The 110079-nt window shown below is 58.8% G+C and carries 118 protein-coding genes (2 of these 118 running past the window's edge); 49 read left to right on the top strand and 69 right to left on the bottom strand.

Features of this window, described 5'->3' with window-relative positions; genetic code table 11:
- Positions 1 to 535: the 3' portion of a glycine C-acetyltransferase gene (locus ACR0J2_RS20950; protein ID WP_321250517.1), read on the top strand. 650 nt of this gene lie to the left of the window's left edge; the window shows 535 of its 1185 coding nt (coding positions 651–1185); the start codon falls outside the window, past its left edge; the stop codon is at positions 533 to 535.
- 14 nt (positions 536 to 549) lie between these two features.
- On the top strand, positions 550 to 1578 hold the full coding sequence (tdh, locus tag ACR0J2_RS20945) for an L-threonine 3-dehydrogenase (protein ID WP_170806049.1): 1029 nt from the start codon (positions 550 to 552) through the stop codon (positions 1576 to 1578).
- A 64-nt stretch (positions 1579 to 1642) separates the two neighbouring features.
- On the opposite strand, the gene infB is transcribed toward tdh, so the two are convergent.
- The 6 genes from infB to pip form a co-directional block, all read right to left on the bottom strand.
- The gene (infB, locus tag ACR0J2_RS20940) at positions 1643 to 4117 is read right to left on the bottom strand and encodes a translation initiation factor IF-2 (protein ID WP_480813718.1); all 2475 of its coding nucleotides are present in this window, start codon (positions 4115 to 4117) and stop codon (positions 1643 to 1645) included.
- A gap of 8 nt (positions 4118 to 4125) precedes the next feature.
- Positions 4126 to 4749, bottom strand: coding sequence for an RNA-binding protein (locus ACR0J2_RS20935; RefSeq protein ID WP_480813717.1), 624 nt, complete (start codon positions 4747 to 4749; stop codon positions 4126 to 4128).
- Positions 4750 to 4771: 22 nt separating this feature from the next.
- Positions 4772 to 6385: a transcription termination factor NusA gene (nusA, locus tag ACR0J2_RS20930; protein WP_170681942.1), complete on the bottom strand. Its 1614-nt coding sequence runs from the start codon at positions 6383 to 6385 to the stop codon at positions 4772 to 4774.
- Positions 6385 to 6975, bottom strand: coding sequence for a ribosome maturation factor RimP (gene rimP, locus ACR0J2_RS20925; RefSeq protein WP_170805848.1), 591 nt, complete (start codon positions 6973 to 6975; stop codon positions 6385 to 6387). Before rimP ends, nusA begins: the two co-directional genes overlap by 1 nt.
- A 160-nt stretch (positions 6976 to 7135) precedes the next feature.
- Positions 7136 to 7957 carry an ABC transporter substrate-binding protein gene (locus ACR0J2_RS20920; RefSeq protein WP_170615501.1) on the bottom strand — a complete coding sequence of 274 codons (822 nt, stop codon included), beginning with the start codon at positions 7955 to 7957 and terminating at the stop codon, positions 7136 to 7138.
- The gene (gene pip, locus ACR0J2_RS20915; RefSeq protein WP_480813716.1) at positions 7954 to 8934 is read right to left on the bottom strand and encodes a prolyl aminopeptidase; all 981 of its coding nucleotides are present in this window, start codon (positions 8932 to 8934) and stop codon (positions 7954 to 7956) included. Before pip ends, ACR0J2_RS20920 begins: the two co-directional genes overlap by 4 nt.
- 48 nt (positions 8935 to 8982) lie before the next feature.
- Between pip and ubiG the strand changes: the two genes are divergently transcribed.
- Positions 8983 to 9729: a bifunctional 2-polyprenyl-6-hydroxyphenol methylase/3-demethylubiquinol 3-O-methyltransferase UbiG gene (gene ubiG, locus ACR0J2_RS20910; RefSeq protein WP_480813715.1), complete on the top strand. Its 747-nt coding sequence runs from the start codon at positions 8983 to 8985 to the stop codon at positions 9727 to 9729.
- Positions 9730 to 9781: 52 nt separating this feature from the next.
- Here ubiG and ACR0J2_RS20905 read toward each other — a convergent pair whose 3' ends face one another.
- From ACR0J2_RS20905 to ACR0J2_RS20890, 4 genes are read right to left on the bottom strand one after another with little or no spacing between them, the layout of a single operon-like run.
- Positions 9782 to 10222: a MarR family winged helix-turn-helix transcriptional regulator gene (locus ACR0J2_RS20905; protein ID WP_010442526.1), complete on the bottom strand. Its 441-nt coding sequence runs from the start codon at positions 10220 to 10222 to the stop codon at positions 9782 to 9784.
- A 14-nt stretch (positions 10223 to 10236) separates the two neighbouring features.
- Positions 10237 to 11067 (bottom strand): carbon-nitrogen hydrolase family protein, encoded by an 831-nt coding sequence (locus ACR0J2_RS20900; RefSeq protein ID WP_480813714.1) that lies wholly within the window; start codon positions 11065 to 11067, stop codon positions 10237 to 10239.
- Positions 11067 to 11324 carry a glutaredoxin 3 gene (gene grxC / locus ACR0J2_RS20895; RefSeq protein ID WP_170615509.1) on the bottom strand — a complete coding sequence of 86 codons (258 nt, stop codon included), beginning with the start codon at positions 11322 to 11324 and terminating at the stop codon, positions 11067 to 11069. Before grxC ends, ACR0J2_RS20900 begins: the two co-directional genes overlap by 1 nt.
- 36 nt (positions 11325 to 11360) lie before the next feature.
- Positions 11361 to 12107, bottom strand: coding sequence for a double zinc ribbon domain-containing protein (locus ACR0J2_RS20890; RefSeq protein ID WP_480441703.1), 747 nt, complete (start codon positions 12105 to 12107; stop codon positions 11361 to 11363).
- Here ACR0J2_RS20890 and ACR0J2_RS20885 point away from each other — a divergent pair.
- On the top strand, positions 12106 to 12936 hold the full coding sequence (locus ACR0J2_RS20885; protein WP_480813713.1) for a methyltransferase domain-containing protein: 831 nt from the start codon (positions 12106 to 12108) through the stop codon (positions 12934 to 12936). The genes ACR0J2_RS20890 and ACR0J2_RS20885 overlap by 2 nt on opposite strands.
- A 55-nt stretch (positions 12937 to 12991) precedes the next feature.
- Positions 12992 to 14041, top strand: coding sequence for a ferrochelatase (gene hemH, locus ACR0J2_RS20880; RefSeq protein ID WP_480813712.1), 1050 nt, complete (start codon positions 12992 to 12994; stop codon positions 14039 to 14041).
- A 72-nt stretch (positions 14042 to 14113) separates the two neighbouring features.
- On the opposite strand, the gene ACR0J2_RS20875 is transcribed toward hemH, so the two are convergent.
- Both ACR0J2_RS20875 and ACR0J2_RS20870 read right to left on the bottom strand, forming a co-directional pair.
- Positions 14114 to 14296, bottom strand: a complete 183-nt coding sequence (locus tag ACR0J2_RS20875; RefSeq protein WP_010442520.1) for a hypothetical protein — start codon at positions 14294 to 14296, stop codon at positions 14114 to 14116.
- 139 nt (positions 14297 to 14435) lie between these two features.
- Entirely contained in the window at positions 14436 to 15035 is a 600-nt protein-coding gene (locus ACR0J2_RS20870) for a L,D-transpeptidase (RefSeq protein WP_480813711.1), read from the bottom strand.
- Between the two features lie 168 nt (positions 15036 to 15203).
- Here ACR0J2_RS20870 and dalA point away from each other — a divergent pair, with 168 nt between their 5' ends.
- Positions 15204 to 15719 (top strand): divisome-associated lipoprotein DalA, encoded by a 516-nt coding sequence (dalA, locus tag ACR0J2_RS20865; RefSeq protein ID WP_170615517.1) that lies wholly within the window; start codon positions 15204 to 15206, stop codon positions 15717 to 15719.
- Between the two features lie 57 nt (positions 15720 to 15776).
- Here dalA and ACR0J2_RS20860 read toward each other — a convergent pair whose 3' ends face one another.
- The 7 genes from ACR0J2_RS20860 to ACR0J2_RS20830 all read right to left on the bottom strand — a co-directional run bounded on the left by ACR0J2_RS20860 (position 15777) and on the right by ACR0J2_RS20830 (position 20561).
- Entirely contained in the window at positions 15777 to 16241 is a 465-nt protein-coding gene (locus tag ACR0J2_RS20860; protein WP_480813710.1) for a PTS sugar transporter subunit IIA, read from the bottom strand.
- 59 nt (positions 16242 to 16300) lie between these two features.
- On the bottom strand, positions 16301 to 16864 hold the full coding sequence (gene hpf, locus ACR0J2_RS20855; protein ID WP_170615521.1) for a ribosome hibernation-promoting factor, HPF/YfiA family: 564 nt from the start codon (positions 16862 to 16864) through the stop codon (positions 16301 to 16303).
- Positions 16865 to 17116: 252 nt separating this feature from the next.
- Entirely contained in the window at positions 17117 to 17875 is a 759-nt protein-coding gene (lptB, locus tag ACR0J2_RS20850; RefSeq protein WP_170615523.1) for an LPS export ABC transporter ATP-binding protein, read from the bottom strand.
- Entirely contained in the window at positions 17875 to 18327 is a 453-nt protein-coding gene (locus ACR0J2_RS20845; protein ID WP_480813709.1) for an LptA/OstA family protein, read from the bottom strand. The genes lptB and ACR0J2_RS20845 overlap by 1 nt, the downstream gene beginning before the upstream one ends.
- A 42-nt stretch (positions 18328 to 18369) precedes the next feature.
- Positions 18370 to 18969, bottom strand: coding sequence for an LPS export ABC transporter periplasmic protein LptC (gene lptC / locus ACR0J2_RS20840; protein WP_170681929.1), 600 nt, complete (start codon positions 18967 to 18969; stop codon positions 18370 to 18372).
- A gap of 12 nt (positions 18970 to 18981) precedes the next feature.
- Positions 18982 to 19950 (bottom strand): KpsF/GutQ family sugar-phosphate isomerase, encoded by a 969-nt coding sequence (locus ACR0J2_RS20835; RefSeq protein WP_170681928.1) that lies wholly within the window; start codon positions 19948 to 19950, stop codon positions 18982 to 18984.
- The gene (locus ACR0J2_RS20830; protein ID WP_170825272.1) at positions 19947 to 20561 is read right to left on the bottom strand and encodes a ribonuclease D; all 615 of its coding nucleotides are present in this window, start codon (positions 20559 to 20561) and stop codon (positions 19947 to 19949) included. Before ACR0J2_RS20830 ends, ACR0J2_RS20835 begins: the two co-directional genes overlap by 4 nt.
- 177 nt (positions 20562 to 20738) lie before the next feature.
- Between ACR0J2_RS20830 and ACR0J2_RS20825 the strand changes: the two genes are divergently transcribed.
- The 6 genes from ACR0J2_RS20825 to ACR0J2_RS20800 all read left to right on the top strand — a co-directional run bounded on the left by ACR0J2_RS20825 (position 20739) and on the right by ACR0J2_RS20800 (position 26260).
- Entirely contained in the window at positions 20739 to 21167 is a 429-nt protein-coding gene (locus ACR0J2_RS20825) for an Lrp/AsnC family transcriptional regulator (RefSeq protein WP_170615533.1), read from the top strand.
- Between the two features lie 73 nt (positions 21168 to 21240).
- A complete protein-coding gene (locus ACR0J2_RS20820) occupies positions 21241 to 21933 on the top strand; it encodes a lytic transglycosylase domain-containing protein (protein WP_480813708.1) in 693 nt (230 codons plus the stop codon).
- A 70-nt stretch (positions 21934 to 22003) separates the two neighbouring features.
- On the top strand, positions 22004 to 24031 hold the full coding sequence (flhA, locus tag ACR0J2_RS20815; RefSeq protein WP_480813731.1) for a flagellar biosynthesis protein FlhA: 2028 nt from the start codon (positions 22004 to 22006) through the stop codon (positions 24029 to 24031).
- Entirely contained in the window at positions 24028 to 24798 is a 771-nt protein-coding gene (locus ACR0J2_RS20810) for a flagellar biosynthetic protein FliR (RefSeq protein WP_480813707.1), read from the top strand. Before flhA ends, ACR0J2_RS20810 begins: the two co-directional genes overlap by 4 nt.
- Positions 24798 to 25883: an EscU/YscU/HrcU family type III secretion system export apparatus switch protein gene (locus ACR0J2_RS20805; RefSeq protein WP_480813706.1), complete on the top strand. Its 1086-nt coding sequence runs from the start codon at positions 24798 to 24800 to the stop codon at positions 25881 to 25883. Before ACR0J2_RS20810 ends, ACR0J2_RS20805 begins: the two co-directional genes overlap by 1 nt.
- Positions 25883 to 26260: a hypothetical protein gene (locus ACR0J2_RS20800; RefSeq protein WP_480813705.1), complete on the top strand. Its 378-nt coding sequence runs from the start codon at positions 25883 to 25885 to the stop codon at positions 26258 to 26260. The genes ACR0J2_RS20805 and ACR0J2_RS20800 overlap by 1 nt, the downstream gene beginning before the upstream one ends.
- A gap of 19 nt (positions 26261 to 26279) precedes the next feature.
- Here the strand turns inward: ACR0J2_RS20800 and ACR0J2_RS20795 are convergent, their stop codons facing one another.
- From ACR0J2_RS20795 to ACR0J2_RS20755, 9 genes are read right to left on the bottom strand one after another with little or no spacing between them, the layout of a single operon-like run.
- On the bottom strand, positions 26280 to 26732 hold the full coding sequence (locus tag ACR0J2_RS20795; protein ID WP_480713919.1) for a flagellar basal body-associated FliL family protein: 453 nt from the start codon (positions 26730 to 26732) through the stop codon (positions 26280 to 26282).
- A 45-nt stretch (positions 26733 to 26777) separates the two neighbouring features.
- Complete coding sequence (gene flgH, locus ACR0J2_RS20790; protein ID WP_480813704.1) at positions 26778 to 27509, bottom strand: flagellar basal body L-ring protein FlgH; 732 nt, start codon at positions 27507 to 27509, stop codon at positions 26778 to 26780.
- Complete coding sequence (gene flgA, locus ACR0J2_RS20785; RefSeq protein ID WP_170805830.1) at positions 27509 to 27925, bottom strand: flagellar basal body P-ring formation chaperone FlgA; 417 nt, start codon at positions 27923 to 27925, stop codon at positions 27509 to 27511. Before flgA ends, flgH begins: the two co-directional genes overlap by 1 nt.
- Positions 27925 to 28710 (bottom strand): flagellar basal-body rod protein FlgG, encoded by a 786-nt coding sequence (gene flgG / locus ACR0J2_RS20780; RefSeq protein ID WP_480813703.1) that lies wholly within the window; start codon positions 28708 to 28710, stop codon positions 27925 to 27927. The genes flgA and flgG overlap by 1 nt, the downstream gene beginning before the upstream one ends.
- Positions 28711 to 28734: 24 nt before the next feature.
- Positions 28735 to 29445, bottom strand: coding sequence for a flagellar hook-basal body complex protein (locus ACR0J2_RS20775; RefSeq protein WP_480813702.1), 711 nt, complete (start codon positions 29443 to 29445; stop codon positions 28735 to 28737).
- Positions 29445 to 29717, bottom strand: a complete 273-nt coding sequence (locus tag ACR0J2_RS20770) for a flagellar biosynthetic protein FliQ (protein ID WP_170805827.1) — start codon at positions 29715 to 29717, stop codon at positions 29445 to 29447. Before ACR0J2_RS20770 ends, ACR0J2_RS20775 begins: the two co-directional genes overlap by 1 nt.
- Before the next feature lie 3 nt (positions 29718 to 29720).
- On the bottom strand, positions 29721 to 30011 hold the full coding sequence (fliE, locus tag ACR0J2_RS20765; RefSeq protein ID WP_170805826.1) for a flagellar hook-basal body complex protein FliE: 291 nt from the start codon (positions 30009 to 30011) through the stop codon (positions 29721 to 29723).
- Between the two features lie 11 nt (positions 30012 to 30022).
- A complete protein-coding gene (gene flgC / locus ACR0J2_RS20760; protein WP_170805825.1) occupies positions 30023 to 30409 on the bottom strand; it encodes a flagellar basal body rod protein FlgC in 387 nt (128 codons plus the stop codon).
- Between the two features lie 12 nt (positions 30410 to 30421).
- Positions 30422 to 30811, bottom strand: a complete 390-nt coding sequence (locus ACR0J2_RS20755; protein WP_480813730.1) for a FlgB family protein — start codon at positions 30809 to 30811, stop codon at positions 30422 to 30424.
- 86 nt (positions 30812 to 30897) lie between these two features.
- Here ACR0J2_RS20755 and ACR0J2_RS20750 point away from each other — a divergent pair, with 86 nt between their 5' ends.
- The 6 genes from ACR0J2_RS20750 to ACR0J2_RS20725 all read left to right on the top strand — a co-directional run bounded on the left by ACR0J2_RS20750 (position 30898) and on the right by ACR0J2_RS20725 (position 38147).
- Positions 30898 to 32235, top strand: a complete 1338-nt coding sequence (locus tag ACR0J2_RS20750) for a FliI/YscN family ATPase (protein ID WP_480813701.1) — start codon at positions 30898 to 30900, stop codon at positions 32233 to 32235.
- A 92-nt stretch (positions 32236 to 32327) separates the two neighbouring features.
- Complete coding sequence (locus ACR0J2_RS20745) at positions 32328 to 33167, top strand: flagellar motor protein MotB (RefSeq protein WP_480813700.1); 840 nt, start codon at positions 32328 to 32330, stop codon at positions 33165 to 33167.
- 98 nt (positions 33168 to 33265) lie between these two features.
- The gene (locus ACR0J2_RS20740; RefSeq protein WP_480813699.1) at positions 33266 to 34561 is read left to right on the top strand and encodes a flagellar hook protein FlgE; all 1296 of its coding nucleotides are present in this window, start codon (positions 33266 to 33268) and stop codon (positions 34559 to 34561) included.
- 33 nt (positions 34562 to 34594) lie between these two features.
- Positions 34595 to 36046: a flagellar hook-associated protein FlgK gene (flgK, locus tag ACR0J2_RS20735; RefSeq protein ID WP_480813698.1), complete on the top strand. Its 1452-nt coding sequence runs from the start codon at positions 34595 to 34597 to the stop codon at positions 36044 to 36046.
- A 2-nt stretch (positions 36047 to 36048) separates the two neighbouring features.
- Positions 36049 to 37056 (top strand): flagellin, encoded by a 1008-nt coding sequence (locus ACR0J2_RS20730; RefSeq protein ID WP_480813697.1) that lies wholly within the window; start codon positions 36049 to 36051, stop codon positions 37054 to 37056.
- On the top strand, positions 37053 to 38147 hold the full coding sequence (locus ACR0J2_RS20725; protein ID WP_170805818.1) for a flagellar basal body P-ring protein FlgI: 1095 nt from the start codon (positions 37053 to 37055) through the stop codon (positions 38145 to 38147). Before ACR0J2_RS20730 ends, ACR0J2_RS20725 begins: the two co-directional genes overlap by 4 nt.
- Positions 38148 to 38177: 30 nt before the next feature.
- On the opposite strand, the gene ACR0J2_RS20720 is transcribed toward ACR0J2_RS20725, so the two are convergent.
- The 8 genes from ACR0J2_RS20720 to ACR0J2_RS20685 all read right to left on the bottom strand — a co-directional run bounded on the left by ACR0J2_RS20720 (position 38178) and on the right by ACR0J2_RS20685 (position 45687).
- Positions 38178 to 38822 carry a DUF1523 family protein gene (locus tag ACR0J2_RS20720; RefSeq protein WP_170805817.1) on the bottom strand — a complete coding sequence of 215 codons (645 nt, stop codon included), beginning with the start codon at positions 38820 to 38822 and terminating at the stop codon, positions 38178 to 38180.
- Positions 38823 to 38833: 11 nt separating this feature from the next.
- Positions 38834 to 39100 (bottom strand): hypothetical protein, encoded by a 267-nt coding sequence (locus ACR0J2_RS20715; RefSeq protein WP_170805816.1) that lies wholly within the window; start codon positions 39098 to 39100, stop codon positions 38834 to 38836.
- Entirely contained in the window at positions 39101 to 40438 is a 1338-nt protein-coding gene (locus tag ACR0J2_RS20710; RefSeq protein ID WP_480813696.1) for a DUF6638 family protein, read from the bottom strand. It abuts the gene before it with no gap.
- Complete coding sequence (locus ACR0J2_RS20705) at positions 40435 to 41079, bottom strand: hypothetical protein (RefSeq protein ID WP_480813695.1); 645 nt, start codon at positions 41077 to 41079, stop codon at positions 40435 to 40437. The genes ACR0J2_RS20710 and ACR0J2_RS20705 overlap by 4 nt, the downstream gene beginning before the upstream one ends.
- Positions 41076 to 43007 (bottom strand): AAA family ATPase, encoded by a 1932-nt coding sequence (locus ACR0J2_RS20700; RefSeq protein WP_480813694.1) that lies wholly within the window; start codon positions 43005 to 43007, stop codon positions 41076 to 41078. Before ACR0J2_RS20700 ends, ACR0J2_RS20705 begins: the two co-directional genes overlap by 4 nt.
- Before the next feature lie 89 nt (positions 43008 to 43096).
- Positions 43097 to 44215, bottom strand: a complete 1119-nt coding sequence (locus ACR0J2_RS20695) for a hypothetical protein (protein ID WP_480813693.1) — start codon at positions 44213 to 44215, stop codon at positions 43097 to 43099.
- Entirely contained in the window at positions 44208 to 44585 is a 378-nt protein-coding gene (locus ACR0J2_RS20690; RefSeq protein WP_480813692.1) for a hypothetical protein, read from the bottom strand. The genes ACR0J2_RS20695 and ACR0J2_RS20690 overlap by 8 nt, the downstream gene beginning before the upstream one ends.
- 22 nt (positions 44586 to 44607) lie before the next feature.
- Complete coding sequence (locus tag ACR0J2_RS20685) at positions 44608 to 45687, bottom strand: hypothetical protein (protein WP_480813691.1); 1080 nt, start codon at positions 45685 to 45687, stop codon at positions 44608 to 44610.
- 270 nt (positions 45688 to 45957) lie between these two features.
- On the opposite strand from ACR0J2_RS20685, the gene ACR0J2_RS20680 reads away from it, so the two are divergent.
- The gene (locus ACR0J2_RS20680) at positions 45958 to 47433 is read left to right on the top strand and encodes an NAD-dependent succinate-semialdehyde dehydrogenase (RefSeq protein ID WP_480813690.1); all 1476 of its coding nucleotides are present in this window, start codon (positions 45958 to 45960) and stop codon (positions 47431 to 47433) included.
- 348 nt (positions 47434 to 47781) lie between these two features.
- Here ACR0J2_RS20680 and ACR0J2_RS20675 read toward each other — a convergent pair whose 3' ends face one another.
- From ACR0J2_RS20675 to ACR0J2_RS20665, 3 genes are all read right to left on the bottom strand, one after another.
- Positions 47782 to 48639, bottom strand: a complete 858-nt coding sequence (locus ACR0J2_RS20675; protein ID WP_480813689.1) for a DUF302 domain-containing protein — start codon at positions 48637 to 48639, stop codon at positions 47782 to 47784.
- Positions 48640 to 48655: 16 nt separating this feature from the next.
- The gene (locus ACR0J2_RS20670) at positions 48656 to 49030 is read right to left on the bottom strand and encodes a DUF4345 domain-containing protein (protein WP_480813688.1); all 375 of its coding nucleotides are present in this window, start codon (positions 49028 to 49030) and stop codon (positions 48656 to 48658) included.
- Between the two features lie 126 nt (positions 49031 to 49156).
- The gene (locus ACR0J2_RS20665; RefSeq protein ID WP_480813687.1) at positions 49157 to 50719 is read right to left on the bottom strand and encodes an arylsulfatase; all 1563 of its coding nucleotides are present in this window, start codon (positions 50717 to 50719) and stop codon (positions 49157 to 49159) included.
- Positions 50720 to 50996: 277 nt separating this feature from the next.
- Between ACR0J2_RS20665 and ACR0J2_RS20660 the strand changes: the two genes are divergently transcribed.
- Positions 50997 to 51419 carry a GFA family protein gene (locus ACR0J2_RS20660; protein WP_480441330.1) on the top strand — a complete coding sequence of 141 codons (423 nt, stop codon included), beginning with the start codon at positions 50997 to 50999 and terminating at the stop codon, positions 51417 to 51419.
- 158 nt (positions 51420 to 51577) lie between these two features.
- On the opposite strand, the gene ACR0J2_RS20655 is transcribed toward ACR0J2_RS20660, so the two are convergent.
- From ACR0J2_RS20655 to ACR0J2_RS20630, 6 genes are all read right to left on the bottom strand, one after another.
- Positions 51578 to 52045, bottom strand: coding sequence for an Hsp20 family protein (locus ACR0J2_RS20655; protein WP_170681897.1), 468 nt, complete (start codon positions 52043 to 52045; stop codon positions 51578 to 51580).
- 124 nt (positions 52046 to 52169) lie between these two features.
- Positions 52170 to 52988: a trypsin-like serine peptidase gene (locus tag ACR0J2_RS20650; RefSeq protein WP_480813686.1), complete on the bottom strand. Its 819-nt coding sequence runs from the start codon at positions 52986 to 52988 to the stop codon at positions 52170 to 52172.
- Entirely contained in the window at positions 52985 to 53770 is a 786-nt protein-coding gene (locus ACR0J2_RS20645) for a trypsin-like serine peptidase (RefSeq protein WP_480813685.1), read from the bottom strand. Before ACR0J2_RS20645 ends, ACR0J2_RS20650 begins: the two co-directional genes overlap by 4 nt.
- Positions 53771 to 53886: 116 nt before the next feature.
- Positions 53887 to 55212: a glycolate oxidase subunit GlcF gene (gene glcF / locus ACR0J2_RS20640; protein WP_480813684.1), complete on the bottom strand. Its 1326-nt coding sequence runs from the start codon at positions 55210 to 55212 to the stop codon at positions 53887 to 53889.
- 4 nt (positions 55213 to 55216) lie between these two features.
- Positions 55217 to 56344 (bottom strand): FAD-binding protein, encoded by a 1128-nt coding sequence (locus ACR0J2_RS20635; protein ID WP_480813683.1) that lies wholly within the window; start codon positions 56342 to 56344, stop codon positions 55217 to 55219.
- A 56-nt stretch (positions 56345 to 56400) separates the two neighbouring features.
- The gene (locus ACR0J2_RS20630) at positions 56401 to 57840 is read right to left on the bottom strand and encodes an FAD-linked oxidase C-terminal domain-containing protein (RefSeq protein ID WP_480813682.1); all 1440 of its coding nucleotides are present in this window, start codon (positions 57838 to 57840) and stop codon (positions 56401 to 56403) included.
- A gap of 203 nt (positions 57841 to 58043) precedes the next feature.
- On the opposite strand from ACR0J2_RS20630, the gene ACR0J2_RS20625 reads away from it, so the two are divergent.
- Positions 58044 to 58391, top strand: coding sequence for a hypothetical protein (locus ACR0J2_RS20625; RefSeq protein ID WP_170615572.1), 348 nt, complete (start codon positions 58044 to 58046; stop codon positions 58389 to 58391).
- A 3-nt stretch (positions 58392 to 58394) separates the two neighbouring features.
- Here ACR0J2_RS20625 and ACR0J2_RS20620 read toward each other — a convergent pair whose 3' ends face one another.
- The 4 genes from ACR0J2_RS20620 to ACR0J2_RS20605 form a co-directional block, all read right to left on the bottom strand.
- Entirely contained in the window at positions 58395 to 58880 is a 486-nt protein-coding gene (locus ACR0J2_RS20620) for a flavodoxin family protein (protein ID WP_480813681.1), read from the bottom strand.
- A 1-nt stretch (position 58881) separates the two neighbouring features.
- On the bottom strand, positions 58882 to 59352 hold the full coding sequence (gene rlmH, locus ACR0J2_RS20615; RefSeq protein ID WP_480813680.1) for a 23S rRNA (pseudouridine(1915)-N(3))-methyltransferase RlmH: 471 nt from the start codon (positions 59350 to 59352) through the stop codon (positions 58882 to 58884).
- Between the two features lie 44 nt (positions 59353 to 59396).
- A complete protein-coding gene (gene rsfS, locus ACR0J2_RS20610) occupies positions 59397 to 59756 on the bottom strand; it encodes a ribosome silencing factor (RefSeq protein ID WP_058276550.1) in 360 nt (119 codons plus the stop codon).
- A gap of 165 nt (positions 59757 to 59921) precedes the next feature.
- Positions 59922 to 61274 (bottom strand): mechanosensitive ion channel family protein, encoded by a 1353-nt coding sequence (locus ACR0J2_RS20605; protein ID WP_480713930.1) that lies wholly within the window; start codon positions 61272 to 61274, stop codon positions 59922 to 59924.
- A 102-nt stretch (positions 61275 to 61376) separates the two neighbouring features.
- Between ACR0J2_RS20605 and ACR0J2_RS20600 the strand changes: the two genes are divergently transcribed.
- The 6 genes from ACR0J2_RS20600 to ACR0J2_RS20575 all read left to right on the top strand — a co-directional run bounded on the left by ACR0J2_RS20600 (position 61377) and on the right by ACR0J2_RS20575 (position 66355).
- Positions 61377 to 61484: an isopropylmalate isomerase gene (locus ACR0J2_RS20600; protein WP_152611973.1), complete on the top strand. Its 108-nt coding sequence runs from the start codon at positions 61377 to 61379 to the stop codon at positions 61482 to 61484.
- Between the two features lie 43 nt (positions 61485 to 61527).
- Positions 61528 to 62931: a 3-isopropylmalate dehydratase large subunit gene (gene leuC, locus ACR0J2_RS20595; protein WP_170681888.1), complete on the top strand. Its 1404-nt coding sequence runs from the start codon at positions 61528 to 61530 to the stop codon at positions 62929 to 62931.
- A gap of 38 nt (positions 62932 to 62969) precedes the next feature.
- Positions 62970 to 63521 carry an HdeD family acid-resistance protein gene (locus ACR0J2_RS20590; protein ID WP_480526542.1) on the top strand — a complete coding sequence of 184 codons (552 nt, stop codon included), beginning with the start codon at positions 62970 to 62972 and terminating at the stop codon, positions 63519 to 63521.
- A 42-nt stretch (positions 63522 to 63563) separates the two neighbouring features.
- Positions 63564 to 64169, top strand: coding sequence for a 3-isopropylmalate dehydratase small subunit (leuD, locus tag ACR0J2_RS20585; protein WP_480813679.1), 606 nt, complete (start codon positions 63564 to 63566; stop codon positions 64167 to 64169).
- 330 nt (positions 64170 to 64499) lie between these two features.
- On the top strand, positions 64500 to 65330 hold the full coding sequence (locus ACR0J2_RS20580; RefSeq protein WP_170615584.1) for a hypothetical protein: 831 nt from the start codon (positions 64500 to 64502) through the stop codon (positions 65328 to 65330).
- Entirely contained in the window at positions 65327 to 66355 is a 1029-nt protein-coding gene (locus ACR0J2_RS20575) for an endonuclease/exonuclease/phosphatase family protein (protein ID WP_480813678.1), read from the top strand. The genes ACR0J2_RS20580 and ACR0J2_RS20575 overlap by 4 nt, the downstream gene beginning before the upstream one ends.
- A 12-nt stretch (positions 66356 to 66367) precedes the next feature.
- Here ACR0J2_RS20575 and ACR0J2_RS20570 read toward each other — a convergent pair whose 3' ends face one another.
- Positions 66368 to 67267, bottom strand: a complete 900-nt coding sequence (locus ACR0J2_RS20570) for a Rossmann-fold NAD(P)-binding domain-containing protein (RefSeq protein WP_480813677.1) — start codon at positions 67265 to 67267, stop codon at positions 66368 to 66370.
- 83 nt (positions 67268 to 67350) lie between these two features.
- On the opposite strand from ACR0J2_RS20570, the gene ACR0J2_RS20565 reads away from it, so the two are divergent.
- Positions 67351 to 68244 (top strand): LysR family transcriptional regulator, encoded by an 894-nt coding sequence (locus ACR0J2_RS20565; RefSeq protein WP_321250420.1) that lies wholly within the window; start codon positions 67351 to 67353, stop codon positions 68242 to 68244.
- Positions 68245 to 68248: 4 nt separating this feature from the next.
- On the opposite strand, the gene ACR0J2_RS20560 is transcribed toward ACR0J2_RS20565, so the two are convergent.
- Positions 68249 to 68776: a redoxin domain-containing protein gene (locus ACR0J2_RS20560; RefSeq protein WP_480813676.1), complete on the bottom strand. Its 528-nt coding sequence runs from the start codon at positions 68774 to 68776 to the stop codon at positions 68249 to 68251.
- Positions 68777 to 68867: 91 nt separating this feature from the next.
- Here ACR0J2_RS20560 and leuB point away from each other — a divergent pair, with 91 nt between their 5' ends.
- On the top strand, positions 68868 to 69971 hold the full coding sequence (gene leuB, locus ACR0J2_RS20555; protein WP_170681881.1) for a 3-isopropylmalate dehydrogenase: 1104 nt from the start codon (positions 68868 to 68870) through the stop codon (positions 69969 to 69971).
- Positions 69972 to 70023: 52 nt separating this feature from the next.
- Here leuB and ACR0J2_RS20550 read toward each other — a convergent pair whose 3' ends face one another.
- Positions 70024 to 72207, bottom strand: a complete 2184-nt coding sequence (locus tag ACR0J2_RS20550; RefSeq protein WP_480813675.1) for a transglycosylase domain-containing protein — start codon at positions 72205 to 72207, stop codon at positions 70024 to 70026.
- 258 nt (positions 72208 to 72465) lie between these two features.
- Here ACR0J2_RS20550 and ACR0J2_RS20545 point away from each other — a divergent pair, with 258 nt between their 5' ends.
- Both ACR0J2_RS20545 and ACR0J2_RS20540 read left to right on the top strand, forming a co-directional pair.
- Complete coding sequence (locus ACR0J2_RS20545; RefSeq protein ID WP_170615599.1) at positions 72466 to 72804, top strand: P-II family nitrogen regulator; 339 nt, start codon at positions 72466 to 72468, stop codon at positions 72802 to 72804.
- Positions 72805 to 72838: 34 nt separating this feature from the next.
- Entirely contained in the window at positions 72839 to 74164 is a 1326-nt protein-coding gene (locus ACR0J2_RS20540; protein ID WP_480813674.1) for an ammonium transporter, read from the top strand.
- A 66-nt stretch (positions 74165 to 74230) separates the two neighbouring features.
- Here the strand turns inward: ACR0J2_RS20540 and ACR0J2_RS20535 are convergent, their stop codons facing one another.
- The 4 genes from ACR0J2_RS20535 to ACR0J2_RS20520 all read right to left on the bottom strand — a co-directional run bounded on the left by ACR0J2_RS20535 (position 74231) and on the right by ACR0J2_RS20520 (position 77172).
- Positions 74231 to 75415 carry an amino acid aminotransferase gene (locus ACR0J2_RS20535; RefSeq protein WP_480813673.1) on the bottom strand — a complete coding sequence of 395 codons (1185 nt, stop codon included), beginning with the start codon at positions 75413 to 75415 and terminating at the stop codon, positions 74231 to 74233.
- The gene (sseA, locus tag ACR0J2_RS20530; RefSeq protein ID WP_480490835.1) at positions 75415 to 76269 is read right to left on the bottom strand and encodes a 3-mercaptopyruvate sulfurtransferase; all 855 of its coding nucleotides are present in this window, start codon (positions 76267 to 76269) and stop codon (positions 75415 to 75417) included. Before sseA ends, ACR0J2_RS20535 begins: the two co-directional genes overlap by 1 nt.
- A gap of 70 nt (positions 76270 to 76339) precedes the next feature.
- A complete protein-coding gene (locus tag ACR0J2_RS20525) occupies positions 76340 to 76612 on the bottom strand; it encodes a CBU_0592 family membrane protein (RefSeq protein WP_321250407.1) in 273 nt (90 codons plus the stop codon).
- On the bottom strand, positions 76612 to 77172 hold the full coding sequence (locus tag ACR0J2_RS20520) for a helix-turn-helix domain-containing protein (RefSeq protein WP_480813672.1): 561 nt from the start codon (positions 77170 to 77172) through the stop codon (positions 76612 to 76614). The genes ACR0J2_RS20525 and ACR0J2_RS20520 overlap by 1 nt, the downstream gene beginning before the upstream one ends.
- Before the next feature lie 107 nt (positions 77173 to 77279).
- On the opposite strand from ACR0J2_RS20520, the gene ilvD reads away from it, so the two are divergent.
- Positions 77280 to 79112, top strand: coding sequence for a dihydroxy-acid dehydratase (gene ilvD, locus ACR0J2_RS20515; protein ID WP_480813671.1), 1833 nt, complete (start codon positions 77280 to 77282; stop codon positions 79110 to 79112).
- A gap of 203 nt (positions 79113 to 79315) precedes the next feature.
- Here the strand turns inward: ilvD and ACR0J2_RS20510 are convergent, their stop codons facing one another.
- On the bottom strand, positions 79316 to 80134 hold the full coding sequence (locus ACR0J2_RS20510; RefSeq protein ID WP_170805790.1) for a sulfotransferase family protein: 819 nt from the start codon (positions 80132 to 80134) through the stop codon (positions 79316 to 79318).
- A gap of 143 nt (positions 80135 to 80277) precedes the next feature.
- Here ACR0J2_RS20510 and ACR0J2_RS20505 point away from each other — a divergent pair, with 143 nt between their 5' ends.
- The gene (locus ACR0J2_RS20505) at positions 80278 to 81855 is read left to right on the top strand and encodes a DUF5928 domain-containing protein (protein ID WP_480813670.1); all 1578 of its coding nucleotides are present in this window, start codon (positions 80278 to 80280) and stop codon (positions 81853 to 81855) included.
- A gap of 299 nt (positions 81856 to 82154) precedes the next feature.
- Here the strand turns inward: ACR0J2_RS20505 and ACR0J2_RS20500 are convergent, their stop codons facing one another.
- Genes ACR0J2_RS20500 through ACR0J2_RS20485 form a run of 4 tightly spaced genes read right to left on the bottom strand, consistent with a single transcriptional unit; the run spans position 82155 to position 87270 of the window.
- Positions 82155 to 83099, bottom strand: a complete 945-nt coding sequence (locus ACR0J2_RS20500; protein ID WP_170816042.1) for an ABC transporter substrate-binding protein — start codon at positions 83097 to 83099, stop codon at positions 82155 to 82157.
- A gap of 44 nt (positions 83100 to 83143) precedes the next feature.
- Positions 83144 to 84151, bottom strand: a complete 1008-nt coding sequence (locus tag ACR0J2_RS20495; protein WP_170615619.1) for an ABC transporter permease — start codon at positions 84149 to 84151, stop codon at positions 83144 to 83146.
- Positions 84148 to 85674 carry a sugar ABC transporter ATP-binding protein gene (locus ACR0J2_RS20490; RefSeq protein WP_480813669.1) on the bottom strand — a complete coding sequence of 509 codons (1527 nt, stop codon included), beginning with the start codon at positions 85672 to 85674 and terminating at the stop codon, positions 84148 to 84150. Before ACR0J2_RS20490 ends, ACR0J2_RS20495 begins: the two co-directional genes overlap by 4 nt.
- Before the next feature lie 42 nt (positions 85675 to 85716).
- The gene (locus ACR0J2_RS20485) at positions 85717 to 87270 is read right to left on the bottom strand and encodes a UxaA family hydrolase (protein WP_480813668.1); all 1554 of its coding nucleotides are present in this window, start codon (positions 87268 to 87270) and stop codon (positions 85717 to 85719) included.
- An 83-nt stretch (positions 87271 to 87353) separates the two neighbouring features.
- Between ACR0J2_RS20485 and ACR0J2_RS20480 the strand changes: the two genes are divergently transcribed.
- Genes ACR0J2_RS20480 through ACR0J2_RS20440 form a run of 9 tightly spaced genes read left to right on the top strand, consistent with a single transcriptional unit; the run spans position 87354 to position 95037 of the window.
- The gene (locus ACR0J2_RS20480; RefSeq protein WP_480813667.1) at positions 87354 to 88091 is read left to right on the top strand and encodes a GntR family transcriptional regulator; all 738 of its coding nucleotides are present in this window, start codon (positions 87354 to 87356) and stop codon (positions 88089 to 88091) included.
- Entirely contained in the window at positions 88088 to 89140 is a 1053-nt protein-coding gene (locus ACR0J2_RS20475) for an aldo/keto reductase (RefSeq protein WP_480813666.1), read from the top strand. The genes ACR0J2_RS20480 and ACR0J2_RS20475 overlap by 4 nt, the downstream gene beginning before the upstream one ends.
- Positions 89130 to 89558, top strand: coding sequence for an RbsD/FucU family protein (locus ACR0J2_RS20470; protein WP_480813665.1), 429 nt, complete (start codon positions 89130 to 89132; stop codon positions 89556 to 89558). Before ACR0J2_RS20475 ends, ACR0J2_RS20470 begins: the two co-directional genes overlap by 11 nt.
- The gene (locus ACR0J2_RS20465) at positions 89555 to 90385 is read left to right on the top strand and encodes an amidohydrolase family protein (protein ID WP_480813664.1); all 831 of its coding nucleotides are present in this window, start codon (positions 89555 to 89557) and stop codon (positions 90383 to 90385) included. The genes ACR0J2_RS20470 and ACR0J2_RS20465 overlap by 4 nt, the downstream gene beginning before the upstream one ends.
- Before the next feature lies 1 nt (position 90386).
- On the top strand, positions 90387 to 91499 hold the full coding sequence (locus ACR0J2_RS20460) for a fumarylacetoacetate hydrolase family protein (RefSeq protein ID WP_480813663.1): 1113 nt from the start codon (positions 90387 to 90389) through the stop codon (positions 91497 to 91499).
- Positions 91500 to 91513: 14 nt separating this feature from the next.
- Complete coding sequence (locus ACR0J2_RS20455) at positions 91514 to 93016, top strand: aldehyde dehydrogenase (NADP(+)) (protein WP_480813662.1); 1503 nt, start codon at positions 91514 to 91516, stop codon at positions 93014 to 93016.
- 8 nt (positions 93017 to 93024) lie between these two features.
- Positions 93025 to 93780, top strand: coding sequence for an SDR family oxidoreductase (locus ACR0J2_RS20450; RefSeq protein ID WP_170805782.1), 756 nt, complete (start codon positions 93025 to 93027; stop codon positions 93778 to 93780).
- Positions 93781 to 93797: 17 nt separating this feature from the next.
- Positions 93798 to 94640: a fumarylacetoacetate hydrolase family protein gene (locus ACR0J2_RS20445; protein WP_480813661.1), complete on the top strand. Its 843-nt coding sequence runs from the start codon at positions 93798 to 93800 to the stop codon at positions 94638 to 94640.
- A 52-nt stretch (positions 94641 to 94692) separates the two neighbouring features.
- Positions 94693 to 95037, top strand: coding sequence for a hypothetical protein (locus tag ACR0J2_RS20440; RefSeq protein WP_170681859.1), 345 nt, complete (start codon positions 94693 to 94695; stop codon positions 95035 to 95037).
- Here the strand turns inward: ACR0J2_RS20440 and ACR0J2_RS20435 are convergent.
- Positions 95034 to 96092, bottom strand: coding sequence for a transporter substrate-binding domain-containing protein (locus ACR0J2_RS20435; RefSeq protein WP_170615643.1), 1059 nt, complete (start codon positions 96090 to 96092; stop codon positions 95034 to 95036). The two genes, ACR0J2_RS20440 and ACR0J2_RS20435, sit on opposite strands and share 4 nt — an antisense overlap.
- A 208-nt stretch (positions 96093 to 96300) precedes the next feature.
- Here ACR0J2_RS20435 and dapE point away from each other — a divergent pair, with 208 nt between their 5' ends.
- The 3 genes from dapE to rnr are packed head-to-tail and all read left to right on the top strand — an operon-like array spanning position 96301 to position 100336.
- Positions 96301 to 97440 carry a succinyl-diaminopimelate desuccinylase gene (dapE, locus tag ACR0J2_RS20430; RefSeq protein ID WP_480813660.1) on the top strand — a complete coding sequence of 380 codons (1140 nt, stop codon included), beginning with the start codon at positions 96301 to 96303 and terminating at the stop codon, positions 97438 to 97440.
- 3 nt (positions 97441 to 97443) lie between these two features.
- The gene (locus ACR0J2_RS20425; RefSeq protein WP_480813659.1) at positions 97444 to 98019 is read left to right on the top strand and encodes a TIGR04282 family arsenosugar biosynthesis glycosyltransferase; all 576 of its coding nucleotides are present in this window, start codon (positions 97444 to 97446) and stop codon (positions 98017 to 98019) included.
- A 58-nt stretch (positions 98020 to 98077) separates the two neighbouring features.
- Positions 98078 to 100336 carry a ribonuclease R gene (rnr, locus tag ACR0J2_RS20420; protein WP_480813658.1) on the top strand — a complete coding sequence of 753 codons (2259 nt, stop codon included), beginning with the start codon at positions 98078 to 98080 and terminating at the stop codon, positions 100334 to 100336.
- Here rnr and ACR0J2_RS20415 read toward each other — a convergent pair.
- The gene (locus ACR0J2_RS20415) at positions 100327 to 100713 is read right to left on the bottom strand and encodes a DUF1801 domain-containing protein (RefSeq protein WP_170615652.1); all 387 of its coding nucleotides are present in this window, start codon (positions 100711 to 100713) and stop codon (positions 100327 to 100329) included. The two genes, rnr and ACR0J2_RS20415, sit on opposite strands and share 10 nt — an antisense overlap.
- The gene (locus ACR0J2_RS20410) at positions 100710 to 101408 is read right to left on the bottom strand and encodes a glutathione S-transferase family protein (RefSeq protein WP_170615654.1); all 699 of its coding nucleotides are present in this window, start codon (positions 101406 to 101408) and stop codon (positions 100710 to 100712) included. Before ACR0J2_RS20410 ends, ACR0J2_RS20415 begins: the two co-directional genes overlap by 4 nt.
- Before the next feature lie 83 nt (positions 101409 to 101491).
- On the opposite strand from ACR0J2_RS20410, the gene ACR0J2_RS20405 reads away from it, so the two are divergent.
- The 4 genes from ACR0J2_RS20405 to ACR0J2_RS20390 all read left to right on the top strand — a co-directional run bounded on the left by ACR0J2_RS20405 (position 101492) and on the right by ACR0J2_RS20390 (position 105265).
- A complete protein-coding gene (locus tag ACR0J2_RS20405; protein WP_480813657.1) occupies positions 101492 to 102214 on the top strand; it encodes a helix-turn-helix transcriptional regulator in 723 nt (240 codons plus the stop codon).
- Positions 102215 to 102308: 94 nt separating this feature from the next.
- Positions 102309 to 102947, top strand: coding sequence for an acyl-homoserine-lactone synthase (locus tag ACR0J2_RS20400; RefSeq protein WP_480813656.1), 639 nt, complete (start codon positions 102309 to 102311; stop codon positions 102945 to 102947).
- Positions 102948 to 103007: 60 nt separating this feature from the next.
- Complete coding sequence (locus ACR0J2_RS20395; RefSeq protein ID WP_321250349.1) at positions 103008 to 104540, top strand: ATP-dependent DNA helicase; 1533 nt, start codon at positions 103008 to 103010, stop codon at positions 104538 to 104540.
- Positions 104537 to 105265, top strand: coding sequence for an SDR family oxidoreductase (locus ACR0J2_RS20390; RefSeq protein WP_480813655.1), 729 nt, complete (start codon positions 104537 to 104539; stop codon positions 105263 to 105265). Before ACR0J2_RS20395 ends, ACR0J2_RS20390 begins: the two co-directional genes overlap by 4 nt.
- 4 nt (positions 105266 to 105269) lie before the next feature.
- On the opposite strand, the gene ACR0J2_RS20385 is transcribed toward ACR0J2_RS20390, so the two are convergent.
- The 5 genes from ACR0J2_RS20385 to ACR0J2_RS20365 form a co-directional block, all read right to left on the bottom strand.
- The gene (locus ACR0J2_RS20385; protein WP_170825255.1) at positions 105270 to 106037 is read right to left on the bottom strand and encodes a TIGR02186 family protein; all 768 of its coding nucleotides are present in this window, start codon (positions 106035 to 106037) and stop codon (positions 105270 to 105272) included.
- Positions 106038 to 106039: 2 nt separating this feature from the next.
- Positions 106040 to 106960, bottom strand: coding sequence for a sulfite exporter TauE/SafE family protein (locus ACR0J2_RS20380; protein WP_170615663.1), 921 nt, complete (start codon positions 106958 to 106960; stop codon positions 106040 to 106042).
- Positions 106961 to 107298: 338 nt separating this feature from the next.
- On the bottom strand, positions 107299 to 108267 hold the full coding sequence (locus ACR0J2_RS20375; RefSeq protein ID WP_480490855.1) for an ABC transporter permease: 969 nt from the start codon (positions 108265 to 108267) through the stop codon (positions 107299 to 107301).
- On the bottom strand, positions 108267 to 109361 hold the full coding sequence (locus ACR0J2_RS20370) for an ABC transporter permease (protein WP_170615667.1): 1095 nt from the start codon (positions 109359 to 109361) through the stop codon (positions 108267 to 108269). The genes ACR0J2_RS20375 and ACR0J2_RS20370 overlap by 1 nt, the downstream gene beginning before the upstream one ends.
- Position 109362: 1 nt before the next feature.
- Positions 109363 to 110079, bottom strand: partial view of an ABC transporter ATP-binding protein gene (locus ACR0J2_RS20365; protein ID WP_170615669.1) — the end only. 813 nt of this gene lie beyond the right edge of the window; 717 of the gene's 1530 nt are visible here — the last part of the coding sequence; its start codon lies off the right edge, out of view; its stop codon occupies positions 109363 to 109365.

Raw genomic sequence — 110079 nt, 5'->3', positions numbered from 1 at the left:
GGGGCCGAACGGTGCCGGAACACCGGATCACTTCGGTGTCGACGTGGACATTCTGACGGGAACTCTGGGCAAGGCACTTGGGGGGGCAATCGGCGGCTATATCGCCGGGCCGCAGCCAGTGATTGACCTGCTGCGGCAGCGGGCGCGGCCCTATCTGTTCTCAAACTCGCTGCCGCCTTCCATCGTCGCCGCAGGGCTTGAAGCCATCCGTCTGGTCGAACAGGGCGACATGCTGCGCGCTCAGCTGTTCGGCAATGCGAAATACTGGCGCGCGGGTCTGGAAAAACTGGGATTTGACCTGCTGCCCGGCGAGCACCCGATCATCCCCGTGATGCTGGGAGAAGCGCAGTTGGCGCAGGACATGGCCGCACGACTGTTTGACGAAGGCGTCTATGTTTCGGGCTTCTTCTTTCCCGTCGTGCCACGCGGAAAGGCGCGGATCAGAACGCAGATGAATGCGGCCCTGACCAGGGACGAACTGGACAGCGCATTGGCGGCCTTTGGTAAGGTCGGCAAGGAGTTGGGGGTGATCTGATGCGACCCAACACCATGAAAGCGCTCGAGAAGTCCAGACCCGAGGAAGGGCTTTGGATGGTGCGGGCTCCAGTGCCGGAAATCGGCCCTGATGAGGTGCTGATCAGGATCAACAAGACCGGTATCTGCGGCACCGATATTCATATCTGGAACTGGGATGAATGGGCCGCGCATACTGTTCCGGTGCCGATGATCACCGGTCACGAATTTGCCGGAGAGATTGTTGAGATCGGGCGTAACGTGACGGGTCTTGAGGTTGGCCAGCGCTGCTCGGGGGAAGGGCATCTGATCGGGACCGACAGCCGCCAGAGCCGCGCAGGCAAGTTTCACCTCGACCCCGGCACGCGCGGCATCGGGGTAAACGAACAGGGGGCGTTTGCCCAATACCTGAAGCTGCCCGCCTTTAACGTTGTGCCCTTGCCGGACGACGTCCCGGATGAAATCGGAGCGATCCTTGATCCGCTCGGCAATGCGGTGCACACGGCGCTCAGCTTTGATTTGCTGGGAGAGGACGTTCTGATTACCGGAGCGGGTCCCATTGGCATCATGGCTGCCGCGGTCGCCCGTCATGCCGGGGCACGGCATGTGGTGATCACCGATATCAACCCGGATCGTTTGAAGCTTGCCGAACATGTCGTACCCACAGTGCGCGCCGTCGATGTCAGTCGCGAAGACCTGAAAGACGTTATCGCTGCGCTTGGAATGCAACAGGGGTTCGATGTGGGCCTGGAGATGTCAGGCTCACAAGCCGCGCTGGATCAGATGGTCGAAGCGCTGGTGATGGGCGGCAAGATTGCCCTTCTGGGTATCCCGCCCGGCAAATCCCCGGTCGACTGGTCGCGCATCGTGTTCAAGGCGATCACCATCAAAGGCGTCTATGGCCGCGAGATGTTCGAGACCTGGTACAAGATGATAGCCATGCTTCAGAACGGCCTGGATGTCAGCCGGGTCATCACTCATCGGTTCAGCGTCGACGATTTCGCCAAAGGGTTTGAGGCCATGAAATCCGGTCAATCCGGCAAAGTGGTGCTGGACTGGACCTGAAATGACAAAACGAAAACAGCGGCCCGAATGAGCCGCTGTTTTTCTTTGTCTGATTGTGTCAGGATCAGTCCAGCGTGCGGGTAACTTCTTCGCGTTCGAAGATTTCGATGACGTCGCCTTGGCGGATGTCATCGTAGTTCTCGAATGCCATACCACATTCCTGACCCGACTGGACTTCGGCCACTTCGTCCTTGAAGCGCTTCAGCGTCTTCAGCGTGCCTTCGTGGATCACCACGTTGTCGCGCAGCAGACGGACGCCTGCGGAACGACGGGCAACACCTTCGGTGACCAGACAGCCAGCAACCTTGCCAACACCGGTGACCTTGAAGACTTCGCGAATCTCGGCGTAGCCGATGAACTTCTCGCGAATTTCGGCGCTCAGCAGACCCGATGCGGCCGCTTTCACGTCATCAACGAGGTCATAGATCACCGAATAATAGCGGATCTCAACACCCTTCTGGTTCGCCGTATTCCGGGCTGACGCGTTGGCACGTACGTTGAAACCAAAGACCGGCGCGCCGGAGGCTTCAGCCAAGCCGACATCCGTCTCGGTAATCGCACCAACGCCCGAGTGCAGTACACGCACGCGCACTTCGTCGTTTCCGATCTTTTCCATCGCCTGGACAATGGCTTCGGCAGAACCCTGCACGTCGGCTTTGACGAGGATCGGCAACTCGGCCACGTTCTCGTCTTCTTTGGCTTTCTGCATCAGCTGCTCAAGGGTGGTCGCTGCACCGGCGGCGGCGCGTTTGTCCTTGGCGGCTTGTTCGCGGTAGGCTGCGATCTCACGGGCCTGTGCTTCGGTCTCGGTCACGTTCAGAACGTCACCGGCCTCGGGCGTACCATTGAGGCCCAGGACTTCGACCGGAACCGAGGGGCCAGCTTCCTTGACGCGGTCGCCCTTGTCGTTGATCAGCGCACGGACCTTGCCGTACTGTTCACCCACAACGAAGATATCGCCCTGACGCAGCGTGCCGTTCTGAACCAGAACAGTGGCCACAGGACCACGGCCCACATCCAGCTGCGCCTCGATTACGGCGCCCTGGGCGGCGCGGTCGGGGTTGGCTTTCAGTTCCAGAATCTCGGCTTGCAGCGCGATGGCTTCCAGCAGTTCGTCCAGACCCTGACCGGTGATGGCAGACACTTCGACGTCCTGAACTTCACCCGACATCTTCTCGACGATCACTTCGTGTTGCAGCAGGTCGGTGCGGACCTTGTCCGGATTTGCGTCCGGTTTGTCGATCTTGTTGATCGCCACGATCATCGGCACTTCGGCCGCCTTGGCGTGGTTGATCGCCTCGATCGTCTGCGGCATCACCGCGTCATCGGCCGCAACCACCAGAACCACGATATCCGTGACCTGGGCACCGCGCGAGCGCATCGAGGTAAAGGCCGCGTGGCCCGGCGTATCCAGGAAGGTCAGCGTGGTGCCACCATCGGTTTCTACCTGATAGGCACCGATATGCTGGGTGATGCCACCCGCTTCGCCTGCGACGACCCGCGCATCGCGGATCGCGTCCAGCAGCGAGGTCTTACCGTGGTCAACGTGACCCATGATCGTAATGACCGGCGGGCGCGGTTGCAGATCTTTTTCGCTGTCTTCGACCTCTTTGATGACGTCCTCGACATCCGAATCGGAAACACGGGTGACCTTGTGGCCGAACTCTTCGATGATCAGCTCGGCTGTATCGGCGTCGATGGTCTGGTTCTGCGTCACCATCATGCCCATCTGCATAAGGGATTTGACCACATCGGCCACGCGCTCGGCCATACGGTTCGCCAGTTCCGAAACCATGATCGCTTCGGGCAACTGTACGTCGCGGATCACCTTTTCGCGCTCGACCGGGCCGCCCATGGCTTTCTGACGCGCACGCTCCTGCTTGCGCTTCATCGACGCCATCGAGCGCTGACGGTTACCTTCGCCACCGGTGGCCTGACCCAGTGTCAGCTTGCCGGACCTGCGGTTGTCGTCACGCCCTTTGCCGCGACCGCGTTGTTCGCGTTCGCGATCCTGCTTGCGCGGAGTCGCCGCTGGTGCAGGCTTGCTGGCAGGGCTGCGGGCCGCCTTGGGTTCTTCGGGGGTCGGGGCCTCAGCGGCGCGTTTGGCGGCTTCTTCCGCCTCTTTGCGCTTGCGCTCTTCGTCTTCTGCCTTCTGGCGCGCACGTTCTTCGGCCTCACGCTGTTCGCGTTCCTTGGCCTCTTGCTCGGCACGGCGGCGGGCGCGTTCTTCTTCACGCGCCTTTTCTTCCGCCTCGCGGGCAGCAGCCTCGTCGGCCTCGCGCGCCTTGGCGGCCTGCAATGCCTTCATGCGGCGCGCCATTTCGGCATCCGAGATGCCGGCCGGACGACGTGAAGGATCACCCGACGGCGCAGCGCCGCCACCTGGCTTGCTGGCACCCGGCTTGGGGACCACCACGCGTTTGCGTTTGGTTTCCACCACGACATTCTTGGTGCGTCCGTGGCTGAAACTCTGTTTCACATTTCCGGGGCGTGCCCCGCCACGAAGACCCAATGTCTTTTTGCCGTCACTATCGCTCATAAAGCTTCTTACCCTTCCGAGCGGCCCTTGCCGCCGTCATCCGTTTCGCGCAAGCCACGCAGGCGCTGCGCTTCCTCTACAACACGTTTGGCGAGTCCGCCAGAGGCCAGAGCCGCATGAATCACGGTTTGGCGCCCAAATGCCTGTCCCAACTCGTTCGCCGTCAGCCAACCGATGTATTTTCCAAAATGCGGCGTGCTCAGTTTCGACTTGCCGCGCCCCGATCCATCGGTGGCCTGAATCAGTACCTGGGCCTCTTCCCGGTCCAGCCACGTCTTGACCTTTTCGTAGCCGGCGACCGCATCGCCGGACTTGCGGGCCAAGCTCAGCAGTTCAATCACCCGGCGCGAAATCTGCCGCTCGACCTCATCCGCCAGATCCTGCGGTATGGTCACCTGAGCCTTGAACCCGCGTGCAAACAACTTCTTGCCCACGGCCCGGTCCAGTGCGGCGCGATCCGCCGATACATAGACCCCACGCCCCGGCAGTTTCGCCGCGACATCCGGATAGACCTGACCGTCCGGCCCCGTCACAAAGCGTATCAACCCATATTTAGGCTGAACTTCGCCCGTGGCGATGCACTTGCGTTCAGGTCCTTCGGACCGGTCTTTATGGACGCCACCGCGACCCATTCACGCCACCCGAGGCCTGAAATCAGGCCTCGGCCTCCTCGTCTGCAATTTCACCGTCTTCTTCGGCCTGTTCCAGTTCGGCCGGGTCAACCCAACCCAGCATGATGCGGGCCGTCATGACCAGATCCTGTGCTTCTTCCAGCGTGACGCCGAAAGGCTCCAGAACACCGTCATCCTTGATGCGTTCGCCATCGACCGTGGTCCAGCCACCGGCCAGTTCCCAGTCCGCGCAGGTCGCGAAGTCTTCCAGTGTCTTCACATCATCCTTGGCCAGCGCCTCAACCATCTGGGGTGTCAGGCCTTCGAATTCAATAAGGCTGTCCTCGGCGCCCAGGGCACGGGCAGCATCCAGCGCGGCCTTGGCCTGTGCTTCCAGGAATTCCCGCGCGCGGGTTTGCAGTTCCTGCGCGGTGCCTTCGTCAACACCGTCAATGACCAGAAGTTCGTCGATCTCGACATAGGCAACCTCTTCGAGGTTGGTGAAACCCTCTGAGACCAGCAACTGGGCAAAGAACTCGTCCAGATCCAGGCTTTCCATGAACAGCTTGGTGCGGGCTTCGAATTCCTTCTGACGACGCGCCGACTCTTCGGCCTCGGTCATGATGTCGATGTCCAGACCGGTCAGCTGGCTTGCAAGACGCACGTTCTGACCCCGGCGGCCAATGGCGAGGCTCAATTGTTCCTCGGGGACCACAACCTCGATCTTGCCGGCTTCTTCGTCCAGAACCACCTTGGAAACCTCGGCGGGTTGCAGCGCGTTCACCAGGAAAGTCGGCTGGTCCTCGTTCCACGGGATGATGTCGATCTTTTCGCCCTGCAGCTCATTCACAACGGCCTGCACGCGGCTGCCGCGCATACCTACGCAGGCACCGACGGGATCAATTGAGCCGTCATAGGAAATCACCGCAATCTTCGCGCGCGAACCGGGGTCGCGAGCTACGGCCTTGACCTCGATGATGCCGTCATAGATTTCCGGCACTTCCATCTTGAACAGCTCAGCCATGAATTCCGGCGCGGTACGCGACAGGAAGATCTGGTGGCCGCGAACCTCGCGGCGGACTTCCTTGATATAGGCGCGGACACGATCGTTCGGGCGATAGCTTTCGCGGCCAATCTTGTCGTTGCGGCGCAGAACAGCCTCGGCACCGCCCAGATCGACGATGACATTGCCGAACTCTTCGCGTTTCACGGCACCGTTGATGATTGTGCCCGCGCGATCCTTGAACTCCTCGTACTGACGATCCCGCTCGGCCTCGCGGACTTTTTGCAGAATCACCTGTTTCGCCGACTGCGCCGCGATACGGCCCATTTCAACCGGCGGCACTTCTTCAGCGAAGACGTCACCGACTTGCGGGTCTTCCATGTACTGTTTGGCCTGCTCGACGGTGAACTCGGCCTGATAGTTTTCCAGCTCGTCATCCTCGACCACGGTACGAACGCGGGTAAAGGTGGCCTTGCCGGTCTTACGGTCGATGCTGACGCGAATGTCCATCTCAGCGCCGTAGCGGCTCTTGGCGGCGCGGGCGAGCGATTCTTCCATCGCTTCGACAACCAGACCGGGGTCGATCATCTTTTCGCGGGCCACGGCCTCGGCGGTCTGCAGCAGCTCCAGCTGGTTGGCTGAGGTGATTGCCATCAGTTCGTCTCCTCTTCGGACCCTTCGGTCTCAATCTCGTCGAAAGCGTTTTCGTTCAGGGCACCGGCATCCTTGCGCTGGCGCAGCATTTCCTTGATCAGGTCGTCGGTCAGGACCAGCTTGGCGTCGCTCAGCCAGTCGAACTGCAGACCGATGGTGATCGTTTCTGACCCCTCGGGAATATTGATCAGAACCTCTTCCCCTTCGATCCCGGCCAACTCACCCTTGAAGCGGCGGCGGCCGTCGATCAGCTCGGCGGTTTCGATCTTGGCCTCATACCCCTCGAACGTCTCAAAATCCTTGAGACGAGTTAGAGGGCGGTCGATACCGGGGCTGGACACTTCCAGCGTATAGGCGTCAAGGATCGGATCCTCGACATCCAGCGTGGCGCTGACCGCGTTCGAAATTTCAGCGCAATCATCCACTTCGATACCGCCATCGGGCTTGTCGGCCATGATTTGCAGCGTGGTCTGTTTGCCGCTCATCAGGCGAATACGGACCAGCTCATACCCCAGATCCTCGATCACGGGGGTAATGATCTCGGCCAGTCGCCGATCGATGGCAGCTTTGGCTATCAGGTCGTTTGTCATCAGGTTCTCTACCCATGAATCGGGCACAAAAAAACGGGCGCGCGGCCCGTCGATCTTTTCCGGTGGAGCCCCGGACCCTAGCCCGACACGCCGCTGTTGAAACTGCATATACGCAGGGTTTCCCGAAACTGCAACCCCCGGCAGGTCACACTGAACGGAATTACGCCACCCACCACCTTTCGGCGATGCGTCCGTCGTCCAGCGCGCGGCCCATTCCGATCTGGCGGGGCATCCCTACATGAGCGGCCAACGCCAGTGCCATCTTCGATTCGGCGGGATAAAACCGCAGACCTCTCTGGCCCTTCAGCCCCTCCGAAGCAGGCAAGGCGGCGATGTCGACATACCCATCCCGCAATGCTTCAGCGCGGACATTTGGATCCGGAATGACGATGATTTCTACGGAGTCCGCCCAACCGGCCCGTCCGTCCTTGTAGTGACCGTTCACCTTGCGCCCGAGGAAATGGCGGCCATCCTCGGCACGCTCGACACGGTAACACCCCGTCCCGTTCGCGGCGTGCAGTGGCGTGACCCCCTGCCCCTTGCGTGTAATGACAAACCGACTGTCGGCCAGAAGAAACGGCAGGCCCGGATTGGCCGCGGCCAATTCCAATCGTATCGAAGTCAGGGAAAGCGCTTTGGCCTGTCCGACTTCTTCCAGAACGGCCAGAACATCACCCATTTCCAAAACCGCGCCATCGTGAAACAGAACGTCCCGGCGCAGCTCGAAATTCCAAACGCGCGCCTCGGCATCGGTTTGCCAACTGGTTGCCAGTTCTGCACGCAAGGTGCCATCCGGCGCAATCTCGGTCAGCGTGTCGAACACCGCGCCGCGCGCCACTTGCTCGAGGCTGTCATCACGGGGCACGGCCAACCGCAAGGCCCCGCCCGATTTCGGCGTATCCGCCAGCGAAGCTCCGGTCGCCGCCAGCAGAGCGGCAGCGGCACCCGACGCAAACAGGGCTCGGCGGTCGATCCGTGTCATGCTACAGCCTCCTCGGCCACACGGTCCATGATACGGACCAGTTCGGCGCTGATACCGGGCTCAGAAAGGGCGTGGCCTGCCTGCCGCACCATTTTCAGCTCGGCGTTGGGCCAGCGGTCGGCCAGTTTCCAGGCAGCTTGCGGCGGGCAGATCATGTCATAGCGACCTTGAACGATATGGCCGGGAATATGTGCGATCCGATCCATCCGATCCAGAATCTGGCCGTCTTTCTCAAGAAATCCACCATTCATGAAATAGTGGTTTTCAAGCCGAGCAAAGGCGCGCGCATACTCTCCGGGGCTTTCCCCGGTCGATCCGTTGGAATGGATCGAAGCCAGCGCATTTTCCCAACTGGACCAGGCGCGGGCATACAGGATTTCGGTCGCGCGATCCCCTGAAAACAGGCGTTTGTGATAGGCGGTGATTGTATCGTGCAGTTCAGATTCGGGCAGCAGGGACGTGAATTTCGCCCACTGCTCGGGCCAGAATTTTCCGGCCCCACCGCCATAGAACCAGTCCAGTTCGGCCTTTGTCATAAGGAACACGCCACGCAGCACCAGACGGGCAACGTTATCCGGATGGGCCTGCGCGTAGATCAGCGCCAACGTGGCCCCCCAGCTGCCGCCAAAAACGATCCACTCATTTATGTCCAGCAAAACCCGCAGGCGTTCGATATCGTCAACCAGATGCCATGTCGTGTTGTCCTCGACCGCAGCGTGGGGCCGGGACCGGCCACAGCCGCGCTGGTCGAAAAGAATCACCCGGTAAACGTCAGGATCAAAATAGCGGCGCATCGCCGGACTGCAGCCGCCACCAGGGCCGCCATGCAAAACCACGACCGGTATCCCGTCGGGATTGCCGCATTGTTCCATATAGATGCGATGCCCGTCGCCCACATCCACCATCCGCTGATCGAACGGGTCGGTCGGCGGGTAGAGATATTGAACTGCGCGCTTTTGGTCCGGGTACTTGTCCATTATTGGCCTATATAGTCCTTACGGGTAAAAGAGCATACGGAGACAGGAATGCAAGCGCATCCGAACACGGTCGACCCTTCCGAGATCGCAAAATTCGAAGCGATGGCCGCGGAATGGTGGGATCCGCATGGTAAATTCAAGCCATTGCACATGCTGAATCCGTGCCGTCTGGACTATATCACACAACAGATTGCGGGCGAGTTCGATCGCGACCTGAAGGACCCTGATCCCTTTGAAGGCGTGCGTCTGCTGGATATCGGATGCGGTGGCGGATTGCTGAGCGAGCCGATGTCCCGACTGGGGGCCGAGGTCGTCGGCGCCGACGCCGCCGCAGGCAACCTGCCCGTCGCACGTATTCATGCGGAACAATCCGGGCTGCAAATCGACTATCGCCACACAACGGCCGAATCGCTGGCCGAGGCAGGCGAACAGTTCGACGTTGTCCTGAACATGGAAGTTGTCGAACACGTTGCTGATCCGCTCAGCTACCTGACGGCGACCCAGCACCTGCTGAAACCCGGCGGACTGCAGATCTGTTCGACCATCAACCGCAATCCGAAATCCTACGCCATGGCGATTTTCGGAGCCGAAGTGGTCATGCGCTGGCTGCCGCGCGGCACTCATGAGTGGAACAAGTTCATCACACCAGACGAATTGTTCGACCTGCTGCGCCAGGCAGGGCTGGACCCGGTCGACCGCAAGGGGTTCGTGTTCAACCCAATCCTGTGGAATTGGTCAATTTCCGACCGCGACCTCAGCGTGAATTACGTGACCGCAAGCGTGAAGCCGGGCTGAGCTGTTCGAGATGGGGGCAAGCGCCCATCTGACGCTGGATGCCGAATTGCCCCTATTCACCCTCAAGCTGCAACCGCAAATCCCGCAACACGGGCAGGGTGCTGCGGACCCGCTCCAGACCCAACTCTCCGACCACTCGGTTGATCAGCGGTGCAATCGACGAAATCGCCTGATCGCGCGCACGGCGGCCGGCGGGGCTGATCGCCACCATCTTACGACGGGCATCGTCCCAGTCGGGTCGAATGTGGATGTATCCGGCCCATTCCAGCTTGGCCAAAGTGTTGGTCATCGCACCTCGGGTCACATGGAATGTGTTGGCCAGTTGCGCCGGGCTGCGCTCGTCTCCGACAAAGACCAGATGGTTCAGCACCGAGAAATGCGAGATCTCCATGCCCTTGGGCAGCACCCGGCTGAGCCGGTTGCGCAAAAGCTGATCGGCGGTCAGGATCTCGCTGAAAAGCGTGACCGCGAGGGCATTTTTCTCGTCCGTCATATTCCGGTTCTGGATCAGGGCCCGTCGAAAGGCCGCACGTGAGTCAATGAGGGCACACGGCTGCGCGCCTGTGTCACAGAACTATCATCCAAATCGAAAATGTGAATGCCCGGATCGTTACCTGCGTCGATCAGCACCTCTCCCCAAGGGGCCACAACCAGGCTGTGGCCATAGGTATGACGGGTCCTGCCGCGGGTTTTCGGATGCTCACCCGTTTGCGCCGGGGCCAGAACCCAACAGCCGGTCTCAATCGCGCGCGCGCGCAACAACGGTTCCCAATGGGCCGCGCCGGTAACCGGTGAAAAAGCCGCCGGAACAGTCAGAATCCGCGCGCCGGACTGCGCCAGCGCCGCGTAAAGTTGCGGGAAGCGAATGTCATAGCAGACAGTCATGCCAACCTTGCCGAAATCGGTCTCGGCAATCACTGCCTTGTCGCCTGGCCGATAGTTCCTGGATTCGCGGAAGGTCTCAGACTCGGTGACCTGCACGTCGAACATGTGAATCTTGTCATAGCGGGCCACGATCTGACCCTTCGGGTCGATCAGGAAGGACCGGTTGGCGAATCGCTCATCTGCGTCATGGGTCCTGACCGCCAGCGAGCCGATCAGCAGCCAGACACCAAGCGTGGCGGCCTGTTCTCGCAGGCCGGCCAGCGTGATGTCATCTTCTTCGTGCTGCAAAACTTCGCGCTGCCGTGTGGTGCTTGTCGAGACGCAATTCGTGACCTCGGGCGTCAGGACAAACTGCGCGCCCTGCGCTGCCGCATCGGCCATCATGGCGCGCACCATAATGAGGTTTTCTGCCGGGTCATCCGACGAAGTGATTTGCAACAGCGCCGTTTTCATCAGGCCGCCAGCAGACGGTCCAGCTTGCCCTGCCGATCCAGCTCGTACAGGTCATCGCAACCGCCGACATGGATGTCACCTACAAAGATCTGAGGCACCGTGCGTTTACCCGAGGCCCGTTTGATCATCTCTGGTTTTCGCTTGGGGTCCATCAGGACATCGATTTCCTTGAAATCGATACCCTTCTGCTTGAGCAGGCGTTTGGCAGCGTGGCAAAAGCCGCATAGCGGCGAGGTGTAGATTTCTACCGGCTTCATGTTCCGTTCCCTAGATTTCGCGCAATCTTGAGCGAATTAGGCATCCTTGGCAACGCGCGCCAGTACCAACACGAAAATATGATTTGCCCCCGCGATCTGGCATGCCCGGGTACAGGCTGCCAAAGTCGCGCCGGATGTCATCACGTCATCCACCAGAAGGATATCGCGGCCTGTCAGCAGGTTTCGCCGCTTGGGGTGAACTGCGATCGCATCTGACAGGATGTCCGCCCGTTCCGCTGCGGTTTTGCCATCCAGAACCGGGGTTTTTGTTCGACGCACCAGCAGGTCCGGACACATGTCCAGGCCGGTTTCACGGGCCAGACTTTGCGCCAGCAGGGCAGACTGATTGTATCGCCGTTTCAGCAGGCGCGACCAGTGCAACGGGACAGGTGCGATCAGCATCTCGTCGCGAAACAGATCCTGGCCTGCCCGCGCCATCCAAAGGGCCGCTGTTCGGGCCAGTTCGGGCCTGTCACCGTGCTTAAAGCTCAGGATCAGCGATCGTGCCTGACCCTGATACAACAGCGCTGCGCGCCCGTCCCTCCATGGTCGGGGGCTCGCCAGACAATCGTCGCACTCGATTCTGTGACCATCCGCCTCGCCCTCTATCGGCATTCCGCAGGTTTCGCAGACGGTCCCGCCGATGAATGGCGTGTCACGCCAACAGGAGCCGCACAAACCAAAGTCGGATTCCGTCAATACGCCGCATCCCAGGCAACGCGGCGGGTAGATCAGTGCAACAACGGTTTGAATCCGCTGCCACATGCGATACTTGCGACCCATGAAACTGCCTGCCGACACTGCACCCTCGCCGTTTGATCGCTCGATACTGACCATGCGCCGCGCCCGTGCCCGGGACGATGCGTTGTTCCTGCATCACGCTGCCATGGATGAGGTGCAGGATCGGCTTTTGATGGTTAACAGAAGCTTTACGGCACCGGCGATTATCACTCCGTTCCCGCATCTCTGGCGCGACTTTCTGCCTGCTGCCACCATCATCGCGGATAATGAGGTTCTGAAGCTGGAGCGCGGATCGCATGATCTGGTTATTCACGCGATGGCGCTGCACTGGGCCAATGACCCGGTCGGGCAATTGATCCAATGCCGTCACGCCCTGCGCCCGGACGGGCTGCTGCTGGGCGTCTGTCCCGGTGGTGAAACCCTGCACGAACTGCGTGCAGCCCTGGGTCAGGCCGAGATCGAAGTAACCGGGGGGCTCAGCCCCCGCATCGCACCGATGGCAGAACTGCGCGATCTGGGTGGGCTATTGCAGCGGGCCGGATTTGCATTGCCCGTGGCCGACAGGGCAACCGTGACAGCGGAATACCGTGACCTGATGCACCTGATGCACGATCTTCGCGCAATGGGTGAGACCAATATTCTGACCGCCCGTCTGAAATACCCAACTCAGCGCCTTGTCTTTGACAAAGCCCAGACCATCTACAACCGCCACTTTGCGTCGCCTCAGGGCCGTCTGCTGGCGACGTTCGAATTGATCTGCCTGACAGGCTGGTCCCCGCACGACAGCCAACCGCAACCGTTGCGCCCCGGGTCCGCCCGCATGCGACTAGCTGACGCTTTAGGGACGAAAGAAGGCAAACTGTCCGATTGACCGCCGGGCATTTCCGTTTATCTCAGGCCGGACCACAGAAATTCAGGAAGCTCAAATGACTGACGCAACCCGCCCCGCCCATGCACCAGCCGACCACCCAAAGGTCAAAACGGGTCGCGTCGGAATCCTGCTGGCAAATCTCGGCACGCCGGATGACTACAGCTATTGGCCGATGCGGCGTTATTTGAACGAGTTTCTGTCGGATCAACGCGTGATCGACTATCCAAAGTGGAAGTGGCAACCGATCCTGCAGGGGATCATCCTGACCAAGCGCCCGTTCAGTTCGGGTGAGGCCTACAAATCGATCTGGAATCACGACAAGGGCGAAAGCCCGCTGATGACGATCACCAAGGACCAGACAGCCAAGCTGCGCAACGCGATGCAAGATCGTTACGGCGATCAGGTGATGGTCGATTTCTGCATGCGCTATGGCAACCCTTCGACCAAGTCCAAAGTACATGAGATGGTGGCAGCGGGCTGTGACCGTATCCTGTTCTTCCCGCTCTACCCGCAATACGCGGGAGCCACGACAGCGACAGCAAATGATCAGTTCTTCCGGGCGCTGATGGAGGAGGTCTGGCAACCGGCCACCCGGACCGTACCCGCGTATTTTGACGAACCTGCCTACATCGACGCATTGGCGGGGTCGGTTGAGCGCGCTTATGCAGAGATGGAGACGAAGCCCGACATTCTCGTCTGTTCCTATCACGGGATGCCGGAACGCTATTTGCAGCAAGGCGACCCCTATCACTGCCAATGCGCAAAAACGACCAGATTGCTGAAAGAGCGGCTGGGCTGGACAGACGATCAGCTGGTTTCGACGTTCCAGTCCCGGTTCGGACCCGAGGAATGGCTGAAGCCCTATACCGTCGATCACGTCGCCGATCTGGCGCGGCAGGGCAAAAAGAACATCGCGGTAATCGCCCCGGCCTTTTCAGCCGACTGCATCGAAACGCTGGAAGAAATCAACGAAGAAATTCGGGAAAGCTTTGAGGAGGCCGGCGGCGAGGGCTTTACTTATATCCCATGCCTCAACGCCGATGATTCGCATATCGCCGCACTTGGTGCGGTGATCGAAGACAATCTCAGGGGCTGGCTGGACTGAACGACCCACAGACCGGACACAAAAAAAGGCGATGGATAAATCCACCGCCTTTTCTTTGATCAGCTTGTCGAATTAGCTTGCTGCAACAGCTGCGGCAACAACAACCAGCAGGATCAGCGGCAGGATGATACCCTGCGACGAACCTTGGGTTTCTTCGACAACGACAGGTGCCTCTACAACCGGCTCTTCCAGGTTGCCAGCATAGGCAGTCGAAGCAGCAGCGGTCAGAGCAGCGGCGAGAACGAGTTTTTTCATATTAACCTCCAGAATTTGCGTGATTCCGATTAGTGGAGCCACACATCTAAGACTTACCTCGTGTTTTTTTCTAATCAGCAATGCGCAGGGATTGCAATTGCAACTTGATCGCTAAGCGGGTTCGTGCATGAAAATGTCGTCAAATTAGCAACACTTGCGTGCCAACCTTCGCCATAGAAAACAGCTCGGCAATGTCCTCGTTGAACAGGCCGATACACCCGTTTGAAGACCGGCGCCCGATTTTGCGCGTGTCATGGGTGCCGTGAATGCGATAGTATTTCCAGCTCAGGTACAAAGCATGTGTTCCCAAAGGGTTATCCGGACCAGGCGGGATATAGTCGGGCCATTCCGGATTTCGCCTCTTCATCGACGGCGTCGGCGACCAGCTTGGGCCTTCGACCTTCCGGATCACGCTCGTCCGTCCGCGGCGGGTCAGTTCTTCGGTCAATGGAACCGAAGACGGGTAGAGTTTGTATACAGATTGATCATCTGACCAATAATGCAGCGCCCGCGAGACGGTATCGACCAAAATGGCACCGTTTCTGGTATTGGAAAAATAGGGTTGCCAGTCCAACGCCCGGAAGCCCGAAACATTGCGGCGAACCGCCGGTTCTGCTTCCGGAGCAGGACGCAACGGGTCTCCGGGAATGTACTGGGCGATTGCCGGCGTGGCCAGCACGGCCGTCGCACCTGCCAGAAATCCGCGGCGGGTCGAGGGCTGAATACGTTTTTTGACCATGACAAAGGGTCCTTTGCTTAGGTGACTTGGAAATTTCGGTCATTTTATTGCCAGAATGCTTCAGTCGCAAATCAAACCGGCAGAATCACGCGGGTTGTGGCCATTGTACGTTTGCCCAGCGCGTTCAGTCACGCTATGCCCGTTGATAACACAATTATCAGGTCGACCATGACGCGTATCCTTTCTCTGCTAGTTATTTGCCTTGTCGCGCTGGCGGCATGCACGGACACCTCAACCACAGCCTTGGGGGCCGACGGGCGGCCGTTGCCGACAGTCTATAAGATTCGCGGCAGCACCGATAAACTACAATTCCGCATGTTGGATTCGGTGAACGCGCTCCGTCAGGCCTCGGGCCTGCAACCGGTTCAACTGAATGCCCAACTGAATGCGGCCGCAGCCACCCATTCCAAAGACATGGCCCGTCAGAACCGCCCCTGGCATTTCGGATCGGACGGATCCTCGCCCATCGATCGCGCCGCGCGCGCAGGCTACTTCGGAACCTTCCTGGGCGAAGCGATATCGGAAACCTACGAGACCGAGACCGAAACCCTGGCCGCATGGATGCAGGAGCCCGGCCCGCGCGCCGTCATCATGGATCCGAAGGCAAGCCAGATGGGCTTTGCCTGGCATCAGGAAAAAGGCGGCAAAATCTGGTGGACACTGGAAATGGGCACAGGCGGCTGATCGCCTCGGGCCGCAACAAAGCCTCCGGATAACGGGGGCTTTTTCAATAGAACCAGGTTACGCAGCCTGCATCGACTGCGCTTCCGTCAGAATGGCATAAAGTTTGACGGGGTCAGGATTTGCCCGCAACTTTGCGCAGACAGAAGTGTCACGCAGGGTCCGCGACACAAGCGCCAGCGCCTTGAGATGATCGACACCCGCTTCTTCCGGCGCAAACAACGAAAAGGCAATGTCGACTGGCTGACGGTCGACCGAGCCGAAATCAATAGGCTTTTCCAGCATGACGAATACGCCCGAAACGGCCTGAAGCTGCAGCAATCTCGCATGTGGCAGCGCCACGCCATGGCCAACCCCGGTCGGGCCGAGGCTTTCACGCTCTAGCAGGCTGTCCACAACTTCCTGCGCGTCCAGCCCAAGGGTGGCGGCAGCGACATCGCTGATTTCCTGAAACAACCGCTTCTTGCTGGAAGCAGATGACAATACACGTACGGCTTCGGGCTTCAGTATGCTCGACAGCTCCATGATCACGCTCCATGACGTTGCCCCGGCCAAAACCGGGGCCCGTCTTTCAATCTTGCCTGTTACGGATCGATCCACCCGATATTGCCGTCATCCCGGCGATACACGACATTCAATCCGTCCTTGTTTTCATTACGGAACACCAGCACCGGGGCGCCTGCAAGTTCCATTTGCATAACAGCTTCGCCAACGCTGAGAGATGGTATCTTTGTTTCCATCTCAGCCACAATCATGGGCTGCAGCGATTCGGGTTCGTCAGCCGTCTCCGATTCATTAGAGGCGAGGATATATGAGGACGCGCCGAAGAGTTCAACCGGCTCGGATCGATCCTTATGGTGGTCTTTCAGGCGGCGCTTGTATCTGCGCAGTTGTGTCTCCATTTTGTCGCAGCAAGCCTCGAATGCCGCATAAATCTCGATTGCGTGGGCCTTGGCCTGGGCGGTCAGGCCCGTCGACAGATGCACCGTGGTCTCGCATACATATTCATGCGCTGAACGGGAAAAGACGACGGCGGCGTCCGTCGGGCGCTGGGCGTACTTACCCACAACCTCGCCCAGCTCGGTCTGCACGTGGGTCTGCAGCGCCGCGCCGATGTCGATCTGTTTTCCGCTGATTTGGTAACGCATGTGATCTCCTTCACAATTCACACCCATTCTGACGCCGCGTTACGCGGCGAGCTTGTTTTTATCGGGTGGGGGGTAGCGACATGTTTTGTGGTTGTCTGCCATCGCGCCCTTCGGAGAAGGGATATCGTGATCCAGACTGGAACCGCAAAACTGCCATGAGCCAATTGAGCCAAGAGGCGGCGGAAGAGTCAATCAAAACAAAACCGTATTTGTGTAATTTCCGACATGCAGCAAGTGCAGATCAGCGCAAGCTTATGAAATCCTGAAGTTTTCACCCAGATACACGCGGCGCACATTCTCGTTTTCAACAACTTCGTCCGGCGTGCCGGACATCAGCATCTTTCCGTCATGCAGGATGTAGGCCCTGTCCACAATTTCCAGCGTTTCGCGGACGTTGTGATCCGTGATCAAAACACCAATTCCGCGCTTTTTCAGGTCGGCAACCAAATGCCGGATATCCCCAACACTGATAGGGTCCACACCCGCAAACGGTTCATCCAAAAGCAAATACTTGGGATCGGCAGCCAGGCAGCGGGCGATTTCCACCCGGCGTCTTTCCCCCCCTGACAAAGCCAGGGCCGGGGCCCGCCGCAAATGCTCGATCGAGAAATCGGACAAAAGTTCTTCCAAACGTTCCTTGCGGCGATGGGCGTGGCTGACGGTTATGTCCAGCACAGCGGCGATATTGTCCTCGACGCTCATGCCGCGAAAAATCGACATCTCCTGAGGCAGATAACCGATCCCCATCCGGGCGCGCCGGTACATCGGCAAAGTCGTGACATTGTGCCCGTCCAGCGTGACCGTGCCCGCCTCGGGGAAAACCAGCCCGGCGACAGAATAGAACGTCGTCGTCTTGCCCGACCCGTTGGGACCAAGCAAAGCCACAACTTCGGACCGGCCCAGTGTCATCGAAACATCCCGGATCACGGTCTTCTTGCGATAGGACTTTCGCAGTTTCTCGATTCTGAGACCCGAGGTGCCGTCGGCAACGGATAGGTTGGGTCGTGCCATCAGTTGTTGCCCTGTTGCAGGATCGTTTTCACCCGACCGGTCATGGTTGCGGTACCGGTGGTCAGGTTGGCATTCATCTGATCGCCGCTGATGACGCTTGGCCCCTGTGTCAGAAGAACATTGCCCTTCATCAGGATCACACCGGAATCAATCGTATATTCGGCCCAATCCCCCTGCGCCGCGTCGGGAGGGCTTACCAGAACCACGTCTTCCGTGGCCTCTAGCCGCTCGATCGCCGAACGCTCGTTGTTGTAGATGACCAGAACCCGTTCTGCAGTCAGACGCATTTCGCCCTGAATCACGATGACATTTCCCAGAAACTCGGCCGACCCGTTTTCCTGATTGACGTTGAGTGTTTCCGACGTCACTTCGACAGGCAAACTGGGGTCCGCCTTGGTCGACCCAAACGCCACCTGCGTTTCCTGCGCGGTCGCGGAAACGGCACTCGTCACCAGAGCGATGCAAACAAGGGCAATTCGAAAATCAAACACACTTCATCTTTCTGCTTTTGCCGGCTCATACACCAGCTTTACGCCATCTGTAAAAACAATATGGACCGGTCCGTCCTTTTTTTCAGTCCCAAATGTCATGCGCCCAGCCGAGAAATCACCGATCGGTCCGGTTCCGTTAACCTGACCCGGTGTATCCCCGCGGATTTCATCCAGCGAGGTGTTCAGCAAATCCGTGGTGACCTGGATGCCGTCCGTAGTGGTTATGACAACATCGCCGACAAAAGTTGCCGTCTTTTTGTCAGGTCGGATCATGCCCGAATTTGAATCCAGTTTTATGACACCGCCATTCAACAGCCCCAGGCGCCCACGAAACTCGGCCGCGGTCGGGACAGATCCTTCAGCCCCTTTTGCCGCCTGTATGGCCTTGATATGCACGTCTTCACCCTTGCGGGTTATGCCCCGGTAGTCGGGCTGAGTAATAACCTGGTCGGCAAGGCGATCGTTGATTTCCGTTTGCGGGAATGGAACCGACACGTCTGTCTCGATGCTGCGGGACAGCAGGAACACCGTGGACAGCAACAGAATGGCCACCAGCGGCAACAGCACCTTCAAGAACTGTACCATGCGGGAATAGCGGTCCACAGTTTCCACCTTTCAGCCCAACCCGACGCGCAGGCAATCGTGAATGTGCAAAATGCCTTCAGCCCGCCCGCCCGAGGCCGGATCGACCACAAACAAACAGGTAATCTTGGGCGTCTGCATCGTCATCAGAGCCACGGCGCTCTCGGCCAGTTCACCCGGTCCGATGGTACGCGGGTTCGCGGTCATCACCTGATCGACGGTCAGGTCAAGCAGACCCTGCATATGCCGCCGCAGGTCGCCATCGGTCACGATGCCCAGCAACCGCCCCTCGGCATCAATAACGCCGACAACGCCAAAACCCTTCTGGCTCATGACCAGCAACGCCTCGCTCATCGGCGTGCCCGAGGAAACGATCGGCGTGTCGGTATGCATCAGATCGCGAACCTTGCTGAGCTGCGCGCCGAGTTTGCCGCCGGGGTGGAAATCACGGAAGTTTTCGGGCCGGAAATCGCGGTACTTCATCAAGGCGATCGCCAGCGCGTCCCCCATTGCAAGCGTCAGCGTCGTCGAAATCGAAGGCACCATGCCAAAACCGCAGGCCTCACCCATCGACGGGATCAGCAGATGCACGTCCGCCTGTTTCATCAACGTGCTTTCGGGCTTGCTGGACAGACCGATCAGAGGGATGCCGAACCGCCGCGTAAAGGCCAGAAGATTGGCCAGTTCCGGTGCCTCGCCCGAGTTCGAAATCGCCAGAACCACATCGCCCTTCGACACCATACCCAGATCGCCGTGACTTGCCTCGGCCGGATGCACGAAATAGGCGGGTGTCCCGGTACTCGCCAGCGTCGCCGCGATCTTGTGACCGATATGGCCGGATTTGCCGATCCCGCTGACAATGATCCGACCGGTTGCCTGCAGGATCATCTGCACGGCAGTGGCAAAATTCTCATCCAGGCCGTCCGCCAGAACGTCAAGCGCACGGGCTTCGTCAGTGATGACCTGCCGCGCGGTTTTCAGAAAGGATTCGTTGTCAGTCATGAGTGCGCAAAAATATCCGTTTCAGGCCAGCCGGCGAGGTCCAGCTTGGCACGCATCGGCAGGAAATCAAAACAGGCCTGCGCCATCTCGGTCCGGCCCTCGCGTGCCAGCCGCCCGTCCAGCGCATCGCGCAACTGGTGCAGGTACAAAACGTCCGAGGCGGCATAGTCCAGCTGGGCCTCGGTCAGGGATTCCGCACCCCAGTCGCTCATTTGCTGCTGTTTCGAGATGTCGACGCCGATCAGTTCCTGGCACAGGTTCTTCAGCCCGTGCCGGTCTGTATAGGTGCGTACCAGTCGGCTGGCGATCTTGGTACAATAGACCGGCGCCGCCAGCGCACCAAACGTGTGGTACATGGCCGCGATGTCAAATCGCCCGAAATGAAACAGCTTCAGCACATCGGGATTTTCCAGCATGGCACACAGGTTCGGCGCTGATGTCTGCCCATTTTCGACTTGAACGATATGGCTGTGCCCATCGCCACCCGACATCTGGATAACGCACAACCTGTCCCGATGCGGATTCAAACCCATGGTTTCACAGTCGATCGCCACGACCGGGCCCAGATCCAGCCCATCCGGCAGGTCGTTTTTGTACAAGTGGTTCGCCACGGATTTTTCCTTTGTTCGGTCTCAGACCACGAGATAGGAGGTTTGGTCCGCAAACTCAACGCCATCCAGCGGGCGTCATTGTGACCAGGCCCGGCCGGGACGGGATTTTGCCGCGACACAAATGAGGTCAGCAGGAACTTGAGCATCTGTATGCTAATGCTCTAAACCTTGGCCACCATGGACAAACTTGATCGAAATATCGTTGCCGCACTTCAGCAGAACGCGCGTGAATCAACTACCCGGATCGCAGCAAAGCTGGGCGTGGCGCGCACCACCGTTCACGAGCGTATCAGCCGCATGGAAGATCGCGGTGTAATTGCAGGGTACTCCGTGGTTTTGCACAGCCCGCAAGACACACCGCGTGTACAAGTCATCGTTCTGCTGGAAGTGCAGCAAAAAGAAACGGCCCGCATCATCAAACGTCTTGAAGCCTATCCCGAGGTCAAACTGTGCCTGTCCATCAACGGAGAATTCGACCTGCTGCTGAGTGCCGAAGCACCGCATATAGAGGATCTGGACATCCTCGTCGACGAACTCGCCAAGATTCCGGGCGTCATGCGAACCAACACAAGCGTTGTGTTTGGCCGCCGGATCGACCGGAACTGATGCTGCGATAACCCTATGTAAACCGATGCGCGGCTAGCCTGCCCCGGACTGATCAAGATCCCGGACCGGCAGAATGCCCCATCGAATATTCACCTTTCTTCTGATTCTGCTTCTTGCCGGGCGTTCGCTGCATGCACAACCTGACGCAAGAACCGCCGATCTGTGTGATCAGGCCATGAGGCGAGCCGCTTTGTCGGAAGGGGTTCCTCTGGATGTCCTGCGAGCCATCGCGCGCGTGGAATCCGGTCTGAACGTCGCTGGCACCCTGCGCCCCTGGCCGTGGGCGATCAATGTCGAGGGGCAGGGTCTTTGGTTTGACACCGAGGTCGAGGCAAAATCCCATGTTTTCCAAATCTTCAAGGCGGGCGCACGCAGTTTCGACATTGGCTGCTTCCAGATCAACTATCGCTGGCACGGGCAGGCATTCCGGTCGATTGACGAAATGTTCGACCCGGAACAGAACGCCAGGTATGCCGCCCGTTTTCTGAAAGAACTGTTTGCAGAGTTTGCATCGTGGCCCGCAGCGGCCGGTGCTTATCACTCTCGCACTCCCGCTTTGGCCCAGACCTATTCCGAGCGTTTTCAGGCCGAATTGGCGCGCCTCAACGAGGACGAGCCGACAAGGTATGCGGCAGTTGCCCGCGATCCTTTTACACAGTCCTCTGCTCCACTGCTTCCATCGCGATCTGCCGCGCCAAAACGGGTAATGTTGGGGTCGCTGGTTCCGGTAGCGGATAGTGCCACCGCCTTTATCGTCTTCAACTAAGGGGGTGATCGTGTTCAGGTTCGATGCCCGCTCTGTGTTCTCGCCGACCGTCTTGCTGGCGCTGGCCTTGATGACGGTCATCGTGATGATGATCTTGCCAATGCCCGCCTGGGTTCTGGATGTGGGGCTGGCAGCGTCGTTTGCGCTGGCTATTCTGATCTTCACCCTGACCCTGTTTATCGAACGCCCGCTGGATTTCTCATCTTTTCCAACGATCCTGCTGGCATCCCTGATGCTGCGATTGTCGCTGAATGTTTCGTCCACCAAGCTGATCATCGGTCAGGGTCATTCTGGCACCAACGCCGCAGGTGATGTGATCGAGGGGTTTGCCCAATTCGTCATGGGCGGAAGCATCTTTCTGGGTCTCGTCGTGTTTGGCGTTCTGCTGATCGTAAATTTTATGGTGATCACCAAGGGCGCCGCCCGCATGGCCGAGGTCGGAGCCAGGTTTGCGCTGGATGGGATGCCGGGCAAACAACTTGCAATTGACAGCGACATGTCCGCAGGGGCCATCGACCATCAGCAAGCCAAGGAACGGCGCGAAAGAGAACAGCAGGAAACGACTTTCTTCGGCTCGCTGGACGGTGCGTCCAAATTCGTCAAGGGCGACGCCGTTGCCGGGTTGCTGATCACCTTGCTGAATCTTGTGATGGGTTTGATCATGGGCGTGATCGTGCATGGTATGCCGGTTGCATCCGCCTTCGAAACCTATGCGATCCTGACGGTTGGTGATGGGCTGGTCTCACAAATCCCTGCGGTCATTATCTCAATCGCGTCCGCCCTGCTGCTGGCGCGGGGCGGCACGCAGGGGGCAACCGACAGCGCAATCTTCTCGCAGTTGGGGCGGCACCCGGCTGCACTGGGCACAGTCTCGCTGCTGATGGCCCTGTTTGCGTTGGTGCCTGGCCTGCCGTTTCTGCCCTTCATTCTAGGCGCGGGGGTTTTGGGGTACTCAGCCTACAGCGTTTACAGCAAACAAAAATCCGAGCTGACAAAAGCGCACTCACCGGCACCCGAGACCGATGCCCCGACCCCGCAGGCCATCGGAGACATCCTGGACCTGGACGACGTTCATCTGGAATTCGCGCCGGATCTGGTCAGCATGGTTCTAAACCCAGGCACCGGTCTGGACGCGCGGATCGCCAATATGCGGACATATGTCGCCTCTGGCTTTGGTCTGATCCTGCCCGAAATTCGGTTGACCGATCGCGCCGATCTTCCAACCGGCACTTACGTTATCAAAGTTCAGGGCGTCGAACAGGCGCGCGGTGTTCTGAACCCCGACCTTGTATTGGCGCTGGTTCAGGAAGGGCCGGACATTCTGCCGGACGGAAATGATGTGACCGAACCCGTCTACGGCGCACCTGCCCGTTGGATCCTGCCCAAAGATCAGGAAACCGCGGCCCTGAGCGGCGCAACGATCGTCTCGCCCCCCGAAATCCTGGCGACCCATCTGCTTGAAATCATCAAGCAGAACTTCTCCCGACTGCTGACACTCAAGTCGCTGCGGCGTCTTTTGTCCGAAATGACTCGGCTGAGCGATCCGGGCCGGGCCGAGGCCAACCGCAAATTGCTGGACGAACTGATCCCGGACAAGGTCCCGATCGATACATTACATTCCGTTCTGCGGCTGCTGCTGGACGAACGGGTGTCCATCCGAAACATGGCCCTGATCCTGGAAACCGTGGCCGAGGCTCGGCTGACCACAACTCTGCCCGAAGGGATTTGCGAAGTGGTGCGCCAACGTCTCGGGTTCCAGCTGGTCGCCGACATGAAGCGCGAAGATGGGTCGATCCCACTGATCCAACTGGCACCGGAGTGGGAGGACACGTTCGCCACTTACCAAATCGACGCCCAAAGCGCAGGTCTCGATGTCGCGCTTCCGCCCAACCTGTTCAACAAGCTTGCAGACGGTGTCGTGCAAAGCGTTGCGCAAACCGCGGATCGGGGCGTGTTTGCGGCCGTTGTGACTTCGACCCGTCGACGCAGGTTGCTGCGCACGATCCTGCACGCACGCGGCATCTCGAACCCGGTTCTGTCATTTGAAGAAATCGGCTTGGAAGCCAGGCCGGCACTTGTCGGTACGGTGCCCGCGTGATCGGCCTGCCCCCTGACTTGCTGCCGTTTTTCAGTAGCGAGCTTGAGCACTTGTTCGCCGTTTTCCTGCGGGTTTCCGCTTTGGTTTCCCTTCTGCCTGCCTTCGGAGAGCGCAGCATTCCGGCCCGCGTAAAGCTGGCGATAGCAGTGGCATTTACGCTCTTGGTTTCTTCCGCAATTGACCAGTCTGGGGCGATGTCTGGACTGTTCCCCGTAGTGCGGCTGATCGGCACCGAAATCCTGACGGGTCTGGCACTTGGCTTAAGCTTGAGGCTTTTCGTGCTTGCCCTTCAGACAGCTGGATCAATTGCCGCTCAGGCGACATCGCTATCCCAGCTTCTGGGCGGGGCGGCAGCAGACCCAGTGCCGGCCATGGGATATCTGCTGACCCTGGCCGGAATCACTCTGGCTGTTCTTATGGGGCTGCACATTCGTGCGGCGCAGTTTTTGATTGATAGCTACACCCTGGTCCCAATGGGACAGCCCCCTGCGGCTGCGGATCTGTCCCATTGGGGTGTGCGACGAATTGCGCACAGCTTTGCGCTGGCTTTTGCGCTGGCAATGCCCTTCGTCATCGCCTCGCTGATCTACAATCTTGCGCTTGGGGTCATCAACCGGGCGATGCCTCAGTTAATGGTCGCCTTTGTCGGTGCCCCGGCAATCACCTTTGCCGGTCTCTTTCTTTTGTTCGCCGGAGCACCCTTGATCCTGTCCGCCTGGTCGGACGCACTCAGCAGTTTTCTAACCAACCCGATTGGAGACAACTGATGACCGCAGCAGACAACGACAGCGACAAGTCTTTTGACCCGACACCGCAGAAACTGAAGAAAGCCCGTGAAAAGGGCGAAGTGGCCAAGTCCGCCGATCTGTCGGTGGTTGCGGGTTATTCCGGGTTGCTCGTCGCGCTGGTAACAGCCGGTCAGCACGGCGCGGAAAATCTCGGCACGCTTTTTCTTGTAATGATTGATCAGGCCGACGATCTGTCCCGCCTGATGATTGATGGCCCGTCTGCAGGCCCGGTCGGCGGCGTTCTGAAAACGACCCTGGTCGCCATCGGGATTCTCTTTGCTATTCCGGCGGCTGCGGTCCTGCTCAGCCTCATTGCGCAGCGAGCTCTTGTCTTTGCCCCGTCCAAACTCAAACCCAAGTTGTCGCGCGTTTCCGTTGTATCGAACGCCCAGAACAAGTTCGGCCGGGGCGGGTTGTTCGAATTCCTTAAGGCCTTTGTCAAACTGACAATATATTGCACATGCCTTGCCGTTTTCCTGCGCGCCAATCTGGCGGAAATCCTGTCTGCCGGTACGGCACCACCCCAATCTTCAATCCTGTTGATGATGAACCTGTTGTTTCGCTTCTTGTTTATCGTGATTGTCATCGCTCTGGCCATCGGCGCAGCGGACTACCTTTGGCAATACTCCGAGCACATGCGCAAAAACCGTATGTCGCGCAAAGAGATTCAGGACGAAACCAAGGATGCTGAAGGCGACCCTCATGTCAAACAACAGCGCAGGCAGCGCGCGCAGGACATTGCGGCAAACCAGATGATGGCGGCGATTCCTGAAGCAGACGTTGTCATAGTCAATCCGACGCATTTTGCGGTCGCGTTGAAATGGTCGCGGGCGGTCGGTACCGCACCGGTTTGCGTCGCGAAGGGCGTGGACGAAATCGCCGCCACGATCCGGTCGGCAGCCGGGCAGGCAGGGGTTCCGATCCATTCCGACCCGCCGACCGCGCGGGCGCTTCACGGCACCGTCGATATCGGGCAGGAGATCCAGGAAGAGCACTATCGATCCGTTGCCGCCGCTATCCGGTTCGCCGAAGCCATGCGTAAACGAGCAAAGAAGCAGGTATAATGCGACAAACGCAGATCAAAGCATTGGTGCGGGTGACGGAGGCCGCGTTCCAAAAGGAATTTCAGGCCATTCGCCCCTTGGTCGAGGCCGAGACATTGGTTCTGAGGAAGCTGAGGAAGCTGGACACGCAGGTTAAAGCGGCGCGCCACGACAGTGCGCAGTCCCAAGGCTACAAAATCACAGGAACCGATATCTTGTGGAACGGCTGGGAAGCCGCAACACGCCGCCAGTTGAACATGGAACTGGCGCGCATCCGAGTGCAGAAGCTGAGCGCTCTGGACGCGCTGCGCCTTTCGTTCGGGCGCAAACGTGCTGTTGAAAGCCTGTCGGAGTCGCTTATGGCTGATCAGTTTTGCAACCAGTCAAAGGGCTTCTGATCCACAACCGACTGAGTCGTCAGGTGTTCTGACGATTGACACTCATAATCAGAACCTGAGAAACGTCTTCGCCCAAATCCTTACGCGCAACGTCCAGCAACGCTTTGCGCAACGCATTCAAGTTGCCGGACTCTGTAAAGGCACCGTCAAAGCCGCCGATATTGGCATGGTCAAACAGCACCTGCAGGAACCTGTCGCGCAGTTTCGGTTCAATCGCATAAAACGTTTCCGAAAGCCCAGGCGTGGTTTCCAAACTCAAGGACACCGTCACCAGAGCTGATATCTGGTCCTTCTTAACCACCGGAACCACGAATTGCTTGGTGAGCTTGAGATATTCGAACTCTCCCTCACCCTCCTTCTGACTTGCTTTCGTTTCTTTTGGCTTTTCAGCCTCTGCTGTCGCGGCCTTGCTGTTGTCGCTTTCTTTCGGTCCGAGGAAGACCCCGGCCCCGATACCTGCGGCCAGCCCCAAGACAAGACAAATCAGCGGTACAAGTTTCCTGACCACAGCGGCACCTCAGAACGGCAGAAGCGAGTCGAGGATCTGCTGGCCGTAACGTGGTTGCTGCACATCCGTGATTTGCCCCCGGCCCCCGTAAGAAACCCGCGCCGAGGCGATCTTGTCATAAGTGATCTCGTTCTGGCGAGAGATATCCTGCGGTCGAACATAGCCGGTGACCAGCAGTTCCCGTAGTTCGAAATTGACACGCAATTCCTGTGAACCGGAAATCGACAAAACACCGTTGGGCAGAACATCAATCACCGTAGCAGCCACCCGCAGGGTCAGTTTTTCCTTACGCTTGACCGAGCCTTTTCCCGAACTGTCCGATGAGGAATCGATGGACACGGCGTCATCCATCGAGGCACCTTCAGGCAACTTGTCTGCCACGCGCTGGGGCAGGCCGAACAATCCCGGAACGGCCAGACTTTCAGATCCGGCGCGCGATCGTTTCGTATCATTCGAAATCTCGGCTTTTTCGTCCAGCTCGATCACAACCGTCATGATGTCACCTTTTTTGATCGCTCTTTGGTCTCCCAGCAGCGACTGTTGCCCACCGCTCCAAAGCGAGGCGCGATCCACACTCCGCTGCGGCTGAGTGTGTGTTGGCAGGCCTGGCCACAGCATGGCCACCTGTTCCGGAGACTCATCAGTGGGCGTAAAGCTCGGCGGTTTGCCCAGGTGGTCCACGCGCCCGCACGCGGACAGGGCAATCAAAGTGACAAGCAGTTTGAAAGGCTCTACGGGCATTATCTTACCTCAATTTGACCGTCGGGCCGGATATGCCCGGTTACAGTCGTTCTGGACGACAAATTCATGACCCGAATGCGGTCACCTGCAGCCCCGCGCCCCAGCGCACGGCCTTCTGCCGTGATCGACAGCGGCTGGCGGTTGAATACCAGGACAACCAGATCGTTCCGGTCCACAATGGCCGGAGGACCGACGTCCGTTTCCCGTATCGGGCGGCCCGGATACAGCGCAACACGGGCTTCCTGGCCGATCAAAAGACCGGGATCCATGACAACGCCGTCAACCTCGGTGTTTGTCAGCTCGAGATCCGAGGCCACAATGATCTCCTTCGCACGAATGGTTCTGGTCGGCACGACTATCTCGGCCTGAACAGCCATGGGAGACATCACTATCAGCACCCAAAGAACACTGCGCATCATCGCACCTGAGTTGTCGCGCCCATCATCTGATCGACGGCGGATATGACCTTGGCGTTCATTTCGTAACCACGCTGAGCTTCGATCAGTTCCGTGACCTGTCGCACGGCATCAACCGAACTGTCCTCCAGGTACCCTTGACGCAAAGTTCCCAACCCGTCCTCACCCGGCGGACCCGTCACCGGTGCGCCAGAGGCTTCGGTTTCCTTGAACAGGTTGCTGCCGATCGCCTCCAGCCCCTTGGCATTCGAGAAACTGGCCAAGGTGAATTCTCCCAGCAGCTGACCCTCGGCTGTGTCATCGAAATAGGCGTATACTTCGCCGGATGCGTTGATGGATATCGACCGCGCATCATCGGGGATGGTAATCTCGGGAGCAACGGTAAAACCGTCCGAAGTCACGATCAGGCCCTCGGGCGATCGTTTCAGGCTACCATCGCGGGTATAGGCGGACTGGCCGCCCGGCATGGTCACTTCCAGATAGCCTCGCCCCTCGATAGCGACATCCAGATCGTTGCCAGTTGCGGACAAGGCACCTTGCGCCAGTTGGACGGTGACGGCTGCGGGCCGAACGCCCAGACCTAACTGGACACCGGTTGGCAAGACCGTGCCGTCAGAGGCATTCACCGCGCCCGCGCGGGCCATCTGCTGATAGTGCAGGTCCGCAAATTCGGCCCGCCGTGCGTTGTAACCGGTTGTGTTCATGTTTGCGAGGTTGTTCGAGATGGTTTCGACTCGCATCTGTTGTGCCGTCATTCCGGTGGCGGCAATCTTCAAAGCGCGCATTTCAAAATCTCCCCTGGTTATTAATCAGCGCATCAAGGCCTTGAGAGCCCCACGAACCCGCTGGTCTTCGGCCTCAAGAAAGCTCTGTCCCAGCTCATAGGCCCGTTGAATTTCAACAAGCCGTGTGACCTGATCGATCGCGTTGACATTTGAACCTTCCAGGAACCGGTGAAGCACTACGGGTTCGTCAACCGGCTCAACGTCACCTGCCGGGCGAAACCGGGTGCTGCCTTCGCGAACAAGCTCCCCTGTGTCGGCCACCTGATACACCCCGATCTGCCCCAGTAGCTGGCCATTGACGCTCAACGTGCCGTCGCCGCCGACATCGAGTGCTGAGGCATCTGGCGGAACAAACAGGGGGGCGCCGTTGCTGTCCAGTACCCGCAGCCCGTCCATCGTCACCAGATCGCCATCCGCGTTGGGCGAAAAGCTTCCGGCCCGGGTCAGGCGATTGCCGTCGGGCGTTTCGATCATGAAGAACCCGTCACCTTCGATTGCAAAGTCGAACTGTCCGCCGGTCTCGGTCAAAACGCCTTGTTGCAGCGATGTATTGCGGACTTCGGCCCTGCTCATGGAGAGGGAAGGATTGTTTGGCATGTCCCTCACGTACTCGGAAAACACCAGGCCTTGCTGCCTGTAGCCGGTCGTATTTGCGTTGGCGATATTGTTGGCCACCAGCCGCATCTCGTTCATCAGCCCGGATTGGCGGGACAAGGTGACATAGGCGGTATCCATCAGCGAGCTCCTGCGATCAGAGGGATGAGTGTTGACGAAAAGAACGTCACGAGGGTTTGGGTCATGAAGCCCATGGAAATCCAGAACACGACGACTATCGCGATCAGCTTGGGGACAAAGGTCAGTGTCATCTCCTGCACCGATGTCAGCGCCTGAAAAAGGCCCACGACCAGCCCCGATACAAGCGCCACCGCCAGAATCGGAACAGACGTGATAACCGCAACCCACAATGCCTGCCGCAGGATGTCGTAGAACTGACCCTCGCTCAGCATCGATCAGACCGGCATCCGAAGGATTTCCTGATAGGCTTCGACGACCTTGTTACGCACGATAACCGCCGTTTCCACGGCAAGCTCGGTCTGCGCAAGGGCCTGCACCAGCGCGTGCGGGTCGGCCTGCCCGACCATCGAAGCCTCTGCCACCTGCTCGCTATGTTTCAGGGTTTCCGCAAAATCTTGAAACGTTGACCGCAAGCCTTGCGCCATTCCAACGTGGTCTGTGGCAGCCTGAGTGGCTGGGCGCGCAACGGCGTAGTTCTGGGCGGCGGTTATTGAGCGGACATCCATTCTGGCTTCCTTTATTTTCTGAGTAGTTCCATCAGGCTCGACGACATCTGACGGGTCTGGTCGAACATCTTGAGGTTGGCTTCGTAGCTGCGCTGCGCCTCGCGCGCGTCGGCTATTTCGATCATCAGATCGACGTTCGACCCCCGGTAGTGCCCGGTCTCGTCCGCCATCGGATGGCCAGGATCGTAGATCCGGCTAAGGTCGCGACGGTCGAGCCTGACGCGCCCGGCCTGAACCGTTTCCCCGCCGCCTTGCGCAACCGCTTCGAACGGAACCGTCTTGCGGCGATACCCCGGAGTATCCGCGTTGGATATGTTTTCCGAAACATGGCGCAAACGAGCCGCCTGTGCACGTAATGCGCTGGCCGAGGCTGTCAGGGAATGTGAAAAATCACTCATGTCTTCGCCCCTTTACGACCGGCCCAGGCTGGCGCGCAGGACATTCATCGAGGATCTGTAGATCGCCAGTGCGCGGTCATGCTGGCGCTTGACCTCGACGGCTTTCAGCATCTCCTCCTCCAGCGAGACACCGTTGCCGTTGGGGTCGCCGGTCGGTTCCGCCTTGTACTCTGACCAGAGGTGATCACCGGTGGTCGTTCCGTGCAAATGGCCCGGACGGGTCGCAGACATGACCGATTCACGGTCTGTGTTGTCATACGCTGTGTGAAAGGCCTCAATGTCGCGGGGCTGGAATCCCGGCGTATCCGCGTTGGCCATATTGCGCGAGATGGCAGCCTGCCTTTGCCCGGCATGGGTTGCCATTGCGTACGCTGTCTTAAAGACGTTCAGGTCATAGAACATCGGGGCTTCTCCCTCGATCCGTTTCAATCAAGGCTTAACCCCGATTCCTTTAGAAAGCGTTTTCAGAACCAGGATGGAGGCCGGCCATGCCCGAGATCGAACCAACGCTTCTGAAATGTGAATTCGACCGGATGTCGGCCGTCCGAAACGTCGGGCTTGTCAGAGGCGTCTCTGGCGGTGTGATCGAAGTTGCCGGTCTGACGGGTCACGCCCGGATCGGAGACAACCTGACATTGCAGCGCCGGCCAGGTCCGGATTTGGCGGGTGAAGTACTGCGTGTGGATGCCGACCAAATTTACATGCTGCCCGAATCGGCACCGGACGGGGTCAGCCTTGGGGATCGGGTGCAGCTTGAACCGTCACCAGTTTTCGCGCCGGACACGCACTGGCTGGGCCGGGTTGTCGATCCGTTCGGCAAGCCGCTGGACGGCAAGCCCTTGCTGAGCGGTTCGCAGGAGAGGAACATTGTTCAATCTCCCCCTCCCGCCGTTGAACGCCGGGGATTGGGGCAGCGACTGGAAACCGGGCTGTCGATGCTGAACACGGTTCTTCCCATCGTGCAGGGCCAGAGAATCGGGTTGTTCGCCGGTTCCGGGGTCGGAAAATCCACATTGCTGGCGACGCTTGCCAAATCAGTGCAGGCAGATGTGGTTGTAGTCGCTCTGGCCGGGGAACGGGGCCGTGAAGTGAACGCGTTTGTCGCCAAAGCTCTGGGTCCTGAGACGATGAAAAGGTCTGTTGTCGTCGCAGCCACTTCTGATCAGTCCGCCCTTGCTCGACGGCGTTGCCTTTGGGCAGCGATGTCGGTTGCCGAATACATGCGCGATCAGGGGTTGCACGTTCTGTTCTTGGCGGATTCCATTACGCGATTTGCCGAGGCTCATCGTGAAATCGCCGTCACCACGGGCGAATCGCCATCGTTGCGCGGGTTTCCACCATCCGTCACACCACTGATTGCCGGTCTGTGCGAACGGGCCGGGCCCGGCACTGCCGGGCAAGGAGATATCACCGCGGTTTTCAGCGTGTTGGTTGCCGGGTCCGACATGGACGAACCGGTTGCCGACATTCTGCGCGGTGTTCTGGACGGGCATATCGTCCTAAGCCGTGACATCGCGGAACGTGGCCGGTTTCCGGCAATCGACCTCAGCCGGTCGGTTTCGCGCTGCCTGCCCGAAGCCGCGTCAGAAGACGAAAACAGGCTGATCTCGGAAACCCGCAAGCTGGTAGGCAGCTATGAGCAATCCGAGATCATGATCAAAGCCGGGCTTTATTCCGAAGGCACCGACCCGCTGCTGGATCAGGCCGTCCGCGCGCATGAAGATCTGGATGCGTTTTTCGCAAGACCCGATCCCGAAGGGTTAGAGAACAGCTTTAACCGTCTGTCCCTGATCCTACGTCGCGCCGCTGGCGGATTGATGCGTTGAACGACGACAGATTTCGGAACAGTTTTAAGTGTTAAGCGGCCATTAAGACCTGCCCTGATAACCCGGTTGTCGGGTGATAGAAGGTGGTGAAGATGGGTGCGCAATCCAATGCGGCGCCGGTCATCATCAAGAAGAAACGTGTTTCGGGTGGCGATGGCCATCACGGTGGCGCATGGAAAGTCGCATATGCCGACTTTGTCACGGCCATGATGGCGTTCTTCATGTTGATGTGGCTGCTGAATGCAACAACAGAAAAACAACGAAAAGGGTTGGCGGATTATTTTTCGCCCACAATACCGGTGAATCCGGTTTCTGGCGGTGGCGACGGCGCTTTTGGCGGCAACAACATGTTCTCGGAAAAGACCATGGTAATGGACGGCTCGGGTGCCAGCAGCCGACAGCCTACCATTGCCAGGCAGGCCCGCGGCGCAAGCGGCGTGGATGCCCGCGGCGGAAGCAAGGGGGCATTCGAGGATTTCACCTCGCTCGAAGCGAAATTGCTTGGACGCACCGGCGAAAGCCTGGTCTCGGACGAGGTCCTCAAACATATCGTGACCCGCGTCACGGATGAAGGCTTGGTGGTGGAACTGTTTGACACGGACGACCAGACCCTGTTCGAAACGGGAACGGACAATCCAACACCCGTCCTGCGAGCATTGATGCTGCTGGTAGCCAGATCCTCGGACCTTGTGACCAATGCAATTGCTGCCGAAGGCCATGTCGCGTCGTCGCCGGTGGTGCTGGCACATAACCCCGCCTGGGAATTGTCCACGACACGTGCCCAAGCCGTGCGCAGGATGCTGCAGGACAAGGGCGTGGCAACGTACCGGCTGGATCGCGTTACTGGCCACGCGGACCGCGAACTGGTCAGCGAAAACCCCATGGCCACGCGCAACAACCGCGTTGAGATCATATTCCTTCGCAGGTCATGACCGCAAAAGGATAGGTCGCATTTTACCTGTTAGCGCGCTGTTAAGAGGCCGCGCGCTAGGTGTTGCATCAACGGTTGACGCAACAGAAGGGCGTTTCAATGACTATTTCTTCATCCCTGAACGCCGGTGTGGCTGCATTGAAGGCGAATGCGAACAGATTGGCCACTATTTCGGACAACATCGCCAATTCTTCCACCTTCGGATACAAGCGGGTCGAGACGGACTTTCACTCGATGGTCACATCCGGTCGGGGCGGCAGTTATTCAGCAGGCGGCGTCAGAACCACCAGTCAGCGCCTGATTGATCAGCGCGGCTCGCTGGTGACAACGAACAATTCAACCGATCTGGCCGTCCGAGGCCGTGGCATGCTGCCCGTGCGCTCCAGTTCACAGATCGGGTCGAGTTCAAATGAGATGCTGCTGACCACCACAGGATCCTTTCGAACGAACGATCAGGGATATCTGGTCACGGAATCCGGCCTTGTCCTGCTGGGCTGGCGTGCTGGACCCGATGGTTCGATCCCCAGTGTTCCCCGGGACACCCCCGCTGCGCTGGAACCCATCCAGCTTAGCGTCAATCAGCTTTCGGGGGCGCCGACCACGCAGATGAACCTGCGCATGAACCTGCCCGCAACCGCGACGGATGCAGGGGCACCAGGCGATACCCAGCCCCTGTCGGTCGAGTATTTTGACAATCTGGGCAAGTCTGAAAACGTGGATATCGAACTTGCCCCGACTGTTCCGGCGACCGGGTCCAGCAACGAATGGACCATGACCTTGCGCGATACCGCGTCCGGCGGAACCATCATCGGAGAGTACACGCTGACCTTTACCGACAGTCGCACGGCCGGCGGAACGCTGGCCAGTGTCACGGTGGTTTCAGGAGGCGCCTACGATCCCGCAACGGGCAGCGTTGTCGTCAACGTTGCGGGCGGTCCAATGGAGATCAATATCGGACGGATTGGCGATACGGACGGCATCACGCAGTTGTCCGACACGTTTGCCCCGGTATCGATAACACGGGACGGTTCCGCTGTCGGCACGATGACCAGCGTTCAGGTTGACGAAAATGGATATGTCTACGCGTTCTACGACACAGGCGTCAGTCGCCGCATGTTTCAGATTCCTCTGGTCGACGTCCCGAACCCCAACGGATTGACTGCCCTGGACAGCCAGACCTACGCGCCTTCCCGCGATAGCGGCACATTTTTCCTCTGGAACGCAGGCGAAGGGCCGACGGGCGATCTGGTCTCATTCGCGCGTGAGGAATCGACGACGGATGTGGCAACCGAACTGACCTCTATGATCCAGACGCAGCGTGCCTATTCCTCCAGCGCCAAGGTGATCCAGACCGTGGATGAAATGCTTCAGGAGACCACGAATATCAAACGCTGATCCCTGTAACGGCCGATTGAAAGGACCTGCCAGATGAATATGTCGACCGCTTTGAACAACGCCCTTGGCGGGTTGACGGCCGCAAGCCGCGGGGCCGCAGTCGTGTCGGGAAACATCGCAAACGCGTTGACACCGGGATACGCACGCAGAACCCTTGAACTGACGACCAGCCCGGTTTCAGGAAATGGCGTCCGAACAGTTGGCGTTGTCCGCCACCATGATCCCGTGATCACTGCGAACCGCCGCGTCACGGATGCCGATCTTGCGCGCCAAACCGCGATTTCGGACTTTCACGCAAGGCTCGAAACCTTTGTCGGAAAGCCCGACAACATGTCTTCCTTAACCGCTCGTCTTGCAACGTTTGAAGGCAGCCTTATCACTGCCGCCAGCCTGCCGGACTCTGCCGAAAGACTGGACCAGGTCGCCCGGGCCGGACGGGATCTTGCCGCAGGGCTTAACGCAGCGTCGGAAGGGGTTCAGCAACTTCGGTCGGATGCAGATCGCACGATCGGCAGTCATGTAAGTAAGCTGAACCAGATGCTTGCATATATCGAGGCCCTGAACGCCAAAATCCCTGCAATTCGATATTCAGGCGGCGATATCGGGGCGCTGCTGGATCAAAGACAGGTTCTGGTCGATCAGGTCAATCAACTGGTCCCCGTCAACTCTGTTCCCCGGGAGAACGGTCAAATCTCGCTTTATTCCGAAGGTGGTCTGATCCTGCTGGAAGGAAGCGCAGCAAAATTCTCGTTTGCAACGACGGGTGATACCAAGCCGCACATGACGGTGGCGAACGGGCTGCTGTCAGGCCTTGAAATGAATGGAAATCCTGTACGCACCAGCGGTGACTCGGCGCAAATTCGGGGCGGTGCGCTGATGGCGCAGTTCCAGATCCGCGATGAACTGTCGATCGACGCACAGAATGATCTGGACACCGTCGCGCGCGACCTTGTCGAGCGTTTCGAAACCCCGGGCCTGGATCCAACCGTGCTGCCGACAGATCCCGGCCTGTTCACCGATGACGGCGTGCGTCTGAACCCAGCGCTCACCATAGGCCTCGCGTCCCGCGTAGGGTTCAATACTATCGCTGACCCTGACGCGGGTGGTGCAAGTTGGAAACTGCGCGCCGGTTTGGGCGCCACCCTTCCGGGTGCTCCCGGGGATTCCACTCAACTACAGGCTTTTGGAGCGATTCTGGAAACCGCGCGCCCGGTCGCAGGTTCACCGTTCGGAACCGGAAACATGCGGGCCACCGAGATTTCCGAAGCGATGACCTCTCGTGTTGGTGCCAAAGCACACACAGCCAGCGCACGCCTGGTCTTTGCAACAAACGCACAGCTTGAGATGGCAAAGATCGAGGCTGAACAAGGCGTAGACACAGATCAGGAACTGCAACGCCTAATGCAGATCGAACAGGCCTACGCCGCGAACGCCCGGTTGATTTCGGTCGTGGACGAATTGATGGACACATTGCTGAGGTTGTAATCATGAATTTGACTGCCATTGGCGATTTGGCGCGGGGCATGACGCTTCGCTCTCGTGCGACGGAAATCAAAACCCAGATCGAAAATCTTTCATATGAGATGTCGAGTGGAAAAGTGCAGAACATGTCGCACCGACTGGGCGGTGACTATTCACACTTACTGGATCTTGAGAACAAACTGACCCGGCTTGACGCTTACAAAGTCGCAACTGCCGAAGCTGGCCTTTTTGCGGATGCCATGCAGAAAAGCCTGACCATGTTCAGCAACTCGGTCGGAGAAATGTCCAACGCGCTGCTGGCGTTCGGCAGCGCAAGTCACACTGTGACGCATGAACAGGCTTCGGTTCAGGCCCGGAACGAACTGGACACGATGATTTCGGCGCTGAATACAAGGATTGGTGGACGCAGCCTGTTTTCAGGGACCGCTACGGACACTTCTCCGCTGCCGTCGGCTGAAACGTTGCTGGCAGCGCTTCGCACGGAAGTGGCCGGTCAGGTCACGGCATCTGACATCATGTTGGCGGCCGAGAACTGGTTCAACGACCCTCTCGGCTTCGACGCCGTCATTTTTCAGGGCTCCGCAACACCCCTTGCGCCCATGCAAATTTCGGAAAACGAACGTATTTCCCTGCCCGTAACAGCAACGGACCCATCCTTAAAAACCGCATTGAGGGACATAGCGCTTGCGGCGCTGGCTACGGATGCTTCATTGGCACTGGCACCCGATCAACGCACTGCGCTGTTCACGCAATTGGGTGTCAATTTGGCCAATACACGTGACGACGCCGTGACGCTTCGGGCGCAGGTGGGTGCAGACGAGGCCCGCGTCGACCAGGCAACATCGCGCAACGCCGCCGCAAGGACAAGCCTGGAATACAGCCGGAATCAACTGATAGCTGCCGATCCCTATGAAACCGCAGCGCGATTACAGACCGTACAGTTTCAGCTCGAAAGCCTCTATTCCGTTACGGTTCGCAACGCCAACCTGTCGCTGGTGAACTTCCTGCGATGAAAACTCTGGTTCTCCTTTTGCTTCTGTTGCCGGGCATGGTTTCCGCAGGTGCAATACGATTGAAAGATCTTGTCAATTTCGATGGGGTCCGCGGCAATGACCTTGTCGGCTATGGCCTTGTCGTCGGCCTGAACGGAACCGGTGACGGGCTGAGAAATGCGCCTTTCACAGAAGAGATCATGTCCAACATTCTAGAACGGCTGGGCGTCAACGTTACCGGAGAAGACTTTCGCCCCAAAAACGTCGCCGCTGTTCTCGTCACCGCCAGCCTGCCCCCATTTGCACGAGTCGGTGGACAGATTGACGTGACCGTATCCGCCATCGGGGATTCAAAAAGCCTGCTTGGGGGGACATTGATCATGACACCGCTTAACGCGGCGGACGGTCAGATCTATGCAGTGGCTCAAGGCACGGTACTGGCCGGCGGCGCTGTGGTAGAGGGCGAGGCCGCATCCGTTGTGCGCGGAGTTCCGACGTCTGGCGTCATTCCGTCCGGCGCCCGGGTTGAACGTGAAATCGAATTTGATCTGTCGTCGCTCAGTCAAATCCGCTTGGCCCTGCGAGAACCGGATTTCACAACGGCTGAACGAATCGAAACTGCAGTCAATTCAGAATTCCGAAAGGCCGTGGCCATCATGAGAGATTCCGGCACGGTGGAACTGAGCATTCCTGCCACCGGCGCACGATCAGCTGCGCATGCACTTCGGCGCATCGAAAACATCCTGGTAGAGCCGGAAACCAAGGCTCGTGTCGTGGTTGATCAACGCTCGGGCACCATCGTGATGGGTCAGGAGGTGCGTATCTCGAGGGTGGCGGTATCCCAAGGCAATCTGACCCTCACCGTCGAAGAGGCTCCGATCGCAATCCAGCCCAACCCGTTCGCGCGTGGCGAAACGGTGGTCGTTCCCAGAACCGTTGCCGGTATTGACGAAGAAGAAGGCACCGGGCTGGCAGAAATACCCGAAGCGACAACATTGTCAGAAGTGGTGGCAGGTTTGAACGCATTGGGCGTTTCTCCACGGGACATGATCGACATATTGAAGACGATCAAAGCAGCCGGTGCGCTGCATGCTGAATTCATTGTTCGGTGACACCAAGGCTGGCCCAGTCATATTCGGCCCCTACTTTGACTTCCAACTGTTCAGCCACCTGCGAAACCTGCTGCTGCGTTCCTCGATCGCGTCGCCTGCGGCATACAGGCCGTCTTCCACATTCTCCATCATTGGGTCGATGCGGGCTTCTCGGAACCTGCGCCAGCGCACCCAGATGGCCCAAACAAGGGCGAAGAAAACAGTCAGGAAGATGATGTTGAACCATGGAATGATCCGCACATCCGGGCTGTCGACCTGCCATATCTTAACGGCGTTCGGAAAGATCGAAAGGAATTCACTGCGCCAGCCGTAATGACGTACCACCACCCAACGCGGCGCCTCGGTTGTTGATTTCAGGTCTGCCGCTTCTGCCTGCAGGTTCGAGGAGTTCAACTTGAAGTAAGGCGGCCAGCCCCAGCCTGTATCCTCGTTCCGATAGACCATGACCTTGCCGTTGGTCTTGCGGGTCTGGATGAAGAACACATCACGGTTCGGTGTGGTCGGGTCGCTGCCGACATCATGAACCGACCAGAAGATGCTGTTTTCACCGGGGTCGATCCGTTTTTCATAGGTGTCCGAGATCCGAACCACGTCATGCTGCGGCAGGGTGTAGTTCAACACCGCCGCGATCGTACCCCAGAACAGGATGATGATGGCCCATTTGACATAACGCATTAGTCAAACCCTCACATGAAATTCGAAACATAAATCAGGATCGCGATCAGGCCCAGCGGCACGACATAGATCCCAAGGATCAGTTTGCGGCGAAACGATCCGTCGTACTTTTTCAGCCCGCGCTGGACAAAGGCGTCCCTGTCGCCTGTCATGCCCTTTTTCTCCCAATGTGCGATCAGTTTACTGCGTCGCACCCGGCGGGAATAGATCGACACGCCAACGTAAAGGACGGTCAGAACGATCAGCAACGGGATCAGAAAGCGGAGTGCGACCAACATTTAACTTCTCCCTACTGCGCCCCAGGGACCAACGCGCGCGATGATATCATCGCTGACCCGATCACTGCCACTCATGTCCGGCTCATGCCCGAACAGCGCGGCCCGGGCGCCTGCCTTGTCCACCTGATACTCTCGCGCAAGGAACTCGGCAACATAGGCTTTTTTGGTTTCCGGCCATGTCGAATAAGTGCGGTAGAACAGCTCTTTGTGGCAAATGAACATCTGGCGCGGATCCAGCGGGGCCAGTTCGGCCAACAGCATATTCACCAAATCGCGGTTCGGCGTATCGGCGGCCCGCAATGTGTAGAAATACGCCGGGTGGTCCGAGGTGATGCGCGGCCACGGTCCGCCGTCCTTCGCCCAGCGCAGCAACTGCGCCAGACCGTGATAAGCCTCGGGCAAACGGTCCGAATGGTTGCGCGCCAGACGGCGCATGTCGCTGCGGTCCAGCCCGGTCAGATCGACATCGGCATCCGCAGCAGCATCGATGGTCAGGAAATCCATCTTCTGCTGCAGGATTGCGGCGGCATCCACGCCGCGCGCCTTGACGATGGGTTCGACCAGATCATTGTAGTCGAGAAATTTTGCAATCTGGTTCCGCTGCGACGGGCCAAAGATGTACTTGATCGGCAGGCCATCCGGCCTGTCCCCCATACAAATCGCCGACGGGTGGTCCAGATCCGGGAACAGGTACAACCCGCCGAAATGCGCCGTCCAGAAGTTGCGTTGTTCAAACGTAGTGTGGCGCAAGCGGACGGGGTTACGGGTGACGTCGCCGGTTTCCCTGGCCGTTTCGATCATCTTGGCGATCAGCACATCATCGAACCAGGCATCCTCTTCGGTCTTGAACTGCTCGACCATGCCTGCGAGTTGCTGAGCCTTGCGCAGAGTGCCACCTGCGGTGTCGGCCTCGATCTCGATCTTGCGCAGGTTCAGCAGATCGCGCGGCGTGGTGAGTTTGAAGACTGAGTTCACCAGCTCTCCGGCCACCGCATCGGTGGCGGTCAGAGCGAACAGCTGCGCCTCGTTCATCTCGATGAATTCACGCAGGATATCGCGCGAGGTCGAGAATTTGACGTTCAGCAGAGGCGCGCGTTTCTGCTCGGTCGTCAGCAGGATGAACTGCCGGTTGACCCCGTTGGGGTTGAGGTAGAGCTCATCCTCAAGCTCAATCCCCACCTCGGGCGAATAGCCCGAGATATCGACATGGAAATCCGTCAGCGCCGTGGTCTTGCCCGCCAGATGCTGCAGCGCGCGGTTATACCGCTCGACCAGAGCCGGACTGGAGATGTGGGCGAGGTTGCCGAACATCAGGCCTTTTTTGATGAGGCGGATCATAACTGCGACACGTCAAGTTTAGTTTTCAGGAACATCTCCATATTTGATACTACTGAGCGAAGATCGCTCTGAAAGAGATCTGCAGTCCTAGTGGGTTCAATAACTATGCCATCATATTCTTCAAAAGCAGCCGCCGCTATCTCATGATCCTCAGCATTGTTGGAGGGATCATCTAGGCGCATATACCATTCCAACCCCATAAGTAGCTTTGTATGCAATTCGAATAGCTTGCTGGATTCCTCTTCAGATGGCCAACCCCAGATCGCTCTTGCCTCCAAAGAAATAGCTTCGAACTCGACTTTATTTTTTCTGGCGACATCGGTTTTTTGAACGATGTGTTCGGCTAGCTCTTGGAAATGACCATCTTCATCCAATGACACGCCACTTTTCTCTCGCAGAACGTCCGGTATCTCTATGTGAGGAACTAGAGTTGGGCTGAGCTTTCTAAATCTCAACTCGTTAATTGAGGATTGGTATCCAATTAGGGACACCAAGAAGCGCCGTGCTAATTCGTTGTCACGTTCCCAGTTTTTTTGTGCTTTCCAAGACCTCAATCCTGCGAAACCAATGCAAGCGCCAAGCAAGCTGGCAATGGTCAACGCGGCATTTCTTACTAGATCGCTCCATTCTAAAGGCGTCACCCCTGCCCCTCCAAATACCGCCGCTTGGCCTCTTCCATCCGGCCCATCTCACGCACGGCGTTTTCGATGGCAACCTCGTCGCTCTTATCGGCATAGCGGAATTCGCTGTCGGCGTAGCGGTTGATCTCTTGGATCACCATCTCGACCGTGATCGGCTGGCGCAGGTCCTCGATCATGGCCTTCTTGGTGTCGTAGTCGCGGAACAGGAACAGGTCGGGGTTTTCCATCCACTCGTCGGGCAGTTCGAAGTCCATCGCGCGGACCTTGACCGCGTCGGTGATGTTCTTGATCGCGCGGCCGGTGAAACGTTCATCGGCCTGTTGGATCGCCTTGAGGTAGGTGCCCAGTTTGGCAATCGTGTCCATCTGGCCGATATCGCCTGAAACACGGTCAAAGACCTGCAGCAAGGCATCCTCATGCGGGCGGGAGTGGCTTTCGAAACTGGCGGCGACGACCTTCTTGATCTCCTGCGCGGCATAGGCTTCGTGTGCGCCCAGCGGGATGTCATGGTTGTGGCCCATCAGCAGGTGCAGGATGTCGATGTAGTCCTCGCGCGTCTGCGGCCCGTCCACCAGAAACCGCGCGCCCGCCCGCTGGCGCAGGGCGTCGTCCACATTCTCGGGGTAGTTCGAGAACATGCCAAAGGTGCAGTTGCCGCGCACGACGGTGTCGGCACCCGCAAAGCTCTCCATCAGCACGGCAGTGATTTCCAGTTGACCGGCTGACGACTGCCGGTCGCCGCGTTTGCCCGCCAGCTGGTCGATGTCGTCGATGGTACCAAAGCCGATGACCGAGGGGTCGATGATCGTGTTGATAAACGCCTTGGCGTTCTGGCCGGATTTGCCCTGATAGCTATCGATATTGTCGGTGCTCAGGTTCTGGTAGCGAAACGGATAGCCCGCGTTCTGGCAATAGTCGTTGATCAGCCCGGCCATCATCTGGATCAGGGTTGTCTTGCCGGTGCCTGGTTTGCCATCACCCATGAAGGTAAAGATGAACCCGCCAAGCTCGGCAAACGGGTTCAGGCGGCGGTCGAAGTCATAGGCCATCAGCATCTTGGCCAGCTTCATCGCCTGATATTTGGCGATATGGTTGCCGACCACTTCGTTCGGTTTCTTGAAGGTCATGGTCAGGGTGGTGGATTTGGCCTTCGAGGCTGGCTCAAACCCCCGGATCGTCAGGTCGTCAGACTCGATATGCCAGGCAGCGTTCTGGAACGGGGCCAGATGGCCAGCCGATTGCGCGCGAAGGGCGGCCTTGTCCATCAGTTGCTCGGCATAGGCGCTGGTTGCGGCGATCAGGTGGGCATCGTCGGAGGCGTGTTTGGCAAGGGTCTGATCCAGTTCCCACAACGCGCCATGCAGGGCAAGCTGGCCATTGTCGGTCAGAACCTCTTCGACCTCACCAATATCGACTGTCGTCTCGCCTAGGTGAGAGGACATCAGATAAGCCAGCGCATTGCCGAAACTGTGGGACGTGATCAGCGCCTCAGCTGTCAGAAGTTCCGAAAACTCAGACTTGCGCGCGGCAGGCAAATCCCCGGCCAGATTGGCCCGTTTCAGATCAGCCAACGGCGTCTGCTCCGCATAAGCCTCGGCCACGGCCAGAGCGATAGAGATCGCCCGGCGAATGGCCTGCTGCGTGGTGGCCTGCGGCGGCGACACCAGCGTATCCCCATCATCCGACGCCTCAATCCGTTCCACCAGATGCACCCCATCGGCACGCACGGTGCGCCGCGTCACCAAACCCGGAGTAGTGGATCGAAACCGCCGCCCCGTCGACACGCCCGGAGACCGCTCAACTGCGGCCTCAACCGCCTTTGCAATCCGTGGCGCGTGTTCAAACCCGTTCAACAACGCGGTCGCCGCCGGATAGTGTTTGCGAATATCCGACTCGCGCAATTCCATCTGATCCGACGTCAAACTCATGTGCTCAACCCTGCTTCATCTTTTCAAAAATACTCTCGTCCCGCCGCCTGACAGGACCCGTAAAGGGTCTGTAAGGGAAGGCGAAATTCTCAATACTTCAACACCTGCCCGGTCCTGCTGACGACGAACTTGCGCACATCGGCAAAGCCCGGCGGATTGCGCTCGGCCAGCACCTGAAACGGGCGCTGGGGTAGGATGATGGACCGTTGGGTGCGCGTGGCCCCGGTTTCGGCCCCCTGCCCGCCGAACGGGTCCAGCGCAAAGACCTCGCGATCCACCGTGCCGAACCAGCCCGACCGTTCCTGCACGACCTCTTCGCTTTCCAGCTCTTCGGTGGTCCAGGCCAGCGCCCAGTCCTGGCCCTCGGGCGCCTGCGCATCCTCCAGCACCTGCCGCAACGGCCCCGATTGCTCGGTATAGGCCGAGGAATACATCGGTCCCACATGGATGCGGCGCAGGTGTTTGGGATGCAGGTCGGCGAAATCCTGATCGAAGCCCCTGGCAATCGTCACCAGTTTCAGCCCGCCCAGCGATTGCGCCATCAGATGCGCCTGTACTTCGGGCCAGCGGCGCTGGTCCTTGGGCAATGCGGTCTTGCCGCTGTCCTCAAACTGCATCAGATAGATGACCGGCAGGTTGATCTGGCTGTCATAGACCGCCCAATGGATCATGAACTTGCGCCGTTCACCCTCATTCCCGATCCAGTGACATTCAGGATCATTGCGGGCCCAGAACAGCTGACCCTTCAGCAATTCCTCGTAATAGAGCCTTTGTGACAGCGCGAACTGCAGCTTGGTGGGGATTGCCTGATCGCCAATGATGGTGCGCACCATGTCGGTTTTCAGATCGTCTTCCGAGGGCATATTCGCCAGATGCACCTGCGCCTGCTGCGCGTCATTGGCCATGGTCAGCAGCTCGGCCGCCACCGGAAACCCACTGTCGCGCTTGTCCATGGCGAGGCTGCCAAAGAACCGCCCCGTATCGCGCCCAACCAGCAGGTACTTCATGGATAGCGCGCGGAAGGTGTAGAGCAACCCCGAGAGGTAACGCGACACGATCCGCACCTCTTGTTTGCTGATCGCGCCCTCAGCCTCCATCGTTGCGGCCACGCGCAAAAGGTGGACGGTGATCACCTCAAATTTTCGGAAATAACGGCGTGACGCGAAAGTGTCGGTCAGGCCGACATGGTCTTGGGTGGGGTCAGTCATTGGCGCCTCTTACCTGCATGTCCTGTATCATTGCCCGATACAAAAACGGCCAAGTCCCCCGCTGGCTGTAAGCAACTGATGGATCAGTCACAACTTGTTTTCGGAAAAACGTCCCAAGCTCAAAGCCGACAATTTTCTCAAGCAGACAAAAGTACTTCCAACTTACCCAAAGAGATAGCGGCAAGATCACGTTGTACGCCCAAATCAGGATCCAAACAGCAGGCAAAATCCCTACCAAAAGTGCGGCCACAACTTGGATGAACTGCCAGTCCACTGACCCAAACTTTAAATAAGTGGCAAAGCCAATCGTCAAGCAAGAGAGAGTAGCCAGAATCAAGACGGTCGCTATGAAAAACAACGTAGATTTCATGTGGAGTTACGCCTACTCTCGCTCACCCCCCATACAAATTCTTATCATGCTTCTCGACAATCGAGGCAAACCGGCGGGCAAAGCGTTCATCCGCCTTGGCCTTTTTCTCCAGCACGTCGCGGGCAAAGACCATGTGGTCCTCATGCGCCTCTAGCATGTCGGCCATTTTCTGGTTGGTCGCGGTGCCGATGGCGGCCATGGCGGTTTGCGCCTCTTGATCCGTCTGCACGCCGATCTCGTTGATGCGGTGGGCCACGTCCTGCTGCTGCGCGGTTTTCAGCGATTTGGTCAGGGCGTCATACAGCACCACACGCTGTTGCGTGTCTGTCTGCAGCTTGTTGATCAGCACCATCTGCGTCGCCGCTTGGTTCTGCAGTGAGTCAACCCAGGTCTTGCCCTTTTCGATATACCGCTCCAGCGTTTGCGACTTGGCCAGCTTGACCTGTTCTTCCTGAACCTTGGCGTTGTATTGCTTGTTCAGCTCGGCCAGTTCGGTTTCCAGCTGGGTGCGCGCGGCGGCGTCCTGTTCGACCGAAATCTTGTTCTCCAGCGTGATAATCGTCGGGTCCATATTCTGAATTTCAGCGCGCAAGGCTTCCAGTTCGGCAACAGTCGCCTCACGGTCATCCAATGTACCGGTCAGGTTGTTCTCGACCTTGACGCGCTGTTCTTCCAGCACCGCCAACTGCCCTTCCAGCAGCTTCACGATCACGTCGGATTTGGCGATCAGGTCCTGCAGCTTGTCGTCGATATTGGCGGTGCGCATCCGCTCCTGCCGCATCGACTCGGATTTGGCCTTGGCAAAGATGCCGACAAAGCTCTCCCACCCGGTTTTCGAGCGCATCTCGTCGAAATCCTTGGAAAAGGCGTTGGTCACGTCGTCCAGGCCCATGATCAGCTCGGCGATATTCGCATTCATCACCTCAGTATGGGCATGCACGTCCTCAAGCGTCGCGTTCTCGATGTCGATATCCGCCTCGGCAGTGCCGATCTTGGCGCGCGCGGCCTCAATCCGCGAGGTCAGCCCTTCGATCTGTGACTGACTTTCACGCACTTTGGTCTGAGTTTCCTGAATCAATGCCTCGAACTGTTGGTTCGACATCTGTCCTATCCTTGTTTTTTCTTATCTACCCAATGAGATAGTGGATGTTATGACGATTGACATCCCCATAGATCTCGAAATCATCAGAACTTTGGCAAAATCAATCAGAAAAAGATAGGCGCGACGATACAATCCAAAGCTGTATTATCAGCCGACGCTGACGTTCTGTTGTCCATATTCTGGATTGATCCATCCGCCGGAGTGGCCATGGACAAAACCCGCGGCACATGGTTGGGTGCGCGCAAATCTTTTCCTGCCGGAGACTGACTCATGCTGGACGCAACAACCGACCTTAAATCAATCCTGAAAAACCCCGATCTGCTGGTGACCAAAGCCTATATTGGCGGCCAGTGGGTGGACGGTGACAATGGCACCTTTGCAGTGACCAACCCTGCGCGCGGCGATGTGGTTGCCGAAGTTGCGGACCTCAGTCGCGCTCAGGTCGCTGGTGCGATTGCACAGGCGGAGGCCGCTCAGAAGGAGTGGGCCAAGCTGACCGGCAAAGAGCGCGCCGTGATCCTGCGCCGCTGGTACGACCTGATGATGGAAAACGCCGAAGATCTGGGCAAAATCCTGACCGCCGAGCAAGGCAAGCCACTGGCCGAGGCCGTTGGCGAGATCGGCTATGGTGCATCCTTCATCGAGTTCTTTGGCGAAGAGGCCAAGCGCGTTTACGGTGAGACGATCCCCGGCCATCAGCGCGACAAGCGGATCATGGTTCTGAAACAGCCGATCGGCGTTGCAGCCTCGATCACGCCCTGGAACTTCCCCAACGCGATGATCACCCGCAAGGCAGGACCCGCGCTGGCCGCTGGCTGCGCGTTTGTCGCCCGCCCTGCAGCCGAAACACCGCTATCCGCGCTGGTTCTTGGCCTTCTGGCCGAAAAGGCCGGCATCCCTGCGGGTGTGTTCAACGTCGTGCCGTCCTCGCGTGCCAGCGAGATCGGCAAGGAGTTCTGCGAAAACCCGGGTGTGCGTAAGCTGACCTTTACCGGCTCGACCGAGGTGGGACGCATCCTGCTGCGCCAAGCCGCCGATCAGGTCATGAAGTGCTCGATGGAGCTGGGCGGCAACGCGCCTTTCATCGTGTTCGACGACGCCGATCTGGATGCGGCCGTCGAAGGTGCCATGCTGTGCAAGTTCCGCAATAACGGCCAGACCTGTGTCTGCGCCAACCGGATTTACGTACAGGCCGGTGTCTACGATGAGTTTGCAGCCAAGCTAAAAGCAGCGGTCGAAGCGTTGAAAGTCGGCGACGGTCTGACCGCGGGCACCACGACCGGTCCGCTGATCAACGCCGAAGCTGTCGCCAAGGTTGAGGAACACATCAAGGATGTCACCGACAAGGGCGGTGCAGTTCTGACCGGCGGTCTGCCGCATGACCTGGGTGGCACCTTCTTCCAGCCGACAATCGTGACCGGTGTGACGCAGGACATGATGGTCGCGCAGGACGAGACATTCGGGCCGCTCGCGCCGCTGTTCAAGTTCGAGGACGAGGACGATGTGATCGCGATGGCCAACGACACGATCTTTGGTCTGGCCTCCTACTTCTACGCCAAAGACCTGAGCCGCGTCTACAAAGTGGCCGAGGCACTGGAGTATGGCATCGTCGGCGTGAACACCGGCATCATCTCGACCGAGCTGGGCCCGTTCGGCGGAGTCAAACAGTCAGGCCTGGGCCGCGAAGGCAGCCACCACGGTATGGAAGACTATCTGGAGATGAAATACGTCTGCCTGTCGGTTTGATACGGCGCGGTCCGGTGTTTGGGTGCGATTGCCACAAAAGCGCACCCAAAGCGTCACCTTCCTTCAATAGGCGTTGCTGATTTCCAACGCGACCTGCTGCCTTTCCTGGCCTCGACCGGCGGTTAGCTTCTGGAAAAGATCGAAGGACAGGCCATCCTGCCTGCGGGCGACACGATGTTCTGGTCGATCGGGTTGGTGGTCGAGGATCCAACATTCAAACACTGAGTAAGATGTGCTTCGTGCGAAATTTGCGCGGGGCTTTTCTCTTAATGTCGGCCTTGAGCCCAAAACGGACGACGAAAAGATGGCCAATCGGCAAAGGTATTTTTTGCGTTTTCCAACCAGCGGCTACTCAATTGCCGTGCGAAATGTTGCGGTAAGCCGTTTGTTCAAACCGTGATGAGGTTCGGCTGAAGAACCGTAGTTCAACTCCGCCAAAGCAGCGATGTCATTGAAAATGACTACGGAGCCGCCTTCTTCATTCGCGTATACCAACAGTTTTTGGCAAAAGGCATCCAAACCAATCGCCGGAAAGCCCGCCATAGCCACACCACCAGGCGCTGGTCCGCCGAATAGCAAGAGTACAGCATCCGGCAACTCCGTCCCCAGTTGGGACGCTTCGGCCGCAAAATCGATCTCCCCAAACCAGACTGTATCGTCCTGTCCCACCACAGCTGTCCTGAGACGTTCCACTGCCTCTAACACGCTGAGCTCAGATCGCAATTCGATGATGCCATGGTTTGCAATTAGTCCTTTGGTCGGCGCTGGTGCTGCATCCAAGTCGATTAGAACTTCGAGCATTTTGTTCTCAAATGCATTCAACGCTTGGGTGTTGATCAGACCATGCCGAACTTTGAGAAACTGAGAGTCTGTGTATGTGATCTGCGGACGGTCATCCTGATCGAATGAAAGAACTCGAAAAGGAAGGTCCAGACCTGCGCGCACGTTCTCTTTCAGAATAGGCGTGTTTATCTCAGGATCAGAAAAAATGAGTACACGGGACGCTGGCATTTCTACGCCTTCGGCTTTGGCCAGGCGCGCGTGATCTATCGATGCGATTGGAGTAACTCCCGCTTCGGCAACGACAGTCTCAAGCGCTAAGAAGTTTTCGTCCACCGCAGTCTGGATGGATGACGATTGTGCCAGAGCGGATGTCGACACAGATGAAGTCGCAACCATCGAGAGAACGAAGAAAAACCTCAGCATTCTAACACTTCCTGTTTCATCGTACTTTTTTAAGAGAAACCGCCGCCAGAGCTGCAAAAGCTATCTCGGCTGCAAGATAAAAGAGAAGTATCCCGTTCGGAACTCCATCGATAAGAACGCTTAGTATGCGTCCAACGGCCAGTCCTGACATAAACAAAAATAGAACCCACAGCGCGGGGCGTTGTAATTCTGGTTTCGAAGCGGCCACCAACCAAAAGAACGCGTTTGCTAGGTAAAGACCCATAATCGCTCGGAACACGTGGGTTTGGTTCGTTCCTTCCACCGGAAATCCCAGAAAAACTGGGATCGAACTACCCGGCATCAGGCCATATGATAACGCAATTGGCACGAGGCCGACGGCAGCAAGCAGAAGGACTAACCTGGCACTCATGGAGGACTCCTTCTCGTAGAGGTTTCGCTTCTTTGCGAAAATCCTAGTCGGTTTTTTGGGCACCCGATGATCCGAAACGGATGCCCGCGCTGCGGCGAGATAGGCGAATTGGATGCTTTGCTTCTTCTACTGAGAGATGCCGCCTTCGGTTGATGTCTGTTCTTCAACATGGTCTTGATTGGCGACCGGCTTCCCGCGCGGAGGGAACTCCTCGAAAGTAGCGAGATGCGCCTGCACTAATCGGGCGGCTGGGCCGAATGCCCACATTTTCTCACCCATCCAGCGGACGTACATCCCGCTTTCCTCCGCTGCTTTCTCGTAAGGATCACGGCGAAGGTTGAAGAGTAACGGGGCGACCAATTCTTCCTTCGGTCCTGACCAGCCGTGGTTTTGAACGACAAAGTGCGCTTTCCAATCGTTGTAGCGTACGGCTTGGAGGTCCGTACCCTGATAGTATATCAGCTCGCGGCGATTGCTCTCTTCATCTTCACCTGTCAGGTAAGATAGTTGGTTGTAGCCATCGAGGTGTACTTTGTACCCTTCATAACCCTCTAGGAGTTTTTCTCTTAGGTCTGTGGGGCCTCCCGCCGCGGCGACAAAGGTCGGCATCCAGTCCATGCCGCTGAAGATACCGTTCAAAACCTGTCCTTCAGGAATTTTGCCAGGCCAGCGAATAATCGCAGGAACTCTAAAGCCACCTTCCCAGGTAGTACCCTTTTCCCCATGAAATGGTGTCGTACCACCGTCGGGCCACGTCAGTGTTTCCGGGCCATTGTCCGCGGTGAACGTCACTATGGTATTTTCGGCAACTCCCAGATCCTCAAGGTGGCTGAGAACGTTACCAACGTTGTTGTCCAACTCCTTCATGACAACATCCTGAAGTCCGCGCCCATTGCCCAACATAGCTTCGTATTCTGGGCTGAGATGGGTCCAAACATGTGCTCGAGCTGGGGCCATCCAAACAAAGAATGGTGTGTCCGACTCTACTGCTCGAGAAATGAAGTCCTTGGTGTAAGATGTCACTTCGTCGTCCAAAGTCTTTTGGCGCTCCGGAGGCGCAGGCCCGTCATCAATAATGCGCTGCTTCCCGACTTTTCCAAATCGCGGATCGACTGTTTCGTCTTCTTCCTCTGTTGCGAACGAATGAATGATGTTGCGAGGCGCGAATTGCGCGTTGAATTCTGGGTCGTCTGGCCAATCCGGATCAGACGTATATTCCATGGCATTCAAGTGATACAGCCAGCCCCAATACTCGTCGAAACCTTTTGTAGTCGGCAGGAACTCGTTGAGATCGCCCAGGTGGTTTTTTCCGAATTGCCCCGTGGTGTACCCCAACTTTTTCAAGAACATCGGAAGCGTTGGGTCATCTGGATTTAAACCTATCGGATCGCCCGGAAGTCCTACAGTGTGCATCCCAGTCCTAATGGGCAATTGTCCAGTCATGAAAGCTGATCGACCGGCAGTACAACTTGGCTCGGCATAATAATCTGTGAGACGAGCACCCTCAGATGAGAGGCGATCCAAGTTCGGCGTCTCGATGCTTTTGACACCTCCGTGGTAAACGCCGACGCTCGCCCAACCCACGTCGTCTGCCATGATGACAAGAATGTTGGGCGGGGTATGCTCGTCGGCCCAAGCTCCAGTGAAGGCAAAGCAGACCGCACCCGCTGCTGAGATAAGCTTGTTCATTAAGACCTCCCGACACGCAATTTCTCACCAACGATAGGAAAAACATCGGCTTGGAGGAACAGTCTAATTTGTTAACTTTTTAGGCTCAGCACCTTGGTGCAAAAAATTCTTCTGCCACCGAGTCCGCGCAGCAGACGTTTACTGAATTCTGCCGAACGTCTGCAGCAAGCTCGAAATGACCCTGAGCTTCGACGTTTTCAGCTGATGAAACGTCCAAATATATCCATCTTAAAACCCGCCTGCGTCCTATGCTTTTCGAGGTTGGGAGGAAAATCGAATGGCGACGCGCGGTTATTGTCTTTGTAAAAAAACAAGCTGGGCCTACCAGGGTGATCAAACATGGGCATGCTATTGCCACTGTGATGACTGCCGTCGGAATTGTGCGGCGCCGGTGGTTGCGTGGCTTGGTGTGCCGATAGAAAACTTTGAGTGGACTGGTGATAAACCCCGCACTTACGAAAGTTCCAAAGGCGTTTTCAGGCACTTTTGCGGGACATGCGGGTCACCCATTGGATTTGAAGCCGATCACTATCCGGGTGGTATGCACCTCTATGCTGGGTCGCTCGAAAACCCGGAAGACTTCAAACCAACTTTTCACGTTAACAAGCAAAGCAAGTTGCCTTGGCTGCTAATGGCTGATGATCTCGACGCGTTTGAAGGCACATTACTGCACTCCCCTAACGACCCAGCCGGATATTAGTAGGTTTAGAACCCAGCTGATGTTCCATATGGCGGCTTTGTCCGCATTACGGCCACTCACTGACCCCCCAAAAAAACAACGCCCCGCGTCTGGAGGAACGCGGGGCGGGTGTTGCGACGGTCCGGGAGGAGGAGACCGTCGCAGGATCTTAAAGCGCGTTAGTTCACGGCCTTGGCGTCAACCACATCCTTCTCGATGGCTTTCGCCGAAGAAATCTCGATCCGGCGCGGTTTCAGTGCTTCAGGCACTTCGCGCTTCAGGTCGATGTTCAGCATGCCGTTTTCATGGCTGGCACCGGTGACACGGACATGGTCGGCCAGCGCAAAGCGGCGCTCGAACGCGCGCGTGGCGATGCCGCGGTGCAGGTAGCTGCGCTGTTTGTCTTCGGCGGCTTTCTTACCGGCGACGATCAGCGCGTTTTCCTTCACTTCGACCGACAGGTCATCTTCCGAAAAACCGGCGACAGCGACGGAAATCCGATAGGTGTCGGCATCGGTTTTTTCGATGTTATAGGGCGGGTAGCTGGGCTGAGCCACGTCGTTGGTCAGAACGCGGTCCATCATGTCGGCGATCTGGTCGAAACCGATGGTGGCGCGGTGCAGCGGTGCAAAATCAAATGTACGCATGTGTCGTATCCTCATGTTTGAGCGATTCACGATTTGTTGCCCTCCGTTCGGACGGGCGGTGATGTTTTCCGAACCCCGTTGTGGCGATCCGGTACAATTCACATGGGTAGCGATTTCGCCGAGTTCAAGACCCGCCAGCACCGATGAATTTCGCACCCGAGCTGGACTTGCCCGATCCCACCTGCAACCGGCGGATCGAGGCCTTGGGTTGCGGCGCATCCCGCCGCATGATCGCCTTGAGTTCGGACACGACGCCGGCCAGTTCCATACCAAATCCGACCTTTTTTCCGTCATAGACTCCGACGGCGGACACCACGGACAGGATCTGCCAGCGCGGGCCATTTTTCGCCAGTATGGCCGAACCGGATGACCCGAAGGTAATATCGCAATCAAAGGTAATCAGACCCAGACGTCGTTCCAGAATTCGGCACGAACGCTCGCGCGTGATCGCCTCGGACCGGCCCAACCCGTATGAGGCAATGGTGATTTCCTTGTTCAGAATTTGCCCGCCATGCAAGGCGAAGGGATCGGCAATCGTGTAAGGGATTGGCTTTTCCAGACGCATGAGCGCGACGTCGGCGCGAACCGCTTCAGGCGAAAGCGGTTCATTCGCGCCATAGGCGGGATGGGCGGCGATCTGCACCACGTTGCGTTCGGCCAACGCCTTGCCGTTGCTCAGCCCGGCCCGAAAAACCACCTCGCCAGACCGGTAAGGTTTGCCGGTTTTCTTGTCCAGGGCGCAATGCGCTGCCGTCAGCACCAGGTCCTGCGCAATCAGCGTTCCGGTACAAAACGACCGCGACCCCACATCCAATCGTCCGACCGCTTCCCATCCATACAGATCATCGCGGTCCACCAGCGTGCGTTTGCTTGATGTCTGGGCGGATGCTGCACCGATCAGAACGGACTGGCAAAACAGGAAGAACAGCAGAAACCTGATCATGGCCTTACGAACCTTGCCCCGATGTTTTTGCCTGATTCACCGGTTTTAGAGCCGTATCCGCGCCCCGCCGACAGTTCTGCACGCAACAACTGCAGCGCATCCTCAACGGCCGTACCGATCGCGACGCTCTTGCCGCCCATCATCGCCTTGGCCGCAACGACCGAGACAATGCGGGGACGATTACCAGCAAAGGAAAACACCGGCGCGCCCGAAGCGCCAAAATCCACGTCGCAGGACATCACCAGAACACCCCCCTGCCCGGTCACGACAGAACAAACCTCCTGCAGGGATGGCGCCTCGGCCCTGTCCTGTGCGTAGGACACAACACCCACTTCTTCGCCCTGCACAGGGCGTTCACCAGTTTCGAAAGGAATGACCGTTGTGTTCCGGACCGGCTGCCACAACTCGATCAGCGCGATATCATGCCGGACACGTTCTGACGGGGTTCCGCCGTCAAAACGGTATTCTGGGTGGATTACGACCTGCCGGGCAGCGCGGTACGCCGATGCGCGGCCCAGGCGCCAACCGGCGAGAAACTCGATCAACGCGGGGTCAATCCGACGGCGCGTCGATTTGTCGAAAAGGCAATGCGCTGCAGTCAGAACCAGTCCGGGTGCAATCAGTGTCCCGGTGCAAAAACCGGTACCGGCGATATCCAACCGCCCGACGGCCATCCACTCGCGCCCGGAATCCGAAGTCTCAAGGCTTTTAAGCCCCGTGTCCTGCGCCATGGCTGCCATTGGCAATACAGCAAACGCTATGGCCCTGATCCAGTTTCGCACGCATGTCTCCGGTATTGCTAAAGACAGTTTGTTACGCAAACGGTGCGGCGAAAATAGGGCGCAGGCCCAGCCGGGGTTTTTCCATCGCAATTGAGGCAGCGTTGCATCAACCGCGATTACTTCAGAATGGGTACGTCACCGCCGTCGGCTGTTCGGCTTTGTTGCAGTGCCCTGGGCATTGGGCCGCCAGTCGCCCAGTCCAGTAACTCGACCGTGTGCAGGACGGGCGTACCTGTTCCCGACCCGATCTGCATCATGCACCCAATATTTCCGGCGGCGATCACATCGGGCTTTTTCGCTTCCAGTGTCCGCACTTTGCGTTGCCTGAGCTGGGCCGAAATTTCAGGCTGCAACAGGTTATAGGTTCCGGCGCTGCCACAGCACAGATGACTGTCAGCCGGCTCGGACACGGTGAAACCTGCGCGCTTCAGCAAATCCTTGGGATAGGTTTTGATCTTTTGCCCGTGCTGCAGCGAACAGGCCGCGTGATACGCCACACTCATGCCCCGGTCATCACTTTCCGGAAGATCCAGCTGCATCAGAAGCTCGCTGACATCCATGGCAATTGCAGATACACGTTCCGCATCCGCAGCCAGCGCGTCGTTGCGGAACATGTGACCGTAATCCTTCACGGTTGTCCCGCAGCCCGATGTATTGATGACGATGGCATCCAACCCCTTGCTGTCCATCTCGCGCGTCCAGGCCCGGATGTTGGTCGCGGCAGAAGCGTGACTTTCGCGCGTCTTGCCCATGTGATGGGTCAACGCTCCACAGCAACCGGCGCCATCGGCGACCACGACCTCGCACCCCAATCTGGTCAACAGGCGGATTGTGGCGTCATTGATATCGGTGTTCAGCGCCTTTTGTGCGCAACCCGTCATCAACGCCACGCGCTTTTTGCGTTCGCCCTTGGATTCAAAGCACTGCGGATCATCGTTTCGGCTAACTGGCGGGATGTGTTTTGGTGCCATATCCAGCATTGCACGCAAACGCGCATCAGGCATCAGAAAGCGAAATGGCCGCCCCAGCTTTGCCCCGATCAAAGCCCACCTGAACCGCATCGGGTAAGGCAGGATCTGCGCCAGCATCCAGCGCAGTGCACGATCCATGAAGGGGCGCTTGTAGTTCGTATCGATATACTCGCGCGCGTGATCGACCAGATGCATGTAATGCACGCCCGACGGGCAGGTGGTCATGCAAGCCAGACAGGACAGACAACGGTCAATGTGTTTGACGGTCTTTTCGTCCGGAACGCGATTGTTCTCCAACATGTCCTTGATCAAGTAGATACGCCCGCGCGGGCTGTCCAGCTCATCCCCCAGAACCTGGTATGTCGGGCAGGTCGCAGTGCAAAAACCGCAATGCACGCAACTCCGCAGGATGTCGTTGGACCTTCGGATTGCGGGATCCTGCAACTGTTCTTCGGAAAAAGTTGTCTGCATTACCCTACCCCATCAGGCCCGGATTGAATAAACCCTTCGGGTCAAACCGCTGTCGCAATCCCTGCGTCAGCGCGGCCAACCCTACAGGTTCGGGCTGAAAACGACCAAACCGTGCGATTTCAACATCGTTGCCCCGAACAAGCGTGGAATGCCCCGGAACCTCGGCCAGCGCGGCCCGAAGATCGACCCCTTCGGGCGCAAGCGTCCAGATCAGCCCTCCGCCCCAATCCAGAAGATGAGTGCAGCCCGGCTGGTCTACGACGCGCAGCATGTCTGTCGGCTTGACGGACGTTTTCCAGACATTTCCCGCAGTGTCTGCGAAGGGCTCGACATCACGAACAGCCTTCCAGATCGCCTCGTTTTCCGCAGCGTCGGTCACTATTCGGTCGGGCTTTTGATGGTTGAACATTTCTGCCAGTTTGCCAACCCGATACGCAACTGAATCGCTGAACCCTTCAATACGAATGACCGTCTCGGACGTTGTTTGTTTCATCTGTGATCCGCCCGGCAGTCGCGCGGCACCCGTGACTTCGAAAGGGGACGCCAGCGCCTCGCTGAACAGTTTCAGGGATTGTGACCAGTCGCACCCGCTCCACACCAGAGTTGCCGAACTTTCCGAGCGCGGCAAAACTTTCAGCGAGACCTCGGTCAACACGCCAAGCGTCCCCCACGACCCGGCCAACAGCTTGACCAGATCGTATCCGGTGACGTTTTTCATCACCCGGCCACCGTTTCGGATCACTTGCCCCAAACCGTCGACATAGCGCACGCCCAAAAGAAAATCCCGACACGCCCCCGCCTGCACGCGGCGCGGCCCCGAGACATTGGCGGCAACCACGCCCCCTATTGTCGGCTCGCCTGTTGTGCCCATCAGCGCGCGATGATCCATCGGCTCGAACGCAAGCCTCTGGCCTTCGGCATCAAGCGCGGCATTGATATCCGCTACCGAAGTTCCGGCCCGGGCGACCAATGTCAGCGCACCAGGCTCATAGAGGGTGATCCCGCGCAATCCTGTCACACTCAGGTCCGCATCCGGCCCGGTCACACCTCGGGTACCTCCCCCGGCAATTCGCACCGGCTGCGCCAGCCCGGCCACCAATTCGGCCAGTTCGGCCTCTGTTTCAGGTCTCATGTCTCTTCTTCTGTTCCAAAATCCTCGGGGCGATCGCTTGACGAGGGCAGTGCCCCCTACTCCGCAGCAATTCGGCGCGTCGCCGAAACATCCAGCGGAAACACCTTGGCCGGGTTCAGCAGCCAGTTCGGATCGAACACATCCTTGACTGCCATCTGCGCTTCAAGATCCTGCGCCCCGTACTGATGCGTCATCAGATCGCGCTTTTCGATTCCGACCCCGTGTTCGCCGGTCAGACATCCCCCGACATCGACGCATAGCTTCAGTATTTCGGCACCGAACGCTTCGCATTTCTCAAGATCGCCCGGTTTGTTGGCATCGAACAGGATCAGCGGATGCATGTTGCCGTCGCCTGCATGAAACACGTTGCCGACAGGCAGTCCGAATTCCTCACTCATCTCGCCGATACGTCGCAGCACTTTTGGAAGCGATGAAACCGGGATCGTGCCGTCGAGACACATATAATCGTTCATCTGCCCCATCGCGCCAAAGGCCGATTTGCGCCCCAGCCAAATTCGGGCGCTTTCCTCGGCGGACTGGCTTTCGCGCAGTTCGACCGGGTTGTGACGTTTGGCGATCTCGATGATCTTCGACAACTGGCTGTCGATCTCGGCCTCGGATCCTTCGACCTCGACAATCAGCAGGGCTTCGCAATCCGGATACCCGGCTTTGGCAAAGTTCTCGCAGGCCTGAATGCACAGACGGTCCATGAATTCGATTGCCACCGGCAGAATGCCTGACTTTATTATGTCGGACACGCACTGCCCGGCGACTTCGTTATCGTCAAAACCCATCAGAACAGGCCGGGCGCCTTCCGGTTTGCGCAGGATGCGCAGCGTTGCCTCGGTCACGACACCCAATTGCCCTTCCGAGCCGCAGATGACGCCAAGCAGGTCCAGTCCGCCTGAATCCAGATGCGCCCCGCCGATTTCGACCACGCTGCCGTCCATCATTACCATCTTCACGCCCAGCAGGTTGTTGGTCGTCACCCCATATTTCAGGCAATGCGCCCCACCCGAATTCATTGCGATGTTACCGGCAATCGCGCAGGCCAGTTGCGATGAGGGGTCCGGGGCATAGAAGAAATCATTGGCTTCGACTGCACCGGTAACACTCAGGTTCGTTCGGCCCGTCTGCACCCGGATAAAACGGTTGTCGTAGTCTACCTCCAGCACATCGTTCATACGGGCGACGCCCAGAATGACACAGTCGGCGGTTGGCAGGGCGCCTCCGGCCAGAGACGTCCCCGCGCCACGCGGGACAACCGGCACGCCTTCTTGATGGCAAATACGCAGAACCTCCGATACCTCCTGAGTGGTTGATGACAGAACCACCAGCATCGGGGGGCACCTGTATGCCGTCAGGGCGTCGCATTCATAGGCCCGGGTTTCAGCCTGATCGTAAATGATCGCATCGCTTGGCAAAACCTGTTGCAGGCGCGTTGTGATCCTGTGCTTTCGTGAAATCACGTCCGGATCAGGCAGTGGCATTTCCATGGCGAAACCTCCCTTTTGGTAAAATAATATTACCAAAAGGGAGGGCTGACAAGCATTCATCTGGTGGCCGCTTCGGCCCCACATGATCAGTACCGCCCAAATGCACCGTCACACCGATCAGCTCTTCACATTGCGCTGACAACCGGTCAGACAGACACACAGACGTGATTAACAATCCGCTTACAAAACCGTAGCTTCGGACCATGCGATACCTGATTCTCAACCTTCTCCTGGCTGCGCCAGCCCTCGCCGACCCGCCCGTGATCGAAAATGTCTCGACCAGCAGCAACGGAGATACGTGGCGTTTTGATGTCACCATCCGTCATCCTGACACCGGCTGGGATCACTACGCGGATGGTTGGCGTATTCTCAACATGAACGGCGAACAGATTGGCATTCGCGTTCTGCACCATCCACACGAGACCGAGCAGCCTTTCACGCGATCCCTGAGCGGCATCACGATACCGGCGGGCACGTCGCAGGTTCAGGTGCAGGCCCGTTGCAGCGTAGACGGCTGGAACGCCGAGACGACAATCGTCCAGTTGAAGTGACGATCAGAACACACCCAGACTGAGGCCGGCGGCCATGGCTGCCCCAACCTCGGAGCATTTGTCCAGTTGGTCGGCCGGGATGGTCTTTTCGGCCAGTATAGCCTCGGACGTCTGGGCATGGGTGCAAACAATCAAAGGGGGTTGCACCTCTTTCAATCGCCAACCCGTTGCGATCCTTGCGATCTGACGGGCGGCATTTTGGCCATCGGACCCGGCGCATATCATTTGTGCATACGGACGGCCTTCGATTTTTCCCAGAACCGGATAGTAGCTGCGGTCGAAGAATTCTTTCATCTGACCCGAAATCGCCGCCAGATTCTCGGGTCCGCAGAAGATGTATCCATCGGCGCGCAGCAGGTCCTCAGGCACAGCCTGACAGGCGGTTTTCAACACCACATCTGCCTCAGCCCGCCCCGCCTCTGCCGCAGCCTCGGCCATCTGGCGGCTACCGCCGGTGCGTGAATGATAAACGATCAGAAGCTGTGCCATGTCAGACCCGGTGATATGGGCCGCCCGACAGAATAGTTGCGGCCCGGTAGAGTTGTTCGGCCAACATCACACGGACCAACATGTGAGGCCAGACCATCGACCCAAAGGAAATGGAAAAGTCGGCCTCGGCGCGCAGACCCGAATCTATTCCGTCCGCCCCGCCAATGATCAGCGCCAGATCCTGTCGCCCGGCATCCCGCCAGTTGCCCAACTTCCGCGCAAAATCGGGAGAGGACAACACCTGCCCCCGCTCATCCAGCGTACAGATTACAGCCCCTTTGGGCAGTGCCTTGCGCAGAAGCGCGCCCTCGGCGCCCATACCGGCGTTTTTCTTATCTTCAACCTCGATCACCCGCGCAGGACCAAGGCCCAGCGCACGGCCAGTCCGGTCAAATCGGGTCAGATAATCGTCAAGCAGGGTCTTCTCCGGTCCGGCGCGCAATCGCCCGACCGCAACTATGCTGATACGCATGTCTCTCTCGCCTCCGGCCTGTTAATGCGGGCCGGGATGGCGCCTCAGTTCGCCGAGGCGCTGCCGCCCTGAGGCAGCCACATCTTTTCCAGCTGATAGAATTCACGCACTTCGGGGCGGAAGATATGGACGATCACGTCGCCCGTATCGATCAGCACCCAGTCGCCGGCATCCTTGCCTTCGACTTTCGAGGTGAAACCGAATTCCTGCTTGATGCGATCCGTCAGCTTTTCCGCCATGGCCGAGACCTGACGGGTCGACCGACCCGAGGCAATCACCATGTGATCCGCAACCGACGATTTGCCCTGCAGGTTGATCTGCACGACGTCTTCGGCCTTGTCATCGGAAAGTGAGGAAAGGATGCGTTCAAGCAGCTTGTCGCTGATTGACTGAGAGTGGGCCATTACGCTGGCACCATCATCGGCGGGCAAACCCGCCTGTGTATGTAGAGACAGGACATAGTCCTCCTTTGCTGCGCGCCGCCAAATCCCCGGCGCTGGGGTACTATTAAGGTAACAAGGGGAATGCAACATTTCAATGAAAGGGCGGTTTCAGGACGCCCGGCCCTTTCACTCTTTCGAGAGTTGTTGCGCGTCTGCGTCGTCGGGAAGCAAGCGCACCTCACGCTGTGGGAAGGGTATTGATATCCCCTCATCCTTGAACGCGTCCCACAGCGCCAGGTAGACATTGCCCCGGATATTCGTCAGCCCCTTGGTCGGGTCGCTGATCCAGAACCGCAGCACGTAGTCCACGCTGCTGTCGCCGAAACCGGTGATGTGGCAGACAGGTTCGTGCGAGCCGCCGCTCAGCACCCGGGCCACCGTTTTCACGGACCGGATGGCCGTGGCACGTACCTTGTGGGGGTCATCGCCATAGCTGGTGCCGAACTTCAGATCCAGCCGAACGAACTTGTCAGAATGCGACCAGTTCACCACCTGATTGGTGATCAGATCCTCATTCGGGATCAGGTATTCGCGCCCATCTCGGGTGACGACCGAAACATAACGCGCGCCCAGCGCATTGATCCAGCCGAACGTGTCGCCCAGCGATATGACATCGCCGGGTTTGATCGAGCGGTCCATCAGGATGATGATCCCGGAAATCAGGTTCGACACCACTTTCTGAAGCCCGAAACCGATACCCACACCGATCGCACCTGACAATAACGCGATCCCCGTCAGGTCGAAGCCAAGCGTGCGGATCGCGGCCATGAAAACCGCGCCGTAAAGCAGCACCTGAATGCCCTTGGCCAGCAACACCTGCATCGAGGGCGTAATGTCGTCGTTGCTTTTCAGCCCGCGCTCGGCCGCGCGCGTTCCAAGCCGGGCCAGCGTCAGCAGGATGCCGATCAGCAGGACAGCCTTGATGATCCCAAGCGCCGAGATATGCAGATCGCCGATGGAAATCGCCACCCCGTCCAGGAACCCGGCCACATCATCGGTCAACCCCAGGGCAATCAGCGTTGCGTAGACCCACATGGACCACTTGAATATCTGCCGCAGCGTTCGGTTCCGCACCAGCCGCGAGACCAGCGCGATGGCCAGCCAGGCCAAGCCCAATGTGGCAAAAACACCGATGATGTAACTGCGCGAGGGCCATGTCGCCTGCTGCATCCCCCAATAAAGTCCCCAGGACAGCAGCGTGAAATATACGAGCGTCAGGCGCCGCATCAGTTGGACCAGAATGCGCAGTCGCCATTTCGGCCAGCCGGAGCGCGCGCGGGCCCAGGCCTCCCACCGGCTCTGTGTCAGCAGTTTCAGCAGAAACGCCAACAACCACAGGAACAGGATGATGACGAGTTGGTACTGCCTCCAGCCCGGCGTGACGATCAATTCGATCAGATTTTCAAGCTGTTCTGAAAAAGCCGCCGTCATGTTCGCGTAAAGCTCGGACAGCGTTTCCGGTAGCAAATCCTGGTTCATGCCCGCCAGATTGGCGATCTGTGCGAGGCGATGCAAGCCCGCACGCGAACTGCACCGGTATTGAACCTTGATTGACGTGAGTGGCCGTTATATCTGAACCGCATGAGACTCAATGTGGCCCAACTTCAGAATCTGGAAGACCGCGCGCGTCTGCGTGAACGGTTCTACGGGGCTGCCCGCACGGTCCTGGCGCGCCTATCGGCCGCCTGAGCCAACTCGCCAGCTATTTCTCATTACTTACGGGAGAGGACCGATGTCCCCCAAGACACTCTATGACAAGATCTGGGATGCCCATGTCGCGCACGAAGCCGATGATGGCACCAGCCTGCTGTATATCGACCGCCACCTGGTGCACGAAGTCACCAGCCCACAGGCGTTCGAAGGACTGCGCATGGCAGGCCGCAAGGTCCGCGCGCCGGAAAAGACCATTGCCGTGCCGGATCACAACGTTCCCACCACGCCGGATCGCGTAAACGGGATCGAAAACCCCGAATCGCGCATTCAGGTCGAAGCGCTGGACAAGAACGCCAAGGATTTCGGCATTCACTACTACCCGGTGAATGACGTTCGTCAGGGCATCGTGCACATCGTTGGCCCGGAACAGGGCTGGACCCTGCCCGGCATGACCGTCGTCTGTGGCGACAGCCACACCGCCACCCATGGTGCGTTTGGCGCGCTGGCTCACGGCATCGGCACGTCTGAGGTCGAGCATGTTCTGGCCACGCAGACGCTGATCCAGAAGAAATCCAAGAACATGAAGGTGGAAATCACCGGCAAATTGCAGCCGGGCGTAACCGCCAAGGACATCACGCTGGCCGTCATCGGCGAGACCGGTACAGCCGGCGGCACCGGCTATGTCATCGAATATTGCGGCGAAGCAATCCGTGATCTGTCGATGGAAGGCCGCATGACCGTCTGCAACATGGCCATCGAAGGCGGTGCCCGCGCAGGCCTGATCGCGCCGGACGAAACAACCTTTGAATATGTCAAAGGCCGCCCGCACGCCCCGAAAGGCGCACAATGGGAAGCCGCGATGGACTGGTGGAAGACGCTCTACACCGATGAAGGCGCGCATTTCGACAAGGTCGTCACCCTGCGTGGCGAAGACATCGCGCCGGTCGTGACCTGGGGCACCAGCCCCGAGGACGTTCTGCCGATCACCGCAACCGTGCCGCACCCCGAGGATTTCGAGGGCGGCAAGGTCGATGCAGCCCGCCGTTCGATCGAGTACATGGGCCTGACAGCCGGTCAGAAACTGAGCGATGTGGAAATCGACACCGTCTTCATCGGCTCGTGCACCAATGGCCGAATCGAAGACCTGCGGGCCGCCGCCGCGATCCTGAAAGGCAAGAAGATCAAGGACGGCATGCGCGCGATGGTCGTGCCCGGCTCGGGTCTGGTCCGTGCTCAGGCCGAGGAAGAAGGTCTGGCCGACATCTTCAAAGAGGCCGGTTTCGAATGGCGTCTGGCGGGATGCTCGATGTGCCTGGCGATGAACCCCGATCAGTTGCAACCGGGCGAGCGCTGCGCCGCGACCTCGAACCGCAATTTCGAGGGTCGTCAGGGCCGGGGCGGACGCACCCACCTGCTGAGCCCGGCAATGGCTGCCGCAGCGGCAATCACAGGACGGCTGACAGACGTCCGTGAACTGATGTAAGCTACCCTCATATCTAGATATTTGAGGGAGAGACTGAAATGAGTGATTGGGTCAAATGGCTCCTGCTTGGGCTGCTGTCCATAGCGTTCGGCGTCTTTGTGCTGGGCGCGCCTTATGTGGCGTCAATTGCCGTCACACTGGTTACGGGTGTGCTGTTGCTGATCTCCGGCGTACTGCAGGTTGCCGGGGGGTTTTCGGTTGAAGGAACGGGTAACAAAATCCTGTCCTTCATCATGGGGGCCGTGATGTTGTTCCTGGGTTGGTCCTTCCTGGACAACCCGCTGGAAGGTACGCTGACGCTGGCAACGGTTGTTCTGATCCTGTTCATGGCAGGCGGGATTGCCCGAATCATCCTTTCATTTCAGATGCGCGGAACGTCATTTTTCTGGCCGACCCTGATTTCGGGGATCTTGTCGATCATCCTGGCAGGCATCATCTGGTCTTATGCGGCTGCGGAACCAACGGTTCTGCTGCGGTTGCTGGGCATCCTGCTTGGCATCGAGATGCTGTTCAACGGGTTCGGTCTGGTCTTCATGGCGCTCTTCGTCAAAGGCGCACCAAACGAAACGACAGAAGCGAAAGAAGCTTAAACGCGGGGCATGGGCGCGGCCCTCTCCCGCAGGAGTGTGAACATGGAAAAGTTTGAAAAAGTCCACGGGGTGGCCGCCCCAATGCCGCTGATCAATATCGACACCGATATGATCATCCCGAAAGTACATCTGAAGACCATCAAACGGTCCGGCCTCGGTGTCGTGCTGTTTGACGAGATGCGTTATCACGATCATGGCGGCGAGAATGAAGACTTCGTCCTGAACAAGCCCGCCTACCGCAACACCGAGATTCTGGTGGCCGGTGACAATTTCGGCTGCGGCTCGTCGCGGGAACACGCGCCATGGGCGATCAGGGATTTCGGCATCAAGGTCGTGATCTCGACCAGCTTCGCCGACATCTTCTTCAACAACTGCTTCAAGAACGGCATCCTGCCTATCGTGGTCGAGGCAGAGCATCACGCGATCCTGATGGAAGATGCACACAAGGGCGAAAACGCCCGCATGACCGTGCATCTGGAAGATCAGCAGATCACCACCTCGGACGGCGTTGTCATCGAGTTCGAAATTGACCCGCACCGCAAGCATTGCCTGCTGAACGGTCTGGACGATATCGGCCTGACGATGGAAAAAGACCATCACATCGACAGATTCGAGGAACATGCCAGCCAGTCCCGCCCCTGGGTCTGATTCTGGAAACGAATCTGGGGATACTCAACCTGACGGGGTCGCCAAGGCGGCCCCGCTCGCATTCTTGGGGTTGAAAACTCGTGGCCCACAACATGTAGGTATCAATTTGACATACACGTCGGATTTGCGTCAAAAATGATGCAATCCCGCACCAGTTGCGCCATCATTTTGCCTGAAAGCACGTGTTTTCTGCCCCTTGGCTTGAGCTGATTGACCGGTTTTGTTCATCTTGCATCAAAACAGGCATCCGCCGATGACTCACTCGGCAGGCACAAGTTGGAATGAAGTCGGCACAGAACTGACTGGTCCAGTTTGAAAGGGTTCGGAATATTGATTGCGCGCACAACCGGGGCGGCGATACGTGGAATACTGGTGGCACTGATGGTGCTTACCCCTGCGTTATATCTGCCGATATCTTCGACGAACGGAACCGAGATTGTCGTCTTTCTCGCGATCCTCGCGTTTTTCCTGACCTTTGCAGAATACAACTCTGCCTTCCCCAGTTTCATTGAATTCCGTGATGCACCGCCGGTAAACCGGCTGCGCTTTGTCGGATTGCTGTCGATGGTCACGTTTCTGACGCTGATCTGCAAAAACATGTATGCTCCGACCGAGCTGACACGCGCGGTCTATTCCATGGGCCTCGCTGTAGCCAACGTGGCTGACTTTCCATATTCACCGGTTCGGCTGATCGTTCTGATGCTTCCTGCTGACGCCGGGCAGTCGATGATCGAACTGGTTCGGGCAACCGCCAGTGTGGCCTATGTCGCGGCCCTGGTGACAATTGCAAGCTTTGCTTATGCCGTGAAGCTGCGCGGCTGGCCGACAGGAAACGGCGCGTTCAATGTCTGGACCAATCTGCCGCTGTTCGACCCGACCAAGGGCGGTGACGTCGTCACCCGCCTGCAGCGCGATGGCCGACTGAATATCTCGATCGGTATCCTTCTGCCGTTCCTGATTCCCGCGCTGATCAAGCTGTTGACCGATTTTGCCAATCCCATCTCGCTCAGCAATCCGCAGACGCTGATCTGGACCATGTGTGCGTGGGCCTTCCTGCCTGCCAGCATGATCATGCGGGGGATGGCGACCCTGCGCATCGCCGGGCTGATCGTCGAAAAGCGCCGCGCATACTCCACAGCCGAGTCAACGCAGACTGCATGATCCGCGCCCTTGTCCTGTTGTTGCTGCCCTTCGCAGCGCAGGCAGAGACGGTGCGCGTCGCGACTTTCAACACAGAACTCAGCCGGGAAGGTCCGGGCCTTTTGCTGCGCGCCATAAAGCGGGGTGACGATCAGGTTCAGGCAGTGGTCGAGGTTCTGGGCGCGGTTCGCCCCGACATCGTGGCTTTGCAAGGTATCGACTGGGATCTGGACGGCCTGACCCTGACTGCGTTCACCGAACAATTGCGCATCCAAGGCCTCGACTACCCCCATAGTTATTCGGTACTGCCCAATTCCGGACTGGAAACGGAGTTCGATCTGGATGGAGATGGCGAAACGCAAGGACCCGGCGATGCACAAGGTTGGGGGCGTTTCACGGGGCACGGCGGGCTTGCGGTCTTGTCGCGATATAAGATCATTCAGTCCGAGACGCTGGATTTCTCCGCGCTGCTGTGGCGCGATTTGCCAGGCGCGCAACTGCCACAGCAGGCAGAAAGGCCATTTCCCTCAGCTCAGGCGCAAGACGTGCAACGCCTGTCATCAACCGGTCACTGGGTCGTGCCAGTCGACACCCCGATCGGCAAACTGCGCCTTTTCACGTTTCATGCCACGCCACCTGTCTTCGACGGCCCTGAAGACCGCAACGGATTGCGCAACCGCGATGAGCTTCGGTTCTGGTCACTGCTTCTGGACGGGCATTTGGGACCGGCACCGACCGCCCCGTTTGTCATTGCCGGGGACGCCAATCTGGACCCCGAAGGTGGCGAGGGTCATCGCGACGAAATCCGGAAACTGCTGGCCGATCCACGCTTGCAGGACCCGATCCCCCGCAATGGTGAGGGTGACACCAACACAGTTCGCTGGAAAGGGGTCGGCGAACTGCGGGTGGATTATGTTTTGCCTTCCTCAGATCTGACGGTTGCGGGGTCGGGATTGTTCTGGCCGCCAGAAGAGTCCGCCCTTCGCAAAACTGCAGAACGCGCCAGCAGGCACAGGTTGGTCTGGGTCGACCTGACCGCACCCTGAGGCGTGCACCCGTCAGGCGCCGACTGCGTGCGATGACTGGGACTGCGATACACGAAACTCTGGCGATGCATTACGCAATGCAACATCCAGATCAGTTTGCGGAATCCGCCCAAGCAAGTCGCGCAGCGCAGTTCCGTCCAGACTGTGCGGCACATTCCAAAGATACCGCATCTCAATCAGATGCGGCGCCAGCCGCCAGAACGGGCGGGCCAAATATATGGGCCACCACCGCATCGGCTTCACAAGGACTTGGGCTCCGGTCACACGCGACAGTGCCTTCCCCAGTTCCGAACCGGTCAGCGTATACCCCGCAAAGGACACATCGCAGAACCTAGGCAGGCTGGCCCTGCGTTCCGCCAGCTCTACTGCGGTTCTTGCAAGATCTGGCAGATAGGCCCAGGAATGCGGAATGTCCGGATCACCCGGATAGGTGATCCAACCCCTTTGCAATGGCTTGGCGATAACCTGATCGAACCAGTTTCCGGAGGCACAGGTATCTATGAAATCACCTGCCCGCAGGATGATCGTGCGAACCGGCGAGAAACGGTAAGCGTCTTCCATCTCGGCCCGAATACGACCTAAGGGGTTCGTTGCCTCATGCGGTGTGTCCGCAGACCATGGCCCTGGCGCGTTGGCGTCAAAAACATAGACGTTTCCGGGCACGACAACTGTGGCGCCTGTTTCCGTTGCGGCGGAAATCACCTGTTTGTGCAGTTTTGGAACCTGTCTTTCCCAATCCGGATATTGCGGGTTCCACGCGTTGACGATCACATCCACGCCTTGGGCTTCCGCCTGCAAACTCTGCGTTTTGCGGTCGAAGGTGCGGACCCGCCAGCCCGCATCTTGAAACGCTGCCGTTGCATTTCGGCCGAACCGGCCTGTGGACCCCAGTATGAGAACGGTTTTTGTCATGGCTTTCTCCTGTCAGAGCCAAGATATCCATTCACATCACATGGGGAATTGCCGAAAACAGCAGATCATGTATTCACCTATGAATGGATAAATCCCTCACCCACTCAGACTGGTCACTGATTCAAAGCTTTTTGTCAGTGGCGGAAACCGGCTCTCTCTCGGCTGCGGCGCGTCAGCTCAATCGCAGTCAGCCAACGCTCGGGCGGCAGATCCAGACCCTGGAAGCCGATTTGGGTGTTTCCCTGTTCGAACGGCATGCAAGAGGCCTGCGCCTCAGCGATGCAGGTGCTCAGCTTTTGCCGATGGCCCAGCAGATGCATGCGGCCATGAACGCCTTCAATCTGACTGCGGCCGGGCAATCGACGCAATTGGAAGGGTCGGTCCGCATTACGGCTTCGGTCTTTGCCTCGCATCACCTTCTGCCGCCAATTCTGGCCCAGATCCGCATACAGGAGCCGTCCATTCAACTTGAGCTGGTTGCCACGGACACCAGCGAAAACCTGCTGTATCGCGAGGCAGACATCGCCGTGCGCATGTACAGGCCCGAACAGGTGGACATTGTATCCCGCTATCTCGGGGACGTGCCGCTTTGTTTCTGTGCTGCCCGCTCGTATCTGGATCGGGCTGGCCGCCCTCAAACCCCCGAGGACCTGTTCCGGCATGATCTGGTCGGATTTGACGCCAACGAACAGATCATCACCGAGATGCGCAACAAGGGTTGGCCCGCCAATCGGGACAACTTTGCCACAAGATGCGATCTGCAAAGCGCCTATTGGGAATTGATCCGCGCCGGCTGCGGCATCGGTTTCAGCCAGGTGCAGGTGGCTGAAGCGGATCCGGATGTCGAGATTCTGCCGCTGGACGTGGAGATTCCGGTATTGCCGGTGTGGCTGGCCGCCCCTCAGGCGATGCGACAGACACCGCGCATTCGCAGGGTCTGGGACCTGTTGGCCGAAGGTTTGCGGGCCAGCCTGTAAGCGATCAGAGCGCCCCTGTGTAGGTACCGCGCGGCGGATAGTTGTTGTCGAGCGCGTATTTGATACCGCCTTTCATATCCCCAACCGACGGCCGGCCAAATGGGGTCGATTGCAGCCATGCGAAATACAGCGTCCGGTCCGGGGCAATATAGAAATGCCCGGGCTCGGCGAAAAATGCGGCCTCGGCGGTGCCTTCGCGCCCTTTGGACATATACAAACCCCAGTCATCTCGTGCCGCAGGCAGCGGCAGACTGTGCCCGACCCTCAGCCGCGAGGTGCCCGCTTTTCCAACAGTTTCAGCCGCCCGCTCGACCGTGTCTGTGCTCAGCATGATCACTTCGACACCAAGCGCGGCGAAGTCATCCAGCGCAGCTTCCACCTCGCCCATCTGCCGGATACAGATCGGGCAATGCAAACCGCGATACTGAATCACCAGTGTCCCGTTTTCGCCCTTGTCGGCATCCAGATCGAACGTTCCCTGCCCCACGGTCTGGATTTTCAGTTCAGGAACGGCGTTTCCCGGTATCAACATGTGTTTTCCTTCTGATTTGACGGGTTCGTCTCATTGACCCGATGCGGCGCAGACGCTAGGGCCATTGCGACAAAACGCAAGGAGACCCTTCATGTCCAACCCCTCGCTCCTCATCCTGCCCGGAGACGGAATTGGCCCCGAAGTCATGGCCGAAGTGCGCAGAATCATCGACTGGTTCGGCGAAAACCGCGGCCTTCACTTTGACGTGAGCGAGGATCTGGTCGGCGGCGCGGCCTATGACGCGCACGGCAAGCCCCTGTCGGATGAGACTATGGCCAAGGCGCAGGAGGTCGACGCGGTTCTTCTTGGTGCCGTGGGTGGTCCGAAATACGATGATCTGGACTTCAGCCTGAAACCCGAACGCGGTCTGCTGCGCCTGCGCAAAGAAATGGACCTGTATTCCAACCTGCGCCCGGCACAATGCTTTGACGCACTGGCGGATTTCTCATCGCTGAAAAAGGACGTGGTCGCAGGCCTCGACATCATGATCGTGCGCGAGCTGACCTCGGGCGTCTACTTCGGCGAGCCGCGCGGCATTTTCGAAGAAGGCAACGAGCGTGTGGGCATCAACACCCAGCGCTACACCGAATCTGAAATCGAACGCGCCGCACGTTCGGCCTTTGAACTGGCCATGCGCCGGAACAAGAAACTGTGCTCGATGGAGAAAGCCAACGTGATGGAATCGGGCATCCTGTGGCGCGAGGTCGTGACACGCGTCGGCCAGGAATACCCCGAAGTCGAACTGAGCCATATGTATGCCGACAACGGTGCGATGCAGTTGGTTCGCGCACCCAAGCAGTTCGATGTAATCGTCACCGACAACCTGTTCGGCGACGTGCTGTCCGATTGCGCCGCGATGCTGACCGGTTCGCTGGGGATGCTGCCGTCGGCCAGCCTTGGTGCGCCGATGGCGAATGGCCGCCCCAAGGCGATGTATGAACCAGTGCATGGGTCAGCCCCGGACATCACCGGTCAGGGCAAAGCCAACCCGATTGCCTGTATCCTCAGCTTTGCCATGGCGCTGCGCTACAGCTTTGATCAGGGCGCCGAGGCCGACCGCCTTGAAGCCGCGATCGAGAAAGTTCTGGCCGACGGCGTGCGCACAGCCGATCTGCTGGCCGAAGAAGGGGTCGAGCCGGTCTCGACCACCGAAATGGGCGACGCCATTCTGGCCGCGCTGGACGCCAGCGTCTGAATAATACCGAAGGCGGCGCGCAGGTCGCCGCCTTCCCCTTTTTTGGCGCGAGTCAGTTCCCGCCAAAAATATCCTTCAGCAAGTTATCCACCGCTTTGGCAAAACTACCGGGTTTGCGTTTGGGATTTCTGGGTTTTGCCACCTGCTTGGGTTGTTCCGGCAGCATCATCGGCAATGGCGTGGGCGTCATCCCCTCGGTCACGCGCAGCATGGTTTCCCTCCATATCTCTGCGGGCAGACCGCCACCTGTCACTCCGGACAACGGCGTGTTGTCGTCATATCCCATCCAGACACCCGCAACATAATCCGCCGTAAAGCCAATGAACCACGCGTCACGCGCTGCCTGAGTCGTGCCGGTCTTGCCTGCCACCTGCCAACCCGGCAGCTTGGCGCGTTGGCCGGTGCCTTCGGAAACGACACGCTCCATCATCCAGGTCAGTTGCCGGGCTGCGTCATCGCGGATCACACGTTCACCAATCCCTGTCGTCGTTACCATCACCGGCGTTTCATCACCCAGCAGCTTGAGTTCCGTCAGACCGTAAGGTTCAACTGCTGAGCCACCGTTCAGGATGCCGGCATATGCTCCCGTCATCTCGATCAGCGTGCTTTCCGACGCGCCCAGCGCCAGTGCAGGGCCCTGCGCAAGATCGCTGGCGATACCGAAACCGCTGGCAACCGTGCGAACGTTTTCCAGCCCGGAAATCTCGGCGACTTTCACTGCTGGTATATTCAAGGAGTTCTTCAGCGCATCCGCCAGCGTGACCCGGCCATAATACTTCTTGGTATAGTTCTTGGGGCACCACTGCCCGGAACCGGGAATGTCGATGCAGTAGGGCTCGTCCACGACGATATCCAACGGGGAATACCCCAGTTCCAGCGCCGTGGCATAAACGAAGGGCTTGAACGAGGAACCGGTCTGGCGCAGCGCCTGGGTCGCCCGGTTGAACGCACCCGATACACGGGTCTTGCGACCACCGACCATCGCGCGCACGGCGCCATCAGCGGACATCACAACGATCGCGGCTTGCGCCTTGGACCCGTCGCGCACTTTTTCCTGAAAAATGTACTGCAGCGCCTCTTCAGCCGATTTCTGCAGGCGCTGATCCAGGGTGGTGCGGATTACCACGTCCTCGGTCGTGTTGCGGGTAAAGAACTCGGGCCCGCTGGCCATGACCCAGTCGGCGAAGTACCCGCCTGCCCGCGCGGCGGCGGCTTCGGAAAGCTCTGCCGGGTTATTTCGCGCTACTGATGCCTGAGAGGCCGTCAGGTAGCCCTGCGCCTCCATCAACCCGACCACAAGCCGAGCCCGGTCCTGCGAGCGTTGGAGATCGTTGGTGGGTGCAAACCGCGTCGGGGCGACCAGCAACCCGGCCAGCATCGCAGCCTGGGACGGATTGACCTCGGCCGCCGATATCCCGAAATACCGCTGACTTGCGGCCTCGAACCCGCGCGCACCGGCGCCAAGGAAAGCGCGGTTCAGATAGATCGTGAGAATCTCATCCTTGGAGTATTTGACTTCCATCGCCATCGCGTAGATGGCTTCCTTGGCCTTTCGCCAGAGTGACCCCTGCCGGCAATCAGCTTCATATGCGGCCTCTGATTCCCATTCGCTTGGCACATAAGGCACACCCAGGCACAACAGCTTGGCCGTCTGCTGCGTGATGGTCGACCCACCGTGGCCCGACAAGGGGCCGCGCCCTTCACTCAGATTGATGCGAACCGCGCTGGCCACACCCCGTGGGCTGACACCGAAATGGCGATAGAACCGCTTGTCCTCGGTCGCCACAACGGCGTTTTTGAGATGGGGAGAGACAGTGCTGGCCGTTATCACCCCGCCAAACTGATCACCGCGCCAGGCGAACACCTTGCCGTTGCGATCCAGCAGCGTGACCGAGCCACGCGCGCGACCGTCCAGCAGCGCATCAACATCCGGAAGCGTAGAATAGACCACGCCCACGGCCAACATCAGCAACAGCCCGACGATTGCGCCGACACGCCACGTCAGCCCCCAGAGCAGGCGGAAAACCCACCGGAACATGCGACGGAACACGCCGCCGCCACCACCGCCGGTGCGCCGGGTTTTCTTTCGCCCAGTCCTGCGCGTCGCCGTCTTGCGGGCGCTTGATTTCTTGCCAGCGGGTTTTGCAGCCCGCTTGGTCGCCGTGGGCTTTCGGCCCTTCGACGGATACCTTTTTTCTGCGACCAGTGGCGGCTTTCGGCGCTTGGACTCAGTCATGCTCAAACTCTGCCCGATTGTGCTTTTGCGTCACCTTACCTTGGCAACGCGGTCATGTAGAGGTGTGAAATTCCGGTAATTTCCCTCTCAGATGCGCCCAAAAATTAAACATACCGGAAATTTTGTGCAAAAAATGTGCAACTTTGCCCTGATTTCCCTCGCGTCCGGGTTATCAGACCGTTTCCTATGACGCCCGCTCAGGCTCTTTTTCTGCAGGTGCAAACAAACCGGCCTGCCCGGGAAGCAGAGGGGAAAGACGTGAAACTGATCATTGCGACAATCAAGCCGTTCAAGCTTGAGGAGGTGCGCGAGGCACTGACCGAAGCGGGCGTGCGCGGCATGATGGTAACCGAGATCAAGGGCTTTGGTTCGCAGTCGGGCCACACGGAAATCTATCGCGGCGCCGAGTACGCGGTGAACTTCGTGCCCAAGATCAAACTGGAAATCGTGGTTCCCGCCACGATGACCGACCAGATCGTAGAAACCATCACCAAAACAGCCAAAACCGGCAAGATCGGCGATGGCAAGGTTTTCGTCCTCGATGTCGAGCAGGCCCTGCGCGTGCGGACCGGGGAAACCAACGAAGAGGCGCTGTAAGGCGTCCCCACTCATAGTCATTCGAGGAAGTCACATGAACCTGATGAAATCTCTCATCCCTGCTGCCGCGCTTGTCGTGCTGCCGCAGATGGGCCTTGCGCAAGAGGCCGCCGCTGGCGAGACCGCGCAGCACACGCAATACATCCTGACCTCGCTGCTGTTCCTGGTTGGCGGGTTCCTGGTGTTCTGGATGGCCGCTGGTTTTGCCATGCTCGAGGCCGGTCTGGTGCGCTCCAAGAACGTGGCGATGCAGCTGATCAAGAACATGGGCCTGTTTTCGTTTGCCGCCATCATGTACTGGCTGGTCGGCTTCAACCTGATGTATCCGGGTGATGGCTGGACCATTACAGGCGTTCTTGGCGCGTTCTCGCCAACATCTCTGGAACCCGTCGGTCTCGCCGGAGTGGAGACCGACCTGTCCTATGCCTCCGTCGGCTCGGACTTCTTCTTCCAACTGATGTTCTGCGCCACCACTGCGTCGATTGTCTCGGGCACCATGGCGGAACGTGTCAAACTATGGCCGTTCTTCGCCTTTGTGATCGTGCTGACCGGTATCATCTACCCGATTGAAGCATCCTGGCAGTGGGGCGGCGGCTGGCTATCCGAGATGGGCTTCAGTGACTTCGCTGGCTCGACTCTGGTCCATGCCGCAGGTGGCTTCGCGGCGCTGGCAGGCGCCATCGTGCTGGGCCCACGTATCGGCAAGTACAACAAGGACGGCAAGGTTGTTCCGATCCCCGGTTCGAACCTGGCGCTGGCCACTTTGGGCACGTTCATCCTTTGGCTGGGTTGGTTCGGCTTCAACGGCGGTTCGCAGCTGGCAATGGGCACCATTGGAGACATGGCCGACATCAGCCGTATCTTTGCCAACACCAACATGGCTGCTGCAGCGGGTGCTGTCGCCACGCTGATCCTGACGCAACTGATGTACGGCAAGGTCGACCTGACCATGGTACTGAACGGAGCGCTGGCTGGTCTGGTGTCGATCACCGCCGAACCGCTGGCCCCGTCGCTGTTCCAGGCGCTGATCATCGGCGCAATCGGTGGCGTTATCGTCGTCCTGACCGTCCCGATGTTGGACCGCATGAAGATCGACGACGTGGTTGGCGCAATCCCGGTTCACCTGATCGCAGGCTTCTGGGGTACGTTCATTGTGGCATGGACCAACAGTGACGCCAGCTTTGTGACCCAGATCATCGGCTTTGCCGCCATAGGCATCTTCGTCTTTGTGGTCAGCTATATCCTCTTCTCGGTTCTCAAGGCCACGGTCGGCCTGCGGGTTGGCGAAGAAGAAGAGATCAACGGGCTCGACATGGGCGAGCTGGGTATGGAAGCCTATCCGGAATTCTCCAAGGGCTAAACCTTAAGAAAAAACAAAAAAACCCGGGCAGTTCTGCCCGGGTTTTCTTATTCAAAGCAAGCGAACTCAAGCTCCAACGTCGACAATCGCCTTGGCCAGAATCGGCACGGTTGTTGCGTTCAGTCCGGCGATATTCAGACGGCTGTCACCAACCATGTAGATACCGTGGTCGACCCGCAGTTTTTCAACCAGTTCCGGCGAGGCGCCGAGTCGCGAGAACATGCCGCGGTGCTGAGCGATGAAACCGAACCGGTCCGATCCGCTCAGGCGTTGCAGCTCGTCCGCCAGTTGCTTGCGCAATCCCAGCATGGACAGACGGGTTTCTTCCAGTTCGGCCTGCCATTCAGCACGCAGCGCTTCGTCCATCAGGATGGTCGTCACAACCCGCGCACCGTGATCGGGCGGGAAGGAATAGTTCTGGCGATTCAGGAAGGCCAGAGTGGCTTGGTTCAAAGCCGTCTGCCCCGCGTCCGCGCTGACGGCCATCAACAGGCCGGTACGCTCGCGATAGACACCGAAGTTCTTGGAACAGGACGCCGCGATCAGGCATTCCTTGACCGATGACGCCACCAACCGGACCGCCTGCGCGTCTTCTTCCAGACCGTCGCCAAACCCCTGGTAAGCAATGTCGATCATCGCCACCAAACCACGCTCGTTGATCAGGTTTATGACGTCCTGCCACTGCACCATGTTCAGATTGGCGCCGGTCGGGTTGTGGCAGCAACCATGCAGCAAAACAACGTCGCCCGCATTGGCGGTTTTCAGATCCTCGATCATGCCGTCGAAATCAACGCCGCGGGTATCGCCGTCGAAATATCGATACTGAACCGTCTCCATGCCCAGATAATTCAGAATGGACAGGTGGTTCGGCCATGTCGGGTTCGACACGAAGACGCGCGCCGAGGGGTTGGCCATGCGGATCAATTCGAACGCCTGTCGGCAGGCACCGGTCCCGCCAGGGGTCGCAACAGCTGCAATGTTTCCCCGCGGTACGGACGTGCCCAAGATCAGGCCGATCATCACATCTGCAAAGGCCGGATCGCCGGCCAGCCCTGTATAGGCTTTGGATTCCTGCTCTTCCAGTATGCGCTGCTCGGCGGCCTTGACCGAGCGCATCACCGGCGTCACACCCTCGGCATTTTTGTAGACGCCCACGCCCAGATCAATCTTCTGATCACGCGGGTCCTCGCGGTACATCTGCATCAGCATCAGGATTTTATCCGCAGGCTTCGGCTTGAGGAATTCGAACATCAGTTCTCTCCGGTTGCGACGGGAAGGGTCGGGAAGGCGCCCCATTCAGCCCAGGAGCCGTCATAGAGCGAGTGATCTTTCTTGCCCATGCGTTCAAGCGCAAGGCTGAGGATTGCAGCGGTAACGCCAGATCCGCAGGACGTGATCGCCGGTTTCGACAGATCAACGCCGGCGGCCTCGAAAACGGCACGGCAATCTTGGGGCGATTTCATTGTGCCATTGGCGTTCAACAACTGGCCAAACGGGACATTGCGCGATCCTGGAATATGCCCCGAACGCAGGCCTTCCCGCGGCTCGACCTCAGTTCCGGCGAAACGGGCGGCAGAACGGGCATCAATGATCTCGTGATCTGCCAGTTTCGCTGCCGCAGACACTTGCGTGACGTCCCGAACCAGATGGTTCTGCACCCGGACTGTCATGTGGCGGTCGCGGATGACGGGCGGCAGATCCTCGAGCTCGCGCCCTTCCGCGTTCCATTTCGGCAATCCCCCATCCAGAATGGCGATGTTTTCCTGACCCATAAGCCGGAACAGCCACCAGACCCGGGCTGCGGACATCAGACCGGCCCCGTCGTAGACGACGACCTGATGACCATCACCCACGCCCATCGCACGCAGGCGCGACATGAATTTCTCGACCGGAGGGGCCATGTGCGGCAGGTCCGAACGGTGGTCTGAAATCTCGTCGATATCGAAGAACCGCGCCCCGGGAATATGGCCCGCGTCATATTCAGCCCTGGCATCGCGGTTTTGCGAAGGCAAATACCACGACCCGTCCAGAATCCGCAGATCCGGGTCCTTGATATGTGCGGCCAGCCATTCGGTAGATACGAGGGTTTTCGGATCGTCCTGCATCAATGCCTCCCCTGAGCGAGCTTGATTTTTCCCTATACCCGGCAGCATAGGGGTTCAAGGCTGGATAGGGCTATTCTGCCGCGCTGCGCAGGCGAAAATGCTGAATAATTCCGATGAAACTGATCAAAATCCAGAACCCTTCGATCAGCATCGAAGCCAGATTGAAATTGTGCACCAGAGAATAGACGATCAGCACTGAACCCAGAAGGTTGATCACCGGAAAGGCCAGATCGTCGGAATTCATCATTCGCATTTGCGTTGCGAAATACGCGGCGACCACGATCAAGGCGCCAAACGAACCGATTGCATCCACGATCGTGAGGGTGTTCAGAACATCGGTCATCAATGAGCCTTGCCGTTTTCAGAATTGTCAGAGTGCTGTCCGTAATGGTGCATATTCAAAAACGCAGCACCCTGCGCGCCCGCGCGATACCCATGAGGCACGTCGGCTGCAAAGCGCAATCCCTGTCCGGCATGTAAGGGCACCCATTCCTCGCCACGCAGAATTTCAAGTGTTCCGCCCAGAACAAAGACTTCCTCGGTAACACCAACCGCGTGTGCAGGCGATTCGTGGCTCTGGTTCGGGTTCAGATTGACGTGGAATGTCTCAGCCCCCAATGCGGGATCGAAAGGGAACACGATCTTGACCTCTATACTGCCGGGAAACGTGACCGTCTGAAAGACGGATGGATCGCCGATCGCCGTGTCGATCAGAGCACTCAGTGGCAGTTGGAACCCTTTGGCGATTTTCCACAGCGTCGCGATGGTCGGGCTGGATTCGCCGCGCTCGATCTGACCCAGCATCGCTTTGCTGACTCCGGTCATCTCGGCCACCTTGGACAGGCTGAGGCCGGATGCTGCGCGCACATCCCTCAGCTTCAGTGTAATATCGTCAGAGTTCATGTCAGCGTCCCGCGAATCCTCTTGTGCGTTATAGCGCACATGTGATACGTGCGCTATAACGCACGAAACCCGATCTATGCAACCCGAGGCAACAGGGAAACAGCATCATGCCATTGTACCGATCCAGAACCTCCACTCATGGCCGCAACATGGCGGGCGCACGCGGCTTGTGGCGCGCCACTGGCATGGAGGATGACGATTTTGGCAAACCGATCATCGCCATCGTCAATTCGTTCACCCAATTCGTGCCCGGGCATGTGCACCTGAAGGATCTGGGACAGATAGTTGCGCGCGAGGTCGAGGCCGCAGGCGGCGTCGCCAAAGAATTCAACACCATCGCGGTAGATGACGGCATCGCCATGGGCCATGACGGCATGCTCTATTCGCTGCCCTCGCGCGAGGTAATCGCGGATTCGGTTGAATACATGGTTAACGCCCATTGTGCAGATGCGATGGTCTGCATCTCGAACTGCGACAAGATCACCCCCGGCATGCTGATGGCTGCGATGCGCCTGAACATCCCGGCGATCTTTGTCTCAGGTGGACCGATGGAGGCCGGCAAGATCGACATCGCGGATCTGGACGTCAAGAAAATCGACCTCGTGGACGCGATGGTTGCCGCCGCGGACGACAAGTACACCGACGAACAGGTTCAGCACATCGAGGAAAACGCCTGCCCGACCTGCGGGTCGTGTTCGGGCATGTTCACCGCGAACTCGATGAATTGCCTGGCCGAGGCGCTGGGTTTGGCGTTGCCGGGTAACGGCTCGACCCTGGCGACGCATGCTGATCGCAAGGATTTGTTCCTGGAAGCCGGCCGCCGCATCGTCGAGATCACCAAGCGGCATTACGATCTGGACGAAAAAGGCTTCCTTCCCCGCGAAATCGCCACGTTCGACGCGTTCGAAAATGCCATGAGTCTGGATATCGCGATGGGTGGGTCCACCAACACTGTTTTGCACTTGCTGGCTATCGCGCATGAGGGCGAGGTTCATTTCACCATGTCCGACATGGATCGCCTCAGCCGCAAGGTGCCGTGTTTGTGCAAGGTCGCGCCCAACACCGAGAATGTGCATATGGAAGACGTTCACCGCGCTGGCGGCATCTTCTCGATCCTGGGCGAGTTGAGCCGTGCAGGCCTGTTGCACGAAGAATGCAGCACGGTCCATTCCGCCACGATGGGTGAAGCGATTGCCAATTGGGACATCAAGATCGCCAACAACCCCAAGGCGCAGGAGCTGTTCAAGGCTGCCCCCGGCGGCGTGCGCACCACCCAGGCATTCAGCCAGTCGAACCGGTACAAGGAGCTGGACACCGACCGCGAAGGTGGTGTGATCCGCTCGAAAGAACATGCGTTCAGCCAGGACGGCGGTCTGGCGGTTCTGTTCGGAAACATCGCGCGCGACGGCTGCATCGTGAAAACTGCCGGGGTGGATGCAAACATCCTGAAGTTCACCGGGTCGGCCTATGTCTGCGAAAGCCAGGATCAGGCGGTGAACGATATCCTCACCGGCAAGGTCAAGGAAGGTGACGTGGTGGTCATCCGCTACGAAGGTCCGCGGGGCGGGCCGGGGATGCAGGAAATGCTCTACCCGACTTCGTATCTGAAATCCAAAGGTCTGGGCAAAGCCTGCGCATTGCTGACAGACGGGCGCTTCTCGGGCGGCACGTCGGGGTTGTCCATCGGTCACGTCTCGCCTGAAGCCGCCGAGGGCGGCGAGATCGGCCTGGTGCAGAACGGCGATACAATCGAGATCGACATTCCAAACCGCTCCATCCATCTGGCCGTGTCGGACGAAGAACTTGCCGCCCGTCGCGAGGAACAGGACGAGAAAGGCTGGGTGCCCACGCAGCCGCGCAAACGCAAAGTTTCAACCGCGCTGAAAGCCTACGCGAAACTGACCACCAGTGCAGCCAAAGGGGCCGTTCGCCAGGTTTGACCCCGAAACGGACCGGTTCTTTTCGCGAAGAACCGGCGGGTCTGCCTACTTAACAAAAGCTCCCGCGCCCAATCGCACCATCGGCGTTGCCGATGCCACGTTCGGACTTGGGCTCGGCGCCGCGCATTGCGCGGCGCCGGGCCCAACCAAAGGAGGTGTTTCGCAAGAAGCACTGACGATGGGCAGGAGCGTTTGCGGTTTGGTCAATCACCAAGTTTGGCGTGAACCTCGTCCAGATCGATTTCACCGATCGGCATCTTGTTTGCCGGGTTTTCGAAATCGTATTTGAATAGATCGAAATCCTGTTTGTAGATCTCATAGACCAGATGCATCGACAGGTCGTCGAAATAAGCCTCGACCGGATGCGCGCGCTTGGGCCCGTGTCCTTCGGATTCGTTGAACCGCGGAATATCCGACAATGCTATGGCGTGAGGGGTCTGGATGTGATCCAGAACATCCTGCATCCCGTCGTTGAAACGTTCGGTCCAGAAAATCCGGTCATACCGCCCGCCATTCACGATGAAAGTCGAGACATGCCCGGACATCGCCGACCAGTGAATGTCCGGATCCATCGGGCGCCGCCAGCGAATCGTATCACGCGCAAAAAGCAGGAACCGGCGAAAGCTGGCGATCTGGTCGAACTCTCCCTTGCCGTCGTCGCCGCCAACCTCGATGCCGTAATTGTAAACCAGCGTCGGCACAAGGTTGCCGCGATACCGTTTTCCATTGCGCTGAATGCCGCAGATCTTGTCGAAAAACGAACTCAGAACGCGGGTGTACGGGTTGCGCACGCAGGTAAAGGAGTAAGATGCGTGCGAGCGGACATTGGTTGAAATCGGGTCCTGACTCGGGCCAAAAGCCCATTTATGCATGCCATCTTTGGCATCATGTATGTCGCCATCAAAGAACCTGCCATGATCGGAATAATACATGATCTGCCCGATGGTCGAGCAGGCACATTTGGGCACAACACGGTAAACCATGCTTTCACTTTCGGTCATCCAGGTGCCGGGAAAACCCATCTGCTGTGCCTCCTTATCCGATCGGGTCTCAGATTGACGCGTCGGCTTTGGACCCCAAAGAAGCAAAAAAATTCTGTTTATTCAATCGCTCATCCTCAGTATCACGGTTGCGAACAGGCAGAAACGGAAATCGCGTAACTCAGATGGCAAAGATTGCCTATATTTTGCTGTGCCACAAAGACCCCGACGCGATCATCGCGCAGGCCCGGCAACTGACTGCGGCCGGTGACTGCATGGCGATCCATTTCGATGCGCGTGCAAAGGCTGAAGATTACGCCAGAATACAAATGGCCCTGAAGGACAACCCGAACGTCGCATTTGCGGTCAAACGGATCAAATGCGGCTGGGGTGCCTGGTCGCTGGTTCAGGCAACGCTCCACGCGCTTTCAGCAGCGGTCGAAAGTTTTCCGCGCGCAACGCATTTCTACATGCTGTCAGGCGACTGCATGGCGATCAAGACAGCCGAATACGTTCACGATTTCCTGAACCGCAACGATTTGGATTTCATCGAAAGCCACGACTTTTTCGAAAGCAACTGGATCAAGACCGGCATGAAGGACGACCGGCTGATCTATCGACACTATTTCAATGAACGTACGCAAAGCGGGCGGTTCTATGCGTCATACGAAATACAAAAACGTATGGGCCTGACCCGTGAAATCCCGCAAGACCTGCAGGTCATGATCGGCAGCCAATGGTGGTGTCTGCGACGCCAGACCGTGGAAAATATCCTGGATTTCCTGCACCAGAGACGCGATGTTGTCCGGTTCTTCGCGACAACCTGGATTCCGGACGAGACCTTTTTTCAAACGCTTGTCCGCCATCTTATCCCAAGACGGGAAATCGAGAACCGGACGCTGACCTTTCTGATGTTCTCGGATTACGGCATGCCGGTGACGTTCTATAACGACCATTATGACATGCTGCTTGGTCAGGATTATCTGTTCGCCCGCAAGATCAGCCCCGAAGCGCTTGAGCTCAAGGAAAGACTGGGAAAACTCTACGCCAGCGACGGCATTGACTTCCAGATTTCGAATGAAGGACGTAGCCTCTATGACTTTCTGGCCGGGCGTGGGCGGGTTGGCCGGCGTTATGCCTCGCGTTTTTGGGAAGCTGGAAACACGCTGGACCCGGGACGCGAAATCTACCTGATCGCCTGCAAGAAGTGGCACGTCGCCAAGCGGCTGGTCGATCAGATCATGTCGGAAACAGACATTCCCTGCGTTGAATACCTGTTCAACGAACAGGATTCGCCATTGCCGGACCTGGGAGGTATTGAAACCACCCTGGTCAAACGGGGACGTCATCGGCGCGCCGTGGTGCGCATGCTTTTCGAATGTTTTGAAACTGACAGGCTGGTCCTTTGCGTGGACCCTGCAAACCTTGAGATCATTCAGGATTTTTGTGCGGATCAGGCCCGGACGCATGTTCTGGAGATCGAATGCGATTACTCGGATGAGTACCTGATCGGCCACGCACGCCGTGTCGGACTGGCCGGGGAAAACACGCCGACGCAGCGGGTCGCCCATCTGTTGCCCACGCTCAGAAACTCATTGGCTTACGAATCTGAACTGATCCGCGGTGCAGGGCTTGAGGGCCATTTTCGCCTTCGCGAATCCGCCGAACGCGAAGAAAACGAAGCGGCGATCGCCGCGTTTCTGAGGATTTCTCCGGAAAAGGCGCGGTTGGTCATGCAGTTGGACTATCTGTTTCTGGACTGAGACCATGCGGCTTTGCGACGGTATCCGCCCGGCGGCACGACAGGTCTCTCGGGCAATCGATCAATCGCATCCACGTCCGGTTTCGTTTTGTTGCAATATTCGTCGATCAACTTTTGGGTCTGAGGTTGCCGACCCCGATAGCACGTAGCCGAAACAATCCACATCAAACTCGATATTGAAACGCACCGCGCTGGGATCACTCGATGCGCAGATCCTTCTGAGCCTTTGTGTCTATTCGGTGTGTTGCCATCGAAGAAAAAAGCCCACCGAACGGCGGGCTTTTTTTGGGGCGTTTCGACTTAGTCGTACAGTACGGCGGCGATTGCCGGATCTTCCATATTGGACGCGTCATAGTAGTAGAACCCGGTATCAATCAGGGCTGGTACACTTTCACCCTTGGACGCGGCCACCGCCGCCTTTACCGTTTCGTATCCGATACCGACGGGGTTCTGGGTAATGGCCCCTGCCATCAGGCCGCTCTTGATCGCGTCCTTCTGGGCCTTGCCGCTGTCATAGCCAATAATGACCAGACCTTCGGTGCCCAGTTCCTGCACACCGTTCACAACGCCAATCGCCGATCCTTCGTTGGTTCCGAAAATACCGTTCAGATCTGGATTGGCTGTCAGGATCGCCTTTGTCACCTCGGTGGATTTCAGATGGTCGCCCTGTCCGTACTGAACGGTTACGACCTCGATATCGGGATACTTCTCGGCGATGCGATTGACGAACCCATCGCGACGATCGATGCCCGTGCGGCTGGTCTGGTCATGGGCCACGACGGCAACCTTTCCTTTGCCACCCAGCATTTCAGCCATCTTGTCAGCGGCCAGACCCGCAGCAGCCAGATTGTCGGTGGTCGCAGTGGACACCGGAATGTCACTGTCTACCCCGCTGTCGAATGCGATGATCGGAATGCCCTTATCATTGGCTTGTTTCAGCAGCGGGATCGCCGCCTGGCTGTCCAGCGCGGCAAAGCCGATAGCCTTGGGGTTGTTCGCCAGCGCGGCGGCCAGCATATCGATCTGGCGATCCACCATGGTTTCGTTATCAGGCCCTTCGAACGTGATGGTGACATTGTACTCGTCCGCCGCCTGCTCGGCACCGGCCTTCACGGCCTGCCAGAACTGGTGCTGGAACCCTTTGGACACCAGCGGGATATAGACGTCCTCGGCCACGGCCATCGAGGCCGGAACGGAAAGGCTGGCAGCACTGAGCGCCCCCAGAATGAAACGACGTGTAAACATGATTTTCTCCTCCAGTTGGTCGTTTTTTTCGTTTTCTGAAATGATCAGCCGGTTTTCTTGCGCCGGGCCATGTCGGCATAGACGGCAAGGATGATGATTGCTCCGGTCACGACGGTCTGCCATTCCTGCGCGACCGACAGCACCCGCAGACCATTGGTCAGAACCGCCATGATCAGCGCGCCGATCAGTGTGCCCAGGATGGTGCCGCGCCCGCCGGACAGGGATGTGCCGCCGATCACCACGGCTGCAATCGCCTCCAGCTCGTACCCAAGACCCAATGCCGGTTGCGCCGAATTCAGCCGCGAGGCGATCAGGATTCCCGCAATGCCGCAGATCGCACCGGCCAGCGCATAGATACGCATCTTCCACATGTCGGTGTTCACACCGGACAGGCGCACGGCCTCTTCGTTCGAGCCCAGCGCGAAAGTATAGCGGCCCAGAACGGTGCGCCCCAAGATGTACGAGGCGGCGATGGCCACGAGAAACAGGATCAGCACGCCATTGGGGATCGGCAGCGCCGGAATGACCTCTCCGATCAGCGACCCGCGCGAGATCTGGTCGAAACCAGGTGTGTCATTGAAATAGATCGGCCGCGTGCCGGAAATCACCAGTGACAGACCCTTCAGGATCAGCATCATACCCAGCGTGGCGATGAAGGGCGGGATTTTCATCTTCGCCACGAATGTGCCCGAGCACAGTCCGCAGAACGCTCCAGCCGCGATGGCCGCTGCCACACCCAGCAGCAAAGGCATGCCCAGATAGGTCAAAACCACGCCGGCGATGACCGCGCAAAACGTCATCAGCGTACCCACCGATAGGTCAATCCCACCGGTAATGATCACCAATGTCGCTGCCACCGCCAGCACACCGTTGACCGACGTTGCCTGCAGAATGGCAATCATGTTCGAGGTCTGCATGAAGTTGGGCGATGCGATCGAGAAGCCGATCAGCAGGGCGATCAGGCTGGCGAAGGCCAGCAGCTTCTGGTACGCGCCGCTTTCCGACAGGCCCGCAAGTGGCTTTTTCTTGTCGAGATCCGTTGCTGTGGTCATTGCACTGTCCCTGTAACCTGCATCGCCGCCTTGCGTTGGGTGGCCAGATGCATGATGTCTTCCTGAGTGGTGTCTTTTCCGCCGGGCAGGATGCCGGTCAGCCGGCCCTCGCACATCACGGCGATGCGATGGCTCAGCCGCATGATCTCGGGCAGTTCGGATGAGATCACGATGATGGTTTTGCCTTGTTCTGCCAGCTCTTCCAGCAGCTTGTAGATTTCCGATTTTGCGCCGACATCGATGCCGCGCGTCGGCTCGTCAAAGATCAGAATGTCGCAATCCCGCAGCAACCATTTGGCAATGACAACCTTTTGCTGGTTGCCCCCTGACAACAGCCGCACTTCCTGCACATCGGATGGCGTCCGGATGCCCAGTTGATTGATGTAGCTTTTGGCGGCGGTGCCGATTTCGCCGTCGTTCAGAACGCCGCCTGTACCGGTGAAAAGATCCATCGAAGCCAGCGCGATATTGTCCCGTACGTTCATGCCGGTGGCGAGGCCGAAGTGCTTGCGATCCTCGGAAAGGTATCCGATCCCAGCCCGCACCGCATCCCTGGGGGATCTGATCGAGACGGATTGTCCGTGTACCCGGATTTCACCGCTGTCTTTCGGGTCCGCTCCAAATATGGCCCGCGCCACCTCGGTCCGGCCCGCCCCCATGAGACCCGCAAATCCCAGGATCTCACCCTTCTGGACCGAGAAGCTGACATCCTGAATTTCGACGCCCCGTGACAGGTTGCTGATCTCAAGTGAGACTTCGGCCCCGGCCAGATCGGGTACTTCCAGCGGTTCTTCCTTGACCTCGCGGCCCACCATCATCGCGATGATCTGGCTGATCGGGGTTTCGGCGGCATCGACCGTGCCGACATATTCGCCGTCGCGCATCACCGTGACCCTGTCGGCGATCTGTTTCAGTTCGTCCATCTTGTGGCTGATATAGACAATGCCCACGCCTTCGGCCTTGAGGCGGCGGATGATTACAAAGAGTTCGGCAATCTCTGCATCGTTCAACGCCGCCGTTGGTTCATCCATGATCAGCACTTTCGAGCGGTAGGACAGAGCCTTGGCGATCTCGACCATCTGTTGCTTGGCAATGGTCAGGCCACCGACCTGCGCCCTTGGGTCGAGCCCCAGGTTCATCGAAGCAAAGATGTCGGCTGTCTGTGCATTCAGCGCCGCATCGTCCAGTCGACCAAAGCTTTTGCGCGGCTCGCGGCCGATAAAGATGTTCTGCGCCACGGTCAGATCGTTCATCAGGCTCAGCTCCTGATGAATAATGCCGATCCCCAGATCCTGCGCCTGACGCGGGGATTGCGGACTGACGACCCGGCCTTCGACCGACAATAACCCACCATCGCGCTGATAAATGCCTGAAAGGATTTTCATCAGCGTGCTTTTCCCGGCGCCGTTCTCGCCCATCAGCGCGTGAACCTCGCCGGGCACCAGATCGAACTGCACGGATTTCAGCGCGTGCACGCCGGGGAAGTGTTTTTCAATCCCCGTCATTTCGACCAGTTTCGTCATTTCTCCTCCCATTTGTCCCTCAGTCCCCGTGTCGCATCCGGTTCACATCACCGCTCCGATCTGCCACGGAACAAACTCGACCCCTCCGAAGCCAAGCTGCTCGCTTTTCGTCTGTTCGCCCGATGCGACGCGGATCAGAATCTCGAACAGTTCCTCGCCCTTGGCTTCGATGCTGACGCCCTCGGTGACGATGTCGCCGCAGTTCAGGTCCATGTCGTCGGACATGCGGGCATACATTTCGGAATTGGTGGCCAGCTTGATGCAGGGTGTCGGCTGATAGCCGGAAACCGAGCCGCGCCCGGTGGTGAACACAATCAGGTTCGACCCTGACGCCACCTGACCTGTGACCGAGCAGGGATCAAACCCCGGACTGTCCATGAAAACAAACCCGTGTTTGTCGACGATCTGGCCAAACTCGTACACATCGCGCAGAGGCGCCGTACCGCCCTTGGCGACCGCACCCAGCGATTTTTCCAGAATCGTCGTCAGCCCGCCGCGTTTGTTGCCGGGGCTGGGGTTGTTGTCCATCTCGCCGCCGTTTCGTTCCGTGTAGTCCTCCCACCAGCGGATGCGGGCGATCAGCTTTTCTCCAACTTCGACGGTTTCGGCACGACGGGTCAAAAGATGTTCCGCACCGTAGATTTCGGACGTCTCCGACAGAATGGTCGTGCCACCGTGCCGAACCAGCAGGTCCGAGGCATAGCCAAGCGCCGGGTTTGCCGTGATGCCGGAATACCCGTCTGAACCGCCGCATTGCATTCCAACAGTGATTGCACTGACGGGCGCGGGTTGCCGGGTGGCCTGATTGGCCAGTTCGGCAATTCCGCGCAGCTCCTCCAGCCCCCGCTCGATGGTTCGGCGCGTTCCGCCCTCGTTCTGGATCGTCATGTAGCGCAATGCGCCATCGTGACGGATCGGACGCCCCCCGACCAGATCGGACACCTGCATGACTTCGCAACCCAGACCGATCAGAAGAATGCCACCAAAATTCGGGTGCTGCGCATAGCCTGCCAACGTGCGGAATAGGGCGGCATAGCCTTCGTTCTTGCCGGACATTCCGCAACCGGTGCCATGAACAATCGGCACAATGCCGTCGACGTTGGGGTAAGCATCCAGAAGGCCCGATTTCTCGGCCGCCTCGGAAATGAAACGCGCGACCGAGCCGGAACAGTTCACGGTGGTCAGAATGCCGATGTAATTCCGCGTGCCCACTTTACCGTCCGCTCGGTGAAACCCCTGAAAGGTCCGGGTGTGATGTATTTCGGGCAATGGCACGCAGGCAGACGCATGCGCATAGTCCTGCTGATGCTCTCCCATCCCAAGGTTGTGGACATGGACATGCGCGCCCGGCGCAATATCTGACTTGGCCTGCCCGATGATCTGGCCATACCGGATCACATTCGTCCCTTCGGGGATATGCACCACGGCAATCTTGTGGCCACGCCCGATCGAACCCGGCAAAGGCGCAGGCACTCCTGTCGGGCAGTCGCCAGCCGAAAGATCCCGCAGCGCAATGACCACATTGTCATCCGGGTTCAGCCTGACGGTGTCCTGCGCCTTGTCCTGAAGGCCCTTGTTTTTCTGCTGTGCTTGCATTGTTTTCCCATTTGCCTGCACAAATTGCTAATGAGCGAACCCACACTTGTCAACTAACATGTTAGTATGCTAGATCGAAAATCATGAACCGACCTCAAGACATCGACGCAACCTTGCTGCCTGAAATTGCCGTGACAGAAGGCTCGCTGGCGCACCGTGTTTATCTTGCGATCAAGCAGGCCATCCTTTCCCTGGATTTCCTGCCGGGTGCAAATCTGAAGAAAGCGCCGATCTGTGAACGGCTTGGCGTCTCCCGTGCGCCCGTGGCCGAGGCGATTGCCCGGCTGGCAGCCGAAGGGCTGGTGGATGTGGTTCCGCAATCGGGAACGCGGGTATCCTATTTCTCAATGTCGGAAATCCGCGAGGGCGTCTTTCTGCGCGAAGCCCTTGAACTGGCTACCGTCGCCAAGGTCGCCCGCGATTTTACCGAAGACCAGCGCAAGCGCCTGAGTCGCAACATGCGGCTGCAGGAACTGCTGATCGAGGATGAGGACATCCCCGGGTTCTATCAGGCCGACGAGGAATTTCACGCCCTGCTGATGGCCTTTACCGGCTTTGTCCGGCTGCCGGATGTGGCGCAAACGGTTTCACTGCAGGTCAGCCGTGCACGCATGCTGCTGTTGCCTACCCCGGGCCGCGTTGCGGAAACGCTGCAGGAACACCGCGCGATATTCGACGCGATCCAGGACCGCAACGAACAAGCCGCACAGGAGGCGATGCGCCATCACCTGGGACAGTTGATGCCGCGCATCGAGGTTCTGGAACGGGAAAAGCCGCACCTGTTCAACATCAGCTCCCATCCAGAACGAGAGGCAGGATGACCGTTTCTCAGACCGAACTCCTCAACAACCGAACGTCACGCCCTGTTCCTTTGACCCGCATGGGTTTCGGGGGCGCACCATTGGGAAACCTCTATCGCAAGGTGTCCGATGCCGACGCACAGGCCGCGTTGCATGCGGCTTTCGATGCCGGGATCCGCTTCTTTGACACCGCCCCGCAATACGGGCTGGGCCGGTCTGAACAGCGCTTCGGAGAGGCCATCCCGGTCTTTGGACGTGACAACATTCAGCTTTCCACAAAGATCGGGCGCCTTCTTGTGGACTGCGAACCGCACGAGGTCACACCCGAAGCTTTCGTGGATGTTCCCCGGAAACGCATCGTATTCGACTACACCTATGACGGTGTCATGCGGTCCTACGAAGCCAGCCGCGAACGGATCGGTGTCGCCAATGCCGACATTCTTCTGGTGCATGATGTTTGCGTGTTCAGCCAGGGCAGTCAGGAAGCATCCGACGCGAAGGTCCGAGAGCTTTTTGACGGCGGCGGCTACCGCGCACTGACTGAATTGCGTGAGGCGGGCGAAATCGCCGCGATTGGCGCCGGGGTCAATGAATGGCAGGTGTGCGAGAAATTGCTGGGTCTGGGGGATTTCGACGGCTTCCTTCTGGCTGGGCGATACACGCTGCTGGAACAGGAGGCGCTGGACAGCTTTCTGCCGCTCTGCGAAAAGCGCGATGTCGGCATCATTTTGGGCGGCCCCTACAACTCGGGCATTCTGGCGACCGGCGCGGTTCCCGGAGCAAAGTACAATTACGCGGATGCGCCACCGGACATCATGGACAAAGTGCGCAAAATCGAGGCCGTTTGTGACGCTCACGGCACCCCGTTGATTGCGGCCGCCCTGCAGTTCGCTCTTGGGCATCCATGTATTAAAACTGTTGTACCCGGGGCGGTCAGTGCGGCCGAGGTGAATGCGAATGTCGCCTTGCTGGAGCGCAATATTCCCGCTTCGCTGTGGTCGGATCTGAAATCCGAAGGCCTGATCCGCGCGGATGCCCCCCTGCCATCGGAGACGGCCCATGCTGCGTAACATCGATCCACTGCTTTCCCCTGACCTACTACATGCCTTGCGATCCATGGGTCACGGGGATGACATCGTTATCGCTGACGCCAATTTTCCCGGCTCCAGCACCGGTCCCGAATGCTTGCGTGCGGATGGATCCTCGGCCAGTGATATTCTTCGGGCCGTTCTCTCGGTCATGCCGCTGGACAATTCTGTTCCCGACCCCGCCCTGACCATGCAGGTGGTGGGAAACCCCGAGGCGATCCCCGAAGCGGTGGCCGACTTTCAATCCATCATTCACCAGACAGCCGACAACCCCGTCGAAATACAAAGCCTTGAGCGCTTTGCATTCTATGAACGCGCATCCCAAGCTTTCGCCATCGTCCAGACCGGCGATCGCAGGCTTTACGGCAATATCATCCTGAAAAAAGGCGTGATTGGATGAGAATTGATGCTCATCAGCATTTCTGGTCTCTGGATCGGGGTGATTACGGCTGGCTGACAGCCGAGATGGGGTCGATCTACAGGGATTTTCTGCCTGCCGATCTGCTGCCTCTGATCGAACGAGCCGGAATTGATGGCACTGTTCTGGTTCAGGCTGCCCCGACCGTTGCCGAAACTGAGTTCATGTTGTCGTTGGCGGACAAAACTTCCTTTGTTAAAGGCGTCGTGGGCTGGGTTGACTTCGAAGCATCCGATGCCCCACAACAGATTAAGGCGCTGGCACAAAACCCACTCCTCGTCGGATTGCGCCCGATGATTCAGGATATCGAGGATCCTGAATGGATGCTGCGGGAGTCTCTGCACCCGGCCTTTGCGGCGCTCATCGCTCACGAACTGGCCTTTGATGCGCTGACCTTGCCCAAGCATCTTGGGCCGTTGCGCCGTTTGCTGGCCAGATACCCGCAGATGCGGGTTATCGTGGATCACGCATCAAAACCGGCGATCCGGGACGGTCGGCTGTCTGACTGGGCCGATGACATTGCCGCAATTGCCAGCAACAGCCATGCGTTTTGCAAGCTGTCCGGACTTGTGACCGAAGCGCAGCCCGGCTGGGACATCGGCGACCTGCGCCCCGTCGTTGATCATCTGCTGAACGTGTTCGGACCCGAACGCCTGATCTGGGGCAGCGACTGGCCGGTTTGCAACCTTGCCAGCAGCTATGAACGTTGGGTCGAGGTTACCGACATACTTCTTTCTGGTCTGACCCCTGAAGAACGCTCGGCAATTCTGGGCGGCAATGCGCTGCGCGCCTACAGCCTGAGGAATTGAAATGAACCTGTCTGAATTTGACCGCGACGGTGTGTGGCTGGGTCGTATCGAACGTGCCGGCATTGGACCGTGCGTTGTCACCTTGCGCGGTGAAAGCCTGATGGACATCACATCAAGAACCGCGCCCACGGTCCGGGATGTCCTCGAACGCGAAGATGCGGTGGAATATGTCCGCGCCGCCGAAGGTGAGGTGCTGGACCCTGCCCGCGATACATTTGCCTGGCTTGCCCCTTGTGATCTGCAGGCCGTCAAAGCCTGCGGCGTCACCTTTGCCGGCTCCATGGTCGAACGCGTGATCGAAGAAAAGGCCGGTGGCGACCCGGCCCGTGCCGACAGCATTCGCAACCGGATCGGTGTCCGCATCGGCAAGAAACTGAGCGATATCGTCCCCGGATCGGACGCCGCTGCAAGGGCAAAACAAGCCCTGATCGAAGAAGGTTTGTGGAGCCAGTACCTTGAGGTGGGCATCGGACCCGACGCCGAGGTCTTTTCCAAGGCGCAGGTCCTGTCGTCGGTGGGGTACGGGGCCGAGATTGGCCTGCACCCGATTTCGGAATGGAACAACCCAGAACCCGAAATCGTGCTTGCCGTGAATTCGCAAGGCGTGATCATGGGGGCGACATTGGGCAATGACGTCAATCTGCGCGATGTCGAGGGGCGCTCGGCCTTGTTGCTGAGCAAGGCCAAGGACAACAATGCGTCCTGCGCGATCGGTCCGCTGATCCGGCTGATCGATGACCATTATTCGCTGGACGATGTGCGACAGGCCGAACTGACACTGACAGTAAACGGTCCGGACGGTTTCAACCTGAACGGAAGCTCCTCCATGTCCCAGATCAGCCGCGATCCTGCAGATCTTGTTTGCCAGACGATCGGGCGGCATCACCAGTATCCGGACGGCCTGATGCTGTTCCTCGGGACCCTGTTCGCCCCGACGCAGGATCGGGAAACACCCGGAGGAGGGTTTACACACAAGCTGGGAGACGTTGTAACCATCGCCAGTGAAAAGCTGGGCACACTGACCAACACGGTGCGTCTGGCGACTGAGTGCCCCGAATGGCGTTTCGGGGCGTCCCATCTGATGCGAAACCTGGCCCGGCGCGGCCTGCTGTAAGAAAGAACCACAATATGCTCACCGGAAAACACCTGATCGCTGGCGAATGGATTGGCGCGGACACTGTCTTTGCTTCGCAGCCGGCAGAAGGCCCCGCCCATGACTTTGCGGCAGGAACGGCATCTCACGTCGACGCCGCCGTCGACGCCGCCGAAGAGGCGTTTGCAACCTACGGCTGGTCCTCGCGCGCCGAACGGGCAGAGCTGTTACGCCGGGTCGCCGACGAAATCGATGCCCGGGGGGATGCAATCACCGAAATTGGCAGCCAGGAAACCGGCCTGCCCGCAGCCCGCCTGCAAGGAGAGCGCGGGCGGACAGTGGGACAGTTGCGCCTGTTCGCCGATTACATCCTGCAGGGTGACTATCTGGACATGCGCCATGACCCAGCTATGCCCGACCGCGCGCCCCTGCCGCGCCCTGACCTGAGGATGATACAGCGCCCTCTGGGTCCGGTTGCCGTATTCGGCGCCTCCAATTTTCCGCTGGCGTTTTCGGTTGCGGGGGGTGACACCGCCGCGGCGCTGGCCGCCGGATGCCCGGTTGTCGTCAAGGGGCACCCGGCACATCCGGGCACTGGCGAGATCGTCGCACAGGCCATCGACGCCGCCGTCAAGGCTTGCGGGGTCCACCCGGGTGTCTTCTCGCTGGTTCAGGGTGACACACGTGAAGTCGGCGAACGGCTGGTTCAGCACCCTTTGATCCGCGCAGTTGGCTTCACCGGCAGCCTGGCCGGGGGGCGGGCGCTGTTCGATCTGTGCGCGCAACGGGACGAGCCTATTCCGTTCTTCGGTGAACTCGGGTCGGTCAACCCGATGTTTATCCTGCCTCAGGCGGCAGCTGCCCGCGCCGCGGAGATCGGTGTGGGCTGGGCCGGTTCGCTCACCATGGGTGCAGGTCAGTTTTGCACAAATCCCGGCATCGCCGTGGTGATCGATGGCCCGGATGCGGACGCGCTGGAAGCGGCCACAGCAGCTGCGCTGCAGGAGGTTGCTGCCCAAACTATGCTGACCGACGGAATCGCGAACGCATACCGGCAAGGGTCAGATCGCGTGGCGGCCTGCAACGGTGTTACCCGGATCCTGGGCAAAAGCTGTGAGACACGCTCGGCCAGACCCTGGCTGTTCAGTGTTTCCGGCAAAGACTGGCAATCGGACCATCGATTGCAGGAAGAGGTATTTGGCCCGCTCGGCATCATCGTGCGCGTTCAGGACATCGCCGAAATGCGCGATATCGCCCGTACGATCGAAGGCCAGTTGACTTGCACCGTTCACATGGATGCGGGCGACGCGCAGGATGCCGGTTCGCTGCTGCCACTGCTGGAGCGCAAGGCCGGGCGCATTCTGGCCAACGGGTTCCCCACCGGGGTCGAAGTTTGCGACGCGATGGTGCACGGGGGGCCCTACCCGGCCTCGACCAACTTTGGTGCAACTTCTGTGGGAACGCTTTCGATCCGGCGCTTCCTGCGGCCCGTTTGCTATCAGAATATTCCGGCCGAATTGCTGCCGGAACAGGGATGAGGTCCGGTATGCCGAACGAAGGAACACCAGCGCGACTGGCCGGGAAAACCGCCTTGGTCACGGCGGCAGGCCAAGGCATCGGCCGAGCGTCAGTCGAACTTTTTGCCGCCGAAGGGGCGCAGGTCATTGCATGCGACATCAACTCTGATGCGTTGGCCTCGCTTGATGGAACAGCGGGCGTGACGACGCTGCAACTGGATGTGACGGATGCCAGTGCTGTGCAGGCCGCTGTCGCGGACTTGCCGGCACTGGACGTGCTGTTCAATTGCGCGGGCTATGTTGCAAACGGGTCCATTCTGGAATGCGAGGAACGCGACTGGGATTTCAGTTTCGACCTGAACGTCAAGGCCATGTATCGGCTGACCCGGCTGATCCTGCCGAACATGTTGGATAACGGCGGCGGCTCGATCATCAATATGTCGTCGGTTGCCTCGTCGATCAAGGGCGTGCCGAACCGCTTTGCCTATTGCGCCTCGAAGGCGGCAGTCATTGGCCTCACCAAATCGGTCGCGGCGGATTTCGTCACCCAAGGGGTTCGCTGCAACGCGATCTGTCCGGGGACTGTGGACAGCCCCAGCCTGCATGACCGCCTGCGTGAAACCGGCGACTATCAGCAGGCGATGACGGATTTCATCGCGCGCCAGCCCATGGGGCGCATCGGAACCGCCGAAGAGATCGCGGAACTCGCACTCTACCTGGCCAGCGACGCCAGCAAATACACCACCGGACAGCCCTTTGCCATCGATGGCGGCTGGACGATCTGAAGAATGAGGGAAACAGGATGAAACTTCTGCGCTTTGGGCCTGTCGGTCAGGAAAAACCGGGCCTTCTGGATGATACCGGAGTAATTCGGGACCTGTCGGGGGTCGTGGATGACATTGCCGGCGAAACGCTGGGCGATGAGAGCCTGCAAAAACTCCGCGCGCTGGACCCCGCTCAATTGCCGCAAGCCGATGCGAATACCCGGATCGGTGCCTGTGTCGGGCAGGTCGGAAAGTTTATCTGCATTGGCCTGAACTATGCCGACCATGCTGACGAAAGCGGTATGGAGCTGCCGCAGGAGCCAGTCGTCTTTTTCAAGGCAACCTCGGCCATCATGGGGCCGAATGACACCGTGGAGATCCCGCGCGGATCGGTCAAAACCGATTGGGAGGTCGAACTGGGCGTGGTTATCGGCAAAGCCGCAAAATACGTGTCAGAAGCCGAAGCGTTAGACCACGTGGCGGGCTATTGCGTGATCAACGACCTGTCTGAACGCGATTTCCAACTTCATCGCTCGGGCCAGTGGGTCAAGGGCAAGTCGGCGGATACGTTTGGTCCGATTGGCCCGTGGCTGGTGACGCGGGACGAAGTTTCGGACCCGCAAAACATGGCAATGTTTCTTGAGGTGAACGGGCATCGTTATCAGGACGGATCGACCCGGACGATGCATTTCGCCGTTGCGACAGTAGTTTCATACCTTTCCCAGTTCATGTCCCTGCAGCCGGGCGATGTGATCGCCACGGGAACACCGCCGGGTGTCGGGATGGGTCAGACACCGCAGACCTATCTGAAGCCCGGTGACAAAATCGAACTGGGCATCGAAGGTCTGGGCGTGCAGAGACAGAACGTCGTTGCTGGCTGAACCGGGCAACCGTGAACTTGACCATGTCCGGGTGCGGCGCTAAGGCCCGGATATGGACAAGCAAAAGAAACCCTCTCGCCAGCAGGTCTATACGCTGCTGGTTCAGATCGGACGGAAAGAAGGTGACGGTCTGCCCGAGGGCGCGACCGGTGCTGCGCTGATGTGTTTTGCCAGCGGCGTGGACGAGGCGGAAGCGGTACGGGAAACCGTGGCCATTCTGAAACAGGCCGATACCGCTCCGCTGGATGTTACCGGCTATGGCACACTGGCCGAGCGTGAGGCGCAGGGCCACGACATCGATTCTGACGAACGTGCTCTGATGCAACGGGCGCTGGATGAAAACGCGGTCATCGTCGCGCAGATGACGCCGTTTTTCGGGGATCCGGAACAGTCCTAGTTCCGCGCCCCGAACCATTTACGGTAGATTTCGGAATACGTGCCGTCTTCACGCAGGGACAGCAGCGCCTGGTTGACTTCCTCGACCAAAGGCGAGCCGGTCGGAAAGGCGATCCCATAGGTTTCGCGCAGGAAAATTCCGCCTGTCACCGAGGCGATTTTCCGGCCTTCATGCGCAGCGTAATAGGACAGGATCGGTGCATCGAAGACGACCGCGTCCAATTCCTCTTTCTCGAAGGATGTCAGCATCTCTTCCAGTCCGGGATAGCCGGTAAACTCAATTTCGCGACGGTTCAGAAAGTTGGCCGCGGTCGAGCCCGAGATCGTGCCCACCTGCTTGCCATAGAGGTCGTTGACCGAGTTTACGCTGCCGGTGATCGCGTCCACTGTCATGACCGATGTAATCCGGGCCGTGAAAACGGACACGATGAACAGCGAAGAAACAACCAGAATGACCCCCAACAAACGGCCAAAAGGCGTCCGGGGCATGCGTTCTTCGAAGCCGCCATTGACCACGAGATTCAACGCCCACCAGAAAGACGGGAACCATGCCTCGTTCAGCTTGCGGTCAAAATAGGGTTGCGCACGTCGTTCGAAACTCCACATCAGCATCCCGCCGCCCAGCAGGATCGCAAAAGCCAGCCCGATCGCTATGAACAGTTCGCGCGACAACAGCGCCTGCAGCAGGGATGGCCGGCGCATTGCTTCGGACGGAACCATGATCTGCAAACCGGATTCGAAAATCGGCTGGCTGAAATCCATACTCGTTTCGCGTGACGCGGTGATCGAGATATTGGCGATCGCAAGATCGGCTGTCCCGTCCTGCACCGAATTCAGCATGTCCCCAAAGGCATCCAGCCGGTTGACCGAATACTCCCAGCCCAGCGCGCTGGACAGGGCTTCCAGCAAGTCCATGGAAAAACCGCTCTGGTCCCCGTCCTCGACATAGGAAAACGGGGGGCGTGTTACGGTCGAGACCGTAAGCGATTGCGCCTGGCTTTGCTGTGCAAGAACGGCGAAAGTCAGGCAGACCACTGCGAAGAATAGGCGTTTCATCGACAAGATACCTGTTTCGCGGCCCTCTAGCTTAGTTTTGGACCGGGCGGCAAGGTGATCGCGGGGTAAAGCGCCATGTTTTCCGGACGTCTCAACCAGACATGCGTGGGCAAAACAGGTGGAAAATTTGCGCCCTGGGGTTGGCAATCGGGCCAATTCGTTGAATCTGTGCACGAACCTGCCCAGCAATACAGACAAGAGGCCCGCGATGACAGACCCGGTACAATTGACGGCAGACCTGATCCGTTGCCCATCGGTCACACCCGAGGAAGGCGGCGCGCTGGTTCTGTTGCAGAAAGTCCTGTCGGACGCGGGCTTTGAATGCACCCGGGCGGATCGCGGCGGGATCAGCAATCTGTTTGCGCGCTGGGGCAGCAAGGGCCATGCGCGCAGCTTCGGCTTCAACGGGCATACCGACGTCGTTCCTGTAGGTGATGAGGCAGCATGGACCATGCCGCCCTTTGGGGCCGAAATACGCGATGGGGTCATGTATGGCCGGGGCGCCACGGACATGAAGTCTGGCGTCGCTGCGTTTGCAGCCGCAGCCATTGATTTCGTACGGGACACTCCGCCGGACGGAGCCATCATCCTGACCATCACCGGGGATGAGGAAGCCGATGCGCTGGACGGCACAACCGCATTGCTGGATTACATGGACGCTGCGGACGAACGTATGTCGGTCTGTCTGGTTGGTGAACCCACCTGCCCGAACCGCATGGGTGATATGATCAAGATCGGGCGGCGCGGCTCGATGACCGCTTGGTTCACTGTCAGTGGGGTCCAGGGCCATTCGGCCTATCCTCATCGCGCGAAGAACCCGGTGCCCGCCATCGCCCGGCTGATGGACCGGCTGGCCAGCCACCAGCTGGATCAGGGCTCGGACCATTTCGATGCGTCGACCCTTGCGGTCGTCACAATCGATACCGGAAATCCGGCCACGAACGTGATCCCCGCGCAATGTAGCGGGGCAGTGAATATCCGCTTCAACGACCTTCATTCCGGGCAAAACCTGAGTGACTGGCTGCACGCCGAAGCGGACCGGGTTGCCGAAGAGTTTGGCGTCACAATCGATACCCGCATCAAAATCTCCGGCGAAAGCTTTCTGACGCCGCCGGGCCCCCTGTCGGATCTGGTTTCGCGCGCGATCGAAGCCGAAACCGGAATCGCTCCCGAGCTGTCCACAACCGGCGGCACATCGGATGCGCGCTTCGTCAAGAACCATTGCCCGGTGGTCGAATTCGGGCTTGTCGGGCGCACCATGCATCAGGTCGACGAATGCGTCGAACTCGCGCAAATCGAACAGCTCAAGGCGATTTATACGCGCATTCTCGGGGATTACTTCGCCTGATCCATGCAACGCACTTTGATTATCATGATCAAGGAACCACGCCCGGGTCGGGTCAAGACACGACTGGGTCGGGATATCGGCATGGTCGGTGCAGCGTGGTGGTTTCGGCATCAGGCAAGGGCTCTGATCCGGCGGCTGCGCGATCCTCGGTGGCAGATCATGCTGGCCGTTTCACCCGATCAGGAGGGTTTGGCCAGCCGGATCTGGCCCGCCGATTTGCCGCGCGTCGCGCAAGGGCAAGGCGATCTGGGCGTCCGCATGGCCCGGATGTTACGCAGCGCTCCGGACGGGCCCGTCTGCCTGATCGGTGCCGACATACCGGGCATTACCCGAAACCACATCGCAAGCGCCTTTCGCGCCCTGGGGGCGACGCAAATGGTATTTGGACCTGCGACAGATGGCGGGTACTGGCTGGTTGGTGCGCAAGGCGTAGCGGCGCTGCCACCCGGATTGTTCAATAACGTGCGCTGGTCGACGGAACACGCGCTGGCGGACACGCTCGCCTCGATCCCCGATCGCAGCTTCGTGCTGCTGGATTATCTGAACGACGTGGATACCGTCGCAGATCTGCAAACCTGATCGACCGGACTGCTTTTTTGGTCATGACGCGGTCGCATCCCCGTGCTAGGCCGAATTCATGACTCGCATCCCCACCAAGCAGGAGGTCCTGGACTGGATCTCAGCGAACCCCAACCTGACCTCGAAACGCGATATCGCAAAGGCCTTTGGCATCAAGGGCGCGGACCGAATTGACCTCAAGCGTATCCTCAAGGAGCTAGAGGCCGAGGGTCATCTGGAAAAGCGTAAGCGCAGCTATCGCGACCCCGACCGTCTGCCTCCCGTCAGTGTGTTGCAGGTGAAGGCGCCGAACGCCGAAGGCGATCTGTTTGCGCGCCCGCTGGAATGGCATGGCGAGGGGGTCGAACCCATTGTCCTGATCGTCGCCCGCGCCAGCGATCCGGCGCTGGGCGAAGGGGACCGCATCCTGGCCCGCCTGACGGTGGTGCATGAGGAAGACCACAATTACGAGGCGCGCCTGATCCGCCGTATCGGAACCAACCCGCGCAAGATCGTCGGCATCTTCCGCAAAGGTGCCGAGGGCGGGCGGATCGTTCCCATCGACAAGACCGGCCAGACCGAATGGCTGGTTCACGATGGCGCGGTGCTGGGCGCGAAAGATGGCGAACTGGTCGAGGCCGAGCAGGCCGGGCCAAAGAACCGCATGGGCCTGCCCCGTGCGCGGATCGTGGAACGGCTGGGTGATCCGTCTGCGCCCAAGGCCGTGTCGCTGATCGCCATCCATCAGCACGGCATCCCTGATGATTTTCCGGATAAGGTGATTGATGAGGCTGACAAGGCCAAACCCGTTGGCCTGAAAGGGCGCGAAGACCTGCGGGACATGCCGTTGCTGACCATCGACCCGTCGGACGCACGGGACCATGACGACGCCTGCTATGCGCATGCCGACGACGATCCCAAGAACCCTGGCGGCCATGTCATCTGGGTCGCGATTGCAGACGTGGCAGCTTATGTGCAGCCAGGTACGGCATTGGATCGCGAGGCACGCAAACGCGGCAATTCCAGTTACTTCCCCGACCGTGTGGTGCCGATGCTGCCGGATCGTTTGTCGGGTGATCTGTGTTCGCTGCACGAAGGCGTCCCGCGCGCCTGTATCGCCGTTCGAATGCAGATCGACGCGGATGGCAACAAGATCGGCCACTGCTTCGTTCGGGCGCTGATGCGCTCGGCCGCTTCGCTGAATTACACCGAAGTGCAGGAAGCTATTGACGGTAATCCCAATGACCGTACCGGACCCCTGTTGGAACCGGTTCTGAAACCGCTCTATGCTGCGTATACCGCACTGAAAAAAGCGCGCTCGGTACGGCAACCACTGGAACTTGACCTGCCCGAACGCAAGATCGTCCTCAGCGACACCGGAGAGGTGGTAAGCGTGGCCTTCCGCGAACGTCTTGATGCGCACAAACTGATCGAGGAGTTCATGATCCTCGCCAATGTCGCCGCCGCCGAGACGTTGATCGCCAAGCGCCAGCCGCTATTGTTCCGGGTGCATGAAGAACCTGCGCCCGAAAAGCTGGAAAGCCTGCGCGAAACGGCTCAGGCCGCGGGCCTCAACCTGGCTAAGGGGCAGGTGCTGCAGACACGCCACCTGAACGCGTTGCTGAACGCCGCTGCCGGAACCGAGGATGCGGAACTGATCAACCTCACCACCCTCAGGTCGATGGCCCAGGCGTATTATAACCCTGAGAATTTCGGCCACTTCGGTCTGGCGTTGCGGAACTATGCGCATTTCACTTCGCCCATCCGTCGCTACTCCGACCTGATCGTGCATCGCGGGCTGATCTCGGCCCATGGCTGGGGCAAGGATGGGTTGACCGAGGATGACATCGATCGCTTGGAAGAGACCGCGACCCACATCTCGGACACCGAACGTCGTTCGATGATGGCGGAACGGGACACAACCGACCGCTATCTTGCCGCCTATCTCAGCGAGCGGGTGGGCAATGAGTTCACCGGTCGCATAAGCGGCATCGCCCGGTTCGGTGTCTTCGTGAAGATGGATGAAACCGGCGCGGACGGGCTGGTGCCGGTGCGCTCACTGGGTCGGGAGTTCTTCCATTTCGACCGCGAGGCCGGAACCCTGATGGGGTCGGACACCGGCCTGATCATCGCCATAGGTCAGCGTGTCACTGTTCGTCTGACTGAAGCGACGCCTGTGACCGGCGGGCTGGAGCTGGAGTTGTTGTCGATTGACGATCAGGCCTTGCCGCGCGGACGGGGGCCGGCAAAGCGGGCAACCCGGCGCAAGGCGGTCAGTACCAAGCGCAAGAAGGACAAGATCAAGCGCAAGGTCGAACGCAAACGCCGTCAGAGGTGATAAGTCAGCGCCCGCGCGATCAGCCAACCGTGACGGGTTTCGTCGATCTGGTCAATGTCATCGAACAACACGGCCCGATTGCCATCGATCCGGTCTTCACCGGGAAAGGCCGAGGTGAAATCGCCCATCAACCGGCTCTGGCAATGCACGAACAGGGCGAAGCTGGCGGACTTGTGGCTACCAAGCCGGACCGTTGATCCCTTGGGCGCCAGGTAGGCAGGCTGGCCCCAGCGCAACGCCTCAGCCAACGGCTGCGCGGCTTCCAGATCGCTTGCGGTCTCAAAGACCAGCTCTCGCAGGATCAGGGCACCCTTTCGAGTGCCCTGGGGCAGTTCCTCGAAAGCCTGTGCCACTGCCGGGTTCTCAAAAGGTCTCATACCAATGGGATCGCCTGTTCCATGCGGTCAATATAGCTATTCAGCAGTTTATCCTGTTTGATCCGCCGCGTCAGCGGAGTGTCCGACGGTGTCGCCCGCATCGCCGCGAGAATTGGACCAACACTCATATCCGCCGATGTCGGGTGTTCCGCCAGCAGGAACGGAGATTGCCAAAGAAATGCGGCGATGGATTCCAGATCCCGCTCGATTCGTTCCATCCGTTCAGCAACCGAAAATCGGCCAACCCCCTGCGCCTGCAATCCTTTCAGAACGGATTTTCGGATGGCATTGGAAACCGGCTTTCGGATCAAAGCCGGTACAGAGGTAAAGAACGTGTTTCGCAGGATCGGCCAGACCTCGTCATTGCCCCAGCGGTCCAGAACGATCTGAAAATACAAGTGCTCTTCAGCCATTCGCACCAAAGCACGCGATTGCGCCTTTTGAATGTCGCTCAGGCCCCGGTCGAATTCGGCGCCCTGCGCCTCCAGCCAGTCCCGGATCAGGTCACTGTCCGGCACCAACCGGTCGGGTGTGCGCAACACCGGAAGCTTGTGGTGCGGCATCTTTCGGGGATCCAGCAGATCCGACCGCTGCCACGACTGGCCGGAGTGCTGGAGCATGAGAGCCGTTTTCACGCAAAAGGGGCTGGCGCTGTATTGGCCAAAGGCGGATGGGAAGGTCAGAAGGGTCAGCATCAAAATCGCTCCTAAGTGGGATGGTCGATGCATAACTCCGACTGATGACAGAAACTGACATCAGGTTTAGGCTAAGTTGCATCATGACCCGAACCACCCGACTGTTCCAACTGATGCAGGCCCTGCGCTCGGGCCCGTCTCCCAGAACGTCCTCACAACTGGCGCAGGATCTTGGTGTCTCGGCCCGCACGGTTCACCGCGACATAGACACATTGCGCGGCCTTGGCGCAGTCATCGACGGAGAGGCCGGATTTGGGTTCACCCTGATCGAAGACGCGACCCTGCCCCCGCTCGGTTTTACCGATGATGAACTTGAAGCCCTTGTTCTTGGCCTGCGCGAAGTGCAGCAGATCGGGGACCCTGCCCTGTCCGACGCAGCCAGCGCGGCGCTGCGCAAATTGCAGGGCCGCCTGCCACAGCGCCAGTCCCACAGGCTAAGTCATGCGGTGCTGACAGCAACACGTTTTGACCGCCCGGCCACGCCCACGATTCATGTCCCTGATCTGCGGCAGGCCACGTGGGATGAACGCACGGTCGAGTTCGCCTATACCGATGCAAAAGGCGATGCCACCACGAGGCGCGTCAATCCGCTCAGCATCGTCTATATGGATCGGGCCAGCATTCTGCTGAGCTGGTGCCACCTGCGCCGGGATTTCCGGTTTTTCCGCTTGGACCGGATGCAGGACATGAAGATCACGGAAGAAAGCTTTCGCCCCAATCGCGTTCCCTTGCTGCGGCAAGCACTGGCCCGAATCCGAGAAGACCGTGAGGCGCATAGCCGGGAAAACCAGAACGGCGAGTCCTAACAGCTACTTAAGCAACGCGCGGTCACCAAACGGGAAATTAACCACGGGTTTGTACCCCATTCGTTCCTGCACAGGACGACGAGGGGAACAAGTCATGTTGCGTTATGTATATGCTGACGAACTGCATAAATTTCCAAAACTGGCCAAGGGGATGTTTCTGGACCGCGCCGATCAGTTCAAGACCCGGCTGGGGTGGGATGTTGATGTCGACGAAAACGGCGAAGAACGGGATCGGTATGACGATCTGAACCCGCTTTATGTCATCTGGGAAGAACCCGATGGCAGCCATGGCGGTTCGATGCGGATACTGCCGACAACCGGCCCGGTCATGGTAAACGATGTCTTTGGTCATCTGACGGGCGGCAGTCCTATCCGCAGCCCGCTGATCTGGGAGGTTACGCGGTTCTGCCTGTCGCGCAATGCCAGCCCGCACACGGCAGGTGCCATAATGCTGAGCGGTGGCGAAGTGATGGAAGGATTTGGCCTGACCCATATTGCCGGTGTCTTCGACGCAAGGATGATCCGGATCTACCGTCTGATAGGGTCTTCGCCGGTGGTGCTGGGGTCGCAGGGCAAGGGCCGGGATCAGATCTCGGTCGGGCTGTGGCCCTATTCAGCCGAGGACTGCAACCGGGTGGCTGAACGGGCGGGGGTTTCCCGAGACCTGTCCCGGCTGTGGTTTCGTGCAGCGTTCGGGGGCAGTGCGCAACATCGGTTCGCGCTTTCGGCCTGAATTCGTGAAAAGCGGACTCCGCGTCTGGTGGTGACTGACGCGGCCCTGTAGGGTCGCGCCATGTCCTTGCCTCTTGTCACCTTTTCCGATGATCAGGCCGCCGCCTATGACAGCATTTCCGAGATGCTGAAATCGGCGGGCGTCGACCTTGACGATGACGCGCTGCTCAGGCCGCCCGGAGGTGGAAAGACAGAAACGATGGCCGTGATCGGCAAGGCCGGGTCAGGCAAAACACTGCTGTTGGCTGAATTGTTCAAGGCGCTGGCCGAAACCGGTGTTCAGATCGTGTCCGGCGACTTTGAAAGCCGTAAGTCAAAGGACAAGCGCAGCCTTGCCATTCTGGCCCCGACCAACAAGGCGGCCAGCGTTCTGCGCCTGCGCGGGGTTCCCGCAACAACCATCCACCGCATCCTTTACACGCCTGTATACGACCCGGAATATGAGCGTATTGCCGAATGGCTCGCAGGAAATGACGAACGCCCCGAAATCGAGGGGCTGACGGATGAGGCGTTGGACCGGGCTGCGGCATTCTATGCCAACAACAAATCCATCCCCGGTGCGCTGGCCGCTGCCGGGCTCCGGGGTTCGGATTTCATTACCGGGTGGAAACGCCGGGACGAACCGCTCGATATCGGGTTTGTGGACGAAGCCTCGATGCTGGATGACCGGCAGTTCGAGGACCTGAAAGAGATTTTTCCAACCTTGCTTCTGTTCGGAGATCCGGCCCAGCTTGCGCCTGTGAACCAGTCCGGCAGCATGGTATTCGAAGCTCTGCCCGAGCCTCGGAAGCTGACACTACACCGGGTCCACCGGCAGGATGCGGATAACCCGATTCTGGATCTTGCCCATGCCTTGGCGGACCCGGCGATGGGGTTCGAGGATTTCGAAAGGCTGGTCGAGCAGACCGCCCGTCAGGATGACCGCGTCGTCTGGGGGCAGCGGGTCGAGGTTGACCTGATGGCGCGCAGCCCGGTTCTGGTCTGGCGCAACGCCACGCGCATCCGCCTGATCAACGCCTTCCGGCATGTTCACGGCGCCCCCGACACCGAGTTGCTCGAAGGTGAACCCCTGATCTGCGACGGTTTGGAACTGCCGCTGAAACACCGCAAGAAGCGGCTGGATCTGGAAGCGCGCGGCCTGATCAAGGGCGCACAGGTCATCTATCTGGGTCCCGGGCGCAAACCGGGTTTTTCACGTCTGCATGTGATGGGGGCTGAAGACCCACAGGTCAGCGCCGCCTCGATCGTCAAGATCGAGAAACCGGACGAGGAAGAACCGTTTATCCCCTATGCCGCCCGCATGGGGGCAACCTTCCTGCATGGTGCTGCCGTGACGATTCACAAAGCGCAGGGGTCGCAGTGGGACACGGTGCAGGTTTTTGCGCCCGATATCTACGCTGCCGCCAGAATGGGCCGTACCGAGGCGGGACAACCCCTGTGGAAACGTCTGGCTTATGTGGCCATAACCCGCGCGCAGGAAAGGCTGATCTGGGTCGTGCGCAACCGCCTGTCCAAACCGACTCATCCGCTGCGCGTTGATGACCTGCGCACAGCCCCCGCGGCTTCTCTGGTTCTGGAGGCTGAAGACACATGAAGACCATCATCGTAACCGGCGCAAGTTCCGGTATCGGCCGGGCAACCGCCGAGTTGTTTCTGAAGGAAGGCTGGCGCGTCGGCCTTCTGGCGCGCAGTGCCGATGTTCTGACGGCAATGTCAGAGGCTTACGAAAACGCCGTCCCCTTGGTTGCCGATGTAACGAACGCGGACGCAGTCGCCGCCGCCTTCGATGCTTTCACCAAACAGGCTGGCCGTCTGGACGTGCTGTTCAACAACGCGGGCATCTTCGCGCCTGGCGGAACCATTGACGAGATCGCGCTGGACGACTGGTACAACTCGGTCAACGTGAACCTCAACGGGATGTTCCTGTGTGCCCGGGCGGCCTTTGGCATCATGCGCCATCAGTCGCCGCAAGGCGGGCGTATCATCAACAACGGCTCGATAGCGGCCCATGTCCCGCGTCCCAACTCGGTCCACTACTCGGCGACGAAGCATGCGATCACCGGATTGACCCGCAGCCTGTCATTGGACGGGCGGAGCTTTGGAATTGCCTGCGGCCAGATCGACATCGGCAACGCGCGCACGCAAATAGTGCAGGGCCTGGTCGACACGGCGATGGCAGAAGGCACGACCCCGGACCCGACTATGTCTGTCGAGGATGCGGCACGCTCTGTGTTGCATATGGCTTCGCTGCCGCCCGAGGCAAATGTTCAGTTCATGACGGTGATGGCCACCACGATGCCTTACATCGGCCGGGGCTAAAGGTTTACTTCTCGCGCAACAATCTGAACGCGGTCGAGGCGCCCCACCCGGCCGAGATCGCGATGACAAGCGACATCAGACCGTACCAGACCGGCTGTTGGCGGGACATGTTGAACAGAAACCGTTCAAGTCCAACCTTGCGCACGTCGATCACCGTCTCGAATTGGGAAACAACCTCTCCGCCGCGTGTCAGCAGAATGCGCGCGACATAGTCGCCCTCGGTCAAGTCTGCAGGCATGTCGATCGAGGTTCTGAACAGGGTCTGCTCATCCACAGCCACGGTGTTTTCTCGGATCGAGTAAAGTCCCTCATGCTCGCGAATTCGAACAACTGCATCCGCAAAGTCCTGCGCGCCGCGAATATGCATCGCGGCACCCACCGACCGGATGGCACGTTCGATCGAAACCCGGTGGCGCAGATCTTCTACGTCCGACAGGATGGAATTCAGCGGTGAACTGGTTGCAACGGCATAAAAGCTGGGTGCCAGATCGACCAACACGCTGTCGGTGTTCACCCAGATACCCAGCCGCTTCTCTTTTCTTCGCACCGTTACAGGGCTGGATGGCCCGGCAACCGCAACAATCACTTCCAGCGGCGGGCCCGGCGGGATCGGCGCTTCGCGCTTGACCGCCCCGAATATCAGAATTTCGGAACCGTCAAAGTTTGCTGTGATTGCAACCCGGTCCTGGCTGAGGCCAAGAACAACCTGCTCATCCTCTGCATGCGCGGGCAGGCAGATAAGGCACAGAACGGCGATCAGATAACGCATCATGATCAGTGTCCTCCCGCATCGCCCAACGAGTACAACTCGGAGGGTTGAAGCAACAGGTCCAGCGCAAGTTTTCCACATACGGCAAGCACCAGGGCCGCCAGCAGAACACGCAACTGCTCGGCCGGCATGCGCGATCCGATGACCGTGCCGATCTGCGCCCCGATAACTCCACCAACCAGAAGAAGCACCGCCAGGACCACATCAACAGTGTAGTTCGTGGTGGCATGCAGCATTGTTGTAAACGCCGTCACGAAAATGATCTGAAACAGCGATGTACCCACAACGACCTTGGTCGGCATGCCCAGCAGGTAGATCATCGCAGGCACCATGATGAACCCGCCGCCCACGCCCATGATGGCGGACAGCACGCCGACGCACAGCCCGACCAACGCTGGTGGAATGACCGAAATATACAGGCCCGAAGTCCGAAAGCGCATCTTGAGCGGCATGGCGTGAACCCAGCCGCGCTGACGTCGCTTGGGGGGCGAACCTCCGGCCTTTTTTGACTTGCGCAGCGCGTTGAGGCTTTCGATGAACATCAGGCTACCGACGACACCCAGAAACACGACGTAACACAGGGTAACCAGCAAATCGACCTGACCCAGGCTTTTGAGGTAGTTGAACACCACAACGCCCAGCGCCGCGCCGATCAGACCTCCGGTCAGCAACACGGTGCCCATTCGAAAGTCCACGGTCCTTCGCCGGAAATGCGCCAACACGCCAGAGAACGACGACGCCACGATCTGGTTGGCCTCGGTCGCAACTGCCACAGCGGGAGGGATGCCGATGAAGAACAGCAGCGGGGTCATAAGGAACCCGCCGCCAACTCCGAACATGCCGGAAAGAATGCCCACCATTCCGCCCAGACCCAACAGCAGAAAGGCGTTCACGGATACTTCGGCGATTGGAAGGTAAATCTGCATGATGTTCTCTAAACGGGCTGGGTGTGTTCGTGTAATGTGACAAAGCCCGTCTTATTGCAATGGGTCTGGCCGCAAGTGCGACGCACCGGCACGGTCTTGGCAGTGTTCTGGGCGAACAATCTCTGTTTATGACCCACCAGCGGCAAAGACAGACCGACCCGCACAACAATCCCGGAGCCAGAGTCCGAGGAATCGGAAAGCGAAAAAAGCCTGTCTGCAGACCGGGTTATGAAAGGGGGCGTTTGCATACCCCTTTAGAGCGGGTGCGACATGCAAAATCAACTCTGCATGCCGCTCTGCAGCGAACAGGACTGAGATACTAGTCCGAACTGGACCTATCAGCGTTCCTTCACATAGGGTTCGCCCCCGGCGCGTGGCGGCACGGCCTTGCCCACGAACCCGGCAAGGATCACCACGGTCAGGATATAGGGCAACGCGTCCATGACTTGCACCGGTATGACAACCCCACCCAGATCGATGTTCTGGAATCGCAGGGCGATGGCCTGAAGCAGACCGAACAGAAGGCAGGCCCCCATCGCGTGCCAGGGTCTCCATTTCGCAAAGATCAGGGCCGCCAGCGCGATAAAGCCACGCCCGGCCGTCATGTCCTTGACGAACCCCGCCTGAAGCGCGGTGGCCAGATAGGCACCGGCGATCCCGCAAAGCAGGCCGCAGATGGCAACAGCGGCATAGCGAAGCCCCACAACGGAAACACCGGCCGTATCCACCGCGGCAGGGTTTTCACCCACGGCGCGCAGTCGCAAGCCAAACCGGGTGCGGAACAGGATCCACCAAGTGGCAGGCACCATCAGAAAGGCGACGTAGACGAGAATCGAATGGCCAGACAGCAACTCGGAATAAATCGGGCCAATGAACGGAACACCGCTTAATGCTTCCGCAAAGGGAAATTCGATCGGTCCAAACCGTCCGCCACCGATCAGTGAAGGTGTTCGACCCCCCTGCTGGAACCAGCTTTGCGCCACAAGAACGGTCATCCCCGCCGCCAGAAAATTGATCGCCACGCCCGAGATCAACTGATTGCCCCGGAATGTGATCGACGCAACGCCGTGCAGGGCGGACAAAACCAAAGATGCGGCAACACCTGCCAACAAGCCCAGCCAGACCGACCCGGTCACGGCTGCCACGGCGGCGGAAAAGAAAGCCGCCATCAGCATCTTGCCTTCCAGTCCGATGTCAAAGACGCCCGCCCGTTCGGAATAGAGCCCGGCCAGACAGGCCAGCAGCAGCGGTGTTGCAAGGCGGATGGTTGAGTCCAGGACCTGGATGATGATCAGGAATGTGTCCATCACTCAGCTCCTTTCCGCATACCCAGGAACAGTTTTTCAAGCGGCATGCGAACCATGTTGTCCAGCGCGCCGGTGAACAGGATCACCAGCGCCTGAATCACCACGATCAGCTCGCGCGGAATACTGGTCCAGAACGCCAACTCGGCCCCGCCCTGGTACAGGAACCCGAAAAGGATCGCCGCAAGAAACACCCCGAACGGATGAGAGCGCCCCATGAGCGCCACCGCGATACCGATGAAACCCGCGCCCTCGGTCGAGTTCAGAACCAGCCGCTCCGCCTCGCCCATGACGTTGTTGATGGCCATAAGGCCAGCCAGCGCGCCCGAGATCAGCATGGCGATGATGGTAATGCGCACGGGTGAGATGCCTGCGTAGACGGCCCCGGTTTCCGAATGACCATAGGCCCGGATTTCATAGCCAAGCCGGGTGCGCCAGATCAGCGCCCAAACCACGAAACAGGCCAGAACCGCGACAAAGAAGGTGATATTGGCCGGGGCACCTTTGAACAGAACGTTTTCGGCCGTCGAGAACATGGACTGGAACGTAGGCAGATGAACGGCTTCGGGGAACCGGGCGGTCGCCGGATCCTGCGCCCCCGGGGGGCGCATCACATTGACCAGAACATAGTTCAGAACCGCCGCTGCGATAAAATTGAACATGATCGTGGTAATCACGATATGGCTGCCGCGCTTGGCCTGCAGATAGGCCGGGATCGCAGCCCATGCCGCACCGAAAACCATTGACGCGGCGCAGGCGGCCAGAAGGGCAATGCTCCAGTGTGGCCAGGGGACATAGAGGCAGACGATGGCAACCCCAAGGCCGCCCAGCATGGCCTGTCCTTCGCCGCCGATGTTGAACATGCGCGCATGAAAGGCGACGGCCACCGCCAGCCCCGTGAACATGAAGTTCGTCGCGTAATACAGGGTGTAACCCCAGCCATAGGTCGACCCAAGCGCGCCGGAAACCATGAGCTTCACGGCCTCGACTGGGTTTTCACCGATGGCCAGGATGACCAGTGCCGAGAGGATTGCGGCCAATATCAGACTGATCAGCGGGATCAGGACGACATCGGCCCATTTGGGCATTTTTTCCATACTACGCGGCCTCTCCCGCCACACCGGCCATCAACAGGCCCAGTTCTTTTTCATCTGTCTCATGGGGCAGACGTTCGCCCATGATATGTCCGTCAAACATCACCGCAATCCGGTCGGACAAAGAGAAGATCTCTTCCAGCTCGACCGAGACCAGCAGGATTGCCTTACCCTGATCGCGCAGGGCGACGATCTGTTTGTGAATGAATTCGATCGCACCAATATCCACGCCGCGCGTCGGTTGACCGACCAGCAGCAGGTCGGGGTTGCGCTCGATCTCGCGGGCAACGACGATTTTCTGCTGGTTTCCGCCCGAGAAGCTTTTGGCAGTCAGCCACGGGTTCGGTGGGCGGACGTCGAATTTCTCGATCTTGGCCTCGGTATCTGCCCGAAGGGCAGCGTTGTCCATGAAAATGCCGCGCTTGTAGGCGGGGTCACGGTGATAGCCGAAGGCGACGTTTTCCCAAGCGTGGAAATTCATGATCAGACCTTCGCGCTGCCGGTCTTCGGGGACATGCGCGATGTGCTGATCGCGGCGCGCGCGCCCGTCCGAACCCGGCCCGCTCAGCGCCAGCGGGGTGCCGTTCAGCTTGATGGACCCCTGCCCCGGTCGCATTCCGCCCAGAACTTCCAGCAATTCGGACTGACCATTGCCAGCAACACCGGCGATGCCGACGATCTCACCGGCACGGATCGTCAGATCAATACCTTTGACGCGCTC

It is taken from the genome of Ruegeria sp. CG4 (assembly GCF_056537185.1).
The sequence above is the reverse complement of the archived record's forward strand: the minus strand, read 5'-3'. Positions and strand labels throughout refer to the sequence as shown.

What these genes read in the sequence shown, in the direction of transcription:
- tdh (WP_170806049.1), top strand. Translation starts at nt 550, where the DNA reads ATGAAAGCGCTCGAGAAGTCCAGACCCGAGGAAGGGCTTTGGATGGTG.
- infB (WP_480813718.1), bottom strand. Translation starts at nt 4,117, where the DNA reads ATGAGCGATAGTGACGGCAAAAAGACATTGGGTCTTCGTGGCGGGGCA.
- ACR0J2_RS20935 (WP_480813717.1), bottom strand. Translation starts at nt 4,749, where the DNA reads ATGGGTCGCGGTGGCGTCCATAAAGACCGGTCCGAAGGACCTGAACGC.
- nusA (WP_170681942.1), bottom strand. Translation starts at nt 6,385, where the DNA reads ATGGCAATCACCTCAGCCAACCAGCTGGAGCTGCTGCAGACCGCCGAG.
- rimP (WP_170805848.1), bottom strand. Translation starts at nt 6,975, where the DNA reads ATGACAAACGACCTGATAGCCAAAGCTGCCATCGATCGGCGACTGGCC.
- ACR0J2_RS20920 (WP_170615501.1), bottom strand. Translation starts at nt 7,957, where the DNA reads ATGACACGGATCGACCGCCGAGCCCTGTTTGCGTCGGGTGCCGCTGCC.
- pip (WP_480813716.1), bottom strand. Translation starts at nt 8,934, where the DNA reads ATGGACAAGTACCCGGACCAAAAGCGCGCAGTTCAATATCTCTACCCG.
- ubiG (WP_480813715.1), top strand. Translation starts at nt 8,983, where the DNA reads ATGCAAGCGCATCCGAACACGGTCGACCCTTCCGAGATCGCAAAATTC.
- ACR0J2_RS20905 (WP_010442526.1), bottom strand. Translation starts at nt 10,222, where the DNA reads ATGACGGACGAGAAAAATGCCCTCGCGGTCACGCTTTTCAGCGAGATC.
- ACR0J2_RS20900 (WP_480813714.1), bottom strand. Translation starts at nt 11,067, where the DNA reads ATGAAAACGGCGCTGTTGCAAATCACTTCGTCGGATGACCCGGCAGAA.
- grxC (WP_170615509.1), bottom strand. Translation starts at nt 11,324, where the DNA reads ATGAAGCCGGTAGAAATCTACACCTCGCCGCTATGCGGCTTTTGCCAC.
- ACR0J2_RS20885 (WP_480813713.1), top strand. Translation starts at nt 12,106, where the DNA reads ATGAAACTGCCTGCCGACACTGCACCCTCGCCGTTTGATCGCTCGATA.
- ACR0J2_RS20890 (WP_480441703.1), bottom strand. Translation starts at nt 12,107, where the DNA reads ATGGGTCGCAAGTATCGCATGTGGCAGCGGATTCAAACCGTTGTTGCA.
- hemH (WP_480813712.1), top strand. Translation starts at nt 12,992, where the DNA reads ATGACTGACGCAACCCGCCCCGCCCATGCACCAGCCGACCACCCAAAG.
- ACR0J2_RS20875 (WP_010442520.1), bottom strand. Translation starts at nt 14,296, where the DNA reads ATGAAAAAACTCGTTCTCGCCGCTGCTCTGACCGCTGCTGCTTCGACT.
- ACR0J2_RS20870 (WP_480813711.1), bottom strand. Translation starts at nt 15,035, where the DNA reads ATGGTCAAAAAACGTATTCAGCCCTCGACCCGCCGCGGATTTCTGGCA.
- dalA (WP_170615517.1), top strand. Translation starts at nt 15,204, where the DNA reads ATGACGCGTATCCTTTCTCTGCTAGTTATTTGCCTTGTCGCGCTGGCG.
- ACR0J2_RS20860 (WP_480813710.1), bottom strand. Translation starts at nt 16,241, where the DNA reads ATGGAGCTGTCGAGCATACTGAAGCCCGAAGCCGTACGTGTATTGTCA.
- hpf (WP_170615521.1), bottom strand. Translation starts at nt 16,864, where the DNA reads ATGCGTTACCAAATCAGCGGAAAACAGATCGACATCGGCGCGGCGCTG.
- lptB (WP_170615523.1), bottom strand. Translation starts at nt 17,875, where the DNA reads ATGGCACGACCCAACCTATCCGTTGCCGACGGCACCTCGGGTCTCAGA.
- ACR0J2_RS20835 (WP_170681928.1), bottom strand. Translation starts at nt 19,950, where the DNA reads ATGACTGACAACGAATCCTTTCTGAAAACCGCGCGGCAGGTCATCACT.
- ACR0J2_RS20825 (WP_170615533.1), top strand. Translation starts at nt 20,739, where the DNA reads ATGGACAAACTTGATCGAAATATCGTTGCCGCACTTCAGCAGAACGCG.
- ACR0J2_RS20820 (WP_480813708.1), top strand. Translation starts at nt 21,241, where the DNA reads ATGCCCCATCGAATATTCACCTTTCTTCTGATTCTGCTTCTTGCCGGG.
- flhA (WP_480813731.1), top strand. Translation starts at nt 22,004, where the DNA reads ATGACGGTCATCGTGATGATGATCTTGCCAATGCCCGCCTGGGTTCTG.
- ACR0J2_RS20805 (WP_480813706.1), top strand. Translation starts at nt 24,798, where the DNA reads ATGACCGCAGCAGACAACGACAGCGACAAGTCTTTTGACCCGACACCG.
- ACR0J2_RS20800 (WP_480813705.1), top strand. Translation starts at nt 25,883, where the DNA reads ATGCGACAAACGCAGATCAAAGCATTGGTGCGGGTGACGGAGGCCGCG.
- flgH (WP_480813704.1), bottom strand. Translation starts at nt 27,509, where the DNA reads ATGCCCGTAGAGCCTTTCAAACTGCTTGTCACTTTGATTGCCCTGTCC.
- flgA (WP_170805830.1), bottom strand. Translation starts at nt 27,925, where the DNA reads ATGCGCAGTGTTCTTTGGGTGCTGATAGTGATGTCTCCCATGGCTGTT.
- flgG (WP_480813703.1), bottom strand. Translation starts at nt 28,710, where the DNA reads ATGCGCGCTTTGAAGATTGCCGCCACCGGAATGACGGCACAACAGATG.
- ACR0J2_RS20775 (WP_480813702.1), bottom strand. Translation starts at nt 29,445, where the DNA reads ATGGATACCGCCTATGTCACCTTGTCCCGCCAATCCGGGCTGATGAAC.
- ACR0J2_RS20770 (WP_170805827.1), bottom strand. Translation starts at nt 29,717, where the DNA reads ATGCTGAGCGAGGGTCAGTTCTACGACATCCTGCGGCAGGCATTGTGG.
- fliE (WP_170805826.1), bottom strand. Translation starts at nt 30,011, where the DNA reads ATGGATGTCCGCTCAATAACCGCCGCCCAGAACTACGCCGTTGCGCGC.
- flgC (WP_170805825.1), bottom strand. Translation starts at nt 30,409, where the DNA reads ATGAGTGATTTTTCACATTCCCTGACAGCCTCGGCCAGCGCATTACGT.
- ACR0J2_RS20755 (WP_480813730.1), bottom strand. Translation starts at nt 30,811, where the DNA reads ATGTTCTATGACCTGAACGTCTTTAAGACAGCGTACGCAATGGCAACC.
- ACR0J2_RS20750 (WP_480813701.1), top strand. Translation starts at nt 30,898, where the DNA reads ATGCCCGAGATCGAACCAACGCTTCTGAAATGTGAATTCGACCGGATG.
- ACR0J2_RS20745 (WP_480813700.1), top strand. Translation starts at nt 32,328, where the DNA reads ATGGGTGCGCAATCCAATGCGGCGCCGGTCATCATCAAGAAGAAACGT.
- ACR0J2_RS20740 (WP_480813699.1), top strand. Translation starts at nt 33,266, where the DNA reads ATGACTATTTCTTCATCCCTGAACGCCGGTGTGGCTGCATTGAAGGCG.
- flgK (WP_480813698.1), top strand. Translation starts at nt 34,595, where the DNA reads ATGAATATGTCGACCGCTTTGAACAACGCCCTTGGCGGGTTGACGGCC.
- ACR0J2_RS20730 (WP_480813697.1), top strand. Translation starts at nt 36,049, where the DNA reads ATGAATTTGACTGCCATTGGCGATTTGGCGCGGGGCATGACGCTTCGC.
- ACR0J2_RS20725 (WP_170805818.1), top strand. Translation starts at nt 37,053, where the DNA reads ATGAAAACTCTGGTTCTCCTTTTGCTTCTGTTGCCGGGCATGGTTTCC.
- ACR0J2_RS20720 (WP_170805817.1), bottom strand. Translation starts at nt 38,822, where the DNA reads ATGCGTTATGTCAAATGGGCCATCATCATCCTGTTCTGGGGTACGATC.
- ACR0J2_RS20715 (WP_170805816.1), bottom strand. Translation starts at nt 39,100, where the DNA reads ATGTTGGTCGCACTCCGCTTTCTGATCCCGTTGCTGATCGTTCTGACC.
- ACR0J2_RS20710 (WP_480813696.1), bottom strand. Translation starts at nt 40,438, where the DNA reads ATGATCCGCCTCATCAAAAAAGGCCTGATGTTCGGCAACCTCGCCCAC.
- ACR0J2_RS20700 (WP_480813694.1), bottom strand. Translation starts at nt 43,007, where the DNA reads ATGAGTTTGACGTCGGATCAGATGGAATTGCGCGAGTCGGATATTCGC.
- ACR0J2_RS20695 (WP_480813693.1), bottom strand. Translation starts at nt 44,215, where the DNA reads ATGACTGACCCCACCCAAGACCATGTCGGCCTGACCGACACTTTCGCG.
- ACR0J2_RS20690 (WP_480813692.1), bottom strand. Translation starts at nt 44,585, where the DNA reads ATGAAATCTACGTTGTTTTTCATAGCGACCGTCTTGATTCTGGCTACT.
- ACR0J2_RS20685 (WP_480813691.1), bottom strand. Translation starts at nt 45,687, where the DNA reads ATGTCGAACCAACAGTTCGAGGCATTGATTCAGGAAACTCAGACCAAA.
- ACR0J2_RS20680 (WP_480813690.1), top strand. Translation starts at nt 45,958, where the DNA reads ATGCTGGACGCAACAACCGACCTTAAATCAATCCTGAAAAACCCCGAT.
- ACR0J2_RS20675 (WP_480813689.1), bottom strand. Translation starts at nt 48,639, where the DNA reads ATGCTGAGGTTTTTCTTCGTTCTCTCGATGGTTGCGACTTCATCTGTG.
- ACR0J2_RS20670 (WP_480813688.1), bottom strand. Translation starts at nt 49,030, where the DNA reads ATGAGTGCCAGGTTAGTCCTTCTGCTTGCTGCCGTCGGCCTCGTGCCA.
- ACR0J2_RS20665 (WP_480813687.1), bottom strand. Translation starts at nt 50,719, where the DNA reads ATGAACAAGCTTATCTCAGCAGCGGGTGCGGTCTGCTTTGCCTTCACT.
- ACR0J2_RS20660 (WP_480441330.1), top strand. Translation starts at nt 50,997, where the DNA reads ATGGCGACGCGCGGTTATTGTCTTTGTAAAAAAACAAGCTGGGCCTAC.
- ACR0J2_RS20655 (WP_170681897.1), bottom strand. Translation starts at nt 52,045, where the DNA reads ATGCGTACATTTGATTTTGCACCGCTGCACCGCGCCACCATCGGTTTC.
- ACR0J2_RS20650 (WP_480813686.1), bottom strand. Translation starts at nt 52,988, where the DNA reads ATGATCAGGTTTCTGCTGTTCTTCCTGTTTTGCCAGTCCGTTCTGATC.
- glcF (WP_480813684.1), bottom strand. Translation starts at nt 55,212, where the DNA reads ATGCAGACAACTTTTTCCGAAGAACAGTTGCAGGATCCCGCAATCCGA.
- ACR0J2_RS20635 (WP_480813683.1), bottom strand. Translation starts at nt 56,344, where the DNA reads ATGAGACCTGAAACAGAGGCCGAACTGGCCGAATTGGTGGCCGGGCTG.
- ACR0J2_RS20630 (WP_480813682.1), bottom strand. Translation starts at nt 57,840, where the DNA reads ATGGAAATGCCACTGCCTGATCCGGACGTGATTTCACGAAAGCACAGG.
- ACR0J2_RS20625 (WP_170615572.1), top strand. Translation starts at nt 58,044, where the DNA reads ATGCGATACCTGATTCTCAACCTTCTCCTGGCTGCGCCAGCCCTCGCC.
- ACR0J2_RS20620 (WP_480813681.1), bottom strand. Translation starts at nt 58,880, where the DNA reads ATGGCACAGCTTCTGATCGTTTATCATTCACGCACCGGCGGTAGCCGC.
- rlmH (WP_480813680.1), bottom strand. Translation starts at nt 59,352, where the DNA reads ATGCGTATCAGCATAGTTGCGGTCGGGCGATTGCGCGCCGGACCGGAG.
- rsfS (WP_058276550.1), bottom strand. Translation starts at nt 59,756, where the DNA reads ATGGCCCACTCTCAGTCAATCAGCGACAAGCTGCTTGAACGCATCCTT.
- ACR0J2_RS20605 (WP_480713930.1), bottom strand. Translation starts at nt 61,274, where the DNA reads ATGAACCAGGATTTGCTACCGGAAACGCTGTCCGAGCTTTACGCGAAC.
- ACR0J2_RS20600 (WP_152611973.1), top strand. Translation starts at nt 61,377, where the DNA reads ATGAGACTCAATGTGGCCCAACTTCAGAATCTGGAAGACCGCGCGCGT.
- leuC (WP_170681888.1), top strand. Translation starts at nt 61,528, where the DNA reads ATGTCCCCCAAGACACTCTATGACAAGATCTGGGATGCCCATGTCGCG.
- ACR0J2_RS20590 (WP_480526542.1), top strand. Translation starts at nt 62,970, where the DNA reads ATGAGTGATTGGGTCAAATGGCTCCTGCTTGGGCTGCTGTCCATAGCG.
- leuD (WP_480813679.1), top strand. Translation starts at nt 63,564, where the DNA reads ATGGAAAAGTTTGAAAAAGTCCACGGGGTGGCCGCCCCAATGCCGCTG.
- ACR0J2_RS20575 (WP_480813678.1), top strand. Translation starts at nt 65,327, where the DNA reads ATGATCCGCGCCCTTGTCCTGTTGTTGCTGCCCTTCGCAGCGCAGGCA.
- ACR0J2_RS20570 (WP_480813677.1), bottom strand. Translation starts at nt 67,267, where the DNA reads ATGACAAAAACCGTTCTCATACTGGGGTCCACAGGCCGGTTCGGCCGA.
- ACR0J2_RS20565 (WP_321250420.1), top strand. Translation starts at nt 67,351, where the DNA reads ATGGATAAATCCCTCACCCACTCAGACTGGTCACTGATTCAAAGCTTT.
- ACR0J2_RS20560 (WP_480813676.1), bottom strand. Translation starts at nt 68,776, where the DNA reads ATGTTGATACCGGGAAACGCCGTTCCTGAACTGAAAATCCAGACCGTG.
- leuB (WP_170681881.1), top strand. Translation starts at nt 68,868, where the DNA reads ATGTCCAACCCCTCGCTCCTCATCCTGCCCGGAGACGGAATTGGCCCC.
- ACR0J2_RS20550 (WP_480813675.1), bottom strand. Translation starts at nt 72,207, where the DNA reads ATGACTGAGTCCAAGCGCCGAAAGCCGCCACTGGTCGCAGAAAAAAGG.
- ACR0J2_RS20540 (WP_480813674.1), top strand. Translation starts at nt 72,839, where the DNA reads ATGAACCTGATGAAATCTCTCATCCCTGCTGCCGCGCTTGTCGTGCTG.
- ACR0J2_RS20535 (WP_480813673.1), bottom strand. Translation starts at nt 75,415, where the DNA reads ATGTTCGAATTCCTCAAGCCGAAGCCTGCGGATAAAATCCTGATGCTG.
- sseA (WP_480490835.1), bottom strand. Translation starts at nt 76,269, where the DNA reads ATGCAGGACGATCCGAAAACCCTCGTATCTACCGAATGGCTGGCCGCA.
- ACR0J2_RS20525 (WP_321250407.1), bottom strand. Translation starts at nt 76,612, where the DNA reads ATGACCGATGTTCTGAACACCCTCACGATCGTGGATGCAATCGGTTCG.
- ACR0J2_RS20520 (WP_480813672.1), bottom strand. Translation starts at nt 77,172, where the DNA reads ATGAACTCTGACGATATTACACTGAAGCTGAGGGATGTGCGCGCAGCA.
- ilvD (WP_480813671.1), top strand. Translation starts at nt 77,280, where the DNA reads ATGCCATTGTACCGATCCAGAACCTCCACTCATGGCCGCAACATGGCG.
- ACR0J2_RS20510 (WP_170805790.1), bottom strand. Translation starts at nt 80,134, where the DNA reads ATGGGTTTTCCCGGCACCTGGATGACCGAAAGTGAAAGCATGGTTTAC.
- ACR0J2_RS20505 (WP_480813670.1), top strand. Translation starts at nt 80,278, where the DNA reads ATGGCAAAGATTGCCTATATTTTGCTGTGCCACAAAGACCCCGACGCG.
- ACR0J2_RS20500 (WP_170816042.1), bottom strand. Translation starts at nt 83,099, where the DNA reads ATGTTTACACGTCGTTTCATTCTGGGGGCGCTCAGTGCTGCCAGCCTT.
- ACR0J2_RS20495 (WP_170615619.1), bottom strand. Translation starts at nt 84,151, where the DNA reads ATGACCACAGCAACGGATCTCGACAAGAAAAAGCCACTTGCGGGCCTG.
- ACR0J2_RS20490 (WP_480813669.1), bottom strand. Translation starts at nt 85,674, where the DNA reads ATGACGAAACTGGTCGAAATGACGGGGATTGAAAAACACTTCCCCGGC.
- ACR0J2_RS20485 (WP_480813668.1), bottom strand. Translation starts at nt 87,270, where the DNA reads ATGCAAGCACAGCAGAAAAACAAGGGCCTTCAGGACAAGGCGCAGGAC.
- ACR0J2_RS20480 (WP_480813667.1), top strand. Translation starts at nt 87,354, where the DNA reads ATGAACCGACCTCAAGACATCGACGCAACCTTGCTGCCTGAAATTGCC.
- ACR0J2_RS20475 (WP_480813666.1), top strand. Translation starts at nt 88,088, where the DNA reads ATGACCGTTTCTCAGACCGAACTCCTCAACAACCGAACGTCACGCCCT.
- ACR0J2_RS20470 (WP_480813665.1), top strand. Translation starts at nt 89,130, where the DNA reads ATGCTGCGTAACATCGATCCACTGCTTTCCCCTGACCTACTACATGCC.
- ACR0J2_RS20465 (WP_480813664.1), top strand. Translation starts at nt 89,555, where the DNA reads ATGAGAATTGATGCTCATCAGCATTTCTGGTCTCTGGATCGGGGTGAT.
- ACR0J2_RS20460 (WP_480813663.1), top strand. Translation starts at nt 90,387, where the DNA reads ATGAACCTGTCTGAATTTGACCGCGACGGTGTGTGGCTGGGTCGTATC.
- ACR0J2_RS20455 (WP_480813662.1), top strand. Translation starts at nt 91,514, where the DNA reads ATGCTCACCGGAAAACACCTGATCGCTGGCGAATGGATTGGCGCGGAC.
- ACR0J2_RS20450 (WP_170805782.1), top strand. Translation starts at nt 93,025, where the DNA reads ATGCCGAACGAAGGAACACCAGCGCGACTGGCCGGGAAAACCGCCTTG.
- ACR0J2_RS20445 (WP_480813661.1), top strand. Translation starts at nt 93,798, where the DNA reads ATGAAACTTCTGCGCTTTGGGCCTGTCGGTCAGGAAAAACCGGGCCTT.
- ACR0J2_RS20440 (WP_170681859.1), top strand. Translation starts at nt 94,693, where the DNA reads ATGGACAAGCAAAAGAAACCCTCTCGCCAGCAGGTCTATACGCTGCTG.
- ACR0J2_RS20435 (WP_170615643.1), bottom strand. Translation starts at nt 96,092, where the DNA reads ATGAAACGCCTATTCTTCGCAGTGGTCTGCCTGACTTTCGCCGTTCTT.
- dapE (WP_480813660.1), top strand. Translation starts at nt 96,301, where the DNA reads ATGACAGACCCGGTACAATTGACGGCAGACCTGATCCGTTGCCCATCG.
- ACR0J2_RS20425 (WP_480813659.1), top strand. Translation starts at nt 97,444, where the DNA reads ATGCAACGCACTTTGATTATCATGATCAAGGAACCACGCCCGGGTCGG.
- rnr (WP_480813658.1), top strand. Translation starts at nt 98,078, where the DNA reads ATGACTCGCATCCCCACCAAGCAGGAGGTCCTGGACTGGATCTCAGCG.
- ACR0J2_RS20415 (WP_170615652.1), bottom strand. Translation starts at nt 100,713, where the DNA reads ATGAGACCTTTTGAGAACCCGGCAGTGGCACAGGCTTTCGAGGAACTG.
- ACR0J2_RS20410 (WP_170615654.1), bottom strand. Translation starts at nt 101,408, where the DNA reads ATGCTGACCCTTCTGACCTTCCCATCCGCCTTTGGCCAATACAGCGCC.
- ACR0J2_RS20405 (WP_480813657.1), top strand. Translation starts at nt 101,492, where the DNA reads ATGACCCGAACCACCCGACTGTTCCAACTGATGCAGGCCCTGCGCTCG.
- ACR0J2_RS20400 (WP_480813656.1), top strand. Translation starts at nt 102,309, where the DNA reads ATGTTGCGTTATGTATATGCTGACGAACTGCATAAATTTCCAAAACTG.
- ACR0J2_RS20395 (WP_321250349.1), top strand. Translation starts at nt 103,008, where the DNA reads ATGTCCTTGCCTCTTGTCACCTTTTCCGATGATCAGGCCGCCGCCTAT.
- ACR0J2_RS20390 (WP_480813655.1), top strand. Translation starts at nt 104,537, where the DNA reads ATGAAGACCATCATCGTAACCGGCGCAAGTTCCGGTATCGGCCGGGCA.
- ACR0J2_RS20385 (WP_170825255.1), bottom strand. Translation starts at nt 106,037, where the DNA reads ATGATGCGTTATCTGATCGCCGTTCTGTGCCTTATCTGCCTGCCCGCG.
- ACR0J2_RS20380 (WP_170615663.1), bottom strand. Translation starts at nt 106,960, where the DNA reads ATGCAGATTTACCTTCCAATCGCCGAAGTATCCGTGAACGCCTTTCTG.
- ACR0J2_RS20375 (WP_480490855.1), bottom strand. Translation starts at nt 108,267, where the DNA reads ATGGACACATTCCTGATCATCATCCAGGTCCTGGACTCAACCATCCGC.
- ACR0J2_RS20370 (WP_170615667.1), bottom strand. Translation starts at nt 109,361, where the DNA reads ATGGAAAAAATGCCCAAATGGGCCGATGTCGTCCTGATCCCGCTGATC.